This window comes from Lentzea sp. NPDC102401 (genome assembly GCF_044765805.1).
Classification (GTDB): Bacteria; Actinomycetota; Actinomycetes; order Mycobacteriales; family Pseudonocardiaceae; genus Lentzea; species Lentzea sokolovensis.
This window is the reverse complement of the sequence record NZ_JBIWKS010000006.1, coordinates 267,853-377,922: the sequence shown is the minus strand read 5'-3', so window position 1 is coordinate 377,922 and position 110,070 is coordinate 267,853. Positions and strand designations below refer to the sequence as shown.

The window sequence follows — 110,070 nt, the reverse complement described above, 5'->3', positions numbered from 1 at the left end:
CGCACGCGACGGACTGGGTGTCGCTGCCCGTTCCCGAGGGCGGTCCGGCGGGCTCGGTGCAGGTCTCGTTCCGCACCGACGCGTCACACGCCCTGCCTGCGTCGATCGCGGTGTCCTACTGGAACGGCCGGGCGTTCGTGCCGGTGCGTGACGCGAAGGTCGAATGGCCCGCCGGCAGACCCGCGAGCATCACCTTCACCCCGGTGCGCAGCGACCGCATCCGCCTGGACCTCACCAGCTCCGCACCGGGAACCGCGCAAGGCTTCCTGGCCGTGTCGGAAGCAACGGTCGGACGTTAGGAGCGTCATGTTCCGCATGGCCTTTGGCTTTCGCGGTCCTGCTCGGTCTCGTCGTCACACCCCGGGCCTCCGCGGCCGCGCTCGTACAGCGACAAGGTCGAGTCGTACTCGCTGCAGAACGTCGGGCACAACCTGATGGCATCGGGATGGCGTTGCGCGCCATCCAGTTCTTCGGCCTGGACAGCGATAGCGCGCGGCGGTCAGGCCGTGTTCCCGCGTTCCGCGGCTCCTGCTGGACAGCACCGTCCTGCGGGTGACCGTGACCTCTCCTGTGGACTTGGGAGGGTGATGCTCGTATCGAGCCCGTCGTTCCGCCGCGGCGCGATCTCGTCACCCCTGTTCTTCGGCGTGGCCACCGCGGAGAGCTCGACCGACGGCAGTTCACGGGTGATCCTGCCGAGCGTCCGGGCGCTGGTGGACTCGACCAGCAGCGGGATGTCCGGCGTGTGGTCGTCGTCGTAGCCCAGGTCGATCAGGCCGGTCACGTCGAACAGCTTGCGATCCAGTGTGCCCGCCCGGATCAGCGGCTCGGCGACCGATGGGATCACCGTGACGCCCCTGGCGCTGACCGACTTGATGAACCGCACCGGCCCGAGCCGGGCGGCAGGCTGGATCTTCGCGTCCCAGGAGCCGTCCTTCCTGGTCACGGTCACCTTGTCGCCGGTGATCAGCGTGACCGTCCTGGGCGCCTCGGCCGGCGCGGGTGTGGGTTGTCGTGCGGCTGCCGGTGAGACGACCACACCGGTGGCCAGCACGGCGAAGACCGCCGCATGGATGAAACCGCGTTTGCGCACAGATCGCCCCTTGTGACGTCGGCTGGTGTTTCCCCCGTACCTCTATGACTCGTTGAGCGGATCAACCTGTTTATTCGGGAAGCCGGTAAACGGTTCGCCGTCGACGTGAGTCTTCAAGAGTGATGGCTGACTACGACGACTTCGCCCGAGCGCAACTACCGCGGTTGCTGCGGTACGCGACGATGCTCACCGGCGACCGGGAGCAGGCGGCTGATCTGGTGCAGGACGTGCTGGTCAAGGTGTACCGGCACTGGTCCCGGATCAGCGGCGCGGATCACCCCGACCGGTACGTGCTGCGGATGGTGACCAATGGCTACCTGTCCTGGCGACATAGCCGGTCTGCGCGTGTGATCGCGTCGGGTGACCTGCCCGACGAGGCACGCGCGGACGATTTCGCGTCGGACCACGCCGCGCGCGAGGACATGTGGCAGCGCTTGGCGCGGCTGCCCAAGCGCCAGCGGGCTGTGGTGGTGCTGCGGTACTACGAGCAGCTCCCGGATCCCGAGATCGCCGGGCTGCTCGGCTGCGCCCAGGCCACCGTCCGGGCACACGCCCACAAGGCATTGGCAGCACTGCGAAACGGCTTGGCCATCGAGCAGATGGCGGAAGCCAGGGAGACGTGATGAACATCGAGAACCTGATCAAGGACACCTTCGCGGCGCGCGAACACGACGCGCCCGACAGCGACGCGGTGCTTGCCGCGGCGCGCCAACGCATCGACAGCAGGCGCTCCGGGCTGAGCCTGCCGCTCGCGGTCGCCGCCGGGGCGACCGTGCTGACCCTCGGCGCGGCCACCGCCGTCGTGCTGAACCGGCCGGATCCCGCGGAGCAATCCCAGATCATCGCCACCGCCAACGGGCCTCAAGACAGCCAGACCCCCACGCCTACCGGACAGGCCGTGGCGGGTCTGCAGATGCCCTACTCCCTCGGCTGGCTCCCGCCGGGCTCGGTGGCCTACCGGTCGCGCCGGATCAACATCGGGGCCAGCGCGGCCAACCCGGCCGCGCCCCTGTTCGGCGGTGAGTACATGCTGACCGTCACGGCAGACGGCCAGGTCCTGGAGGTCGACGTCCAGCAGTTCCGGATGGTGTCGGTGGACGAGGCGATGTTCAAGTCGGGCCCTGGCAGGTCCGTGACGATCAACGGGCAGCGCGGGGTCGAGAGTGCGGTGTCCACCGGGCCAGGTGGTTACGAGCTGTACGTGGCGCACCCCGACGGCGGTTCGATGTACGTGAACGTGTCCGCCGAGCACGGCGGCGAAGCACCCGCGCAACAACTCGTCGACGCCGGCCGCCGGATCGCGGAGAACATCCGCTTCCCTGGCACGACGACCGTGACCCCGGCGTACGGCCTGCGGGACCTGCCCGACGGGATGCGGATCTGCGCCTTCGAGGTCGCACAGAGCCCGGACCGGCCCCCCGCAGGGCCGGGGATCAACACGAGCTACTCGCTGGGCACGTGCACCGTCCAGCCGTCGATCTTCGTCAGCACCGCTGTCGTCGGCAGCCCGCCCGAAACACCGGGACAACCCGTGCAGGGCCACGAGACTCGCTATGTCGACGAGAACGGCTACCACCGGTTGTGGATCCTCGACGCGGTCGAGGGAGCCCCGATCGTCATCGCTGGCCGGGTACCGCAGGAAGACCTGTACGACATCGCCAACCGGCTCGTCCTGCCGCACTGACCGCGGCTCGAACGGGGTCGAGCCAGAACCTGTTGCCACACTGGGGGTACAGGTTCTGGGGTGACTGGGACGTGGTTGCGGCGACGTCGTGCACAGGGCCGGTGTTGTCGTCTGGCGATCGTTGGCAGTGGCCGTCGCGGGTTCTGACGACGACACCGGCTCGGCCGCGTTGTGAAGGATGGGCCGTCGTGCTCGGGTGTCTCGGCGCCGCACGGCCATCGCGGTGACTTCCGACCACGTCTTCCAGTTCTTCCCGAAGACCGCATCGGTGGCCACGCCCTCAGCCCGCTGCATCGCGTTCATCAGAAGCGGTCGGTGCCTGCGGCGCCACGACCACACCCAGAGCCAGAAATCGGCCCGTTCCCGTGAACGGCGCAACGCTCGCCAGGCACAGCGCGGGAACGAGTGGTCGAGCAGGAGAACGATGTCCGCCCTGCGCAGCCGGACGTCGAGCACGTCGTAGGAGCCGAGGTCGCGGTCCATGCTCCACCGGTCGGCGGCGAGGGTCGACTTCCCCGCGCCGCCACGGCCGAGGATCACCACGCGATGCACGGCCGCGATGGTGCCAGTGCGGCCACCCGCGGTGCGAACCTGGTTCGTCCGGTGAGGACGGTTAAGCTACGCCGGTGATCAATGGCCGGCGCCACCCTGGCCGCCTCGTCGTGTTGTCGTTCCTGGCCGCGGTCACGGCGGGCACGTCGCTGTTCATGCTTCCGATGGCGACTGAGCCCGGGAAGACGACGCCGTTCATGACGGCGTTCTTCACGGCGGTCTCCGGGCTCACCGGCGCCGGCCTCGCCGTGGTCGACACGGGGACGCACTGGTCGACGTTCGGCGAGGTCCTGCTGCTGGTGCTGGCCCAGATCGGCGGCATCGGGATCATGACGCTGGCGTCGCTGCTGGCCATGATGGTGTCGAACCACATCGGCCTGCAGCTGCAGCTCACCGTCCGGACCGAGACGAACACCCTGAACCTCGGCCACGTCCGCCGGGTCGCGCTGGGGGTCGTCGTGATCAGCCTGGTGGTCGAGGCGATCGGCGCGGTGGCGCTGGGCCTGCGGTTCTGGCTCGGGTACGGCTTCTCGCCGGGACAGGCGTTCTACTCGGGCGTGTTCCACTCGGTGTCGGCGTTCAACAGCGTCGGCCTGTCGCTCTACCCGGACAACCTGATGAGGTTCGCGACCGATCCGTGGGTGTCGCTGACGGTCGTGGCGGTGGCGGTGACCGGCGGACTGGGCTTCCCGGTGCTGTTCGAGGTGCTGCGCGGGCGTCGGCGCAAGCGCTGGTCGCTGCACACCCGCATCACCGTTCCGGTGTACCTGTCGCTGATCGCGTTCGGTGTGCTGATGTTCCTCGTCGTCGAGTGGACCCGCGCGGACACGCTCGGTCCGTACGGGTTCTGGGAGAAGCTGCTGATCGGCTTCTTCCACGGCGCGCAGCCGGGCACCGCGGGCTTCAACACCGTCGACGTCTCCCAGCTCCAGCCCGCCACGCTGCTGGTGAACGACGTGCTGATGTTCATCGGCGGCGGCAGCGCGGGCACGACCGGCGGCATCAAGGTGACGACGTTCGCGCTGCTGGCGTTCGTCCTGCTCGCCGAGGTGCGGGCCGAACCGAGCGTGCACGTGATGGGCCGTCGGCTGGGCAACGACGTGCAGCGCCAGGCCGTCACGGTGGCGTTGATGGGCGTGGCCGCCGTCATGACCGCCACGCTCGTCGTGCTCGCCACGACGTCGTTCCGGCTCGACGCCGTGCTGTTCGAGGCGGCGTCGGCGTTCGGCGGCGTCGGCATGTCGACCGGCATCACCCCGCAGTTGCCCGTGGTGGGTCAGCTGGTGATCATGGCGTTGATGTTCCTGGGCAGGCTCGGCCCGATCACACTGGTGTCCACGCTGGCGCTGCGCGAACGCGGGCGCCGCTACGAACTACCCGAGGAGCGCCCCATTGTCGGATAGGCACGTCAACCGGGTCGTCGTGATCGGCCTCGGCCGGTTCGGCAGCTCCCTGGCACTGGAACTGGTCAGCCACGGCACCGAGGTCATGGCGATCGACCAGGACCCCAAGCTGATCCAGCGCCACGCCGACGACCTCACCCACGCCGTGATCGCCGACAGCACCGACGCCGAGGTGATGCGGCAGCTCGGCGTGGACGAGTTCGAGCTGGCCGTCGTCGGCATCGGCACGAACCTGGAAGCCAGCATCCTGACCACGGCCGTCCTGGCCGACTTCGGCATCAAGACCATCTGGGCCAAGGCGATCAGCCGCGAGCACGGCCGCATCCTGGAACGCATCGGCGCGCACCACGTCGTCCTGCCGGAGTACGAGATGGGCGAACGCGTCGCCCACCTCGTCACCGGCCGCCTGCTCGACTTCATCCAGTTCGAGGACGACTACGCGATCGTCAAGACCCGTGCGCCGAAGGAGACCGTCGGCCACACCTTGGGTGAGAGCGGGTTGCGCAAGAAGTACGGCGTGACCGTGGTCGGCGTGAAGCGTCCCGGCGAAGGATTCACCTACGCCACCGCGGAGACCATGGTGCACGCCGGTGACGTGCTCATCGTGGCGGGCAGGACGTCCGAGGTGGAACGGCTCGCCGATCTGACCTAGGGCCTGTGTCCGGCGGCAGGGGTTGCCACCACCTCCACTGCGAATGCCTGCGCACAAGATCCATATTCTGTTAGACAGCGCTGGTGGACCGACACGAACTCAGCGCCATCGCGCACACCGACCACCCGATATCCGCGCCACTGAGCGACAGCACAGTGGCGCACCTCCTCGACCGGGCCATTCGCGAGCGGGACGATCACCTGCTCGATCTGGGCTGCGGCGACGGCACCTGGTTGCTACGCGCGCTGCAGGCGCACGACGGCGTGACAGCTGTCGGAGTCGACATCTCGGGCGAAGGCTTCGACCACGTCCTGGGCGAGGCCGCCCGGCTCGGTCTGGCCGATCGGCTGGAACTGCGCCGCCAGGACGTCGCCGAGTACCGGTCGACCAGGAAAGCGGACCTGGTGCTCAGCGTGGGCGCCGCCTACGCGTACGGCGGGCTGCTCCCCACGTTGAACGCCGCTCGGGAACACCTCGCCGAAGACGGGATGCTCCTGCTCGGCGACTGCTTCTGGGAGCGCGAACCTGACGCCGCCGTCCGAGCGGAACAGGAGAACGGTCCGCAGAAGTACGCGGATCTCCCGACCACCGTGGCCCAGGTCGTCGCCGACGGATGGACACCGGTCTACGGATACATCAGCACCCTCGCGGAGTGGGACGAGTACGAATGGTGCTGGACCGGCACTCTCGCCAGGTGGGCTCTCGACAATCCCGAACACCCCGGCCACGACCTCGCGCTTCGGACGTCGGCGGCCCACCGCGCCAGTTGGCTGGGCGGCTACCGCGGAGTTCTCGGGTTCGTCGTACTCCTGCTGCGGCGCACACCTCCACCGGCATCGACCGAGGCGTCATGAGAGGACACCCTCCAGCGGGTGAGCAACGCCGCGTCGAGCCGGGCCAGCTCGTCCGCGCTCAGCGTGAGTTCCACGGCCTGGGCCGACGAGGTGATGGACGCCGGACGGCTCGCTCCGGGAATCGGGATCACGGCGGGGGAGCGGGCGAGCAGCCACGCCAGGGAGATCTGCTGCGGGCTCGTGCCGCGCTCGGCCGCGACGGCGTGGAACGCGGTGCCCGCCGAGGCAGGGCCCGGTCCGTCGAGGGAGCTGCGGGAGATGCCGCCGAGCGGGCTCCAGGGCAGGAACGCGAGGCCGAGGTCGGTGCACAGCCGCAGCACGGGCTCGCTGTCGCGGACGGCGGGGGAGTACCTGTTCTGCACGGACGCGAGCCCGTCGCCGAGGATCGCCCGTGCTTCGAGTACTTGGGCCGTGGTCGTGTTGGAGATGCCGGCGGCGCGGATCGTGCCGGCGTCGAGCAGGTCGCGCAAAGCGCCGACGGACTCGGCCCACGGCACCGCGGGATCCGGCTTGTGCAGCTGGTAAAGGCCGATCGCGTCGACGCCCAGGCGCTGGGCGGAGGCTTCGGCGGCCTGCTTGAGGTGCTCCGGGGTGGCGGTGACGGTCCAGCTGCCGTCGCCGGGACGGCCGCGTCCGCCCTTGGTGGCCACCAGAACGTCAGACGTGTCGCCGTAGCGGGCAAGGGCGCGCGCGATCAGCAGTTCGTTGTGGCCCTCCTCGCCGGCGTGCCAGTGGTAGCTGTCGGCGGTGTCGATCAGCGTGACGCCGGCGTCGAGGGCGGCGTGGACGGTGGCGATGGCCCGCGCCTCGTCCGGCCGGTGTTCGATCGACAACGGCATGGCGCCCAGACCGATGGCGCTGACGGAGGTGTTCGCGATGAAGCGGTGGCGCATCAGTTCCCCAGAAGGTCGGTGACGGCGCCAGGCAACCAGTCACGGGTGTGCGAGACGAAAAGGCCCAGTTCCTTCGCGCGGGCGTTGCTCATGGCGTAGTGGCGGTCGAACGAGAACGGCGAGGCCTCCGCACCGGCCGGAACCGTTCGGCAGACAGGCGCACGGTCTACCTGCGCGGCGACCACCGCGACGAGCTCGTGGACGTCGAGCGGGCCGTCGGAACAGGCGTTGACCGGACCGGTGAAGCCGCCGGTGGCCGTCCACCGCAGCACGTCCGCCAGCTCCTCCCAGTGGACGAAGACCGTGGGCAACGCGGTGGCGTGCACCAGGATCTCCTCACCGCGAAGGACGCGTCCGACGTAGTGCGCGAGCCGGCCGGTGAACTCCCTGGCGCCCCCGCCGAGAACATGAGCGCTGCGCACGCTGACGAAGTCGAAGCCGCCGGTGCGCGTGAACACCGCCTCCGCCTGACGCTTGCCCTCGGCGTAGTGCGCCTCCAGGTACCTGTCGTCGTGCCAGGGAAGGTCCAGGGCCACCAGCCAGGTCGACGGGTCCACGAGTTCTTCCCGCACGGGCGTACCGGGAGGCACGGTCAGTGCGGCGGTCGCGGGGTCGTAGACCTCGATCGTGGACGTCATGACGTAGCGCCGGGTGCGGCCGGTGAAGACGCGGGCGGCGATCGCGGCCTGCACCGGGGTGTAGCAGACCTGGTCCACCACGACGTCGAACGTGCGGTCGCCGAGCGCCGCCTTCAGCGCGGACTCGTCGTTGCGGTCGGCGACGAGGTGCTCGACACCGGCGGGTGGCGAGGCAGCGCCGCGGTTGATCACGGTGACCTGGTGGCCCTCCTCGTACAGGCGCTCCACCAGCAGCGTTCCGAAGTACCGGCTTCCGCCGACGACGCAGATCTTGGACATGCCTCCATCGTGGAGACCTGCGATCATCAGCAGAAGTCCCGACCTGCTGTACCGGCATTAAGGAAAACTGTTGATCGACGTGCAACGGCTCCGCGTCCTGCGGGCAGTGGCGGAGCACGGCAGCTTCAACCAGGCGGCCGCCGCGCTCCGTCTCACCCCGTCGGCCGTCTCCCAGCAGGTGGCCGCGCTGGAACGCAGCGTCGGCACCGAGGTCGTCAGCAGGAGCACCCGCGGTGTCACTCTGACCAGAGCCGGCGAGATCATGGTCCGCGCTGCCGAGTCCGTGGCCGCGGAGCTCGAACACGCCCAGCGGCAGGTCGCCCGGCTCAGCACCGGCCGCACGCAGATCACCGTTGCCACGTTCACCAGCGGCGGCAGGGTCCTGTTGCCCGCGGCACTCACCCGGCTCACGACGGTCCACCCCGCCACGGTGGTCCACATCAGGGAGAGCGAGCCCGAGGAGGCTCTGCCGCTGGTCCGCCAGGGCGCCGTGGACCTCGCCCTCGCCTACCACTTCGACGGCCCGCTCCCCACCGGGCCGAACGCCGGTCTGGAGTGGACCCCGCTCCTCGAGGACCCCCTGCACGTCGTTCTGCCCCGAGGACATCGGCTCGCCGGCCGGGACGCGCTCGACCTCGCCGAACTGGCCGCCGAACCGTGGGTGCTCGGCTGCCTGAAGACCGAGGCCTATCTGCGCCGCCACGCCGAGCGCGCGGGCTTCGTTCCGGACGTCCGCGGCACCACCACCGACTACTTCTTCGCCCGCTCACTCGTCGCCGCGGGCATGGGGATCTCGCTGATCCCGTCCATCGCACTCGCCCCGGAGATCCCCGGCCTCTGCGCCATCTCCATCGCGCAGCCGCGGCCGATCCGTCACATCGGTGTCGCCGCGCTGGGCCGCGGCGACCAGCCCTGCGTCACGACCCTCGTCGAGGCGCTCCGCGAACAGGCGATCTCGGCTTCGGCCTGCTGAGTCAGCCGGGTCGTGGCTCGTCGGATTCCCTGTCCAGGCCGGGTTCGTCCGGCCCGGACTCCTCAGGTTCGCTGGTGTGCACGTCGGCGGGCGCCACGTGTTCGTCCGCCTCGCTCAGCAGGGACCGGATCGCGGAGTTGAGCACCGCCAGCAGTGGCACCGCGAGCAGTGCGCCCGCGATGCCCGCGACGAGGAGGCCTGCGGCGATGGCCAGCACCACCGCGAGCGGGTGCAGCTTCACCGCGCGGCCCAGCAGGAACGGTTGCAGGACATGGCTTTCCAGCTGGTTCACGGCGATGACGATGATCAGGGCGATCGCGGCGGTCACCGGGCCGTTGGCGACCAGGGCGATGAGCACGGCCACGCCACCCGCCACCACGGCGCCGAAGATCGGGACGAACGCGCTGATGAACACCAGTGCTGCCAACGGAACCGCCAGCGGCACGCGCAGGATTGCCAGTCCGATGCCGATGCCGAGCGCGTCCACCACGGCGACCGCTCCGGTCGCCCGGACGTAGCTGACGAGCGCGGCGAGACTGCGCCTGCCCGCGACGTCGACGCGCCTGCGGGGCCCGTCGGGGACGACGCGGATGAGGAACTGCCAGATTCTGGGGCCGTCGTAGAGGAAGAACGCGAGCGCGAACAGCACCAGCAGCATCTCGACGAGGGTCTCGCCTACCGTCGCGGCGGTGGTGATGGCGCTGGTGGTGATGCCGGTCTGGTTGTCCTGCAGGGTTTTCACGATCCGGTCGGCGAACTCGCGCAACTGCGTCTCGCTGAGCTGCAACGGCCCGTTGACGAGCCAGTCGGACACCGCGTCGATGCTGCGGGCCAGTTGTGCCGCCAGATCCGGCAGGCCGTTGACGAAGGTCATCACGACGAACGTGAGCAGTCCGCCCAGCACGGCCAGTCCGCCGACGAGCACCACCAGGGTGGCGAAGCCTCGCGGAAACGTGTGGCGCGTCAGGAAACTGACGGCGGGAGTGAGCAACGCGGCCAGCAGCAACGCGATCGCGAGCGGGACGACGAGCGAGCCGAGCCTGCCGAAGATGGTGCCGATCACGTAGAGCGAGGCCACCACGACGAGAAAGCGCCACCCGAGAGCCGCGCTGACGCGCAGTCCGAAGGGAACGGAGTCCTGCGGGTCCCGGCGGTCGGTGCTCACGGCGTGCATACCTCCGGGGTCGGTCTCCGACGCCGGGGTCCGGGGTCATCGGCGAGATGGGCGATGCGTGCCCGCACACCTCTGTCCAGGTTCCCCCGTCAGGAGCGCCACAAACGTGGCGTGGGCGATGGTTGAGGTTCTCAGACGTGGGCATCCGATGGTCGACGTCCCATCTGAGATACGGGTGGAGGAGAGGAAGACATGGGCACCGACGACAAGATCGACGCCAAGGCCGACCAGGTCAAGGGCAAGGTCAAGGAGGGCGTCGGCGACGCCACCGGCGACCAGCAGCTGCAGGGCGAGGGCAAGGTCGACCAGGCGAAGGGTCACCTCAAGGACGCGGCCGAGAAGGTGAAGGACGCCTTCAAGAAGGACTGACCGGCGTTCTGCTCTCACGGGAGCATGCATCCTCCGGGTGCATGCTCCCGTTTTGCGTTCAGGCGAGCACTTCGGTGCCGATCAGACCGGCCAGCAACAGCGCCGCGCTCACGACGGCGCCGAACACCTCGACCGGCACGAGCCGTTTCCTGGCCTGCCGCGCGAAAGCCAGGTTCACCAAGGCATGCGCGGCCGCGGTGGCCAGCACCCACCACGGCCCGGCGGTCAGCAGCAGGGTCGCACCCAGGTAGAAGGACATCGCCGTGAGGCCACGGACGCCGCTGTGCACGGGATGCGTGCTGACGAATCCGCCCTGCGCCTTCAGCTGTTCGGCGGCCTGACGCCCGATGGGCCAGGTGAACGTGGTCAGTTCGATGGCGGCGATGAACACGAGCTGGGCCAGTGCCCAGCCGAATCCGGCCCAGAGCGCGGACTCGACGCCGCTGACGGCGACCAGGACCAGCGCGAGCCGGACCACCTCGTCGGTGATTCCCGTCGTCACCCCGATGATCGTGTCCCGGCGCCGGACCGTGTGCAGTCTGCCCGCGGTGCCCAGCGCGGGCAGGCGCGCCGCCAGTGCGGCCAGCCAGCCCAGGACGCCGACCAGCGCCGTACCCGCCTGGGAGACGCCGAGGAGGACCGCCAGCATCACCGCGAGGAGCACGAGCAGGATCGCGACCACCGCGGCGCCCGCCCGGATCCTCCCGGTGAGTCGAGCCGAGTCCGTGCCGGGGTCGCGCTGCGATGAGGGGTCGATGGCTCGACGCTACTCCGTCACCAGCGTGGCCGCGGTTCGTCGACCCTCGTCAGCTCGGCGGCCTCCGGTGACCGTTCGTTGACCAGCCGGGCCACGTCGGACAACAGCTGACCGGTGTTGCGCGCGTAGTTCCGCATGAGGGAGAAGGCGTCCGCGACGTCGATCTCCAGCCGTGCGGTCAGCACGCCTTTGGCCTGCTCGATCACCACGCGGTTCGTCAGCGTGGCCTGGAGGTGCTCGGCGACCGCCTCGCTCTGTTCGGTCGTGCGCACCTGGAGAAGACCGATCGTGGCGACGTTCGCGAAGGACTGCGCCAGCGCGGCGGCCTCGGCGGGCAGCGCGCCGGGCGACGTGCGGAACAGGCTGAGCGTCCCGATGACCTCGTCCCGCGACCGCATCGGCACCGCCTCGACCGCGGCGAATCCCAGTTCCACGGCCGCGGCGGTGAACCGCGGCCACCGCGGTTGCCCGCGCAGATCGGGGCAGCGCACCGTCCGTCCGGAGTGGACGCACTCCTCGGACGGGCTGTCTTCGCTGTGCGGCACCAGGTTCTCGACCGGCCGGGCCAGGTGACTGGAGGTGGCCATCAGCTTGAGCGCGCTCTGACCGTCGGCCAGCAGGATCCCCGCCGCGTTCACCGGCAGCAACTCGACGGTGCGCTCGGCCAGTACGTGCAGGAACTCGATGGTGTCGAACCGCTCCACGAGTGCGTCGGCCAGTTCGGCGAACGTCTGTGCCACCCGCTGGTCCGACACGCCGGTCACCTCTCGCTCGTCGATGTGGCAGCCGCGGGGTCAGGGCGGTTCTGGTCAGACTAGCGCCGCGACGGCAGAGGACATGCTTTTCCGGGAATTACCATCGGAATGCCGAGTTCTGCGTCGGTCGAACGCGTCCGAAAGAGTGTAGTCTCAATTCGTCGAGAACATTTCGCACCTGAGCGTTCAAGCTCCTGTCGTGCTCGATGAAACGTGACCCGGTCGTCTTTCGGCCGAAGTCGGGAGTTCCCGCATGACCGATTCCACCTACACGTCCGCCTACGACCGCAGGCTCAAGATGGTGGAGGACGTGCTGACCGGCCGCACCGAACTCGGCGGCAAGGACACGCGGGAGGTGGCGGTGCAGGTGTTGCGCGCGCTCGACCACATCCCGGAGCGGGTGCGGTGACCTGACACCACGACGGTGGGGCGCAGGCCGGCGGTGAGCGGGCCGGACGCTACGTCCTGGAGGCCGTCGGCGCGGTCATGTCGATCGTGCCGTCGATGACGTCCTCCGACACCTTGCTGAGGTGAAGGCGGTTGCTCCTCGAGTACTGCCGCAGGGTCTGGAACGCCGTGCCCATGTCGACCTGCAGCCGCTCGGCGAGCACCCCCTTCGCCTGCTCGATGAGGATCCTGCTCTGCAACGCGTGCTGCAGCTGCCCGGCGAGCAGTTCGCGGTGGCTGATGTACTGGGCCTGGAGCAGGCCGATGGTGGCGACGTCAGCCATGGCCCGCGCCACCCTGACCCGCGTCTCACCCAGTTCGTTATCAGGGACGGTGAACAGGTTCAGCGCCCCGACGGTCTGCTCGCGCAGCCGCATCGGCAGGGCGTGCACGGCGCCGAACCCCGCGGCCACCGCGGCCGAGGAGAACTCGGGCCACCGCTGGGGTGGTTCGGTGAAACCGGTGACCGTGATCGGCGCACTGGTGAGGTAGCACTCCATGCACGGGCCCTGCTGGTGCTGGAGTTCGAAGAGTTCCAGCAGCCGGACGCGATCGCTGGAGGCACCGACCACCTGGAGCTCGCCGAAGTGGTCGGCGAGCAGGATGCCGGCCGCGTCCACCCCCAGGGTGCTGACGCAGTGATCGGCCAGGAGATGCATGAACTCGGCCGGGTCGAAGTCGGCGACCAGGGTGTCGGCCAGCTCGACGAACATTTCCGCCAGGTTTTCCACGGACATGACAAGTCACCTCTGTCGGTTCTCGCCGGGGCAGGCAGGATCATCGGGGATCGAGCCGGCCGTCCGGACTCAGTCGCAGGTGCCGGGTGACGATGTCGCGGGCGACTTCGACGACCGGCCTGTCGTGCGCGAACGAGTGCGCACGCAGTCGCACCAGCGCCTCGTCCATGCTCACTCCCAGTTGGACGGACAACATCCCGGCGGCCTGGTGCACTTCGGCCTGGCGGAGCGGCATTCCAGTCGGCGGAGGAACATCGACGTGGACGCGGGTCAACTCGTCCAGCACGAACGACATGACGACGTCGGTCACGACGTGCGCGTCGGCCACCTGTTCTGAGGTCAACGGCCCTGGGCTTGTCCTGTGGAGCACGAGCGCACCCAGGTGGATCGCGCCGCTGCGCAACGGGAACACGAACACCGCCCGCGCCCCGGTGGCGCCGGCGGACAGTGTGAACAGCGGCCACCGCTGGTGGTTTTCCCAGGAGTTGAGGTCTTCAACCAGAACAGGAAGACCGGACCGCAGGGAGTGCTCGCACGGTCCCTCACCGAGGACGAACCGCATGTTCTCGAGGAGCGTGCCGATCTGGCTCGTGGCGTAGCTGTACGCACTTCGGCCGGTGCCGCGCGTCAGGGTCAGCTGAGCGCCGCTCACCCCGAGCAACGCCACGCTCGCTTCGCACGCGGCCTCGCTGGGCATCGCGACATCGCGATGAGCCGCGTCGCCGGTGAGGCGTGCCAGCACTTTCGCGAGCCGTTCACCGCTCACCGCGTGTCCGGCCGGGTGGTGCGGGCGTCTATCCGCTCGGCGAGGTCGAGTGCGCCGGCGTGGTCGTGGTGCCTGCGCGCTTGGAGAGCGAGCGGGCGGAAGCGGTCGCGCATGCGGGCCGACCCTACAGCGGCGGCGGAGTCCAGCGCCCGCAGCCCGGTGCCGACCCCGACCTCGACGTCCCCCTCGATCAACTGGTCGGTGGACAACAGGATCAGGCTGAGGATCCGGCTGCGGGCCATGTCCTCGCCGTAGCCGTTGACCGCCGTGTGGAGCAACGGAACGGCCGTTCGCGCGTGGTGCCTGCCCGCGGTGCCCGCCAGGGTCGTGTGCACCGCCCCCGCCATGGCCGACAAATCGGACTCGGTGAAGAACCGGGCCCACTCGGCCACCTCCGTGCGGTTCGCCGCGGTGAACTGCTCACGACCGCGGTCGAGCAACGTGAGCGCGCCGTGTTCGTCGCCCTTCTTCGCGCACGCCCAGGCCGAGTTGACCGAGATGATGCCGGCGGCGAGCCGGTCACCGGACCGGGAGGCCGCGATCCGGCCGAGGTCGAAGTACCGCAGCGCCTCGTCGAGGTGCCCGTGGTGCAGGTAGACCCGCCCGAGGCGATAGCACACGTTGGCGATCAACCCGTCGTCCCCGGCGATCCCGGCCAGCGCGAGCGCGTGCGAGAAGTGGTTGTGCGCGTTGGTGACCAGCCCGGCGTCGAAGCAGACCCACCCGGCCAGGTTCCGCAGGTCGGCCATGGCGACGTGCAGCCGTTGCCGCACTTCCGCGGACGCCGGCGCGGTGAGCAGCGGGAGATTGTCGCGGATCCGCCGCCGCGCCCGGTCCAGGCAGGGTTCGCCGCCGTGGCGGTAGTCCATCTCGCGCAACGCGCGGATGTCCTCTTCCAGACGAGCGATGTCGGCGAGACCGATCATGGCAGGCAGCACCCCAGACCAGTGGTGGTGGAAGTGGCACCGCCGGGGGCCGGGGCGGGTATCGCTTTCTCACCTGACCTGAGCCAGGCGCACGGTTGATCTTAGTGCTCCGCAATCCCGAGTTACGCCGCCGTTTGGACGTCGCCAGGCGTCTTCAGCTTGTGCGCCAGTCGCTCCGGCCGCGGACGGCGGACGGCGGTGGCCCAGCCGAAGATCTCGAACACCCGGATCAGCCGCGCGGAGATGTCGATCTGACCACGGCGGACGCCGTGCCGTGCGCGGGTGGGGTCGGCGTGGTGCGAGTTGTGCCAGGACTCGCCCAGTTGACCGACCACGTGACGTGGTGCAGCACGGCCACCCGCACGAGACTCGCCCAGAAGAACGCAGTGACCGCACCCCACCAGTTCCAGCTGATCAGCCCGCCCGCCACGGCGGGCGCGAGCAGCGTGACGGCGGTCAGGCCTGGTCCACGACGGCTTAGATCCCGGACTCGTGCTGGACCACCGCGACGTCGCAACGGTTGAGCACACGGGCGGCGGAGTCCACCGCGCCGGGAAACAGGTGGTGCACCGCCGGTGTCGCCGAGCCTGCCGTACCGGCGTCCGTGTCCGTGAGGAAGCGGACGACCCGGCTCCTGCTGCCAGGGGTGGCGGCGGTCAGGTGGCGCCGGAGGGCGCGGTGAACGTGGCGAGCCGCATTGCCGAGTAGAAGTCCACAGAGGACTGTCTCGGGATGGCGGTCGGCCGTGCTGTGGCACGGCCGCGTTCGCCAGGCCGGCGAGTTCAGCGTGGGAACGGTGATGGTGCGGCCGGTGACCGGCCGCCGGGGAACTGTCCGTCGGACGGGGCGTCCGGTTTCGTCGTCATCCGCGGGCCGCGGGACGGGGTGAGTTCGACGCCGGTGCGGGTCCGGCCCGAGATCATCCCGGTTCTCCCGCCTCCGTCCGCACCAGCCGGGCGGTGTCGCCGAACTCCGGAGGAAGCACCTGCTTGGCCGCTGATGCGCGAAGTACCCTCGGGTTGTTCTGTGGCTCGGGCGCGCCGGTTTCCTCAGGTGATGGCCGGATGACGCCGGCGTAGACCCGCACCAGGTCGGCGGCGACGCGCTCCCAGGAATACCGCGCGCGAATCCTCTCCCGACCCGCGGCGCCGAGGGTTTTTCGCCGGGTGGCGTTCCGCAGGAGTGTTGTCAGCGCCTGGGAGATCGCACGCGGATCCTGTGACGGAACCCGTACGCCGGTCTCTTCGTCGACCACGGCGTCGACCAGGCCTCCCACGGCGGTCACCACCACCGGGACGCCACAGGCCATGGCTTCGATCGCGTTGACGCCGAACGAGTCGTGCCACGGCGTGCACGCCACGACGTCCGCGGACCGCAGCAGGGCGGGCAACTCGTTCTGGCGCAGGTGGCCGGTGAACACGACCCGGTCCGCGACGCCAAGCGAACGGGCCAGCGTCCGCAGTCGTCTCGCCTCCGGGGCGCCGCGCAGCCGGCCGTTCGCGGACCCGCCGGCGATCACCAGCTCGGTGTCCTCCACAGTGGACAGTGCGCGGATGAGGTCGTCGAATCCCTGGTGCGGGACCAACTGGCCGACCGTCACGACGCGGCGTGCGCGGTCGCGTGGCGCGGTCGCACCGTGCGGTGTGAACAGCTTCAAGTCGACGCCGTGGGGAATCACGGACACCTTCGATCCGCAGATCCCCATCCTGAGCACGCCGTCCGCCTCGTCCGAGTGGGTGGCCACCACCCGTGCCACCTCCTGGCCGAGCAGTCGTTCGACCGCGAGGCTCCGGTCGGCGGAGCCCAGCGTGTGGAACGTCTGTACCACCGGCACCTGCCTGGTGCGGGCTCCCAGTACCGCCGTGATCCCGGACAGCCAGCCTTGTGCGTGCACGACATCGGGCCGCTTGGTGTTCCAGTCCGCGCTGAGGAACCGGGCGAAGTCCGTGACGCGGGCGGTGGACTCGTCCTCGGCGAGTTTCCTGGAGGGGCCGGAACGCACGTGGACCACCTCGTAACCGGCCTGGGTGCGCACCCGGTTCGGGGCACGCGGGGCGGTTCGGCGGGTGTAGACGACGACCTCGTGACCGAGGCCGCACAGCGCGGCCGAAAGCGCGGCGACGTAGACGTTCTGGCTTCCCGCGTCGAGCTGCCCGGCTGCTGTCAGCGGGCTGGCGTGCTCGGACACCAGCGCGATCCTGCCCATCGGTGGATCTCCTCACAGCGAGGTGACGAGTCCGCGGGGGCCGGGCGGTTGAACGGGGTCAGGCTACCGGCTGTCGCGTTGCGGAGCGAGAGCGTTGCTCCTCATGGGGGTACGTCCATCCACAAAGGACGACAGACGGACTCCCGCCGCGGCGTAGTTCCGCGTCAGGTCGGTGGCGGCGCGCTGCCACGAGTACCGCGCGTGCGCACGGTCGTGCCCGCCGGCGCTGAGCAGTTCCCGGTGCGTGCTGTCGGCGAACAGGGCTCTCAGTGCCTTGCCGATCGCGTCCGGTTTCCCCGGCGGTACCAGCACGCCGGTCAGCCCGTCCACCACGGCGTCGACGAGGCCTCCGACCGCGGTCGCGACGACCGGGACACCACACGCCATCGCTTCCAGTGCCACGCCACCGGACGACTGGTGCGGCGGAGTGCACGCCACCACGTCCGCTGAGCGCAGCAGTTCGGGCAACTCGGCGTAAGGTACGTGGCCGGCGAACACGACCCGGTCTCCGACTCCCGTCGACCGGGCCAGCGCGAGCAGTCGCTTCGTCTCCGGATCGCCGTAGACGTCGCCCTGCGCGCCGCACCCGGCGATCACCAGCTCCGTTCCCTCTACTGTGGACAGGGCACGGATGACGGCATCGAACCCCTTGCGCGGCAGGAGTCTGCCGACTGAAACGATCTTGCGCGGCCTCAGCCGGTGCACCGGCTTCCGTCTCGGCGTGAACAGGTCGAGATCGACACCCCTGGGCACCACGGCGAGCTTCGCCCGGTCTATTCCCATTCCCAGCACGGCACGTGCTTCAGCCGAACAGAGCGCGACCACACGGGCGACCTCGTGACCGACGAGCCGCTCCACGGCCAGCCGTTTGGCCGACGCCGGACCGTTCGCCCTCCGGCCGGGCTGCGGCACGCTGCCCACCGAGTGGTACGTCTGCACCACCGGCATCGGGATGTCCCGCGCGCTGAGCACGGCCGCGATGCCGGACAACCAGCCGTGGGCGTGCACGACGTCGGGACGGCGCGCTTTCCAGGTGAGCTTGAGGAATCCGACGAAGTCCCCGAGGTAGGCGAGGACTTCGTCGCCGTTCAGCTTCGTCGCGGGCCCGGCCGGCACGTGCACCACGTCGTAACCGTCAGCGGTCCGCACTCGCTGCGGGACGTGGGGATGGTCGCGCCGCGTGTAGACGACCACCTGGTGGCCGAGAGCGGACAACGCGGTCGCGAGCCCCGCCACGTGGAGGTTCTGGCTCCCCGCACCGAACGCGCCGGGCGGAGTCAGCGGGCTGGCGTGCTCGGAGACGAGCGCGATCGCCATCCGCGTCAGTGCGATTGGCTCGATTCCGCCGGCCACGGTGATCTCCTCACGACGAGGTGACGAGACCGCGGGGTCCGGGCGGTTGCTGCATCTGCCAGCCGGACCAGGTTACCCCGGTCATCCGTCGATCGGACGGTGCCGCGAGGTGAGGAGGTCGTCCGGACGAAGCTCGCCGAGGACGAGTTCCCGCGCGACGTCGGCCAGCCGGCGACCGCGGTTGCGCGAGTAGTCGCGCAACGCCTGGAACGCCTGCTCCATCTCCAGGTTTTCGGCGAACGCGAGCACGCCCTTGGCCTGTTCGATGACGACCCGGCTGTTCAGCGCCGTCTGCAACTGCTCGGTGACGACCTCACCGCGCCGGATGGCACGTTCCTGCAGGATCCCGATCGTGGCGGTGTCCGCCAGCGCTCGCACGACCAGCAGGTCCTCTTCGCCCAGCGAACCGGTCTCGCGGCGGAACAGGTTCAACGCGCCGATGGTCTCGCGGCGCAACCTCATCGGCACCGCGTGCACGGAGGCGAAACCCTCCTCGATGGCGAGCGGCGCGAACCGGGGCCAGCGCTCTGTCACGGTCGTCAGGTCCGCGACCAGCACCGGTTCGCCGGTGTTCACGCATTCCAGGCAGGGACCTTCGCTCGCCTGGAGCTGGAACAGTTCGAGCATCCGCGTCTGGTCGGAGGAGTAGGCCACCACCCGCAGGCCGCCGCGCTGGTCGGACAGCATCAAGCCGGCGGCCGTCGCGTCCAACAGCTGAACGCAGTGGTCGACCAGCCGGTGCAGTACGTCCACCACGTCGTAGTCGTCGACGAGGGTGTCCGCCAGTTGCACGAAGGCCTGGAGCAGCCGGGACTCTCGCTCCGTTCTGGAAGGTGCCCTACCGCTCATCAACAGCTCCTGTCATGTTCGTCCGACGGTAGCGCTGCCCGCACCGGGTCGCCATCGACACCTCGTGCGCGGTCATGTTCCCAGTTCCAGCGGGGACAACCTGCGGCTCACCATGTCCTTGGCGACGTCGTCCAGCGATCTGTCCATGACGAAGGCATACCCACGCAGCCGGGCCAAAGCCTCCTCCGCCGAGATGTCGAAAGCCGCGATGAGCATGCCGGTCGCCTGGTGCACCTGCTCCCGTCCTGGAGACAGCAGACCCTGGAATCCGTCGGCGTCACCTGCTTCGCCCAGCAGCAGCCCGAGCAGCACCGCGGTCACCAGGTCGATGACCTCCAGCGCGACGGCGAGTTCGTCACCCGACAACCACCCGGGCACGCGGCGGTACAGATCGACCGCGCCGATGCCGATCGCGCCCGCCTGCAACGGGAACGCGAAGATCGCGCCGATGGGCAGTGTGGCGATCGCCGTTGCGAACACCGGCCATTCCACGACCGATGCCTTGGCCAGGTCGGGGACCAGCACGGGCCTGCGCGTGGCGAACGCCTCGAAGCACGGACCCTCGCCCAGGCTGAACTGCACGTCCTCGATCTGCGCCGCGATCTCGTCGCTGGCGTACAAGGTCTCCCGCTCGCGCGGACCGCTCATCACCGAGATGGAGGCGCCGTCGACCGGCAGCACGTCCACGCACGCGCGAACCACGCGTGCCAACGTGTCGAGTTGGCTCTCGCTGTCACGCAGCGCGGCCATCACTGTCGCTCGCGCATGACTCAGTGTTTGACGATTTCTGTCAGGTTCGCGCACCGGTGGGAACACCACCGGGAAAAGGCCGATCATTCACAGCTGGCACAGCTTCCTCCACCACGTCGACTGCTTCCAGTCATTCCTGGGACGTAGCGAGGTCTAGGCCCACGCCTTGCGTGACCGCATCAGGATCAACTCACTCAGCTTACGGCTCGCGCCGGCGGGCCGCCGTGCAGCCTCCGTTACCTGGTCGGAACCTGCAGGAGGTCACGATTGTCCCGAACGGGCCGACGCACGTCGAGGGGCCAGATGCCGCTCATTCGCCACGCGGGTCTGCCCAGGCGGTCTGGGCCTGCACGACGGTGGGATGGGTGACGAAGAAGCCGCCCAGCCCGACGAGTGCCAGGGCGCGGGCGAGGTGGCGGGGCACCCCCGCCAGCGCGATGCCGGCGTCGGCCGCGTGCGCCAGGTTGTGGGCGGCGATCAGCGTGGAGATGCCGCTGGAGTCGCAGAACCGCAGTTCCGTCAGGTCGACGACCACCTGCTGGCCCGCTCGCGGGGTGAGGGCCTTGACCGCCTGGAGCGCCAGGGGAGCGGTGGCGTCGTCGAGGTCTCCGGCGAGTTCGAGCACCGGTCCGGCCTGGGTGTCACGAATGAGGACGGTGAACGTGGTCATGACCGGCCTTCCTCGTCGAGGTTGACGCTGAGCGCCAGCAGCGCGGTGTCGTCGTCGACGCCGAAGCCCGCGAGGAGCTTGGACACGGCGGCCACGGTCTCGGTCGCGCTGCTGACGTCGAGGGCGTCGGCGAAGTCGCGGAGTTCCTCCTCGTCGTAGCGGACGCGGCCGTGGGTCCTGGCCTCGGTCAGGCCGTCGGAGTAGAGCAGCAGCGTGTCGCCGGGCCGCAGGTGCACCTGGAGCTCGGCGAACCGCGCGCCGGGCAGCGCGCCGATCAGCTGGCCGCCGCGGATCGTGAGCAGCTCGGCCGCGCCGTGGTGGCGGATGAGCAGCGCGGGCGGGTGCCCACCGCCGGCGAGCGTGATCGTGGCGCCGCCGTCGGCCGGTTCCAGCAGACCGTGGATGGCGGTGCAGAAGCGTGGCGTGGTGCTGATCTGCTCCTGGATGAGCACCGTGTTGAGGTGCTCCAGCACGGCGACCGGATGCGGGTCGTACACGGCGGCGGCGCGCAGCGTGTAGCGGGCCAGCGACGTGACCACGGCGGCTTCGGCGCCCTTGCCGGACACGTCGCCGAGGAAGAACGCCCAGGTGCCGTCGGCCAGCGGGAAGAGGTCGTAGAAGTCTCCGCCGACCTCGTCGGCAGAGGCGGGGTGGTAGTAGGCCGCGACGTCCATGCCGGGAACGTGCGGCAACGAGGGCGGCAGCAGGGTGCGTTGCAACGTCGTGGCCAGCAGCTGCACCCGATCGCGTTCCCGTTCGGCCACCTGCAGGGCCCGCAGCAGCTCCTGCTCGTAGGAACGCCGGTCGCGCGCGTCGAAGACGGTGGTGCGGATCAGCTCGGCGGTGCCGCTCGCGCCCGTCTTGACGGTCGAGCTCACCAGCACCGGCAACCGGGTGCCGTCGGCGCGCATCAGTTCCAGTGCGATGCCGCCGGCCTCACCGTGCATGCGCAGCATCGGCGCGAAGTGCGTCTCGTGGTAGATGCGGCCGCCGACGGTGAGCAGGTCGGCGAACCGGCGCCGCCCGACCAGCTCGTCCCGCCCGATGCCGAGCCATCCCAGCAGCGTTCCGTTGACCTTGGTGATCGTGCCGTCCATCGACGTGGACAGGTAGCCGCACGGCGCGTGCTCGTAGAGGTCCGCGAAGTTCTCGCGAGCGTCGTCCGCCCGGCTGATCACCGGGCGCCCGCGAACCCGGCGATCGCCGCCGTGGTCTGCTCCGGGTCGCTCAGCTGCGGGCAGTGCCCGGTCGCGTCCAATGTCACCAGGACACTGCCCCGGATCTGGTCGTGCACGAACCGGCCGACCTCAGGTGGCGCGATCGCGTCCGCCGAGCACTGCACCACCGCGGTGGGGACGGTGACGCCCGCGAGGTCCGCCCGGTTGTCCGACAGGAACGTGGTGCGCGCGAACACCCGCGCGATCGCCGGATCGGTGCGGCAGAACGAGTCCTCCAGCTCACCGGCGACCTCGGGACGGTCCGGGTTGCCGGCGATGACCGGCGCCATCCCCGCGGACCAGCCGAGGTAGTTCGACTCCAGCGAGTCGAGCAGCTCGTCGATGTCCGCGCGGGAGAAACCGCCGCGGTAGTCGCCGTCGTCGAGGTAGCAGGGCGACGGGGTGAGCAGCACGAGCTTGGCGAACCGCGCGGGTTCGCGGTTGGCGGCGAGCACGGCGATCATCGCGCTGACCGAGTGCCCGACCAGCACGACGTCGTGCAGGTCGAGTTCGGCGCAGATGTCCAGAATGTCCTCGGCGTACCCGTCGAGCGTGGAGTAGCGCTGCGGAGACCACGCGGCGAGGTCGGATCTGCCCGATCCGACGTAGTCGAACAGCACGACGCGGAACTGCTCGGCCAGCGCGGGCGCCACCAGTCTCCACAGGTTCTGGTCGCAGCCGAAACCATGGGCGAGCAGCACGGTCGGACCGCCCTCGCGGCCGATGACGGTCACGTTGTTCCTGCGCCGCGTGTCCATCACCGCATCCTGCCACCTGGCCGGGTGAATTCCCGCCACGACAGGGGAAACGCCGAACTGGGCCGTTCGCGCGGGGGTATCCCCTCGGCGAGGTGCAGTTCGCAGCCACAACGACGTGGAGGTGGGGACCGTGATTCTGCGTGACCACGGGTCTGATGCGCGGCAAGGGGACTTCGTCGAGTTCAGCGTCGACGGGGAGCAGACGCACAAGGGGATCGTGATGATGCTGCGCAGCGTGGGGGAGAAGCTGCACTACGTCGTGCAGGACGAACTCACCCGCGACCGGCACGAGATCCCGATGCAACGGATCGCCTGCGTGCTCGAACGGCACGAAGAACACTGACCTCCGGAGCCGTTCACACGGTCAGGTGAACGATTTGATCTTGGCGCCCGCTGTGCCGCACTCTGCCGCAATTCCCACTACGTGCGAGCGAGAGGTGCCATGGAGCACGAGGCGAACTGGTTCAAGGGCGCGGTCTTCTACGAGGTTCTGGTCCGGGCGTTCAGCGACTCCAACGGTGACGGCACGGGCGACCTCCGCGGGCTCGCGTCCAAACTGGACTATCTCCAGTGGCTGGGCGTCGACTGCCTGTGGCTGCCGCCGTTCTACGCGTCGCCGTTGCGCGACGGCGGGTACGACATCAGCGACTTCCGGGCGGTGCTGCCGGAGTTCGGCACGGTCGAGGACTTCGTGTACCTGCTGGAGGAGGCGCACCGGCGCGGGATCCGGGTGATCACGGACCTGGTGCTCAACCACACGTCCGACGCGCACCCGTGGTTCCAGCAGTCGCGGCAGGATCCGACGGGCCCGTACGGCGACTACTACGTGTGGAGCGACGACGACTCGCGCTACAGCGACGCGCGGATCATCTTCGTCGACACGGAGTCGTCGAACTGGACCTACGACCCGGTGCGCGGGCAGTTCTTCTGGCACCGCTTCTTCAGCCACCAGCCGGACCTCAACTTCGACAACCCCGCCGTCCAGGACGCGATGCTCGACATCCTGCGGTTCTGGCTGGAGCTGGGCATCGACGGCTTCCGCCTCGACGCCGTCCCGTACCTCTTCGAACGCGAGGGCACGAACTGCGAGAACCTGCCCGAGACCCACGACTTCCTGCGCAAGTGCCGCAAGGTCGTCGACGACGAGTTCCCCGGCCGCGTCCTGCTGGCGGAGGCGAACCAGTGGCCGTCGGACGTGGTGGAGTACTTCGGCGACCAGGCCGTCGGCGGGGACGAGTGCCACATGGCGTTCCACTTCCCGTTGATGCCGCGGATCTTCATGGCGGTGCGGCGGGAGTCGCGGTTCCCGATCTCGGAGATCCTGGCGCAGACGCCGGCGATCCCGGAGAACGCGCAGTGGGGCATCTTCCTGCGCAACCACGACGAGCTGACGCTGGAAATGGTCACGGATGACGAACGTGACTACATGTACACCGAGTACGCGAAAGACCCGCGGATGAAGGCGAACATCGGCATCCGCCGCCGCCTGGCCCCGTTGCTGGAGAACGACCGCAACCAGCACGAGCTGTTCACCGCGATGTTGTTGTCGTTGCCGGGTTCGCCCGTTTTGTACTACGGCGACGAGATCGGCATGGGCGACAACATCTGGCTGCAGGACCGCGACGCCGTGCGCACCCCGATGCAGTGGACGCCGGACCGCAACGCGGGCTTCTCGTCGTGCGACCCCGGCCGGATCTACCTGCCGGTGATCATGGACCCGGTCTACGGCTACCAGGGCCTCAACGTCGAGGCGCAGACCCGCAACCAGTCGTCGCTGCTGAACTGGACCCGCCGGATGATCGAGGTGCGCAGGCAGCACCGCGCGTTCGGGCACGGTGACTTCACCGAGCTCGGGGCGTCCAACCCCACGGTGCTCGCCTACCGCCGCACGCTCGGCGCCGACGTGGTGCTCTGTGTGAACAACCTCTCGCGCTTCCCGCAGCCCGTCGAGCTCGACCTGTCCGAGCACGCCGGCGCCGTGCCGCTGGAGCTCACCGGCGGCGTGGCGTTCCCCGCGGTCGGGGAGCTGCCGTACCAGCTGACCCTGCCCGGCCACGGTTTCTACTGGTTCCAGCTGAGCTCCGACGTGGAAGGCGGCGACAAGAAGTGACGACGAGCGAGGCCGTCGAGGTCGTCCCCGCCCCCGAGCAGCTGGACCGCTGGCTGCACGCGCAGCCCTGGTTCCGCGGCCGCGGGCCGGTGGTGTGCGAACGAGTCACCGTCCTGCGCGACGGCGATCCCATGCTGGTCCACGTCGTGCTCGTGAGTGACGGACGGCGGTACCAGCTGCTGCTGGGCCTGCGCGACGAGCTGCCCGAACGCCTGGTGCACGCCCGGATCGGCCGCGCGGGCGAGCGCGAGGTGTACGAGGCAGTCCACGACCCGGAACTGACGGCCGTGCTGCTCGACCGTTTCGAGAAGCCCTCGGAGATCGAGGAACTGCGGTTCCGCGGCGCGCTGCCGCCCAGGTACACCGCCGCTCCGGTCGGGCGGCCGTTCCCAGGGCCCCAGCGCAACTTCTCGATCGTCTACGGCCGGCGGCACGTGCTGAAGTTCTTCCGCGAGCTGGTGCCCGGCGACAACCCGGAACTGGTGCTGCACACCGCGCTGCACGAGATCGACGACCCGCACATCGCACCGCCGCTGGGCGCGCTGGAGTCCGAACTGGACGGAGTGCGCACGACTTTCGCGGTGCTGCACGAGTTCGTGCCGCTCGGCGCGCTCGGCTGGCCGATGGCCACGGCCAGCGTCCGGGACTTCCTGGCCGGCCCCGGCGCGGACCCGCAGGACGCGGGCGGCGACTTCGCCGCCGAGGCGCACCGGCTGGGCAGGGCCGTCGCGCGTGTGCACGCCGACCTGCGCGAGACGCTCGGCGAGCAGGTCGCCGGACCGGACGACGAGGTCGAGTTCGCCGCGGCCCTGCACCGCCGCCTGGACGCCGCGCTGACCGAGGTCCCCGCGCTGGCGCCGTTCGAGGCGGGCCTGCGCGCCCGGTTCGACGCGGTGCTGGCGACCTCCGAACCCCTGCGGTTGCAACGGGTGCACGGCGACCTGCACCTGGGCCAGGTGCTGCGGTCGCCGCGCACCTGGGTGCTGGTCGACTTCGAGGGAGACCCGAACGGCAGCGCGGCGGAACGCGCGCGGCCACGCCCCGCCGAGCACGACGTGGCCACCGTCCTGAGGTCGCTGCACTACGCGGCGGCACAGCTGCTGGTCGGCGCGGAGGACGTCGCGACCCTGCTGCCCAGCGCCGCGCGCTGGCTGGAGCGCAACCGGAAGGCGTTCTGCGACGGGTACGCCGAGCTGGCGCCGGATCTGCGGCCCGATGGAGCGCTGCTGACCGCCGTCGAACTGGACCGGGCGGTGCTGGAGGTGCGGCACGAGCACCGGTTCCGTCCGGAGTGGATGGTCATTCCGCTGTCCGCGATCGCGGAGACGGTGACCGGAGAGCCTGCCTGGCTGGTCTAGTCGTGGGTGACCGTGACGACGATCTTGCCGATGTGGCTGCTCGCCTCCATGTACCGGTGAGCGTCGGCGATCTCGGCAAGATCGAACGTGCGGTCCACGACGGGCGTGAACGAGCCGACGGCGAGCCCGGCGTTGATGAACGCGACGGCGCGGCGCAGGCGTTCGGGGTCCCTGCTGATCGAGTGCATCGAGTACGCGCGGCTGGTCAGCCGCGGATAGCTGCTCGCGTTCGGCAGGGGCGTGGGGCGCGGGTCGAGCGCGCCGTAGACCACCAGGTGGCCGCCGGGAGCGATGGCCTGGGCGATTGTTTCCACGCCGGGACCCGCGATCGGGTCGAACGCCAGGCGGACGCCCTCGCCGCCGGTGATCTCCTTGACGCGCGTGGGCAGGTCCTCCTCGGCGGTGACGATGACGTGCGCCGCGCCCGCGTCCAGGAGCCGTTGGCGCTTCGCGGCGTCGCGGGTGGTGGCGATCGGGATCGCGCCGACGTGGCGGGCGATCTGGACGGCCGCCTGGCCGACGCTGCTCGCGGCGGCACTGATCAGCACGGGGTCGCCGGGGCGGACCTCGCCGGACTCGAACAGCGGTCCGTACGCGGTGATGTAGGCCATCCACACGGCCGCGGCCCGCTCCGCGCCGACGTTCGCCGGGCGGGGGAACACGGCGGAGGCGGGCATGATGACGTGGTCGCCGTAGGTGCCGTACCTGGTCAGTGAGAACGCCGGCACGACGGCGATCGGGTCGCCCTCGGCGACGTGCCACACGCCTTCGCCGACCGCCTCGACCACGCCCGCGGCCTCGTAGCCGAGCGTGGCCGGGAAGACCGGCTGTTCGTAGTAGACGCCCTCGCGGAACATGATCTCGGCCCGGTTCAGGCCAATCGCGTCCACGCGGATCCGCACCTCGCCCTCGGCGGGATCACCCACCTCGACGTCGCGGAGCGTCAGCACCTCGGGACCGCCGAGCCGGTCGAACTGCACGAGTCTTGCCATGGCGGCGCCGTCCTCAGGGGTCGGGAAGCAGTGCCGCCCACCCTGCCCCAAAGTTTGATGGCCGTCAAACTTTGATCGCCATCGAAGTTAAGCCTCGGCCTCCGCCGCGGTCACCACGGCCGGCAGCAGGCCGGGAAACCGGGCCTCCATCTCGGCCGTGCGCAACGAGTTCAGCTTGGTCGTGCCCCGGTAGTGCTGCCGGATCACGCCCGCCTCGCGCAGGACGGCGAAGTGGTGGGTCAGCGTCGAGTCCGACACCGGCGTGTCGAACGTGCCACAGCCCTTCTCGCCGCCCGCGCGCGTCAGCTGGCACACGACCGTGCGCCGGACCGGGTCCGCCAGCGCCTCCAGGGCCTGCTGCAACGTGACCTCGGACAGCTCGGGGTGCTCCACGGTCCGCGGGGTGGTGCGGGGACGTGCCACGGTGACTCCTCACGACTTCGACGACGTTCATAGTACGACCGCCATCGAACCTTCCGGGCGCCCTGCCGCCGGTAACCTCCCGTCCATGAGCAGAAAAGTGCTGGTCGGGCTCGGAATCGTGTTGCTGCTGGTCGGCGGGGTGTGGACCGCGCAGGGGCTGGGCTATCTGAAGGGCAGCTTCATGACGGGGCAGCAGCTGTGGACGACGATCGGGCTGCTGTGCGCCAGCGCCGGCGTCATGATGCTGATTCCCTGGCCCAAGAAGAAGTGACAGAACGTGCGCCATCAATCACAGCGCCCGGCGGCCTGTGAACGATAACGGAACTCCGTGAATGAACGATCCCGTCTTTGACGCGTATTTAGTCAATGAACGGAACGGCCGTTTGTGTCATGGATTGTTCGACCTTCACCAAGCCGGGGACCGCCATTGCCCAGCACAGCTGAATCCGCCGCTCACGGGGCGGTCACGGGGATCGTTCGCCGCTTCTGGTGGCGCACCAGCCAGCCCGCGAGGCTGGCGATCGGATGTCTCGGTGTCGTCACCGCGCTCGCCGCCACCGGCGCGGTCGCGTTCGGCGGCGGCGATCTTTCGCGGGAACGCGGGAACGGGCTCGAAGCGAGCGGGTTCCGGGGCGATTCACTCCAGGTGACCGTGCGCGAAGTGACCGAAGTAGATCTTTTCGAGGGCGCGGAGCCCATCACGGGACGCCTCGTCCGCGCCCGCGTCGCCGGGTTGCGGCCGGTGGCGGGCTGCTGGGCGGCGGAGTCCCTGGCCACCGCCCAGGACCTGTTGCGCGGCAAGGGCGTGCGTCTCGTGGTGAAGAAGGACGCGTCGGGGAGCGATCGGCTCCTGGTCGACGTGGAACTGCCGGACGGTACGGACTACGCGCAGACCGTGGTGAGCGGCGGCGTGGTACCGGCAGACCTGACGGCTCGCGGCGAACTGGCACGGGACGAGTCCGCCGCCCGGCTGGGGCGCCTCGGGCTGTGGGCGGCCGGGTGCGCTCCCGGCGGAGTGACGACCGCGTCCAGCACGCCTCCGTCGTCTTCCGAGTCGAGCGCGCCCACGACGACAACGGTCACGACCACGACGGAGACCTCCACCCCTCCGCCACCTCCTCCGCCGCCCACGACGACCTCGTCGGAGCCCCCGGACGAGGAGTGGGACGACTCCCGGCTGGGCAAGCTGTGTCTCTTCGAGGGCGCGCGCAGGACGACGAAGGACGGTTACGAGATCGTCTGCTCCCGCAACGGCAAGAACCAGCTGAGGTGGCGCCGTGCCGACTGAGGACGACGTCGACCTGTTCAGCAAAGCCGCTCCTGCCGCCGAAACGGGGCCCAGGCTTGCTGACGGCCGGACACCGCGAGGCCTCACGCCCGGCGGCTGGGTGCGCACGACGGGCTGGCTCCAGGTCGGCGACCATCCCGTGAGTTCTGCGCTCGTCGCCGCCGTGGTGGGCCTGCTGGGAGCCTTGGTCGTCGCGGCCGCGCTGGTGGGCACCCGACCCGTCGCCGCCGGAGTCCTGGTGCTCACGGTGCCGGTGGTGTGCGGCGGGGCGTGGTGGCTGTTCACCAGGCGGCTGAAGCCCGCGTCCCCGGCGCGCAACATCGGGACCACGCCGGCGGGCGAGCTGATGCCCGGCGACGACGTCCGGCTGTACGGCTCGATCGGGCCGGTCGGGCACGTCGCGGCGGTGACGCTGGGCGAGGTCGTCGAGGTGACCTTCCGCGGTGGGACGCACCAGTCGTGGCCTCGCGACGAGACGGTGCACCTCGTGCGGCTCCTCGGCTGACGTCAGGGCAGCAGAAGTTCGAACAGTTGCCGGAGGGTGGCTTCGAGCGTCTCCTCGTCCGTCCCGTTCAACGCGGTGCTGCCGATCACGTTGCGCAGCAACCAGAATCCCGCGATCACCGACAACGCCACGGCGGCGCGGCCGGTGCCGCGGGTGTCAGGCGCGACCTCGTGGAGGTGGGCCTCGACGTGCCGTTCGATGTTCTCGCGCAGGATCTCGGCGGCCCGCGGGTTGGCCGCGGACCTCAGCATCAGCAGGAACGGTGAGAGGTCGTCCGCGGCCGGTGCGGTGCGGCGGACCAGCGCGGCGGCGATGTCGCGGGCCAGGGTCGCCGGGTCGCCGCCCAGCACCGTGCGGTCGGTCATGGACACCTCGGCGACCTCGGCGAACAGTCCTTCCTTGGAACCGAAGTAGCGGTTCACCAGCATCGCGCTGACCCCGGCCGCCTGGGCGATCTCGCGGACGCCGATCCCGTCGAAGCCGTGCCGGGTGAATCCCTCGATGCCCGCCCGCAGGATCGCGGCACGGGTGGCGGCCGCGTCCCGGCGGTGTGTCGTCGCGGCGGACATCGGCGCCGCGGCGGTGGCGATCGGCGACCTCGCGACCGACGCCGGGGCCGACGCGGTCGCCGAGGCCGCCGGCGAGATCGACGTGCTGGTGAACAACGCCGGCGTGCACGGCCACGATGGCTGGGAGGACGCGACTCCGGACGTGTGGCGGGACATCTACGAGACCAACGTGGTCTCCGCGGTGCGGATGATCCAGCGCTTCGTCCCCGGCATGCGCGCCCGCGGCTGGGGCCGGGTGATCCAGATCGGCGGCGGCCTCGGCTCCCAGCCGATCCCGGTCCAGCCCCACTACAGCGCCTCCCTGGCCGCCCGGCACAGCCTCGCCGTCTCCCTGGCCCGTGAGCTCAAGGAGACCGGTGTGACCTCGAACGTGGTCTCACCGGGCGCGATCATGCTCGACTCGGTCCGCGAGTGGCTGACGAGTCACGCGCCGGCGAACGGCTGGGGCGAGCGGTGGGAGGACGTCGAGCGCAACGCCGCCAGGGACTTCGTGCCCAACGACATCGGCCGCTTCGGCCGCCCGGAGGAGATCGCCGGAGCCGTGGCCTACCTGGCGAGCCCCTACGGCGACTACGTCAGCGGCGCGACGATCAGGGTCGATGGCGGCACGGTCAAATCGGTGATCTGAACCGCGGTAGCCGGAGCACGGCGCCATCACCGGACACGTGCAGCGCGCCGTCCGGTGCGACCGCGAGCCCGGCGAAACCACGCGGGCACCCCGGCATTCCGTGGACGATGAGCGCGCGTGGAACCGTCTCCAGTGGACTGAGGGCGAGGTCCTCGGCCTCGGTCCTGATCGCGCCGGTGGTCAGGTCGATCGCCAGCACCCGCCGACGGCCGGCCTCCACGACGAACAGCTCGTCGTCCCGGACGGCCAGACCCTGAGGTGCCGCAAGACCTTCGACGATCGGCACCGGCCGCCCGCCGTCGACGCGGTGGACGCCCTGCTCGTCGCTGACGTAGCAGCGCTGCCCGGCGTCGAACGCCACGTCCACCGGCTCGTGGAACCCGTCCGCCAGCGCTGTGACGGTGTCGTCGGCGTCGATCGCGATGATCCGCCCGGCGCCTGTCTCCGCGACCACGAGCACCCCGTCGTCGCGCACCGCGATGCCGAGCGGACAGCGCAGTTCCTTGACCCGCACTTTTCCGTCCGTGCGCACCTCGCCGTACTGCGAGGTCGTGTGCAACCGGTCCCGATCGGCGGCCACACCGTGCGTGAAGCTGACCGCCTGGTCACCGGCCACGCGATAGTGGTCCGCCGCGTGGACGACGCCGCCTGGGTCGACTGCGACGCCGTACGGCCCGACCAGGCCCTGCGGCACGATCTGCCGGATCCGGCCGTCCGGGTGGAGCTCCGCGATGCCGCCTCCCGCGAAACTGGAGACGTACACGCGGTTGTCGTCGTCGACCGCGACGTTGTCGAGGCCGAACACGCCGGTGGTGAGGACCTGTCGTTGCCCGGTGGGGGAGATGCGCGTGATCTCGCCCTCGACGCCGGCGGACAGGATCAGCAGGGTGCCTTCGCGATCGAAGCGGACCGCGACAGGGGAGTGCAGGCCGTCGGCGACGAGTTCGGGCGTTCCGCCGTCGGGCGAGATCCGGTGGACCTCGCCGGTGAGCATGTGCGGGTAGTACAGGTGCCCGTCGGGGCCGGCCTGCATCGCGTTGCCGATGGCCAGGTCGGCGGCCAGCACGACGGGCTCGCCGCCGTCCGGGAACAGTTCGAACAACCGGCCGCCGGGCCGCATCTCGTTGACGAACAGTCGGTCTCCGACGCACGTGATGCCGTTCGGTGCCTTCACCTCGTCGGAGACCAGCGTGTGCTCGCCGAGCGGGTCGCGGCGCCACACCCGGCCGGGCGCGAGGTCCGCGATGTACATCGAGCCGTCCGCGCCGAACGCCAAGTCGTCCGGTGACTGGACGACGCCGCCGATCGGCACGATCACCTCGATCTCGCCGGTGGCGAGGTCGAGGGCGCTGATGCGTCCGCTGAGGTACTCGGCGACGTGGAGCCGGCCGTCCGGGCCGAAGGCGATGCCGTTGGTGCCGCGGAAGGGGCTCATCCGCCCATCACCATGACGTCGTCGATGCCGTTGGTCCGCCAGTCCCTGAGCAGGGCGTGGAACGCGCTGGCGCCGCCGCCGTAACCGTTGCGCGGCTGGGGTTTCCCCTCGTTGTTGTAGTAGCCGGGCGTGCATTCGAGGTGGAACCTGTAGAGCTCCTCCGCGTTCGCGCCGAGGGCCGACACCCAGGCGTCCACGGCCTCGGCGCTCGGCTCGACCCATCGCGCGCCGCGCTTGCCGGCCTCCGCGACGACGGCCGCGATGTGGCTCGCCTGCTCGTCCAGGACGTGCGTGAAGTTCACCGAGGCGGCGTTCTGCAGCGCGCCCATCGTGAACAGGTTGGGGAAACCGTTGCTGTAGAAGCCGTGCAACGTCCGCGGGCCGCGGCTCCAGTGCTGCAACAGGTGGGTGCCACCACGTCCGTACACGGGCAGCCGGCCGGTCACCAGGTCCGACATGCCGACCTGGAAGCCGGTGGCGAAGATGATGCAGTCCACCTCGTACTCGCGGTCGCCGACCACGATCGCGTTCTTCGTGACGCGTTCGACGCCGCCCTGGTCCGCGGTGTCGACCAGGGTGACGTTGGGACGGTTGAAGGTCTGGAGGTACTCGTCGCTGAAGGTCGGCCGCTTGCACGCGTAGCGGTACCAGGGCTTGAGCAGTTCGGCCGTGTCCCGGTCCTCCACGATGCCGTCGACGCGGGCGCGGATCTGGTTCATCTTGCGGAAGTCGAGGATCTCCTCGACGCGCTCGCGTTCCTCCGGCGTCAGCGACTCGTGCGCCTGGCCCTGGGTCATCTTCCGCAGCAGCTGGGCGCTGTCCGTCCACGCGTCTGCCACGTGGTCCTCGTCGGCCTGGCCGCCGCTGAGGATGTCGAGGAAGTTCTCCATCCGGTGCCGCTGCCAGCCCGGCGCCAGGGACGCGGCCCAGTCCGCCTCGGTCGGCCGGTTGGCCCGGTAGTCCACAGTGGACGGCGTGCGCTGGAAGACGTAGAGCTGCTCGGCGTCACGGCCGAGATGGGGCACGACCTGGATCGCTGTCGCGCCGGTGCCGATCAGGGCGACGCGCTTGTCCGCCAGTTCGGTGAGGTTCCCGTTCGCGTCGCCGCCGGTGTAGCCGTAGTCCCACCGGCTGGTGTGGAAGGTGTGGCCCTCGAAGGTCTCCACGCCGGGGATGCCGGGCAGCTTGGGCCGGTCCAGGGTTCCGTTGGACATCACCACGTACCGCGCCCGCATCCGGTCGCCGCGGTCGGTGGACACGATCCACTCGGCCGCGTCCTCGTCCCACCGCAGTTCCGTGACGGCGGTCTGGAAACACGCGTCGCGGTAGAGGTCGAAGTGCTCGCCGATGGCGCGCGCGTGCAGGCGGATCTCCTCGCCGGGCGAGTACTTCCACTCGGGGACGTAACCGAGTTCGTCCAGCAGCGGCAGGTAGATGTAGGACTCGATGTCGCAGTGGATGCCCGGATAGCGGTTCCAGTACCAGGTGCCGCCGAAGTCCCCGCCCTTCTCGATCACCCGGATGGAACCGGCACCCGCCTGCCGGAGACGTGCCCCGGCGAGCAGGCCACCGAGCCCGCCACCGATGACGATCACTTCTACCTCGTCCTGCAACGGTGCGCGGGTGAACTGCGGATCCACGTGCGGGTCCTCGGCGTAGTAGCCGAACTCGCCGGCGGCGTCGCGGTACTGGGCGGCGCCGTCGGGACGGATGCGGCGCTCCCGTTCGGCCTGGTACCTGGCGCGCAGTTCGTGCGGATCGAAGCCGAGGTCTTCCGGAACGGCGTCGGAAACGGACAGCACAGAGAAAGCCTTTCGCTGAAAAGAAAGAGGGTCGTCAGACCGCGGACCAGCCGTTGTCGACCGGGAGGACGACGCCGGTGATGTTGGAGGCGGCGGCGGAGGCCAGGAAGACGATCGCGGCGGCCTGCTCCTCGGCCTCCGCGATGCGGCCGACGTTGGGCAGGTACCGGCCGACGACCCGCGGTCCGTGCCCGGCGGGATCGGGGGAGGTGGAGATGCCCGTCGCGGTGCCGCCGGGCGCGATCGCGTTGGCCCGGACACCCGACTCCCGGTACATGACCGCGACCGAGCGCATGAGTCCGACGAGTCCCGTTTTCGCTGTCGTGTAGGCGAGTCCGGCGGCGCTGCCGCGCAGGGCGGCCTCCGACGCGGTGTACACGATCGCGCCCTTGCCCTTGGCGAGCAGGTGCGGCAACGCGGCGCGGGTCAGCCGGAAGGGCGAGGTCAGGTTGACGGCGATGAGGCGGTCCCACTCCTCGTCGGAGACGTCGGCCGCCGCCGTCATCGAGTCCATGATCCCGGCGTTGCACACCAGCACGTCCAGGCCGCCGAACGTGCTCACCGCCGTCGTGACCACCTCGTCCACCACGGCGGCCTCGGTCAGGTCGCCCGCGACGGCCACCGCGGTGCCGCCGGCCGCCGTGATCTCCTCGGCCACGGTCTTGGCGGCGTCGCCGTTGACGTCGGCCACCACCACTTTCGCGCCCAACAGGGCGAACTGACGGGCCGCGGCCCGTCCGATGCCCGATCCGGCGCCGGTCACGACGACGCTGCTGCCGTCCAAGTCACTGGTTGTGGTCATGCGATCACCGTACCGACTTAATGGCACTACGCGCCACTATGTCATTCACAGACAAAAAGTAGGATGTCGAGCACACAGGACGGAGGTGGCATGACCGGCCATCAGCAGACCCGCGCGGCGGAGCGGACCGGACGCCCGCCGCTGACCGAACGGCGCAAGGCGGAGACCAGGCTGGAGGTCGCCCGCGCGGCCGTCCGCCTCTTCCTGGCCCAGGGGGTCGCGGACACGTCCGTCGAGGAGATCGCGGCGCAGGCGGGCATCTCCGCGCGCACGCTGTGGCGTTACTTCCCGAGCAAGGAGAGCTGCGTCATGCCGCTGCTGGTCAGCGGGATCGAGCACATGGCGGCGCGACTGCGGTCGTGGCGTGGTGATCAGAGCGTGTCGGAGTTGCTCAGCACGCTCGCGCACGGCCACCCCGAGTCCCCGGAGAGCATGGCCGAGATGCTGAACCTGGTCCGGCTGACCAGGACCGATCCCGGCCTGCGCGCGGTGTGGCTGGAGGCGCACCGGGACGCGGAACCGGCGTTCGCCGAGGCGCTCGCCCACCGCGCGGGGCTGGCCGAGCCCGACCTGACCACCGCGATCCAGGCGGCGATGATCAACGCGGCGTTGCGGGTCGCCGTCGAGCACCACGCGTTCAACGCCGAGACGCCCGCCTCCCTGGCGGCGGCGACCGCCGAGGCGTTGACGATCGCCGCGCGGGGACTACCGGCGTAGTTCGGTTTCCCCGGAGGCGAGAGTGCGGGCGAGCCACGACGTCGTCGTCTCGACGAGTTCCTCGTCCACCGGCCGGCGCAACTGCCTGGGGTAGAAGAGGATCGACGGACGGCCGGGGTCGCGGCGGAGCAGATGCGTCAGGCCCGGAATCCGCCGCACCTCCGCCGTGCCCTGGACGAGGGCGTCGATCCGGTGCAGGTCATCGGGATCGACCTGGATGTCCTTCTCGCCGGTCACGGCCAGCACCGGCACGTGGATGCGTGCGAGATCGGCCCTCGTGTCGTGACTCAGCATCTCGCGCGTCCACCGGGCGTTCATCGGCTTCCCGGCGACGCGGACGACGTCCGGGCCGGGCGTCCTGAGCCGGATCACGCGCCGGACGGCCAGCCGGGCCAGCGGCCGCAGCGGTGCGGGAAGGCCGCGGGCCATGGCGTCGGCCTGCCAGTTCAGGGCGTCCTCGCCCGAGCGGGCGAACCCCGCCAGCAGCACCACGGCCGCGACGCCGGGGCGGGACCCGAGCGCCATGGCGTGCAGCGCGCCTTCGCTGTGGCCGACGACGCCGATGCCGTCGCGCCGGATGTCCGGCCGCGCCGCGAGAGAGTCGAGCGCTGCGGCGGCGTCGTCCCGGTTGTCGGCGAATCCGGTCGTCAGCCAGTCGCCGGGGGAGGCCCCGACCCCGCGCCGGTCGTAGCGCAGGGACGCGATGCCCTGCCGGGCAAGCGATTCGGCCAGCACCGGACCGAGGTTCTGCTTCAGTCGCCCGGCGTTGCCGTCGCGGTCCAGCCGCCCGGAGCCGTGCAGCAGCAGAACGGCCGGGTGTGGGCCCGTGCCGTCAGGAACGGACAGGGTGCCCGCCAGCGGGGTGCCGTCACTCGCGTTGATCGTCAGGTCCAGGTTCCGCAAAGTCCCAGCTCCGCACGTCTCTCAGGGTCACGAATATTCTCGACTCTGATAACATTACCGTACGTGAGAAGATGAGGTCATGGCGACCGCGGACCTCCTCCTGCATCCCGTGCGGATGCGCATCCTGCAGGCGTTGTTCGAGACTGATCCGCTCACCACGGCCCAGTTGAGGGAACGCCTGCCCGACATCGCGCCGGCGACCATGTACCGGCACGTCGCGGTCCTGGCCGAGAGCGGCGTGCTCGAAGTGGCGGACGAACGCCGGGTGCGCGGCACGGTCGAGCGCAGCTACCGGGTGCGCAAGGAGGAGGCCACGGTCGACCAGGACGCGCGCGCCGCGATGAGCCGGGAGGACCACCTGCGGTCGTACTCGACGTTCGCCGCCTCGCTGATGGGCGACTTCGACCGTTATCTCGCTCATCCCGACGCGGATCCGCACGCGGACGGCGTGGTCTACCAGCAGGCCGCGGTGTGGCTGACCGACGAGGAGTTCGCCGTGATGCTCAGGGAGATCCAGCACGCGGTCCTGTCGCGGACGGGCGGGGAGCGGGACGGCGGACGTCGGCGACGGGTCGTCAGTCTTGTCGTGGTGCCCGACGAGCCGAAGGGTTCCGCGTGACCCAGTCGGCGAGCGCGGTGAGCGTGGTCTCGGCGCTGGCCGCCATGTAGTCGCGCAGCGCTTCCACGTCCGCGCGGGTGCCGCCGAGCACCGGGTCCATGCGCAGCAAACGCCACGACTGCTCCGCCACGGTGCCGCGGTCGTGCGCCTGGAACGTCCAGCTCCACTCGACGATTCCGTCGACCACAAAGGCGAAAACGGCTCCCGGCTCGGCTTCGACCACCTGCGACCGGGTGGTCCACTCCTTGCCGTCCCTGCGGTTGCGGCCGCTGAACCACGCGCCGGCCTCCGGTCCGGAACCCTCGTCGAACACGACGTCGCTCGCGTTGGGACTCCAGCGGCTGATCGCGGTCACGTCGCTGACGAGGCGGTAGACGTCGACGGGATCGGCATCGATCCACGTGCGACGCGTGAAGGTGAAATCGGACGGGTCCAACTCGGTGACAGTGCTCATGGAACTCAGTTCAGCGGGTGCCGCGCGGGCGGACCATTCCCGGCTCTGCGTATCCCTGGCTGGGAGAGGTAACGGTCGCCGCCCCGGCCCATACTCGAATCCATGAGCGGAACCGCACAGTTCGGGGACTTCCTCCAGACGCGGCGCTCGCAGCTTCGCCCGGAGGACGTCGGCGTCCCGACCTACGGCGAACGGCGACGCGTGCAAGGTCTGCGACGGGAAGAACTCGCGCAGCTGGCCGGCGTGAGCGTGTCCTACTACACGAGGCTCGAACAGGGACACTCCCTCAGCGCCTCGCCCGAGGTGCTGGACGCGCTCGCCACCGCTCTGCGGCTCGACGAGGCCGAACGCCAGCACCTGCACACGTTGGCCACGCCCGCGAAGCAGGCCCGCCGGGCGCGCCGGCCCGCTCCCGAACGCGTGCCGGAGGCGACCGTCCAGTTGCTCCACGCGCTGACGGACGTTCCCGCGATCGTGCTCGGCCGCCGCAGCGAGGTGCTGGCCTGGAACAGGCTGGGACACGCGTTGTTCGCGGGACACCTGGACTTCACCGCCGCCGACCGGGTGGCGGAACGCCCGAACATGGCCCAGCTCGTGTTCCTCGACGCGCACACCCGTGAGCTGTACGCGGACTGGCACGGCAAGGCCAAGGCGGTGGTGGGGAACCTGCGCCTGATGGCGGGGCAGCATCCCGACGACGCCGCGCTGCACGAACTGGTGGGCCAGCTGAGCGCGAAGAGCACGGACTTCGCCTCGATGTGGGCCGACCATCGTGTGAAAGCGTGCGCCACGGCCGTGTACGAGATGAGGCATCCCCTCGTCGGTCCGCTGGTCGTGACGCAGCAGACCCTGAGCAACGGACCGGGCCCGAGCATCGTGGTCGCGACCGTGTCGCCGGGCTCGCCGTCGGCCGCCGGGCTGTCCCTGCTCGCTCACCTGATCCGGGCGTAGAAACCCCCGCACAGCAATCACATCAGAAGGGCGCGGCGCTGCCGCATGCCCGAAAACAGTGAGGAAACCATGTCCGCGAAGCATGTCCGCAAGGCGTTCGTCGCCGCGATCCTGGCCGCGACCACCTTCGCCGCCACACCGGCGTACGCCGCGTTGTGCGCCCCGCACGTCGTCCAGCACTTCGACCTGGCCAAGGGACAGACGCCGGAGAGCATCGTGCTGGCTCCCAACGGAACCGCGTACGTGACGTTCGCCAAGGCCCGGCAGATCGCCGAGATCTCGCCCAGTGGCAAGATCCGCGTCCTGGCCACGCTGCCCGCGCCCGCGGACGGCGGAGCCGGCACCCCCGCGCTGGGCTTCCCGCTGACGGTCGGCATCGACCGGGCGTCCGACGGCACCCTGTACTTCCTGTACGCCACCGGTACCGCGGACCTCACCGGCGTGTGGAGCCTGCGGCCGGGCGGGACGCCGCGCCGCATCGCGCCGTTGCCCGCCGGGAGCCTGCCCAACGGGCTCGCGCTCGACCAGCGCACCCGCACCCTCTACGTCGCCGATTCCACCGGTGCCGTGTGGAAGGTGCCGACGTCCGGGGGCGCGACCGTCTGGGCGGCCGGCGAGGAGCTCAAGCCGGCGGGCTTCCTCGGCGCGAACGGGCTCAAGCTGTACGACGGGGCGGTGTGGGTGACCAACCTCGACCAGGGGACGATCCTGCGCATCCCGTTGCGCGCCAATGGAAGCGCCGGTCCCGTGCAGGTCGCTGCCACCGGGCTGACCGGCATCGACGACTTCGCGTTCACCGGCAGGGGCGACGAGATCATCGCCGCGCTGGACACCGTGAACGAGGTCGCGCTCGTCAAGTCCGACGGCACGCACGAGGTGGTGTTGACCGCCGCCGATGGTCTGCAGGGCCCGACGTCGATCGCAGTGCGCGGCCGGACCGTGTACGTGCCGAGCGCCGCCTACCTCACCGCGAAGGACCCCAACCTGCTGCTGGCTCGCCTAGGGCATTGAGGGCTCGACATCGCTATCAGTTCTGATAATGTTCTCGAAACTGATAGCGATCGCATCCCGAGGAGCAGAGATGGACGACAACGCGCGGGCCGGCAGGGGGAGTGGCCTCGCCACGTTCTTCGCGGTCACCTTCATCACCACGTGGGGGTGCTGGCTCGTCGCCGTCGTGATCGGTGAACCGCCGACGACGTTCCCGACGGTCATCCCGTTCCTGCTCGGCGGTTTCGGCCCGGTCTTCGGCGCGATCGCGGTCAGGATGCGCCGGAACCGGCTCGGCGAGCCGGTTCCGGTTCACTCCGTCAGGTTCCGGCTGAACGCCCGGCTGCTCTGGGCGTTACCCCTGCTGGTGCTGGCGGTCGCGACGGTGGCACGGTGCTCGCGCAGGCGCTCGGCGGTCCGGTGCTGAGCCTGGACGCGGGGCGGGCGCTGATCGCGACCGCGGGCGGCGCGGCGCCGTTCTTCGTCAGCATGCTCATCGGCGGCCCGCTCGCGGAGGAACCGGGTTGGCGAGGCGCGGCCTATCCACGCCTGCTGGCGCGCATGGGGCGCGTCCGCGCCGGGCTGGTCCTCGGTGCGGCGTGGGCGGTCTGGCACCTGCCGTTGTTCTTCATGACCGGAACCGTGCAGGCGGGTTTCGGGCTGGTGAGCTGGAGCGGGTTGTTGTTCACGCTCAGCGTCTTCCCGATGGCGCTGCTGACCGGCTACGCCTACGAACTCGGCGGTGTGCCCGCGGCCGTCGCCGTCCACTTCGGAGTCAACGCGACGACGGCTGTGCTGAACGCCTTCTCGCCGATGACGCAGGCGGTGGTCCTCGTGGTGCAGCTTCTCGTTGTGGTGACGGCGATCGCGCTGCGCCGGCCCGCGTCGGTCACCGTGGTGGACGGTCCTGGAGTTCGGCTACGGCACGGCTGAGCCATTCCGCCAGAAGGGTGCGCTCGGCTTCGCTGAGCGCCGGGAACTCGGGCAACGCCGCCTGCAGCGCCACGGCGAGAGCGATGGGTCCGGAGTCGGGCCGGACGGACGTCGAGGTCAGGATCTCGCCGAGAACCGCGTCCAGCAGCGCGGTGGCGAGGTCCGGATCGCGCCGGTCCTCGGGTTGCCCCAGCAGCGCGAACACGGCGCCGGTGCCGGCGGCGTGGATCATGTCGACCGCCCGTGCCTCGGAGACCTTCAGCAACCTCGCGGCCGCCACCCGCGCGACTCGGGCCCGCAACACCTCGGCGCCGTCGCTGGTGGCGGACGAGTTCCGCAGCCGCCCCGGCGCGACGAGGAGCAGGAAGACGTCGGGGTTGGCCAGGTTGAACGCGATGTGCGCGCGCCAGGCGGCCCGCAGGTCCTCGACCGGGTCACCGTTCTCCTCGGCGGCCCTGGCGGCCTTCGTGGCGACGTAGCCGGCCAGCACGTGCTCCGCGACCGCCTCCAGGAGGCCGTCCTTGTCGCCGAACAACCGGAAGATCGTCGGCGGCGGCACGCCCGCCTCCTGCGCGACCGCACGGGTGGTGACCGCCTTGGCGCCGCCTGTGCGGAGCAGGTGGGCCGCGGCGGCGACGATCCCGGACCGGGTGTCAGTGGTGGTCGGCTCCGACATGGATCGATGGTATCAGGAAGTTGATACCATCGATCCGAATCAGTGATATCGTCAAAACGAATCACTGGTTCACGCAGGAGGAAGCCATGATCATCGTTACCGGAGCCACCGGCAGGCTCGGCGCCCAGATCGTCGGGAAGCTGCTGGACCACGTTCCCGCCGACACCGTCGGAGCCAGCGTGCGCGATCCGGACAAGGCGGCGGCACTGGCCGCTCGCGGCGTTCGCGTGCGCGCCGGTGATTTCACCGATCCGTCCACGCTGGACCACGCCTTCGAGGGTGCGGACCAGGTGCTCGTCGTCTCGGCCTCGATCAGGGGCCCGCAGGCGGCCGGCGCCAACGTGGCCGCGATCGACGCCGCCGTGCGAGCGGGCGCGTCGCGCGTGCACTACACCAGCCATCAGGCGGCCTCGCCTGACTCGTTGTTCGACCCTGGGCGGCAGCACGCGTCGACGGAGCGGCACCTCGCCGACCAGGGCGTCGCATACACGGCCCTGCGTCACGGCTTCTACACGAGCACGCTTGAGCACTACGTGCCCGCCGCGCTGCGGACCGGTGAGTTCCGGCTGCCGGAGGACGGGCCGTTCTCGTGGACCGCGCACGCCGACCTCGTCGAAGCGGACGTCCTGTCGTTGACGCGCCCCGGCTCGCTCGACGGCCTGACGCCGCCGCTCACCGCGCCCGACCTGCTCGACTTCGCCGACGTGGCGCGTGTTCTCGGCGAGATCACCGGGCGTGACGTCAAGCGGGTCGTGGTGGACGACGAGGAGTGGAAGGAGACCGTGGTCGCCCAGGGCATGCCGGCCGCGGCCGCCGAGTTCACGCTCGGCATGTTCCGCGCGGCGCGCGCAGGTCAGTTCGCGGTCACCGATGCGACGCTGGAGAACCTGCTCGGACGCCCGGCGATCCCGGTGCGCGCCGTGCTGGAGGACGTCGTGCGTCTCCAGCCCTGACGGTCACCGGAAGATCGTGCCCAGGACGTGGGCGAGGATGGCGCCGGGATCGGACGCGGGGGCGACCGTCTGCCGCAGGGCGAGCCCGATGCCCAGGGCGCCGAGCATGACCACGGCCTGGTCCAGCGGCAGCGCGGGTTCCAGGCCCAAGCGCTGGGAGTGCTCGGTGAGCAGGGAGATGACCTCGTCGTCGTGCCGCCGCTGGATGGCGGCGACCAGGGTCGCGGTCTCGGGTTGCTGAGCCGTCGCGGCGAGCACCTCCGCGGCCGCCGCGCTCCACTTCGCGGCGTCCTGGTCCGACGGGTCGGCGGGGGCGAGGGCCGCGAGCACCTGCTCGCGGCCGGTGGCGCGGCCGAGAGCGTCCCGCAGCCCCTGCCGGTGGGCGTCCGCGCCCGCCTCGATGATCGCCAGCCACAGCCCTTCCTTGCCGCCGAAGTGCTTGTAGACGGCGCCACGGGTGTAGCCGGCGTCCGCGGCGATCTCCTCGACCGTCGCCGCCAGGAAACCGCGCCGCAGGAACACCTGCTGCCCGGCGGCGAGCAGGTGTTCGTGGGTGCGTCGCTGCTGCTCAGCCCGTGTCAGCCTGGTCATCGCACGCCGTTCAGTAACAGATCGTTTCTGGAAACACGACGTTACTGTACCGTCGGGCGCATGGAGCTTCTGGGGCCTCTGGCGGCGTTTCTGAGCGTGCCGCTCGGCCTGGCCGGGTTCGTTCTGTACGCCGTGCGGGCCCGCCGCAGCGGAGGTGGCGGGTCGATGCTGTCGCCGATCGAGGAGATCTGGGACCCGATCTCTCACCGGACGAACATCGAGATCCAGGTCGAGGGCGAACGGAGTCCGGAGACCCCGTCGCCCGGCGACCCGTTTCGGCTGCGCGAGCGGCCCCGCGGTGATCAGGGCGCGACGCGGTAGGCGTCGATCGTGCCGATCGACGTGTCGGTTAGTAGACCGTCACCCCGTAGGCGTTGAGCGCCTCGGTGACGGGCTGGTAGAAGGACCGCCCGCCGCTGGTGCAGTCACCGCTGCCGCCGGAGGTGAGGCCGAGAGCGGTGTTGTTCGCGAACAACGGCCCTCCGCTGTCGCCACCCTGCACGCACACCGTCGTCGCGATCATGCCGGTGACCGTCGTGCCGTCCACGTAGTTCACGGTGACGTTGAGGCCGGTGACCTTGCCGCGGTGGAACCCGGTGGTGCTGCCGCTGCGTCCGACGGTCTGTCCCACCACGGCGTTGCCCGCGCTGTCGATGGAACGCCGGGTGCCGTTGTAGAGGTTGACCTCGCCGGGCCTGCTGATGTTGCTGGTGTACTGGAAGAGCGCGTAGTCGTTGCCGGGGAAGCTGGTTCCGGTCCTGGACGCGATGACCTGGCCGCCGGAGGTGGACCAGGTGGACGTGAGGTTGCCGCAGTGGCCGGCGGTCAGCAGGTAGGCGGTGCTGGTGCCGGGCCTCTTCACGTTGAACCCGAGCGAGCAGCGCACGCCGCCGCCGAGAATGGCGTCACCGCCCGCGATGGTGGTCGTGAACGAGCCGGGGACCTGCTCCAGTCGCGCGGCGCTACCCAGACCGGCGACCACGGCCTTCAACCGGGCGAGCGACGCGCCGGTCACGGTCGTGTCGGCGGAGACGACCACCTGGTTGGTGACCGGGTCGGTGCCCCAGGAGGTGCCGGGGATCTTCGCCGTGCGGTCCAGAACGGCGGCGCTGGCGTCGAGGGTCGCCGCGCTGTGCTGGACGAGCCGGGCTCGTGCGCCGGACGCGGTGACGGTGGCGAGCGCGGCCTGGTCGGTCACGGTGACGACGAGCCGGCCGGAATCGTCCAAATAGGACCCGGCGGCGGACGAGCCGAGCCGCGTTTCCAGAGTGGAGACGTCGGCCTGTGCGGCGGGCGCGGTGACGAAACCGGCCGCCAGCGCGGCTATCGACACCAACTTGAGTGCGGCAGGGAAACTGCGCATCGAAAACTCCCGACTGTGCAACGAGAATCGCCCCCGGCAGGGTTGCGGGCGCACAGCCAGACTGCTGCGTTTCGCGAAAACGGTCCAGATGCCTAATAAAAATTTGGGCGGCGAACGGCCGATAATAGTATTAAAGGAATTCGGAGCTGTGCTGAACGGTTCGGCGCGGACGACATCCGCGCCGAACCGTTCATCCGTCAGACCGTGAAGCTGTAGTCACCGGCGGGAACGTGGAACGACGCGACACCGGAACCGGAACCGAGCGGAACGGCCCCGGCCGGAGCCGTCACCGCGGTGGTCGCCGGCACGCGCACGACCGCCGAGGTCCCGGTGGGCACGACCACGTGGAGGGTGAAGCGCCCTCCGGTCGTGTTCCACTCGCTGACCGCCTCCCCGTACGGCGTCCGGTGCGACGACCTGGCCGAGGTCAGTCCGCCGCCCGGTTTCGGGGCGATGAGCAGCGACCGGTAGCCGGGCGAGGCGGGGCTCAGGCCACCGACGGTGCGGTAGAGGAAGTCGCCGACCGAGCCCATCGCGTAGTGGTTGAAGGAGTTCATCCCCGGATCCTGGAACGACCCGTCCGGGCGGATGCTGTCCCACCGCTCCCACACCGTCGTGCCTCCCTTGTTCACCATGTAGCCCCAGCCGGGGTAGTCCGGCTGCGTCAGCACCTGGTACGCGACGTCGGCCCGGCCGTGGTCGGCCAGCACCGGCAGGAGGTGCGACACCCCGACGAACCCGACGGTGAGGTGGTTGCCGGCGGCACGGATCCTGGCCACGAGCCTGTCCACCAGGGACTGGACCCGGTTGGCCGGCACCAGACCGAACGCCAGCGCGAGCGCGTACCCCGTCTGGGTGTTGCCGGAGACGGTGCCGTCCGCGGCCACGAGCCGGCTGGTGAACGCGGCCGAGACCTGGTCGGCGAGCGAACCGTAGGTCGCCGCCTCGGCGGACTTGCCGATGGCCTGCGCCATCTGGGACACCAGACGTGCGGACCACGCGAAGTACGCCGTCGAGATGACGTTGCGAGGCGTGTCGTCGTTGACGTTGAGCCAGTCGCCGAACCCGCCGCGATCGCGGATGAGATCGGCCTCCGCGGTCGAACGCAGGTAGTCGACCCACTTCGTCATGGCGGCGAAGTTGTCCTGGACGACGCGCAGATCGCCGTACCGCTGCCAGAGCGTGAAGGGCACGATCACGCCCGCGTCGCCCCACGCCGCGGTGCCGCCACCCATGCCGCCGACGTTCGGGGCGACGTCCGTGAACGCGCCGTCGGAGCGCTGGGCGTCGACCATGTCGTCGGTGAACTTGTCGAGGAACGCGGACACGTCCATGTTGTGCGTGGACGTGGGAGCGAACGACGCGATGTCCCCGGTCCACCCCAGTCGCTCATCGCGTTGGGGGCAGTCGGTGGGCACGTAGAGCATGTTCGACCGCTGGCCCCACACGATGGCGTTCTGCACCTTGTCGAGCATCGGGTCCGAGGTGTCGAACCCGCCGATCTCCTCCCCGTTCGTCCACGCCGCCCGGCCGGTGATCGTGTCGGGCGTCGGCGCGCTGGGCAGACCGGTCAGTTCGACGTAGCGGTAGCCGTGGACCGTGAACCTGGGTTCGAAGGTCTCGGTCTGGCCGGTGCCCGCCAGCACGAACTGGTCGGTGACCTGCGCGGCCCGCAGGTTGGTGGTGTAGAGCGTGCCGTCGGGGTTGAGGACCTCCGCGTGCCGCAACGTGACGGTGGTGCCCGCGGGGCCCTGGACCCGGAGCCGGTTCCAGCCGGAGAAGTTCTGGCCGAGGTCGAAGACCCACACGCCGGGCTTGGGCTGGGTCAGCGCGACCGGCCGCAGATCACGTTGCACCTTCGTGCCGGCGTCCACCTGGGCCACCAGGTTCGGCATCGCGCCCTGGCGGACCTGGGCGGAACGCCAGCCGCTGTCGTCGAAGCCGGCGCCGTCCCATCCCGGGACCGCGAGCCGGGCGTCGTAGTGCTCGCCGTGGTAGAGGTCGTCGGCGGTGATCGGACTGGCCCGGTACTTCCAGGAGCCGTCCGTCGCCACGGTCTGCGTCGTACCGTCCACATAGGTCAGAACGAGCTGCGCCGAGTACCACGGCTGCGTGCCGTAGAACCTGTTGCCGCCGATGCCGAGGCTGCCGGAGTACCAGCCGTTGCCCAGCCACGCGCCGAGAGCGTTGTCGCCCTGGCGAATGCGGTTGGTGACGTCGTGCACCTTGTACTGCACACGCTTGTTGTAGTCGGTCCACGCCGGGGCCAGCACGTCCTCACCGACCTTGGCGCCGTTGAGCTGCGTTTCGTGAATGCCGAGCGCGGTGGTGAGCAACCGGGCGCTGCGCACGGGCTTGTTCACGGTGAAACCCTTGCGCAGCAACGGGGCGGGCTGCGGAACGACGACCTCGTTGCCCCACGGCGCTCCGCCAATGCCGACCAGCGTCCTCGCCTGAACCCAGGCGCCGTCGTCGAACCCAGGCTGCTCCCAGCCGGCAGGGGACTGGGTCGACGCCTTCCAGGTCCCGTCCGACTGCACCACGAGGGCGTCCGCGGTCAGCTTGGCCACGAGACCCGCGGGGGAGTCCGACGTGTTGGTGCTCGACACCGCGATGGTGTTGGCACCGGAGCGCAGCCGGCCGGTCAGGTCGATCACGCCTGCCCGTCGCCAGGAGTGCTCCACCTGTGGACTGGAGTAGATCTTCACGCCGTTGACCCACACGGTCGCCGTGTCGTCGGCGGTGACCGCGAGCGTGGCGGCGGCCGGTGCGGAGGCGAGTGTGAACGTTTTGCGGAAGTACCTCGTCATCGGAGGCAGACCGGCCGTCGGCGACCCCTCCGGGTACCAGATCCAGGTGGCGCCGTCCAAGCCCTGGCCGACCGGCCCGCCGACGAACGCTCCACGCCACTCCGAGGCGGCGTTGTAGAGCCCAGTCTCGAACGACGAGACCGCGCTCCAGCTTCCTGCTCTGCCCTGCGTGTCCCAGACGCGGACCCGCCAGTGGTAGGCGGTCAGCGAGGTCAGCGCGGCACCGCCGTAGATGACGTCCACGGACTGCTCGTCGTGCACCCGGCCGCTGTCCCAGAGATCGCCGGTCCCGGCCTCGGCCAGGGCCTTCGTGCTCGCGACGATCACCTGGTACGAGCCCTGCCGTTGAGCGGAGGCCGCGGAGGCGAGCGTCCAGCCCAGCCTCGGTCGCCTCGCGTCCACGCCGAGCGGGGCGACCCGTCGTTCGGTCGTCGTGGCGGTGACCGTCAACGGAGTCGCCTCGCCTGGATCGGTCGTGGTCACACCGCTGCCCCACGGCTCGATCCCGTACGAGCCGAGGTCCGCGGCCCTGGGCCAGGCGCCGTCGGCGAAACCGGGCTTCTCCCAGCCTTCGCCCGCGCCCCGGCCCGCCTTCCACGCCCCGTCGGTGACCAGGTCGACGGCCGTGCCGCCGGTGACGATCCGCGCGCGGGCGACGAGGCCCGCCGGACCGGCGGTGGTGTTGCGCACCGCGACCGCCAGCGTGTTGGTGCCGGTGACGAGGGCGGAGCGCAGGTCGACGGTGACCGCGCGCTGCCAGGAACTGGTGTAGCGGGCGGACGCGGCGAGAGGTTCGCCGTTGAGCCACACGTCGACCGTGTCGTCGCCGGTGACGATCAGCCGGGCTTCACCGACCTGTCCGGCGGGCTGGGTGAAGGTGCGGCGGAAGTAGCGGTGCTCGGCAGGGGCGGAGACCGCGGGGTTCCCCTCGGGGTACCAGATCCAGTGCGCTCCGGAGAGATCGGCGGGCGCCGCCGCGGCAGGGACCACGATGATCACGGACATGGCGAGGAGTGCCGAAAGTATTACGCAGAGTAACCGAGTTGGGGCGTGCGGCAGGGATCGACTTCGCATCGCGTTTCTCCTGGGCTAGGGGAGTGCTGGTAACGCAGGCGGCCGATTGAAACGTTTCAATTTGGTGCTGCACCGACCCTAGGACCTGCCCGGTCACACCGTCAACAGAGTCAGAGCTCGGCCAGTGGCGCCGGCCGCCCGAGGTGGTACCCCTGCGCCTGGTCGCACCCGAGGGCGCGCAGGATCTCCAGCTGTTCGGGATGTTCGACGCCCTCGGCGATCACGGTCAGGTCGACCGCGTGGGCCATGGCGATGATGCTCGTGACGATCGCGGTCGCCTCGTCGGAACGGCCCAGGCCAGCGGTGAAGGAACGGTCGATCTTGAGCGTGTCCAGCGGCAGGGTCAGCAGTTGGGCGAGCGACGAGTGGCCGGTGCCGAAGTCGTCGATCGCGAGCCGCACTCCCAGGTCGCGCAACGAGGACAGGGTGCGGGCGGCCAGTGCCGGGTCGCGCATGAGAGCGCTCTCGGTGATCTCCAGGCACAGCGAGCCCGGGGTCAGCCCGGCCTTGTGCGTGGCGTTGCGGATGGCCGACACGAGCCACGGGTCGTCGAGCTCGCGGGCCGACAGGTTCACGGTCAGCTGGAGATCCGGTGCCTGCTCGGCGATCTCGCGGGCGGCGGTGTGCAGCATGTGCGCGCCGACGATGTTGATGAGATCGCTCTCTTCGGCGAGCGTGATGAACTCGCCGGGGAAGATGAGGCCGTACCGGGGATGCGTCCAGCGCAGCAGGCCCTCGACGGCGGTGCGCCGGTCCGTGCGGAGGTCGACGATCGGCTGGTAGGCGAGCCACAGCTCGTCGTTGAGCGGCGCCATCCGCAGGTCCTGCTCCAGCTGCAGGCGGCGCTGGATGCGGTCCCGCAGTTCGACGTCGAAGAACGCGATCCGCCCGCGTCCCCTGGTCTTGGCCTGGTACATCGCGAGGTCGGCGTCGCGGAGCAGGTCGGCGCCGTCGCGGGGGTCGCCGGGCTCGGCGAGCACGATGCCCACGCTCGCGTCGACGTGCAACTGGCGGCCGTCCACCATGATCGGCCGGTTCATCTCGGCGCGGATGTGGTCCGCGAGAGAGGCCGCCTCGTCCTGGCCGGTCACGCCGTACGCGATGACGGTGAACTCGTCGCCGCCGAGTCTGCCCACGACGTCGCCGCGGCGGGCGCTCAGGCTCAGCCGCGAGCCGACGACCCGCAGCACCTCGTCGCCCGCGCTGTGGCCGAGGGAGTCGTTGATGACCTTGAACTTGTCCAGGTCGATGAACAGCACCGCGGTGAGCCCCGACCGGTGGGCCCTCGCGGGCGGGCTGAGCCGGTTGATGGTCACCGTGCGGTTGCTCAGGCCGGTCAACGCGTCGTGCGTCGCCTCGTGCTCCAGCCTGGTGTCGATCATGCGGCGTTCGGTGATGTCGGTGAAGGACAACACCGTCGCCGTCGGCAGGGTGCCGTCCTGGCTGAGCGGGCGGGCGCTCAGCGACAGCCAGACGTGGCTGCCGTCCGGCCGGGGCGCCCGGACGATCCGCCCGTGCTGCGGTCTGCCGGTCGCGCGGGTGATGGCCGACGGGAAGAGGTGGAGCGGGATGGGACGGCCCGCCTCGTCGTGCAGTCCGACCGACGACGCGAGCTCGCCGGTCGCCTCGCGCGCGCTCACTCCGAGGATCCGTTCGGCAGCGGGGTTGACGGACTCGACGAGCCCCGTGGCGCCGACGACGAGCACGCCTTCCTCGATGGCGTCGACCACCGCGGTGAAGCGCTGCTCCGCCCGTCTGCGCGCGGTCTCGTCCGCGCAGATCAGCACGTACCCGTCGTCCATCCTGGCGACCGACACCCGCACCGTCAGCGCCTCACCGCTGAGTCTGCGGTGCTCCGCCTGGACCACGCCGCCCGCGTCCAGGATCGCCGCCGGGTCGAGCGCCGCTCCGACCACCAGGGCGATGGGCCGCCCGATCGCGTCGTCGGCGCGGTGTCCGTAGACGTTCTCCGCGCTGGGGTTCCAGCTGGTCACGACGCCACTGGCGGTGGTGGCGACGAGCGCGTCGCTCACGTGCGCGGCGAGTGCGGCCTGGTAGCGCAGCGCCGCCGCGGCCGCCTTCTGCTCGGTGACGTCCCGCATGATCACCTGGAACGCGGGCCTGCCCTCCCACGTGGTGCGCACCGACACCGACTCGATGTCGGTCGTGCCCCCGTCGAACCGGACCAGCACCGCGTCCGCCGGGTCGCTGGCGGCGCCGGGCTCGGACAGCTTCGCGATCCGGCGCAGCATCTCCTGCTGCGAGGCGGGGTGGACGAAGTCGGTGATCAGCCTGCCGACGATCTCCCCGTCGGACAGCGCCCGCACGAACCGGATCGCCGCCGGGTTCGCGTACACGATCCGGCCCGACTCGTGCACCACGATCGCGTCGGGGGAGAGGTCGACCAGCAGCCGGTAGCGGTCCGCGAGGTCGGTGAGCTGCTGTTGCTGGGTGTGCCGCCAGGTCACGTCGGCGACGACGCCGACCAGCGCCGGTGCGGAGCCGCGGGTCGACACGCGGGCGCGGAACTGGAGCCGGCGCGCGCCGGCCGGGGTCTCCACGGGCTGTTCCAGCTCGAAGTCCTGCCAGGCGGGGGCAGATCTCGCGGCCACCGTCAGCGGCGCCACCAGGTCGGCCAGCGTGGCGCGCACGGTGCCGGGGTCCGCGCCGGGCACCCCGATCACCACGTCGAGGCCCGGCATCCAGCCGAGCCGATCGTCGTCGAGGTCGAGCCACCACACCACCGAGGCGCCGATCGAGAGCGCGAGGCCGGCCAGCAGCTCGTGGTCGAACTCCGCGTCACCGATCAGGCCGCTCACGTCATGGCTCCCAGGTCCTGCACTCCCTCGGATTCGCGGTGGCGTGGCCATCGTGAAGTCCTACCGCACAGGCGGCCGGAGGCGCATCCGTCTGGCGTAAACATGGTGTGCCGTTATATCGGTAGCCGGACACCGTCCGATGGTCAGGGGGTCGACTTCACTGTCCATTGTGGATGAATAGATCGCTCACCGCCAGGTGTGCTGGGCAGTTACCCTGGTAGGAGGTGTCGGCCCTCGGTGGTGGAGCTGGATATGGTCGCGCGAGGTGTGAGCATCTGCGGAATCGGCGTGGTCAGCGCGTACGGCTGGAGCCGCCGGTCTCTGTGGGACGGTCTGGCGAGCGGGAAACCCGCCGCCACCGTGGTTCCCGAGCTGGGCAGGAACCCCGGCGAGACGGTCTGGGCGGCGCGAGTCGGCGACGGCGGTGATCCGCTCGACGGACCGAGCCGGTTCGCGCAGGCCATGCGGGCCGCCGCCAGAGAGGCCATCGAGGACGCGGGCACCCGCGGCTGGCGTCCCGGTCGCCGGGTCGGTCTCCTGCACGCGGTGGTGCTGGGCGAGGTGGACCTGTGGCGCGATTTCTACGTCACGCGCGGAGGGTCGTTGCCGGTGCACGACTATCTGGCGCTGATGCCGTCCACACCGATGTCGATGCTCATGCAGGAATACGGTTTCCACGGGCCCGCTATGAACGTCTCGGCGATGTGCGCGTCGGGCAACGCCGGCCTGATCACGGCAAAAGCGTGGTTGGACGCGGGAATCGTCGACGACGTCGTGTTCGTCGCGACGGATCTGTCCCTCACGCCGGAGAACGTGGCCCACTTCGTCCGGCTGGGAGTGGCCATCGTGGACGCCGAGCCGCTCGACGCGTGCCGTCCGTTCCAGCAGGGCAGCAGGGGATTCGTGATGGGCGAGGCGTCGGTGGCGTTCGTCCTTTCCCGGCACGCGTCCCGGCCGTACGCCATGACGCTGGGCGGCGCGATGTCGCACGACGCGTACCACGTGACGTCGATCGATCCGCAGCTCGACCAGATCACCGCGTGCTTCACCGACGCGCTGGACAACGCCGGGGTGAGTGCCGCCGACGTGCGCTACCTGAACGCGCACGGCCCCGGCACCGCGCAGTGTGACGCGGCCGAGGCGGCCGTCCTGGAGCAGCTGTTCGAGCCGGAGACCGGGGTCTACTCGGTGAAGCCGCTGACGGGACATTGCCAGGGCGCGGCGTCGGCGATCGAGGCCGCGGTGACGGCGATGGCGTACGACACCGGCGTGATCCCGGCACCGCCCGTGGTCGCGCCTGGGCACCCGGCCCTGCTGGACGGGCTCACTCCGCTCGCTGACGGCCTCACGATCAAGTCGTCGCTTGGGATGGGCGGCCACAACTCGGCGATCGTGCTGGCGCCGCCCGCGTGACGTGGTGTCCGGAACCGGTCAGATCGACGCCGACAACGTTGACAGCGTGGTAGGTCTGCGGAAAGTTCCGATCTGTGCGCTTCAGGGGACTGGTAGTGATGGCGGCCGCGCTGGTACTCGCTGCTCCGGTGGTCGCCGCCGCGGAACCGGTGCCCGCGCTGGTCTCCGACCCCACGGCGTACGTGGATCCGTTCATCGGCACCGGTGTGGCCAACGCCGCCGTCGGCGAGATCAACAACTTTCCCGGTCCGGCGGTGCCGTTCGGCATGATGCAGTTCTCGCCGGACACCCTGGGTTCCTACGCCGGCTACCAGTACCACAACGAAAAGATCCGAGGTTTCAGCCTCGCGCACGCGAGCGTCGGGTGCACCGCGTTCGGCGACGTGCCGATCCTGCCGATCACCGGTGACCTGGGGGAGAAGCCCTGGGACCGGGTCGAGCGCTACCAGCACACCAGCGAGCAGGGCGAGCCCGGCTACTACGCGGTGACGTTGGAGGACTCGAAGGTCAGGGCCGAACTCACCGCCACCACCCGCACCGGCCTGGCCACGTTCACACTGCCCGCCGACGGCCACGTCCTGGTCAAGGGCGGCGCGAGTCTGTCGGGCAACTCGGCGGCCGAGGTGAGGATCGAGAACGACACGACGGTGACAGGTTCGGCCGGCACCGGGGGCTTCTGCGGCAAGTCCAACAAGTACACCGTCTACTACGCCATCACCTTCGACCGGCCGTTCACGGCTCGTGGCACGTGGGACGGCACCGCGATCAGTCCCGGCAGCGGCGGCGTCAAAGCCCCGAAGGCGGGCGCGTACCTGAGTTTCCCCGCGGGTCAGGTCAAGGCCAAGGTGGCGCTGTCGTTCGTCGGGGTGGACGGTGCGAAGCGGAACATGACCCAGGAGATTCCGCACTGGGACGCGGGCCAGGTCCGCGCGGACACCAGGGCGAGGTGGCGCACCGAGCTGAGCAAGATCCGCGTGGCCGGCACGGACACCGGTGAGCTGAAGACCTTCTACACCGCGTTGTACCACTCGTTGATGCACCCCAACACGTTCAACGACGTGGACGGCCGCTACATCGGCTTCGACGACCAGATCCACACGCTGCCCGCCGGACGCACCCAGTACGCGAACTTCTCCGACTGGGACACCTATCGCAGCCTGGCCCCGCTGCACGCCATGCTGTGGCCGCGCGAGGCCAGTGACATGGCGCAGTCACTCGTCAACGACGCGGTGCAGGGCGGCTGGTGGCCGCGCTGGCCGCTCGCCAACGACTACACCGCGCAGATGACCGGCGACAGCTCCGTCCCGCTGATCGCCAACCTCTACGCGTACGGCGCGCGCGACTTCGACCTCAAGACCGCGCTCCAGTACCTGGTCAAGGGCGCGACCAGCGTGGACACCACGCCCGGCGCCTACCAGGAACGGCCGGGCATCGCCGAGTACGTGAAGCGCGGCTACCTGCCCAACACCGACGCCGCCCGCGGCGACCACAACCGGGTCGGCGCATCGATCACACTGGAGTGGTCGATCGACGACTTCGCCATCGCCCAGCTCGCGAAGGCCGCCGGTGACCGGAAGACCGCTGAGGAGTTCACCCGGCGCGGCCAGAACTGGCAGAACCTCTTCAACCCGGCCACCTCGCACGTCCAGCCGCGCGACGGCGACGGCCGGTTCCCGGACGGTCCGGCCTTCTCGCCCGGCGGCGGGTTCGGCCAGGACGGGTTCGACGAGGGCAACACGGTGCAGTACAGCTGGATGGTGCCGCACAACCCGGCGGGCCTGATCACCGCGATGGGCGGCCGAGATGCCGCGGCGGCGCGGCTGGACGCGTTCACCACCAAGCTCAACGTCGGCCCGCAGGAGCCGTACATGTGGGCGGGCAACGAACCGGCGTTCGGCATTCCCTGGCTGTACAACCACACCGGGAGGCCGTGGCGCACCCAGCAGGTGGTCCGGCAGATCATGACCACCCTGTTCAGCCCCACCCCGGACGGCGAACCCGGCAACGACGACCTCGGCGCCCAGTCCTCCTGGTACGTCTGGGCCGCGCTGGGCCTCTATCCCGCCACGCCCGGCACGTCCGACCTGGCGCTGCACAGCCCGTTGTTCCCCCGCATCGTGCTCGACCTGCCCGGCCGCGACCTGACCATCAACGCGCCCAAGGCCTCCGCCACCGCGATGTACGTGCGGGACCTGAACCTCAACGGCCGCGACCACGAGCGCACCGGCCTGCCCCGCGACATCGTGAGCAACGGCGGCAGGCTCGACTTCGAGCTCGGCACCACGCCGGACCGCGACTGGGCGACGGACGCCGACGAGGCGCCACCGTCCTATCGCGACGGTGAGCACGACTTCCTGGCCGGTGCCAACAGCATGATCACGGTGCGGCCCGGTGGCACCGCGGAGTTCACGGTGTCCGCGCGCAAGCTGGCGGGCAAGGACCGCACCCTCACGGTGTCGAGTGCCCCGCCCACCGGGATCACCGTCACCGGTCCGCAGCGGTTCCGCCTGGAGGACGGCCAGGCGAAGTTCCAGGTGAGCGCGACCGCGACCGAGGGCTACCACGACATCCCGGTGACCATCACGGGAGACCACCGCACGGTCACGACCACGGTGACCGTTCTGGTGGCACCGGAAGGCAGCCTGGCCACCCGGTACAACAACACCGGCATCTCGGACGACGACGCCAGGTCGCAGGCCAACCTGGACGGTGCCGGCAACAGCTACTCCCGGCAGGCCCTGGCCGAGGCGGGCCTGACCGGCGGCAAGCGGATCGAGGTCGCGGGCACCGCGTTCACCTGGCCCGCCGCTCCCGCCGGTCGCCCGGACAACGTCGCCGCCGAAGGCCAGACCTTCGCCGTGGCGGGTCAGCCTCGGCGCCTGGTGTTCGTCGGCGCGGCGAGCAACGGCGACCACCGGGGCACCGCGACCGTCACCTTCACCGATGGCGGCACCGCCCAGGCCGACCTGTCGTTCGGCGACTGGGTCCTGCCCGGCGGCAGCGCGAACGACCCCGTCTTCGGCAACACCGCGGTCGCGCATCCCCGCTACCGCAACGTGAACCAGGGCGGCACCGGACCCGCGTTCGTCTTCGCCACCGCGCCGTTCGACGCGCCGGAGGGCAGGACGATCGCCGCCGTGACCCTGCCGTCCGACAAGCAGATCCACCTGTTCGCCCTCGGCACGGGGTAAGGACGAGGCGTGAGGACGCCACCTGTCGTGTCCGGCCGAGGAGTGGAACGCGGCCCGTGAGGACGTCTCCGGCCCGTGCGGGATCGCGCTAGCCTCGGCGGAATGCTTGATCCACGAGACCGCCCGCGGTTGCGGGTGCGAGAGCTGCTCGAAGCACTGCGCGAGATCGACTGGGTGATGAGCGGGTCCACCGTCCTCGCGATCTACGGCGTGGACCTGGAACCCAACGACCTCGACGTCGTGCCGTCGCCGGACCCGGCGAACCTGCGCCGCGTGGCGGACCTCCTGCTGCGACTCGACGCCGTCCCCGCCCATGACCCGAGCTGGCGCAACGGCCTCACCGTCGAGCAGTGCCGCGCGTGGCGGCCGGACCCGGTGACGCTGGAGCAACTGGACCACCTGTTCGTCACCAGGCTGGGGATGGTGGACGTCCCACCGACGCTCACCGGCACCTACGCCCAGCTCAAGGAGGGCGCGTCCAGGATGGAACTCGCCGGGCTGCCGGTGTGGGTGTGCGATCCGCGCGAGGTGCTGGACCGCGTGCCTGATCCGCCCCGAGCGAAGGACCTCGCTCGCGCGGAGGCCTATGCCGCGCTGCGCACACGCCTGGAGCACGACCACACGCCGCTGGGGCTGGGGCGACTCGGCATCGTTCCGAAACAAGATGCGCCAGCGGGCACCCGCTCTTACGCTCCACCACGATGAATCCCCAAGAAATCGCCCGCCTCATGGCGGCGCACTCCGTCAGTCCGGACGTTCAGGTCACGCAGACCCGATACCGCCTGGAACTGGCGCGAACCTGGCAGATTCCCGACGGCGCGCGAGTGCTGGAGATCGGCTGCGGCCAGGGAGACATGACCGCCGTGCTCGCGGACCTCGTCGGTCCACACGGGAGGGTCGTCGGCACCGACATCGCGCCACCCGGCTACGGCGCTCCGGTCACGGTCGGCGACTCCGCGCGGCACCTGCTCGACGGTCCGCTCGGCGACCGCATCGAGATGCGCTACGAGACCGACGCGCTCACCGACGACGTCGGCACCGGCTATGACCTCGTCGTGCTCGCCCACTGCTCCTGGTACTTCGCATCGGCCGACCTGCTCGAACGAACCCTCGCGAAGGCCCGTGAGCTCGGTGCCCGGCTCTGCTTCGCCGAGTGGGACCCGCAACCCCAGCGTGCCGACCAGGTGCCGCACCTGCTGGCCGTGCTCGCCCAGGACCGCATGGGCGAGACCGACGGCAACGTCCGCGCGCCGCTGACCCGCGCCACCCTGCTCGCCGCGCTCGGCAGCGCCGGCTGGCAGGTCGAGCGGATCGGCGACGTCGACACGAGCGCGTTGCAGGACGCGGACTGGGAGATCTCCATCGCGCTGAAGGAGGCGCCGGACGGTCTGGCGAAGGAGTTGCTCCGCCAGACCGCGCGGGCAAGCGGCAACGTGCCGTTGCCCGCCTACGCCCTCACCGCCCGCTAGGGAGCCCTACTTGTCGAGCTCCTGCAGGACGATCTTCATCTGGTCCGGCTTGAGACGGTCCGGGCCTTTCCAGACGGTGATCAGGCCGGCGGGTTTCACGGTGTTCAGCTGGCCGATCAGCACCCAGCGCCTGCCGTAGCCGGTCTTCACCTCGACACCGCGAGTGGCGGCGGGCGGCTTGGCCGAGATGAGCGGGGCGATCAGGACAGCGTCCTCGTCGCCGATGCTCAAGCCCGTCTTCAGGATCACGACCTTCTTGTGCGCGTACGTCCGGACGAACCCAGGTTGCAGTGCCGCCATTGGTGTCTCCTCCCGTGACGGACGCACGGTGCACTGCGGCGGTCGACCGTTTGTCGATCGGATGTGGATGGGCGGGGCCGCCGGGTCAAGGAAAAAGATGGCCGATATGTGCCACTCCCACCTTCTTGCCGGGACAAAACCGGCGAATTAGCTTGATAGTCCGCTGGACCGAATTCCCCTGATGGCACAACGGTTGCCGGGGCCCCGGAGGACTCAATGACGAGCTCGCCCGCGCGTTGCCGCGCGCCTTTTCGGCTGTGGACCGGAGTGGCCGGATGACGGCCGCGGCACTGTTGTCGGTCCAGGGTCTGGTGAAGCGCTTTCCCGGCGTGATGGCCCTGCAGGGCGTGGACTTCGACGTCCGCGCGGGTGAGGTGCACTGCCTGCTCGGGCAGAACGGCGCCGGCAAGTCGACGCTGATCAAGGTGCTGTCCGGCGCGCACCGTCCCGACGAGGGCGAGATCCGCTGGCGGGGCGAGGTCGTGTCGTTCGGCAACCCCACGGCGGCGATGCGCAGCGGGGTGGCCGCCATCTACCAGGAGCTCGACCTCGTGAGCGGCCTGTCGGTGGCCGACAACGTGTTCCTCGGCCACGAACTGTCCACTGTGGGCTTCACACGACGATCGGACGCACGGCGCCGGACCCGCGCGTTGCTCGCCCGGCTGGGGCACCCGGAGATCTCGCCCGACCGCGACGTCGGCCGGTTGTCCGTGGCGCACCAGCAGGTCGTGAGCATGGCGCGGGCGCTGTCGCTGGACGGGCAGCTGCTGATCATGGACGAGCCGTCGGCCGTGCTGGACCCGGACGAGGTGCGGGTCCTGTTCGGGGTCATCAGGGAGCTCACCGCGCAGGGCGTGGCCGTCGTCTACATCTCGCACCGCCTGGCGGAGATCAGGGAGATCGGCGACCGGGTCACCGTGCTCAAGGACGGCCGCACCGTCGCCACGGGCCTGCCCGCACGCGAGGTGAAGACCTCCGAACTGATCGGGCTGATGACCGGGCGTGTGCTGGACAACGTGTTCCCGCAACGGAAACCCGTCGACCCGGCCGCACCGGAAGTGCTGAAGGTGAGCGGGCTGGCCGACAAGAGCCGCTTCCGCGACGTCGACCTCACCGTCCGCGCGGGGGAGGTGGTCGGGCTCGCGGGGCTCGTCGGGTCGGGACGCTCCGAGATCCTGGAGACGATCTACGGCGCGCGCAAGGCGGCCGAAGGCACCGTCGAGGTCGACGGAAAACAGCTGCGGCGGGGGAGTGTCGGCGCGGCCGTGCGCGCGGGCATGGGATTGTGCCCCGAGGAGCGCAAGAGCCAGGGATTGCTGCTGGACCAGGCCGTGTACCGCAACATCACGGTCTCGTCGATGTCGTCGTTCGCCCGCTTCGGGTTCCTGGACGACCGGGCCGAACGCGTCCGCTCGGCCCAGCTCACCGAGACGCTGGACGTCCGGCCGGCCGGCGTCGACCGCGTGGTGCGCGGACTGTCCGGCGGCAACCAGCAGAAGGTCGTGCTCGCGCGGTGGTTGCTGCGGGAGTGCCGGGTGCTGTTGCTGGACGAACCCACCCGCGGCGTGGACGTGGGCGCGCGCAGCGAGATCTACGAGCTCATCCGCGCGCTGGCGGACTCCGGCGTGGCCGTCGTCGTCGTGTCCAGCGACGTCGAGGAGGTACTGGGCCTGGCCGACCGGGTCCTGGTGGTGCGCGAGGGCCGGGTGGTCCACGACGGTCCCGCCGACGAGATCGACGAGTCCCGGGTCCTCGACCTGGTCATGGAAGGACACGCAGCATGAGCGAGGACACCGCCGCAGTGGCCGCGCCCCAGCACACCCCGGTCGCCAGGCAGTCGAGCGTCTCGGCGCTGCTCGCCTCCCCGGCCGGGCGCAACACCGGTCTCGTGGTCGCACTGGTCCTGCTGTGCCTGGGCGGGGTGATCACCGCGGGCGACCGGTTCGCCGACGTCGACAACCTGCTTACCATCCTGCGGCTGGCCGCGGTGATCGGTGTCGTGAGCATCGGCATGACGTTCGTGATCACCGGCGGCGGGATCGACCTGTCCGTCGGTGCGATCGTCGCGCTGTCCTCGGTGTGGGCGACGACCCTGGCCACCCAAGGCATCGCCAACGACACGCACTGGATCGTCATCGTGTTCACCGCGCTGCTGGTGGGCGGCGCGTGTGGCCTGGTCAACGGCATGCTCATCGCCTACGGCCGGGTCGTGGCGTTCATCGCGACGCTGGCGAGCCTGGCCGCCGCCCGCGGTCTCGCCGAGATCATCTCCAACCGCAAGACGCAGATCGTGAACGTGCCGGGCTTCGCCGCGTTCTTCGACGCATCGGTGCTGGGGGTACCGGTGCTCGTGGTGATCTTCGCGGTGGTCGCGGTGGCCGGATGGGTGCTGCTCAACCGCACCACGTTCGGCCGCCGCACGTTCGCGGTGGGTGGCAACCCGGAGGCGGCCCGGCTGGCGGGCATCGACGTGCGGCGGCACACCGTCCTGCTCTACGCGCTGCTCGGTCTGTGCTGCGGGCTGGCCGCCGCCATGCTCATCGCCCGCACCACGACCGGCAGCGCGACCCACGGCGGCCTGTACGAGCTCGACGCGATCGCCGCGGTCGTGATCGGCGGCACGCTGCTGTCCGGCGGCCGCGGCACGATCGCGGGCACCGTCTTCGGCGTCCTGATCTTCACCACGTTGTCGAACGTGTTCACCCTCAACAACCTCTCCATCTCCGCCCAGGCCGTCGCGAAGGGCGCGATCATCGTGGTCGCCGTCCTCCTCCAGCAGCGGCTGGCCCGACGCAGCGGCGCCTGACGCGCCGCATCCACGACCGCCGCCACCCGAGGAGACCAGAAACCCATGCAGTTCAAGAGAATCACTCTTCTCGCCGCCGCCTCAGCACTCGCGCTCACCGCCTGCACGGGCAACACGCCCGAGCCCCAGGGCGGCGGGAACCAGAGCGGCGGTGTGAAGGTCGCCAACGACGAGCCCGGCAAGAAGGTCGTCATCGGCTTCTCCGCGCCGGCCGCCGACCACGGCTGGATGGCCGCGATCACCAACGCCGCCAAGGCCGAGGCGACGAAGTACTCCGACGTCGAGCTTCGGGTCGTCGAGGGCACCAACGACGTCAACCTCCAGATCAGCCAGGTCGAGACGTTCATCAACGACAAGGTGAACGCGATCGTCCTGCTGCCGTTCGACGGCGCGGCGCTCACCCCGGTCGCGTTGAAGGCCATGAAGGCCGGCATCACCGTGATCAACGTCGACCGCCAGTTCGACAGTCCGTTCGCCGCGCGGTCCACGGTGCTGGGCGACAACTACGGCATGGGCGTATCCGCCGGCACGTACGTCTGCGAGCGGCTCAAGGGCAAGACGGACGCCGTCGTCGCGGAGATCGCCGGCATCGACTCGCTGCCGCTGACCCAGGACCGCAGCAAGGGCTTCGCGGAGGCGCTCGCGGGGTGCGGGCTGAAGGTGAACAACCGCGTGGCGGCCGAGTTCACCGTGGAGAGCGGCGAGAGGGCCGCCGCGAACCTGCTGCAGGCCGCCCCGAAGCTCGACGCCATCTGGAACCACGACGACGACCAGGGCGTCGGCGTCGCGGCCGCGATCAAGAACTCCGGCCGCGGCGAGTTCTTCATGGTCGGCGGCGCGGGATCGGCCAACGTGATGCGGGAGATCAAGGCGGACAACGGCCCCCACAAGGCGACCGTCATCTACCCGTCCACCCAGGGCGCCGACGGCATCCGGCTGGCGCGGCTCGCGGTGCAGAACAAGAGCCTCGGCGACCTGGTCGAGGTGGAGGTGCCCCGGCAGGTCCAGCTGTACGCCCCGGTCGTCACGAAGGACAACGTCGACCGCTACCTGCCGACCGCCTTCGAGTCCTGAGAACACGAGAGGACCGCACGGTGACTGAACTTGGCATCGCGATGATCGGCCACGCCTTCATGGGAGCCGCGCACTCCCAGGCGTGGCGGGTCGCGCCGCACTTCTTCGACCTGCCGGTGCGGCCGGTGATGTCCGTGCTGGCCGGGCGGGACGCCGACCGCACCAGGGCCGCGGCCGAGCGCCTGGGCTGGGCGGAGGCGACGAGCGACTGGAAGTCCGTGCTGGAGCGCGACGACGTGCACGTGGTGGACATCTGCACGCCGGGGGACACGCACGCCGAGATCGCGGTCGCCGCCCTGGACGCGGGCAAGCACGTGCTGTGCGAGAAGCCGATGGCCAACACGGTCGCCGAAGCGGTCGCCATGGCAGAGGCAGCGGAACGGGCGGCGAAGCGCGGCGTGCGCGCGATGGTCGGGTTCAGCTACCGGCGAGTGCCTGCCCTGGGCCTGGCCCGTGACCTGGTCGCCCAGGGCAGGCTGGGACGCATCCACCACGTGCGGGCCCAGTACCTGCAGGACTGGATCGTCGATCCGGCCGCGCCGCTGTCCTGGCGGCTCGACAAGGAGAAGGCCGGTTCGGGCGCGCTGGGCGACATCGGCGCGCACATCGTCGACGCCACCCAGTTCATCCTCGGCGACACCATCAGCGAGGTGATGGGGATGCTGGTGACGTTCGTGCCGGAGCGCCCGCTCGCCTCCGCGCACTCCGGTCTGTCCGGTACCGCCGCGACCGGGCAGACCGGGCCCGTCACCGTGGACGACGCCGCGCTGTTCCTGGCGCGCTTCGGCAGTGGCGCGCTCGGCTCGTTCGAGGCCACGAGGTTCGCCAACGGCCGCAAGAACGCGCTGCGCATCGAGATCAACGGTTCGGCGGGCAGCCTGGCCTTCGACTTCGAGGACATGAACGTGCTGCAGTTCTTCGACGGCACCGAGGACGCCGCCGTCGCGGGGTTCCGCCGGATCATGGTCACCGAGCCGGGACATCCGTACGTGGCCGCCTGGTGGCCCGCCGGGCACGGCCTGGGCTACGAGCACGCGTTCACCCACCAGGCCGTCGACTTCGTGCGGGCGGTCGCGGAAGGAACGAACCCCGCGCCGTCGTTCGCCGACGGGCTGCAGGTGCAGCGCGTCCTCGCCGCCGTCGAGGACAGCGCGGCGTCCGGTTCGTGGCAGCAGGTCTGAGGAGGAGACATGGCACGTCCGATCACGTTGTTCACCGGTCAGTGGGCCGACCTGCCGTTCGAGGAGGTCTGCCGGCTGGCCTCCGGCTGGGGCTACGACGGCCTGGAGATCGCCTGCTGGGGCGACCACCTCGACCCGTGGCGGGCCGCGGAGGACGACGACTACGTCGCGGACCGGCTCGCGATCCTCGCCAAGCACGACCTGAAGGTGTGGGCGATCTCCAACCACCTCACCGGTCAGGCCGTCTGCGACGATCCGATCGACGAGCGGCACCAGGGGATTCTCTCGGCCCGCAACTGGGGTGACGGGGATCCCGAGGGGGTGCGGCAGCGGGCGGCCGAGGAGATGAAGATGACCGCGCGGGCCGCGGCCAGGCTCGGCGTCGACACCGTCGTGGGGTTCACCGGCTCGTCGATCTGGAAGACCGTCGCGATGTTCCCGCCGGCGCCCGCGTCGATGATCGACGCCGGCTACCAGGACTTCGCGGACCGGTGGAACCCGATCCTGGACGTGTTCGACGAGGTCGGCGTCCGGTTCGCGCACGAGGTCCACCCGTCCGAGATCGCCTACGACTACTGGACGTGCGTCCGCGCGCTGGAGGCGATCGGGCACCGGCCCGCGTTCGGTCTCAACTGGGACCCGTCGCACTTCGTCTGGCAGGACCTCGACCCGGTCGGGTTCCTGTGGGACTTCCGCGACCGGATCTACCACGTCGACTGCAAGGACGCCCGGCGTCAGGTCGGCAACGGCCGCAACGGCCGGATGGGCTCGCACCTGGCGTGGGGGGACCCGCGACGGGGCTGGGACTTCGTCTCCACCGGACGCGGTGACGTGCCGTGGGAGCAGTCGTTCCGGATGCTCAACACCATCGGGTACTCCGGCCCGATCAGCGTCGAGTGGGAGGACGCGGGGATGGACCGGCTCGTCGGCGCGCCCGAGGCGCTGGAGTTCATCCGCCGCAACGCCTTCGACCCGCCGTCGGCCTCGTTCGACGCCGCGTTCAGCTCGGGCGGCTGACGGTGGCGCCCGGTCCTCAGTAGCCGATGTGACAATTGTTCGATGGAGAGCACCTTGGGTGTAGAGGCGGGTTCGCCGGCCGCTGTGCTGCGCATGCTGATGGACGGCAGCCCGCGCACCCGAGCGGAGATCGTGGCCGCGACCGGCCTCGCCCGGTCCACGGTGCGCGCCAGGCTCGACCTGCTCGTGGCGGCCGGTCTGGTGAGTGACAGCGGCACGGGGGAGTCCACCGGCGGCCGTCCGGCGGGCCGGTTCGGGTTCAACCCCGGCGCCTGCCACGTGCTGGCGGCCGAGGTGGGCGCCACCCACGCCACCGTCGCCGTCTCCGACCTGGCGTGCCGGTTGCTCGCCGTCGAACAGGTGGACCTCGACGTGGCGGACGGCCCGGAGGCGATCCTGCCGCTCCTCGTCACGACCTGGCGTTCGTTGCTCAAGACCGTGGACGACGCGCAGATCGCGGGCGTGGGCATCGGCCTGCCCGGGCCGGTCGAGCACTCCACCGGACGCCCGAACAACCCGCCGATCATGCCGGGCTGGGACGGGTTCGACGTGCCGGCGGCCATCGCGGCGGAGTTCGGCGTGCCGGTGCTGGTCGACAACGAGGTCAACCTGATGGCGCTGGGCGAGCACACCGCCTCGCACCCGGACGTGCGGCACATGATCGTGGTGAAGGCGGCGACCGGCATCGGCGCGGGGCTGATCAGCAACGGCGTGCTGCACCGCGGCGCGGCGGGCGCGGCAGGCGACCTCGGCCACATCCGCGTGCCCGAGGGCGGCGAGGCGTTGTGCCGGTGCGGCAACACCGACTGCCTGGAAGCCGTCGCCGCCGGTCCCGCGCTCGCGGTGAAGCTGCGGGACCTGGGGCATCCCGCGCACTCGACGGCCGACGTGGTGAACCTGGTCCGCTCCGGCAACCTCGAGGCGGGCCGGGTCGTGCGGCAGGCGGGCAGGGACATCGGCGAGGTGCTCGCCGGGTGCGTGAGCATGTTCAACCCGTCGCTCGTCGTCATCGGCGGCCTGCTGGCCGAGGCGGGCGAGATGCTGCTGGCGGGCGTGCGGGAGTCGATCTACCGGCGTTCGCTGCCGCTGGCCACGGAGAACCTGAGGATCGTCGCGTCGGGCGCCGGTGTGACCGCCGGTGCGCTGGGCGCGGCGGCGATGGTGGTGCGGCACGTGCTGTCGCCGGAGGTGCTGGACGCGCGCCTGGACGAGATCTCCGCCGGTGAGGTGCAACTGGCGGAGTAATGGCGGCGTTCAGCCTGAAGATAGGTGCGATTTGACAGCAAAGCGCCGACTTTTGATTGACAGTCGCCAATAGTCCGGCCTACCGTCGCCTCATGACGGTGACCCACGTAACACCGGGGGTGGTCGCACACCCCCTTGGGCGGACGCGCGCGCTCGTGGGGTCCGTGGGCAAGGAACCCACGACGGCGACCCAGCACCTGTTGCGGCTCATGCGGACCGGTGCGACCGACCGGGCGATCGCCCGCGAACTGGACGTCAGCCTCCGCACGCTGAACCGGCGCATCGCGCGCCTGCAGTCGTTGCTGGGCGTGCAGTCGCGGTTCCAACTCGGCGTGCTCGCCGCCGAACTCGAGTGGCTCGCGGTGCCCCTGCCGGAGCAGTCCTCGAAGGAGTGAGCGACGGCTCCCGTTCGGAAGCCGTCGCTCTGATTCACGCCACCGGCCCTAGATGCCGCAGTTCGGTGCGGACCAGAAGCGGCTCGACTTGTGGGCGACGTGCACGTGGTCGTTGTGGCCGGTGTAGCCCGGGCCGAGGATCTCGTTGAAGCCGTGGTTGCGGGCCTGCTTCGCCAGTGCGCAGAAGCCCTGCGCTCCCGCGCCCAGGTCGACGGCGTCGCCGTACAGGTGCCGGCTTCCTGCCGCGCCGCCGACGGCGTTGTTGCACGAGACGCTGCGGAAGCCGCCGTTGACGTCGATCGGCCTGTCTCCCATGGCGTGCCGCATCGCCTGCAGCTTCCACATGGACACCAACGCGTTGGCGCGCGCGGTCGCCGCCGAGACGTTGCCGCCGGACCAGTCGGAGTTGCAGTTGTTCAGCTCGTCGTAGGTGAAGTTGATCGGCGTGCAGTCGTTGTCCTGCAACGCGTAGATCTTCGAGAACGTCGCGGAACCGGCGATGCCGTCGGCGCCGAGACCGTAGGCCTGCTGGAATCGGGTCACGGCGGCCTTCGTGCCGGCTCCGAACTGCCCGTCGATGGCGAGCACGGCGCCGTAGCCGGGATAGCCGGCCACGCGGATCTGCAGCTGCCGGACGTCCTCGCCCGACGCTCCCTGCTGCAGGGTGCGTCCCCAGGTGTAGCAGGCGTCGGCGGCCTGCACGGGATCCGCCTCCGCCGCCGCGGCAGGGGTGACGACCACGGCGGAGAGCAGGGCGAGGACCGGTAAGACGAAACGGAGTTTCATGACGAGCGGCACCTTTCGATCACAGGGAAGGTGCAGAGTGTCGAGTCCGCGCCGGGTCTGTCAATGAGCAACCAAATGAACTTCGAGTGTGGCGAGGAGAAACCACCCGAACAGCCGCCAGGCGCACACCCATGACATCTGTCATGGCGAGGTCGTGACGCTTGAGCCCCTCGCCGCCGGGCTCCGGCGCCGAGCATCGAGGGCATGACGGAAACAGCTGTGCGGGCCAGCGCCGCGGTGGCGCTGAGCGGCCTGCGGAAGCGGTTCGGTGAGGTCCGCGCGGTCGACGGGGTCGACCTGGTGATCTCTCCCGGCGAGGTCGTGGCGTTGCTCGGGCCGAACGGGGCGGGCAAGTCGACGACGGTGGACCTGCTGCTCGGACTGTCCACTCCGGACGAGGGCGAGATCAGGGTCTTCGGCAAGTCGCCGCGCGAGGCCGTGGTGGAGGGGCAGATCTCGGCGATGCTGCAGAGCGGCGCTCTGCTGGACGACGCGACGGTCGCCGAGGCCGTGGGTCTGATCGCGGCGCTGCACCGCAGGCCGATGCCGGTCGCGCGGGCGTTGCAGCAGGCGGGGATCGCGGATCTGGCGGGGCGCAAGTGCACGAAGCTGTCCGGCGGGCAGAAGCAGCGGGTGCGGTTCGCGCTGGCGCTGGTGTGCGAGCCGGACCTGCTCGTGCTCGACGAGCCGACGGTCGCGATGGACGTCGAGACGCGGCGGGCGTTCTGGCAGCAGATGCGCGCGTACACCGACACGGGCCGCACGGTGCTGTTCGCGACGCACTACCTCGACGAGGCCGAGGAGTACGCGGACCGCGTGGTGCTGATGCGGTCGGGCCGGATCGTGGCGGACGGGTCGGTGGCACAGGTGCGTGCCACGGTGTCCGGCCGCACGTTGCGCGCGGTCGTGCCGGGGGCCGGGGACCTGGAGCTGCCCGGCGTGCGGGCGGTCGAGCGGCGGGGCGACCAGATCATGTTGACCTGCGGGGATTCCGACGTTGCCGTGCGCGCGCTGCTGACCCGTTATCCGCAAGCCCACGACATCGAGATCACCGCGCTCGGCCTCGAGGACGCGTTCCTCGCGCTCACGGGGGTGGACAACCGATGAACACGCGTTTCCTGGGTCTGGAACTGCGGCGAGCGGTGCGCAACGGCCGCTACCTGATCTTCACCGTGGTGCTGCCCTCGGTGATGTTCGTGCTCTTCGTGAACCTCTACGGCGGCGGCGAGGGCACGTTCCCGAACGGGTTGCCGGTCACCACGTCGCTGATGATGAACATGGCGTTGTTCGGCGTGATGGCCGGGCCGTTGTCGATCGGCGCGCGGATCGCCGTGGAGCGAGGGCTGGGCTGGCAGCGGCAGTTGCGGCTGACGCCGTTGACCGGTGCGGGTTACCTGACGACCAAGGGTGCGCTCGGCATGCTGGTCGGGCTGCCGGGAATCCTGCTGGTGTGCGTGATCGGCGCGGTCGAGGGCGTGCGGATGGACGCGATGCACTGGCTCGGCGTGCTGGCGACGCTGTGGCTGGGCGCGATCCCGTTCGTGCTGCTGGGCATCGTGATCGGGCTGATCGCGACCCCGGACGGCATGCAGGCCATCACCGGTCTGGCGTCGATGCTGTTCGGCCTGCTGGGCGGGATCTGGATTCCCGCCGACGTGGCGCCCGCGTGGCTGGCGGGGATCATGAAGGCGCTGCCGACGTTCTGGGTGAAGCAGCTGACGCAGGCGCCGTTCGTGTCCGGAGTGGACGTCAAGGAGGCGCTGCTCGTGATCGGGCTGTGGGTGGCCGGACTGTCCGTGGTCGCCGCGCGCCGCTACCGCGCGCAGAACTAGGTTCATGGTCGTGCGCCGCAGCAACGACAACACCAAGTGGTTCTGGTTCGCCGCCATCTTCGTGCTGCTCTACATCCCGTCCGTGATCTACGACGTCGTGGTCAGCGACCGGGGCGTGGCGGCGCGGGTCGTGCTGGTGGTGCTGCTGGTGGCCTACGCGGTGGGCTGGATGCTGGCGCCGCGGTGGTTCTGGAGCAGCGGCAGCGAGAACTTCAACACGCTGCTGGCCGTGGGGCTGACGGTGCTCGGGCTGGTGGCCGTGTACTGGCTGGGGATGTCGTACGCGGGGCTGATGGTCTACATCATGTCGTCGACCGCGGTCGTGCTGAAGCCGTGGCGGGCGATCCTGATCGACGGCACGGTGCTGCTCGCGCTGGCGGGGACGATGTTCCTCGAACAGGAACTGGGCATCGACGGCGGCCAGCTCGGCACGTTGCTGTCGATCTCGCTGGGGATGCTCGCGGTCGGCAGGATGATCAGGGCGAACATGGCGTTGTCCGCGGCACAGGAGGAGATCGCCGCGATGGCGCGCACCGAGGAACGCAGCCGCCTGGCCCGCGACCTGCACGACGTCCTCGGGCACAGCCTGACCACGATCACGCTCAAGGCCGGGGTGGCGCGGCGCCTGCTGGAGAGCTCGTCGGCAGACCGGGCGCTGGAGGAGATCCGCGAGGTCGAGCACCTGACCCGGCAGGCGCTCAGCGACGTCCGCACGACAGTGTCGGGCTACCGGGAGGTGTCGCTGGCGGCCGAGGTGGTGGGCGCGCGGGCGGCGTTGCGCGCGGCGGAGATCGAGGCCGACCTGCCGCACGCGGTGGACAACGTGCGACCCGAACTGCAGGGGGTGTTCGGGTACGTGTTGCGCGAGGCGATCACCAACGTGCTGCGCCACGCCGCCGCGACCCGGTGCTCGGTGCGCCTCGGCGACACCTGGCTCGAGGTGTGGGACAACGGACGCGGCACCGGGGTGGGCACCCCGGGAAGCGGGTTGAAGGGCCTGGCGGAACGGCTCGCGCCGCACGGCGGCACGGTGCTCGCGGGGCCGTTGGACGACGGTGGCTACCGGCTGCGCGCCGACGTCGCGTGACAGGGGAGACGGTGTGATCAAGGTGCTGCTGGCCGACGACCAGGCGCTGGTGCGGGGCGCGTTCGCCGCGATGCTGGGCCTGGAGCCCGACATCGAGGTCGTCGCCCAGGTCAGCGCCGGCGACGAGGTCGTGGCCGCCGCCCGGCGCACCACGCCTGACGTCGCGTTGCTCGACGTGCAGATGCCGGGCCAGGACGGCCTCAGCGCCGCCGCGGACCTGCGCCGGGCCCTGCCGAGCTGCCGGGTGATCGTCTGCACGACGTTCGGCCGCCCCGGCTACCTCGCGCGGGCGATGGCGGCGGGCGCGGCGGGGTTCGTGGTCAAGGACGCCTCCCCGGAGCAGCTGGTCGACGCGGTCCGCCGGGTGCACGCGGGGTTGCGCGTGGTGGACCCCGCTCTCGCGGCCGAGTCGCTGGCCACGGGACACAGCCCGCTGACCGACCGGGAACGCGACGTGCTCGCCGTGGCGCGGGACGGTGGCACGGTGGCGGACCTGGCGAAGGCGCTGCACCTGTCCGAGGGGACCGTGCGCAACCACCTGAGCGCGGCGATCGGCAAGACCGGGGCCCGCACGCGTGCGGAAGCCGTGAAGGTCGCGGAGGACAGCGGCTGGCTTTAGGGCCGTCCGGCCGCACCACCAGGAACCAGACCTCGGACGGGCTTCAGGGCCGGTGCCCGTCGAGGAACCGGCGCACCACGGCCGCGGGATCGGCGGGCGCCTGGGTGGCCCGCTGGTCGACCCGCCGGGCGACGGACCGCATCATCACCGGTCCGACCAGTGCGAAGAACGTGTGCCGTGGCGGCTCCTCGACGAGAGCGCCGCGCCGTTGGTGGTGCAGGATGACCGCGTCCACCCGCTCCAGCAGCTTCTCCGGTTCGGCGAGCACCGCCGCCACCTCCGGGTTGAACTTCGCTTCTCTCATCAGGGTGAGCACCACGCCGCCGCGCGTCTCGTAGAGCCGCGCGTAGTAGCTCACGATCGTGAGCAGGTCGGCGGCCACGTCGTCGCCCGGTGCGTCGAGGTCGAGCGCGAATCCCGCGAAGCTGGCGCGGACGGCCTGGCGCAGCAGGTTCTGCTTGGACGTGAACCGGCGGAACAGCGTCGCCTCGTTGATCCCGGCGGCGTCGGCGATCCCGCGGGTGGTCGCCCGTTCGTACCCCTGCTCGGCGATCACCGCCAAGGTCGCGGCGTACACCGTTTCGTCGGTGACCCTGCCAGCCACTCGTCCCTCCTCGATCGATGCAAGTGGACACTTGCATCAGCGTGACCGGATGGCTACCTTGTTTGCAAGTGACCGCTTGCAATTCAGCCTACCGAAGGACACGGCACATGGCCGACACCAGCCTCCCCACTCGCTCCTCAGTGCTCGCGCCCAGCGTCGGAGAGGTCGTCGTCGGCCTTCTCGGCGCCGCGGTGATCTCGGTCGTGGTCAACGCGCTGGTCGCCCTGGTCGCGGGCAAGTTCGTCCCCGCAGGCGCGGAACGCATGGGCCTGGCCTTCGCGGAGTACGCGCCCGCCACGGTGCTCGGTATCGCGCTGGGCGCGCTCGGCTGGTACCTCGTGCGCCGCTTCGCCGGCAACCCGCGCCGCGTCCTGCGGGTCCTGGTTCCCGTCGTCGTCGTGCTCTCGTGGATTCCGGACCTGGGCATTCTCGCGGGCGGCGCCACCGTGGTGAACTCGCTCGCGCTGATCCTGATGCACACCGTCGTCGCCGCGGCCACCGTGCCCGTGCTGTCGCGGGTCATGCCGCTCAAGTGAGGATCAGCCGGTGATCCGTTTGGCGCCGGCCCGGTGCTGCCAGCTGTCGAACAGGTCCCGGTAGTGCCCCGCGCGGGCTGAGCGGTCGTCGGCGCCGATCCGGTCGTAGAACTCGAACGGCCGGATGCGCCCGTTCTCCGTCCATTGCAGGTAGGACAGGAACACCGTGCCGTCGCCGAAGCGGAAGCCGTGCACGACGGGCACGCACGCGTAGGCCCGGAGTTCCACGCTGATCCGGTGCCGGGCCAGGTAGTCGGCCTCCTCGGCGAGGAACGACCGGATGCGGTCCTGGCTGCGCCGCGCCTCACCGGCCCACTCCGCGGGGAACTCGCCGGAACGCGTGATGAAGTCCGGGTCCAGGCAGTGCAGCGTGACCTTCCAGCCGTGCGGCCGAGCCTGCGAGGTGAGCCACGTCGCCAGCGCGGGCCAGGTGGTGTTCAACGTCAGCCCCAGCACCTCGACCTGCCGCGCCCGCCGCCCGGCCCCGGTCTGTGCCGTCGCCGCCAGCACGTCGGTGATGGAGTGCGTGACATCCCGCTGTTCCCGCTCGGTCACGAGGGCCTTCAGCGCCCGGACGTCCCTGCCGTGCTGGTAGATCGCGATGGTGACGATCTCCAGCATCACCGCGACCAGCGCGACGAGTCCTGCAGGTCGAGCTTGCCGACGTAGCGCTCCAGCACGATCCGGGTGGGCTCGACGGTGAGCAGGATCAGGTAGACCCCGGTCAGCAGCGCCAGCGAGGTGGTGACCACCTCCCACCCCCGCCGGACCCGAGCCGAGACCCCGCCGCGGGCCCGCCGCTTCTTGATCGCCACCGCCGAACCCTCACCCACCCCCGCCGCCGGGCACAACGTCCGAACGGATGACCGCGTCCTCAGCGAACCGGCCGCCTCGCGCGTTTGTAGGCTGCTGCCTGCGGAACCCGCGGCGGTCGGCGTGCGTCGACTCGAACGGACAAGGCGCTCGGGACACGAGGACGATGACGGAAGAGACGTTCGGGCCGTACCGGATCGAGCAGTTGCTCGGTCGCGGCGGTATGGGCGAGGTGCACCGCGCGTACGACACGGCGCACGACCGGTTCGTGGCGCTCAAAAGGCTGTCGCCCGGCTACCACGACGACGAGGACTACCGCGCCCGCTTCCGCCGCGAGGCGCGGATCGTCGCACGGCTGCGCGAACCGCACGTCATCCCCATCCACGCCTACGGCGAGATCGACGACCGCCTCTACCTGGACATGCGGCTGGTCGAGGGCTCCGACCTGTCGGACCTGATCCGCGAGCAGACCCTCGACCCGGCGCGGGCCGTGCGCATCGTCGACCAGGTGGCGAGCGCCCTCGACGCCGCACACGCCGACGGCCTCGTGCACCGCGACGTGAAGCCGTCGAACATCCTCGTGACCTCCGGCGACTTCGTGTACCTGGTGGACTTCGGCATCGCCCGCAGCGTCTCGCCGTCCGCGACGGGCCTGACGGCGTCCGGCTCGGTCGTCGGCACCCTCGACTACATGGCCCCGGAACGCTTCGAAAGCGGCCCGGTGGACGGCCGCGCCGACGTCTACGCGCTGGCCTGCGTCCTGTTCGCCTGCGTCGCGGGTCGCTGCCCGTTCACCGCGGGCAGCACCGCGGCCCAGATCTGGGCGCACATGAACGAGGCGCCGCCCAAGGCGTCCCCGCTGAACCCGGCGGTCCCGGCGGCGCTGGACGACGTGATCGCGAAGGGCATGGCCAAGAACCCGGCCGACCGCTACGCCACGGCGGGCGCGTTCGCCCAGGCGGCGGCCCAGGCCCTGACAACGCCGACACCCATGCCCGCGCCCGGACCCGCGGCGACGCCCGTCCCCGTCACGCCCGTTCGCGTCGCGCAAGGACCCGACTCCGGTCCCAACACCCCGCCAGGCGGGCACGTCGCACCTGCGGCTGGCCGGCCTTCACCGGCGAGCCCTCCGCACGGCCTGCCCCGGCCCGTCGCGGCGGGTCCGCAGCCGCAGTTCTCCAGGCCGTCGCCCTTCCAGCACACCGCGACCGGCCCCCAGCCCGTCGCCGCGCAGCCGTACCCGCCGACCCGCGCCCAGACAACCCCCGTGTCACCGGCCAAGCGTGCCGCCCTCGCCGTCGGCGCGCTCGCGGTCGTGGTGGGGATCGTCGTGACGTCGCTGATCGTCGCGAACAAGGACAAGGTCCTCGGCACGGGCACGACGTCCAGCAGCACCCCGAGCAGCACTCCGTCCAGCACACCCACCACCACCACCACGCCAACCAGGACGCGAACGCCGCAGGACAACGCGCTGCTGGACGCCCTGCCGGCGGTCTACCGGACCGTCACCACCACGTGCGCGCCCACCGCGCCGGACAACGGCACGGTCGCCACCGTTCGCTGCGGCGGCGTGAAGTCCGACGACCCCTACGCCCCGCCACCCGCGGAGGCGGAGTTCCGGTTGTTCGCCGACCGCGCCAAGCAGGACGGGTTCTTCCAGGCGGTGGTGACGAGCCGTGGCATTCCGCGGATGGACGAGCGCGGCGGGTGCCGTCCCAAGTCGGACCCCATCCACTACGCGCTCTTCTACCGCGACACCTCAGGGCCGCTGGAAGGCGAGTTCACCACGTGCTTCCTCGCTGACGGCAACGCCCAGGTCTGGTGGGTCGACACCAGGAACCTCACCATCGGCACGCTGAAGAAGCCGGGCGACGTCGACACCCTCGACAAGCTCGACCTGTGGTGGAACCACAACGTCCTGTCGCAGTTCTAGGACGGACCATCTGGTCGGGCACGCCGGTGCGCCCATCGCCCGTCGTCGTCGGGCTCGGCGTGCGGGGACGGGCCCGGCACCACCGGCGTGCGGGCACGGACGACAACGTCTCCCACACCACGAGCCCGTCCTCCGCGCCGGGAGAGACGATCAGGCTCTCGGCTTCCCCCCGCGACGGCGCAGGCGCCTGCGTTCGGCGATGAACGTCCGGACGACGATCTGGTGCAAGCAGGTCCACTGCGCACTGCGACTCTCCGCCGGGTCAGGGGCACTCGTCAGGTGCCCTCACCCCTACCCGTGCGATCGGGCACCGTTCTGGTCGCCCTCGCGTCGCGGATCACGCCGGAAGTCCGAGCCGGTCGCGCGGCCCCCGCCTTCGGCCATCCACAGTGGACTGGCCGTGAGTGGCTCCTGCGACCCCGAAGTGCGCCCACGGGAACGGAAACCACCCACGACCCGGACACCCCACCCGGCCGTGCGCAGGCCGAACTGAGCACCGTCGGGGGTGCCCGCTGGGGGACTTCACGACCGAGCCCTGGGCGATCGTGTCGCCGGCTCGGGGTGCGGGCCGCGCTGTGGCGAGCCCGTGCGGATCAAGTGTGGCAAGGGCCGGGTCCGGGGCCCAAGGGGCCAGTCGCGGTCAGATCAGACCGAGTCGCCTGGCCACGAGCACGGCGTCACGCCGCTGGTTGACGCCCAGCTTGCGGTAGATGCCGCGCAGATGCGTCTTCACGGTGTTGACGGAGACGAACAGGGAGTTGGCGATCTCTTCCGTGGTGCGCATGGACGGCAGCTCTACCAGCAGATCGCGCTCACGACTGGTGAGCACACCCGCCGAAGTGGTTGCCGCCGTGGGTAAAGCCGTCATCGTCGTCGTGGCGAACCGGTCGAGCCTGCCGAACCGGCCGGCGCCGCGGGCGAGGAGTTCACGCACCGGCTTGCCCGCGTGAACGAACGGCCGGATCGTGCCGACGGGCTCGGCGGCCGCCAGTGCCCTGGTGACCGCCTCGTGCGAGCGCCGCTGGTCGCCGGTTCGTTCCACCAGCACGGCTTCCAGCAGCCAGGCGTCGACGACGGTCGGCGCGGCGACCGCGGGCAGGTCGCCCGACAGCAGTGGTTCCACCAGTTTGCGGGCCTGGTTGACGCGGGAGTGGTGGGAGAGCAGCACGGCCTGGAGCACCGCCTGTTCTCCGCAGGGTCCGAACATCGCCTCGACCTGGCCGGGCATCGCCGCGGCCCACTGCTCGTCACCGGTCCGCAGCGCCATCCGCTGCAGCGCCGGCGCTATGTGGGCGACCACCGGCGGTGTCACCTCGCGCCCGGCGACGTCCTGCCACTGGCTGCGCAGGCGGCCGGCGACGGCGCGCGGGTCGCCGGCCGTGGCGAACGACACCGCGGCGTCCAGCGTGCGGACCGCGATCCCGACCCCGAGGTCGGGCCGGTCGCCCAGGGCCGTGGTCGCGCGCTTCGCCAGGTCGGTCGCGTTCGCGTCCTCCATGCGCAGGTAGGCGTGCACCCCCATCAACGAGTAGGCGAGCGCGCAGGTGAAGTGCGTCTGCCATCCTCGTCGCTCGGCGAACTCCACCGCGGCCTGTGCCTGCCGCGCCCCCTCCGCGATGTCGCCCATCGCGCTCGCCAGTGCCGCCAGATGCACCCGGCAATCCAGTTCCGCGTGGGTGAACCCCTCCTTCCTGGCGAGTGCCGCCGCACGGACCAGGTCGGTCTCGGCGGCGTGGTGCTCGCCGCGCGACAACGCCGCGACGCCGCGGTCGAGCAGGGCGGCGACGTCCGCGTCCGGTGCGCCGCTCAGCCCGGCGGCCGTCCTGGCCATGATGTCGAGCGCCTCGCCGACGTGCGCGTCGAACCGGCCGCGGCGCAGCAGCGCGGTGCCGTGCAGCACCCTGACCCGTTCCGGTCGTAGCGCGGGGGAACCGCCGCCGATTCCCGCGAGCACCCGGTCGGCGGCGGCGAGGTCACCCGCGTCGAGCGCGACGAGCGCCGCGACCACGCCGACCGCGGGCCGGGCCAGCACGTGGGCGGGCACCGAGGCCAGCACCGGGTGCACCTCCGCGCCGCCCGCGTGGAGCATCTCGCGCAGCACCGAGTGCTCGACGATCTCCGCGGTGAGCTGGTCCTCGCCGGCCGCGACGGCGTGCCGCAACGCCGTCAGGGGCAGGCTTTGCTCGTGGTGCCAGCGCGCCGCGGACCGGTGCAGCGCGCTCTCGTCGGCCGGACGGGTGCGGCGGAGCTCGGCGAGAAGATGCGCCCGCAGCACCGGATGACATCGGTACCACTCGGGTGTCTCGCTCAGCCTGCCCACGAACGCGTTGGTGCGTTCCAGCTGATCGAGCACCACGCCGGGACTCGGGTGCTCCGGTGCCAGAGCGCTCGCGAGGCCCGTGCTCACCGAGTCGCAGACGCTGGTCGCGACCAGCAGGTCGCGCGTGCTCGATGAGTGGGACGCGAGCACCTCCTCGGTCAGATAGCCGTTCACGATCTCGTCCTGCCCGGTGAACATGAGCAGGTCGGCCGGGCGGGCGCCGGTCGTGTTCATCCGCATCGCCGCGAACGTCAGCCCGCCCGCCCAGCCCTCGGTGCCGGCGAGCAGCGGGGTGATCTCCTCGGGTGAGACCGGCACGTCGTACGCGGCGAGCAGCGCCTCGGTCTCCGCCCGGTCGAACGCGAGTTCGTCGGGCAGCACCTCGCGCAGCCGTCCCTCCAGGTGCAGCCGGGCGAGGTGCAGCGGTGGCGGGAACCGGCCGAGCAGCACCAGCCGCAGCCGGTCCGGTGGCTGCCGGGTGAGCAGGTCGATGGTGGCGAGGGCCTCCGGGTCACGGAGTTCGTGCACGTTGTCCAGCACCAGGCAGGCGGACGCGGGCAGGTGGTCGAACGCGGCCACGATCGCCGAGGAGAAACCCGGTTCGGACCAGGGGATCGCGTCGAGATGGCTCTGGTCCGGCCAGACGCCGGTGAGCGCGTCCCTGATCGCGATGCGCAGCCGGGCGGGCATGCTGTCGTGCTCGTTCAAGGTCAGCCACGCCACCCGGCCGGCGCGGCGTCTGGCCCACTCCGCGAGCAACGTGGTCTTGCCGCTCCCCGCGGGCCCGGTGACGAGGGTGACCGGCGCCGCCGCGACGTGACCGTCCACAACGGACAGAAGCTGGTTTCGTGCGACGAGCGGAACGGCCGAGACGGGAACCCGGAATCTGGGCGGGCTGGTGTCGTGCGCTGGTCGTTCGCACTCCGAACTGTCGGACATGAAGATGACTCTCCCCGATGGAGTTACCGTGAATGATCATGCGATCGAACCGCATCACTTCGCCGGGCAGGGGGGCCGGATCGCCTTGCCCGGCTGGGCTATCAGCACCAGCGCGCGTCCGGCCACCCCGACCAGCCTGGGCAACAGGCCGGCGGCCGCGAGGACACCGGTGACCACGAGCGGAGAGTTCTCCCCGCACTCGTCGTCGTCACCGGGGGCGGCGACGATGAACGCGAACAGCACGACGGCGAGCACGATGCGACGGGAGCGGGAACGATCAGGTTGACGGCTCATGGAAGTCCGCACCTCCTTCAGAGGTCCGACGCTGCTCGTCGCGCACGGGCCGGACTTCCCCCGCACGGGGCGAGCGCCGCACCCGTGCGGGGAGGCGGGTTCATCCGCGCCGGGTGAAGAAGCGGATCACCACCTCCCCGGACTCTGTGGCCAGTCCACGACGGGGAAGAGGAGTCGCTGCTGTGCCCAAGACCTGCCTGCCCGCGCTGCGGGATCTGATCGACGTCGTCCGGCCCGCCCGGCCGGTCGCGTCCGTCTACATGGGATCGAGTCCGTTGCGTTCGTGGCGGTCGCGCTGGATCCGCCTCGCCGACCAGCTGCGCAGTGACGGAGCGGGTGACGACGTGGTCGAGGCGATCGGTGGCGCGCTGCACCGGGCGCACGACGCTGATCCGTCCGCGGGAACGCTGGTGGGGTTCGCCGGCGGCGAGGTGCCTCCGCGCGTCTTCCAGGCGCCCGGGCTGCGCCACCTGGACCTCGCGTGGTTCAGCTCGCCCGCGCACGTGCTGCCGTTGCTGGCGTGGGTGCAGGACCGGCCGCCGTGCGTGATCGCCGCCGCGACCCGTGAGACCGCCGAACTGGGCACGCCCGACGCGGAGTGGATGTCGCTGCACTACGCGGATCGGCACTGGCACGAGGGTGTGCGGTCCACCGCGTCGGCGGTCGCGGCGATGCTGGTGCGGCAGGACGCCAGGCTGCTGGTCGTGGCGGGCCAGGACGAGGTGGTGGCCGCGCTGTGGGCCGCGCTGCCGGCGCCCGTCCGGCGTGAGACGACGGTGCGCTGGGTCGGCACCGACCTGAGCCCGAGCCGGATCGAGGACGAGGTGCGCGGGGCCGCCCGCACGTGGACCGCGGGAGTGCTGGCGGACTTCCACGAACGCGGCCGTGCCCGGCGGCTGGGGGTCGAGGGTGTCGACGAGACCCTCGGCGCGCTGGCCGACGGCCGGGTGGACGACCTGTTCGTGGGGCAGCCGGAGGACGTCACCGCCACCGCCTGGTACGGCCTCGCGCCCACGGACGTGGCTCCGGGCCGGCCGCTGGGGTCCCACCGCCGCTGCGGGCTGCTCGCGGACGTGGCCGTGCGAGCGGCGTTGCTGAGCGGCACACGGGTGCACGTGATCGCCTCGGACACCCGGCAGGCGCCCGAGGACGGCATCGGGGCGCTGTGCCGCGTGCCGCTGACCCTGGTGCGGCCGTGACCGCCGAGCTGGTGCCGCTGCGCACCGCGTTCGACGTGGCGTGGCTGGGCCTCCGCCGCGACCAGGTGTGGCACTACGTCCACGAGGCCGAACGGGACATCGAGACGCTCACCGCGGACCGCGACGCGGCGGAGGCCAGGGCGGAGGCGCTCGCCCGGCACCTGGAGTCCGAACGGGAGGACAACCGCGCGTTGCGGGAGCGGCTCGACCGGCTGCGCGCCGTGCCGCAGTCCCCGTACGCGGTCGGCGAACGCCTTCGGTACGTCGTGGAGCGCACGCTCGCCCAGGCGGCCGAGATCACCGACCGGGCCACCGCGCTGGAGGACCACGCGTGGGAGTCCGCGCGCCGCACGCACGCCGAGCATCGGGAGCTGCTGGCGGAGACCCGCGTGCGGATGGCGCGGATCCTGCGGGAGGGGGAGGCGGGCCGTCGCGCGCTGGACGAGGCGGCGGCCCGCCACCGGGCGAAGGTCACCGAGGACTTCGAGCTGGCGCTGGCGTTGCGGCGCAAGCAGACCTGCCACGACGTGCGGCTGATGGAGGAGACCGCGCGGCGCCGGGCGGAGAGCGTGGTGCAGGAGGCGACCCGCCGGGCCGAGGTGATCAGCGAGCACCGCGACCACGTGGCGGACGTGCTGCGGGTCGTGCACTCGCTGCTGGGCGAGGCGGCTGCGCGCGTGCGGGTGGCGGGCCCGGCACGGTGAACGCAGGAACCGGCCGGAGCGCGATCGTCCGCGCTCCGGCCGGTTCATCGGCAGGCGGTGGCAGGCCGGCATCGGCACCCCGGCAGTCGTCACCGGACCGTCACCGCCGTGATCGTCGAGACGTCAGGACGAGAACGTCTCGCGCAGCAGCTCCTCCTGTTCCTTGGTGAGGTTGGTGGTCAGCAGGGTGGCGCCGGTCTGCTTGAACCTCTCGGCCACCCGGTCGACGACGGCGCCCTCGGACATCACGAACAGGGCGGACGTGCCGGGCGTGACGGTGTCCCGGATCTCCTTCACGAAGTCGTCGTCGATGCCCGCACGGGACATCGATCCCGCCAGCGCGCCGACTCCGGCCCCGATCGCCGCGCCCAGCACGGGCACGAAGAAGATCAGGCCGAACAACAGCCCCCAGAAGCCGCCGCCGAGCGCTCCCGCACCGGTGAGCTTGCCGAGCTCCCTGGTCTTCGGCCGTTTCGCGTCCGGGTCCCAGTACACGTAGGCCGCGTCGCGAACGATGATCAGCTGCTGGTCCTGCAGCTTCGTCAGCTCCTGCAGCGCACTGTGCGCCCCGTCGGTCGAGTCGAACTTCCACACGGTCAAAGTCGCCATGCCGATGACTGTGCGAGCCGGGCGCCGCCGCGTCCTCACCCGTCGCGAGTGAGCTGGTCGTCGAGGGTGACGGCGGCGTCGATGAGGGCCAGGTGGGTGAACGCCTGCGGGAAGTTGCCCAGCTGCTCGCCGGTCACGGCGATCTCCTCGGCGTAGAGGCCGACGTGGTTGCCGTAGGTCAGCATCTTCTCGAACACCAGCCGTGCCTCCCGTGCCCGGCCGGACAACGCCAGCGCGGTCACGTAGTTGAAGGTGCACAACGAGAACGAGCCCTCTGAGCCGCGCAGCCCGTCGGGTGCCGCGTCCGTGTCGTAGCGCCGCACGAGACTGTCGCTGACCAGCGACTCCATCGCGGCGAGGGCGTCCAGCCAGACCGGGTCCCGTGGCGCGACGAACCCCACCTGGGCCATCCGCAGCAACGACGCGTCGAGGACCTGCGAGCCGTACCGCTGCACGAACGCCCCGGTGCGGTGGTCCCAGCCTTGGTCCCACACCTGGCCGTAGATCCGGTCGCGCTGCGAGCGCCACCTCGCCACCGGCGCGGGTTTCCCCTCGCTCTCGGCGATGCGGATCGCCCGGTCGAACGCGACCCAGCTCATCACCCGCCCGTAGGTGAAGTCCGCGCGGCCGGCGCGCGTCTCCCAGATCCCCTCCTCCGGCTGGTTCCAGTTCTCCGCCAGCCAGTCCAGCAGCTCGACCACCGCGTGCCAGCCGCGATGCCCGACGCGCACGCCGTGCAGGTGGGCGGCGTGCACGCTGTCCAGCAGCTCGCCGTAGATGTCGAGCTGCAACTGGCCGGCCGCGTCGTTGCCGACCCGCACGGGCGACGACCCCCGATGTCCCTCCCAGTGATCCAGCACGTGCTCGGTGAGGTCGGCCGACCCGTCGACCGCGTACATCACCCGCAACGGCTCACCCTCCACGAACCGCTCGTTGAGCCACCCGCCGAACGCCGCCGCCTCCTCGGTGTGTCCCAGCCGCAGCAACGCTCCGACCGCGAACGAGGCGTCCCTGATCCAGGTGTAGCGGTAGTCCCAGTTCCGCTCGCCGCCGAGCTGTTCGGGCAGACCGGCCGTCGGGGCGGCGACGATCGCCCCGGTCGGCGCGTAGGTGAGCAGCTTCAGCGTGATGGCCGAACGGTCGACCGCCTCCCGCCAGCGGCCGTGGTAGGTGCCGCGGGCGAGCCAGTCGTGCCAGAACCGCACGGTCCGTTCGAACAGCTCCTGTGCCTCGGCGGCGGCGACGGCGCGCGGCGGACCGTCCACACCGGACTCCAGCACGATGCCGCGGGTCTGCCCCTCCTCCAGGCTGATCGTCGCGCGCAGGTCACCGGTGTCGGTGATCTGCCCGGACACCAGCCGGGCGTCTCCCGGTTCGCGCACGGCGTGCAGCACCAGGCCGAACTGGCCGCACGCGAAGATCACGCCGTCGTCGGTGAGGTGCGCGCGGTGCGCCCGGCGTCCGTAGTCGAAGCGAGGTGCGACGTCGAGTTCGAACGTGATCCGGCCGCGCACGCACCGCACCAGGCGCACGAGCCGGTGCCGTTCGGACGGGCCCTCGTCCGGCAGCGGCGGCATGAAGTCGACGACCTCCCCGGTGCCGTCCTCGGTCATGAACCGGGTGATCAGCACCGCCGTGTCCGGGAAGTACAGCTGCTTTCCGGTGCCGGTGAACCCGGCGGGCCGGATCCGGCAGAACCCGCCCCGCTTGCGGTCCAGCAGGGAGGCGAACACCGAGGGCGAGTCGAACCGCGGGCAGCAGAACCAGTCCACGGTGCCGTCGGTGGACACCAGCGCGGAGGTCTGAAGGTCGCCGATCAGCCCGTGATCGGCGATCGGCGCGTACGGGGGTGTGGTCATGGTGACGAGACTCGGCCGCCGAACGGCCCAGGTCTTCACCCGCCGGAGCGGACACGTGCCCCGGCACTCACACGCGGCGGGTGAAGATCCACGCCCCGGCGCGGGGGCACGGTGAGCCCGACCAACGCTTCGGGAGACAACGGAGGCACGATGCAGGACACAGGCTGGCTCGGCTGGATCTGGTTCGCGGGCATCATGATGATCGTCATGGGGGCGTTCAACGCCATCGAGGGGCTCGTCGGGTTGTTCCGCGGCGAGTACTACGTCGCCAACGGCGAGCAGGTGATCGTCTTCGACCTCACCACCTGGGGCTGGATCACCCTGTTGCTCGGCGTCCTGGTGGTGGTCGCGGGCGCCGCGCTGCTCTCCGGCTCCGCGTGGGCCAGAGTGGTCGCGGTGATTCTCGCCGCGGTGAACGCCGTGGCACAACTCGCTTTCGTCTCGGTGCACCCGTTGTGGTCCACGATCGTCATCACGCTGTGCGTGGTGGTGATCTGGGCCGTGGTGGTGCACGGCAACGAGGCGGCGGCAACGCTCGAGTCGTCATCTCGTTGATGCCACGCGCATTGACGATTCTGCTCGGCGCCGCGTCGGCGGTGGTCGTGGTCGCCGGGGTGAAGGCGATCGCGTGGCTGGTGGCGCCCACCGTGCTGGCGGGGCTGATCGTGATCGCGATCAGCCCCGCGCACCGGTGGCTGCGCGGCCGGGGCGCACCGTCGTGGCTCGCGACCACGGCCGTCGTGGTCCTGGTGTACGCGGTGCTGGGCGCGATCGCGGTGACGGTCGTGGTGTCCGGTGTGCGGCTCGCCGGGATGCTGCCCGAGTACGCGGGCCACCACCTGGTGCAGCAGGCGGAACACGTGCTCGCCGGCCTCGACCGGGGCAAGGTGCTCGCCTCGATCACCGGACTGCTCTCCGACCTGACCGGGCTCACCACGAGTCTGGTGTTCCTGCTGGCGCTGCTGCTGTTCCTCGGCGTCGAGGTGCACTGGACCGACAGCAGGCTGGCCGAGATCGCGGACCAGCGGCCGCACCTGACGGTGGCGCTGCGGGAGTTCGCCCGCCGCACCCGGCGCTACCTGCTGGTGACGACGGTGTTCGGGGCGGTGGTCGCGGTGCTGGACACGGTGGCGCTGGCGTTGCTGGGCGTCCCGCTCGCGCTGCTGTGGGGCGTGCTGTCGTTCGTCACCAACTACGTTCCCACCGTCGGCTTCGTGCTCGGGTTGCTGCCGCCCGTCGCGCTCGCGCTGCTGCAGCACGGTCCGCGACGCGCACTGGCGGTGCTGGCCGTGTACGGGGTGCTGAACTTCGTCGTGCAGTCGTTGGTGCAGCCGCGTTACACCGGGGACGCCGCGGGGTTGTCGACGACCACGACGTTCCTGTCGCTGGCGTTCTGGGCCTGGGTTCTCGGCCCTCTCGGCGCGCTGCTGGCGGTGCCGCTCACCGTGCTGGTGAAGGTGCTGCTGGTGGACGCGGACCCGCGTGCGGGCTGGGCCGCCGCCCTGCTCCGCACGCGGGCTCGATCACGCCACGGACAACACGTGGAAACCCCACGGGCGCAGTGACACGAAGAGTCCCTCGGCGGTGAGGTCGCGGTCGAAGACCTCACCGCCGAGCAGGTCCGTGAACCGCCAGGGCCGCGGCTGCCAGTCGAGCGGAATCCGGGCCTGCGCCGGTGAATCGGAGAAGTTGACCACCACGACGTGCCGGGACCCGCCGACCTCGATCCACTCCCACGCGAGCAGCGAGCGGTGCGACTGGTTGTCCGGCCATCCCTCGGTGCCGAGCAGGAACCACTCGCCGCACCGGAGGCGGTGCTCCCGCACGGTCGCGAGCAGATGCCGGTACCAGGTGGCCAGGTCGTGGTCGAGCGGCTCGTCCGGGCGGCGGTTGAGGAACACCGGTGGCCGGACCGTCCTGCCCTCGAACTGGCCCTCGTGCCACAGCGTCGCGCCCGGCAGCGTGGCGATGACGACCGCGGCGGCCCTGGCGGCGTCCGGCGGGAGCGTGGCCGCCAGCCTCGGTTCGTCCTGGTTCTCCAGGAACCGCACCAGCTTCGCCTGGTAGCCGATGTCGGCCCGCAGATGGGCGCGCACCCCCTCGACGTCCCGCGAGACGAGCCGGTCGTAGAGGCGTTTGTCGTAGCAGAAGGCGAAACCCTGCTGCTGCAACGCCCACTCCATGTCCCAGTACGCCTCGGCGATCAGCACGGTCTCGGCGTGCTGATCGCGCAGCCCGTCGATGATCTCGGGCCAGAACTCCCGCTCGGGCGCCTCACGGCCCCAGGTGCGCGCGAACACGTCGTTGGTCATGAGCATCGCCATGTCGCACCGGATGCCGTCGCAGCGGGCCGCGATGCCGGCGAGCGTCGTCGCGGCCGCGGTCCGCAGGGCGGGGGAGAAGGCGTCGAGCTGCACCACGTCCGGCCACGGCGGGAAGTACGGGTCCCGGCCGCGCGCGAAGATGTGCTCGCCGATCGCGAGCCAGCGCTCGGGATTCTCCGCGTAGTCGTCCACGTCGCCGCGGACGAACAGTTCCGGGTGGTCGGTCACCCACGGGTGGTCCGGGGCCACGTGGTTCGGCACGTGGTCGAGCACCAGCCGCACCCCGCGCGACGCGAGCTCCGCCCGTGCCTTCGCGAGCGCCTCGTCGCCGCCGAACTCGTCGGCCACGACGTAGCGCCGCACGCAGTACGGCGACCCGCTCACGTCCTGCGTGCGCAGGTCCGGCAGCGCGGCCTGGAACGAGGCCCGCAGCCCGCTCCGCGCGTTGGCGAGCGCCAGCCCGGTGATGCTGCGTTCCCACACTCCCATCAGCCACACCGCGTCGACGCCGGCCGGTGTCACGGCGTCCCATGCCGCGGCGGGCACCTCGGCGAGCGTGACGGGCCGTTCGGCGGCATGGGACAGCTCGCCCAGCCACACCGCGGTGTTGATCTCGTAGATCACGGGCCGGTCCGGCCATCCGCTCATCGCACGTCCTCCTTCGCGGACACGCGGGACAGCAGCGCCACGAGCGCCGTCCAGCCGGTCTGGTGGCTCGCGCCGATTCCTGCTCCGTTGTCGCCGTGGAAGTACTCGTAGAACAACGGCAGGTCCCGCCAGTGCGGGTCGTCCCGGTACCGCGTCTGTCCACCGTGGACCGGACGGCGGCCGTCCTGCCCCGGCAGGAACGTCGCGAGCAGCCGGTCGCCGATCTCGCCCGCCACCTGCTCCAGGGTGAGGCGTCGCCCCGACCCCGTCGGGCACTCGACGGTGAAGCCGTCCCCGTAGTAGGTGTGCAGGTGCAGCAACGCGCGCACGACCATCGCGTTGATCGGGAACCACACCGGGCCGCGCCAGTTGGAGTTGCCGCCGAACATGGAGCTGTCCGACTCGGCGGGCTGATAGCCGACGCGATGCTCCACGCCGTCCAGCGTCAGCACGTACGGATGCTCGGCGTGCCACCGGGAGAGCGACCGGATGCCGTACGGTCCCAGGAACTCGTTCTCGTCGAGCATCCTGGTGAGGATGCGGCGCAGCCTGCTCTCGTCGAACAGCGCGAACAGCACCGGCCCGTCGCCGTCGGTCTGCGCGCCGTGGCCCCACAACGCGGCCCGCACGGCGGGATGCCGGTCGAGAAACTCCCGCATGCCGTCGACGAGTCCGGGATGGTCGTGCCGCAGCTCGGCGCCGACCACGGTCGCGGCGGCGAGCGGGATCAGCCCGACGGCCGACTGGACGCGCAGCGGCGTCGACGTGCCGTCGGGATTCCGCAGCACGTCGTGGAAGAAGCCGTCCTCCTCGTCCCACAGCCCGTTGCCGACGTGGTTGGTCGCCGCCGCGATCCACGCGAGGTTCTCCAGCAACGTCGCGGCGTGCTCCAGGTAGACCGGGTCCTCGCGCGCGAGTTCCAGCGCGATCTGCAGCAGGTTCTGGCAGAACAGCGCCATCCACGCGGTGCCGTCCGCCTGGTCGGTGCGCCCACCGGCCGGCAGCGGCGCGTTGCGGTCGAACACGCCGATGTTGTCCAGCCCCAGAAAACCGCCCTGGAAGAGGTTGCGGCCGTCGGCGTCCTTGCGGTTGAGCCACCAGCCGAAGTTGCGCAGGAGAGGCGGGAACACGCGTTCCAGGAACGCCCGGTCACCGGTTCCGGTGGTGTCGCGGTCGTACTGGTAGACGAACCAGGCCGCCCACGCGTGCACCGGCGGGTTGACGTCCCCGAAGTTCCACTCGTAGGCGGGCAGCTGCCCGTCGGGGTGCAGGTAGCGGCGGCCGAGCAGCAGTTCCACCTGCTGCTTCGCGGCCGCCGGGTCCACCACCGCGAGCGGCACCGCGTGGAACGCGAGGTCCCAGGCGGCGAACCACGGGTACTCCCACTTGTCCGGCATGACGACGACGTCCTCGGCCGCCAGGTGCCGCCAGTCCTCGTTGGACAGACCGGTGGGTGCGCCGATCGGGTCGGCGCCGCGTTCGGTGAGCCAGCGCTCGACGTCGAGCCCGTAGTACTGCCGCGACCACAGCAGCCCGGCCAGCGCCTGCCGGCACACCAGCCTCTCGTCGCTCTTCGGATCGCCGCCGAGCACCTCGTCGTAGAAGTCGTCGGCCTCCTCGCGACGGGCGGAGATCACCGCGTCGAACCCGCCGAACGGTGTGTCGGTGGCCGCGGTGGTGAAGCGGACGCGGACGGTCTCGCTGCCACCCGGCGGAATCGTCAGCACGTGGTGGGCGGCGGCTTTCGTGCCGACGCCGTCCGGAGCGAGCGCGGTGAGATCTCCGCGCAGCACAGCGCGTTCGACGCCGTCCTTCACGTACGGGGTGGTGTTGGGAATGCCGAAGACCCGCTCGTCGTCGGTCTCGTTGCCGGTGACCATCAACTGGCCCTCGGCGTACCACCACCACACGCCGAGCTCGGGGTGCGCGGCTCGCACCGTGCCCGTGCCCAGCGTGTGCAGTGAGGGCTCGGTGGTGCCCGCCCACGACCAGGTGTGCCGGAACCACAGCGTCGGCACCACGTGCAGCGTCGCCTCGTCCGGCCCGCGGTTGTGCGCGGTGACCCGCATCAGGACGTCCTCGGGGCCCGCCTTGGCGTACTCCACGACGACGTCGAAGTAGCGGTCGTCGTCGAACACGCCGGTGTCGAGCAGTTCGTACTCCGGGTCGTCCCGGCCGCGTTTCCCGTTGGTGGCGACCAGGTCCTCGTAGGGGAAGGCCCGCTGCGGGTACTTGTAGAGCATCCGCTGGTACGACGAGGTGGGCGTCGCGTCGAGGTAGAAGTAGCACTCCTTGACGTCCTCGCCGTGGTTGCCCTCGCCGTTGGTCAGGCCGAACAGCCGTTCCTTGAGGATCGGGTCCGCCCCGTTCCACAACGCCAGCGCGAGACACACCCGCTGCCGGTCGTCGCTGAAGCCCGCGAGCCCGTCCTCGCCCCACCGGTAGGCGCGATAGCGCGCCTGGTCGTGGGTGAACGACGTCCACGCGTCGTCCCCGTTCGACGCCTCCCGGACCGTGCCCCACTGCCGCTCCCCGAGATACGGTCCCCAGCGGCGCCACTCGTCGGGTTCCCGCAGCCTTTCCTTCTCCGCACCGGCCACGTCGTCCTGCCTTTCGCTCGGCACAACAGGTGATCGCCAGGCTGGTGGCGGACGGCGCGCGGCGGGTCACCCGGCGAGGGTGGTTCGGCAGGGGACCGAACTGGCCCCTCGTGAGTCGCCCCGCCCGGCGGCAGAATGGCTCGATGAAGACCGCGTTCGTATTCGCTGGCGGCGGAAGTCTGGGCGCGGTCGAGGTGGGCATGCTCGCGGCGCTCGTCGGCGAGGGCATCCAGCCCGACTTGGTCGTCGGCACATCGGTTGGCGCTGTCAACGGTGTTTGGCACGCGGCCCACCCCGGCCCCGAGGGGGTCCGCACTCTTACGGATCTGTGGACGTCGTTGTCGCGCAAGGACGTCTTCCCGATCCGGCCGGTGCGCGGCCTTCTCGGTGTCTTCGGGCTGAGCGACCACCTCGTGCCCAGCACGGCGCTGCGGCGCCTGCTGAGGACCCACCTCTCCGGCATCACGCTCCAGAACACGCCGACGCCCGCGCACGTCGGCGCCACGGACGTGTTGTCCGGAGAGGAGGTGGTGCTCTCCGAAGGTGACGCGGTGGACGCGTTGATGGCCAGCACCGCGATTCCGGCGGTGTTCCCACCGGTGTCGCTCGGTGGCCGGTACCTGATGGACGGCGGCGCGGTGAACAACAATCCCGTGTCGCACGCCGTGGCACTGGGCGCGGAACGGGTGTGGGTGCTGCCGACGGGGTACGCGTGCGACCTCGAAGAGCCGCCGCGCAGCGCCCTCGGAATGGCGCTGCACGCGTTGACGTTGCTGGTGAACCGCCGGCTCGCGGTGGACGTCGAGCGCTACCGGGACGAGATCGACCTCCGCGTGGTGCCGCCGTTGTGCCCGCTCAGCGTGTCACCGGCCGATTTCAGCCGGTCCCGCGAGCTGATCGACGCCGCCAGCCGGAGCACCCGGCAGTGGCTCGCGGCCGGGCGGCCGGAACGCGGCCACCTGCACCCCGTCACCGGATGAGGCCGGCCCGCCGGTCCGCCGAGGTCACGATCACCAACGGGCACGGCGCGTGCGAGACGAGGGCCTGACTCGTCGAGCCGAGCAACATGCCGTCGAACCCGCCGCGGCCGTGACTGCCCACCACCAGAAGCTGTGCCTCGGTGCCGTACCGCATGAGCGCCCGCACGGGGCGGTCCCGTGGCAGCGCGCGTTCCACCCGCACGTCGGGATACTGGGTCTGCCACCGGGCGAGCACCTCGCGCGCGTCGTCGTCGGCCTCGTCGCGGGCCGCGGCGAACCGCGCTGTTCGATAGGCGCTCTCCACGGTGAAGCCGGGCCGGCACAGGACCACCGTGAGCCGGGCGGCGCGTAGTGAGGCGGCCGCGAACGCGAACGCCAGCGCGGCCTCGCTCGCCGCGGAACCGTCGTGGCCCACCACGATCGGGCCGTCGGTCGCCGCCAGACCGCGCACGATCACCAGCGGGCACCTGCCGTGCGAGGCCAGTGCCGCCGCCGTCGAGCCGACCAGCAGGCCCCGGACGTTGCCGATGCCCTGCGCCCCGAGCACCAGCAGTCGCGCGTGCCGGGACTCCTCGATCAGCAGGGCCGTCGCGCCACCGCCGAGCGTTTCGGTCGTGATCTCCACGTCCGGCCCCGCGGCACGGGCGGCCGTGGCGGCCTCGGCCAGGCACGCCGCCACCCGCTCCTCGTCCGTCCCGGTGAGGTGTACCGGGGCGGGCACCGAGAGCGCGTGCACCAGCCGCAGCGGTGCGTCGCGCCGGGCGCATTCGTCGGCGGCCCACATGGCCGCGGCGAGCGCGGACGACGAGCCGTCGACACCGGCCACCACCGGCGCCGTCATCGGAGCGGTCCGAACGGGAGGAGTTCCTCGACGCCGCCCCGCGTGACGACGCACGTCGACTCGGGCACCTCGCGCCAGGCGCCGCGCAGGTCGCCCAGCGGTTCCGACACCACGAGCCGCGTGTCGGGGGAGAGCCCGTGCAGTGTCGGGTTGTCCGGGTACTGCTGCCGCAGCGTCGTGATGTCGGTGCTGTGGAACAGGGTGCGCGAGCGGTGTTCGCTGGAGTAGCGGAACGCCCAGGTGGTCTCGCCGTCGGTCGTGGCGAGCGTCATCTGGAGGGGATGCGCCACGCCGTGGTTCCTGCCGATCGCCTCGACGAACGCGGCGGTGCGGGCGACGGCGATGGGTGGATCGTGTTCCAGTCCGAAGGTCAGCGCGAGGAAGAAGAGGATCTCCGAGTCGGTCGATCCCTCGATCTCGGAGTAGAGCGAGGGATCGACCACCAGTGAGAGTTCTCGGCGCACCAACGGGAAACCGGCGATGAGCCCGTTGTGCATCCACAGCCGGCGGCCGTGCCGGAACGGATGGCAGTTGGTCTGCTGGACCGCCGTGCCGGTGGACGCGCGGACGTGCGCGAAGACGACGCCCGCAGTGGTCTGCGCGGACAGCTCCCGCAGGTTGCGGTCGTTCCAGGCGGGTTCGGTGCTCAGGAACAGACCTGGCCGGGACGCGCTCGCGTACCAGCCGACCCCGAAACCGTCACCGTTGGTGGTCTCCACTCCCATCCGCGAGTGCTTGCTCTGGGTGACGAGCGAGTTCGCCGGGACGTAGAGGAGCTCCTCCAGCAGAACGGGGGAACCGGAATACGCGAGCCATCGGCACATGTGGCCTCCTCAGAAGGAATTCGTTCCTGGCAAAGAGAGTCGTCAGAGTCCACTTCGGACCTTGATGCGCCCGGTCCTGGCCGCCTCCAAGACGAGCTCGTGGTCCTGCTCGTTGCGATCGGCGTAGCGCTCGGAGAACTCGACGAGCGCGGCGTCGAACGTTTTGCCGTCGTCGAGGTACGCGGCCATCGCGATCCGGTCGCCGGTGCGCGCGTGCGCTCGGGCCAACGTCCACCCGCACAACGCGCCGTACAGCCGCAGGCCTGCCGCGTCCATCGTCTCGACCGACGCCGAGCCCTTCCAGTCGCGCAACTGCCGGACGTGGAAGTCCCTGGTGAGCCCGTCGATGCCCTCGGCGGTCTCCCAGCCGAGGAAGATGTCGCCGGCGGCCTGCATCAGGCGTTGCCCGGCCACGACCCGTTCGCCTTCGCTGCGGTGGGTCGTGCGCACACCATCGGGCAGGTGGTCCGCGAGAACCGACCGCGGTGCCTCCTTCACCTGCAGCAGCAACGGATCGTTCTCGTCCCGCCCGTGCAGCAGCACGATCCAGCACCGGGTCCCGACGCTGCCGACCCCGACGACCTTGCGCGCCATGTCGACGAACCGGAACCCGTTCATCAGGTGACGCCGGTCAGCGGACAGGGTGGTGGCGTAGCCGGCGAGCAGGTCCTGGATCAGGAACTCCAGGTCCGCGCGCTCCGCGTCGGGCATCAGGTGGCCGACCGGGACGAGCAGCGGCGGATCCGCCGTGATGCGGCGGCACCCGTCGACGACGGAGGTCAGCTTGCGGTAGGCCTGAAGGCTGTCGCGCGCACGGGCTTTCGTCTGCTCACGCGCGAAACGGCGCTGCTTCGCCTTGCCCGCACGTGCTTTGAGCAGGATCTCGACCTCGTCGGCACCGGCGTGGGCGTACCAGACCTCCAGATCGCCCTGCTGTGCGAAGCGCATCATCGCCGACCGGTACCGGCCGGCGGCGGCGCGCACAGCGGCTGCCCGTGCCTTGCGCCCCAGCCCGTTCTGCCGGCCGGCGACGGCGATGCTGGCCGCGAGGCGTTTGACGTCCCATTCGAACGGACCGGGCAGCGTCTCGTCGAAGTCGTTGAGGTCGAACACCAGTCGCCGCTCCGGGGAGGCGAAGACCCCGAAGTTGCTCACGTGCGCGTCCCCGCTGAGCTGGCAGGTCAGCCCGGAGAACGGCGTGGCCGCGAGGTCACCCGCCATCACCGCGGCCGCACCGCGGAAGAACGCGAACGGCGAGGCCAGCATCCGCCCGTACCGGATCGGCACCAGTTCCGGCAGCCGCGTGGCGTCCTGCCCGGCGAGCACGTCCACCGGGTCGCGCCGGTCGTTGTCCTCGAACAGTTCCGCGTGGGCGTCGAGCGGAATCTCCTCGCGGGCGGCCAGACCCGCGGCGACCCTCGCGGCCACCGAACCGGTCATCGCGCACCTCCCCGAAGACGGGACCGGCGGCTCCGGTCCACCTGCGACGCAACACCGCCGCGATCGCCGGCACACCACCCGTCGCGGGGGAGCACCGGCGCGGCACCTCATCCGCGCCGCGTGAAGCGCTCAGGACGCGGCCGCCGGAGTCTGCGTGAGTGGACTCCAACGCCTTGCGCAGAGTGCTCGTGCCCCTCGCCCTCGCCCAGTTCATCTGCAGCTTCGCCGGCTCCAACATGAACGTGATGATCAACGACATCAGCCGGGACCTGGACACGACCGTCCAGGGCGTCCAGCTCGCGATCACGATCTTCCTGCTGGTCATGGCGGCGCTGATGATCCCCGGCGGCAAACTGACCGACCGCTACGGCCGCAAGCGATGTCTCACCGCCGGTCTCGCCGTGTACGGCCTCGGCGCCGTGCTGAGCGCGTTCGCGCCCGGCCTGCCGGTCCTCATCGTCGGCAACTCGATCCTGGAGGGCGTCGGCACCGCGCTGCTGATCCCGCCCGTCTACATCCTGGCGACGATGCTGTTCACCGGCGTCACCTCGCGGGCCCGTGCCTTCGGCGTGATCAACGGCATGGCGGGCATCGGCGCGGCCACCGGGCCGTTGATCGGCGGGCTCATCACGACGGCGCTCAGCTGGCGGGTGGCCTTCCTGTTCCAGGCGCTGGTCGTCGTGGTGATCTTCGTGCTGAGCCGCCGGTACGTCCGGGACCCTCGGCCACCGGACCCGAGCCGCCCGTTCGACGTCCGCGGCGCGGTGCTGTCGTCGGCCGGACTCGTCCTGATCGTCTCGGGCGTGCTGGCGGCGGACGACAACCTCTGGCTGATGCTGGGGCTGCTCGCCGCCGGGGCCCTCACGCTCGTGTGGTTCTTCCACTCCGTGCGCGCCAAGGAACGCGCCGGCGTGGAACCGTTGCTGTCGACGGAGTTGTTCCGCAGCCGCACCTCGAACCTCGGCCTGGTCACGCAGAACGTGCAGTGGCTCGTGCTCATGGGCATCTCGTTCGTGGTCTCGGCGTACCTCCAGGTCGTGCGCGGCTACAACGCGATCGAGACCGGCCTGATCCTCACGGCCGCCACGGCGGGTGTGCTGCTCGCGTCGCTGTCGGCCGAACGTCTCGCACGCCGGCACGCCCAGCGCAGCCTCGTGCTGACCGGGTTCGCCGTCACGGTCGCCGGCATCGCGCTCTTCCTCGCGCTGCTCGCTCTCTCGTCGCAGGCGTGGACCTTCCTGCCGGGCTTGTTCCTGATCGGGCTCGGCATCGGCGCGATGCTGACCCCGTCGGTGAACGTCGTGCAGTCGAGCTTCCCGGACGCGCTGCAGGGCGAGATCTCCGGCCTGTCCCGCAGCGTGTCCAATCTCGGGTCCTCACTCGGTGCCGCGATCGCGGGCACCATCCTCGTCGCCGGCATCACCAGGACACCCGAACGCTCCTACGCGCTGGCGATGGTCGTGCTGGCGCTGATCGCACTCGGCGGCATGGCGGCGGCCGCGTTCCTGCCGCGCGCCGCGCAGAGCCAGGCGCGGTGACCGGGATGACGGACGAACTGCCCCGGTTGCGGGCACAGGTGTACGCGCTGCAGGCACGGCTGGATCAGCGGGAGCGGCGTGCGGCCACGGTCCGGATGCTCCGCCGGATCGGCGCCGCCGTGCTGATCGCGGTGACGGCGTTCGCGCTCGTGATGAGCGTCGTCGGCATCTGGAGCGCGCGCACCGCGCTCAACACCGACCGATGGGTCGCCACGGTCGCGCCCCTGCCGAAGGACCCGGAGGTCGCCGCGGCGGTGGCGGACTTCGCGACCGTCAAGCTCTTCGCGGCCGTCGACGTCGAACAGCGGTTGCGGTCTGTGCTGCCAGAGCAGGCCGCGTTCGTCGCCGGGCCGCTGGCGAGCCAGCTGCACGCACCGGTGCGCGCGACGGCCACCAAAGTCCTGGGCAGCGACCAGTTCCAGCGCGTCTGGACCGAGCTGAACCGCCGCGCACACCAGCGTGCGCTCGCCGTCGTCGAGGGCGACAGCGACCTCGTCGCCGTCCACCAGGACCGGGTCGAGATCGACCTGCTGCCGTTGATCAACGAGGTGCTGCGGACGCTCAGCGCCCAGTTGCCCACCCTGTTCGGCAAGCAGCTCTCGCTGCCGGACCTGAGCAGCGGTGAGATCCCGGCCGATCTGCGGGTCCGGGTGCAGGACTCGCTCGGCGTGACGCTGCCGGAGAACTTCGCGCAGTTCACCGTCTACGACTCCGGGCGGCTGTGGGCGGCCCAGCAGGCCGTGACGACGGCCAAACGAAGCCTCGTCCTGTTCCTGATCAGCACACTCGTGCTGCTCGTACTCGCGTTGCTCGTCTCGCCCGACCGTCGGCGCACGGCGTTGCAACTCGGCCTGTGGCTGGTGGTCGCCGCCGTCGCGGTCACGGCGACGCTGCGCGCGGTCCGTGAGCAGATCCTGCAGAACGTGCCGGAGGGGCTCTACCGCGACGGTGCCGCGGACGTGCTGACGACGGTCTTCAGCCAGCTGCGCACACGGGGCTGGCAGATGCTCTGGACGGGCGCGGTGCTCGCCCTGCTGATGTACGCGATCGGACCGGGCAAGGGACCGGTGTGGTTGCGCCACAAGACAGTCGAGGCCTGGGGCGCGATCCGCCGGGGCGTACAGACGCTCGCCGCGCACGGCCCCAGTTGGACCGCACGGCACCTCGACGTCGTGCGCGTGGGCGGAGTCGCCGTGGCTGTCGTGCTCGCGCTGCTGTTCTCGTCGTGGACGGCCCTGTTGTCGATCGTCGTGGTGCTGGTGGCCTACGAGCTGCTCGTGACCGCGTTCGCCGTGCGTTCCACCCGCACCGGATGACCCAACTGATCGAACAGAGGAGGAGTCGTATGGCCATCGGGCCGATCCAACTGATCGTGCTGGGCTTCACCCACCCGGACTTCCGCGGTGAGGTGATCGCCGAACTGGAGAAACTCCGCAAGACCGACACCATCCGCGTGATCGACGCCCTGGCCGTCCACAAGGACCCCAAGGGCGCCATCGCGGTCGAACACCTGAGCAACCTCTCGCCCGCGGAGGCGGTCGAGCTGGGCAGCAAGATCAGCGCGCTGCTCGGTCTTGGTGCGGAGGTGGGAGCCGAGTCGGCGCGGGAGAAGGGAGGCGTCCACCCGTTCAGCGACGCGGACGCGTGGGACGTGCTCGCCGAGATTCCCAATGACAGCGCGGCGGCGTTGTTGCTCATCGAGCACCACTGGGCCGTGCCACTGCGCGACGCCGTCGCCCGCGCCCAGGGGTTCCGCGTCTCCGACGGCTTCATCAGCCCACTAGACCTGGTCGCGATCGGGCTGGTGAGCGCGGAGGAGGCACAGGAACTGCACGACCTGGAAACAGCAGGATCGACGCGTTGAGGAGGCAGACATGTTCGGTTCACGCCGCGTGGCCCGCCGCACCGCACGACGCACGGTGCGGCGAGGCGGAGGAGCGCCGGGAATGTTCAGGGCACGCCGGGTAGTCCGGCGCCGCTAGCCCCGTCCAGCCGGGTGTGGTCGCACGCCTGGTGATCGTGAGTTGGCTGTACTGGCCTCTCAGGACAGGGCCAGCTCGCGCAGGCGCGTCCAGTCGAGTTCCGGCCGCGCCTGTGGGACTCCAGGCCGGTGGCGCGGCACCCGTACGCGCAGCGCCCCCGGCCTGACCACGCACCGCACGGGAGTCGTCATCATGACCGCCTCGCCGTCCACGCCGACCGGCAGCAACGGGGTGTCCGCCGTGATGACGACCTCCGTCGCGGTCCGCAGGACCACGGCGTCCGACCGCCGCCGGCCGCGCAACAGGCCGGCGGCTTCCGCCGCGTCGCGCACCGTCACCGCGAGCACGCCCAGCACGCCGCCGTCCAGCCGTGGCCTGCGGCCCAGGCCGGCCAGATCGCTTGACCCGTAGGGGTTGTTGCTGATCAGCACCGCCTGCGGTCCGTCCAGCCGGTCCTCGCCCGCCAGCACCCGCAGCGCCGCCGACCGGGGCCCGATCAGCAGGCCGGGCAACAGGTTCAGCGTCGTCCGCCTCTTGCCTTCGCGGTAGGCGGGACTCCGCACCACCTCGGCGTACGCGCCGAACGACGCGTTGTTGACGAAGGTGCGGTCCCCGGCCACGCAGAGGTCGACCCGCACCTCGACGCCGTCGGTGAGCGCGTCGAGGCAGCGGCGGGGATCGGCGCGGTCCAGCCCGAGGTCGAGCGCGAAGTGGTTGCGCGTGCCCGCCGAGATGACCATGAACGGCACGCCGCGGTCCGCCGCGATGCCGGCCACGATCGCCTGCGTGCCATCACCTCCGGCCACCCCGAGCAGGTCGGCGCCGTCGTCCAGGGCCTGCCGGGCGAGCGCGGCGACGTCCTGCGAGCCGTCGAGCACGCAGACCTCCGCGCCCAGCACCGTGGCCAGGTCGGGCAGTCCGAACCGCCCGACCTTCCCGTCGCCGGACCTCGGGTTCATGATCAGGTACGGCCGCCGGGGCCGTGGCACCTCGAACTCGACCGGATTGCCCGCCCCGCCGTTCGCGGTGAGCGCGCGCCGTCCGCAGGCCACCGCCACGAACCACAGCAGAGCGCACACCACGACCACCCACGCCAACCGGGCCTGCACGTACAGGACGATGACGGTCAGCGGCACGAGCACCACGAGCACCCCGGCCAGCCACCGCGCGAGACCGCGATGGGCGAGGAACCACCAGGCGCCCGCCAGCGCGAGCGCCGTCCCCGTCGCACCGACCAGCACCAGCCCGACACCGGCGCGCACCCCGGCCGCCACCAGCACGACCACGACGGCCGTTCCCGCGGCCAGGAACGCGAACCGGGCCGCCCAGCGTTGTTCCGGCGTTGTCACATCGGTCACGGCAACCTCCACAGTGGAATGTCTCTCCAGCGTGGCCGTGCACGACGCGGGCGGCCTCACCCCTCGCGGATGAACGGCCCGGCGGACTCACCCACGACGGCGGAAGCGCCACCGTCAGTGCGTCACGACGATCGGTGCGGTGAAACCGTTGTGCGTCAACAGAGTCCTCTGCTCGGCGGCCGCGGCGCTGCTGACCCTCACCGCCTGTGCGGCTCCCCACCCCGTCGCCCAGGTCACCTCGACGACCGCCAGTCCCGTGCCGATAGCCACGAAGTCCGTCTCGCGTCACTTCCGCGCGCAGGTCCTCGCACGCGTCCCCACCGACAGGGCCGACGCGCGGGGCCTCGAACTGGTCGGCGATCTGCTGGTGGAGAACACGGGCCCGGTGATCCGCGCGGTGGCACCCGCCACCGGTGAGGTCCAGGCCCAGCGGACCGTGGCGCCGGGCAGCGGAACCGCGCTGACCCCGGCCGGTCTGTGGCACTCCGCCGTCCTGCTGGATCCGAGCTCACTGGCGGAACGACGCCGCGCCACGATCACCGACGACGCCTGGGGACTGTGTTACGACGGAACGCACCTCGTGCAGTCCGACGGCACCACCACGCTGCTGCTGCGGGACCGCGACACCGCCGAGTTGATCCGCGAACTTCGCATCGACGCCCGCGAGTGGGGGGCCGCACGGCTGGGCGAACTCCACTGCACGCGCGTCGACGGCCGCCCGCAGGTGTGGGCGGCCGTCGACGGCACGGACTGGATGATCCGCGTGGACCTCGCCTCCGGCACCGTCACCGCGGACGCCGACCTCACCTCCGTCACCGTCGCCGAAGTGCCGACGGACCGGAACCAGGTGATCGGCGGCATCGCGGCGGTGCCGGGCGCGGCGGGGGAGCTGTGGCTCACCGGCAGGCACTACCACCACCGCTACCGGATCGGGCTGCTGCCGCGGCCGTGACGTCCAGGGTCAGCAAGCGAGCAGACCGTGCGGGCACGCACGACCGTTGAGCGGTAGCCGGACGTCACTTCCTCCAGAACAGGTGGTGCGTCACGCCGCTGGAACTCGGCACGACGTCGACGTGGAACCGGTCGAGCAGTTCGTCGGGCGACTTCCACAACGGCACCCCGTGCCCGAGCTCGACCGGCGACACCGCGACGTGCAACGTGTCGATCAGATCGGCGTCGAGGAACGACCGGATGGTGGTGGCACCGCCGCCGATCCGGACGTCCTTGCCCTGCGCGGCCTCCTTCGCGAGCGCGAGGGCGTCGGCCGGATCGCCGTTGACGAAGTGGAACGTCGTGTCGGAGAGCGTGAACGACGGCCGTTCGTGGTGCGTCAGCACGAAGACCGGGGTGTGGAACGGCGGTTCGCCGCCCCACCAGCCCTGCCAGTCGTGGTTCTGCCACGGGCCGCGGTGCGGGCTGAACTTGTTGGCGCCCATGATCTCCGCGCCGATGTTGTGCGCGAAGTCGCGGGTCAGGTAGTCGTCGAGGCCGCGGGTGCCACCGGGATCGGTGCGGTTGGGCCAGCTCGCCGTGGCGCCCGCCCACGCGAACATGGTGCCGGGATCGGCGTGGCCGAACGGCCTGTCGAGGGTCTGGTCCTCACCGGCACCGAACCCGTCCCGCGACACGACGAAGTTCTGGACCTTCACCAGCTGGGTCATGGGCTTCCTTCCGCTCTTGGTCGACGTGTTGACCACGGGGGCCGCAAGAACTCATCGGTCCCGGCCGGAAGATCATGCTCCTGCCCTAAATCCGCTGCCTCCTGGCGGGCGGCGAGCAGGCCGACATCGTGTGCAGGAGCAGAACGAAAGCGGCGCCGAGTGACACCGGCGCCGCTTTCATCCGACGATCACCCGAGCACGGGCGTTACTGCGCGGTCGGCACGGGGTGACCCTCCGACGCCTGCACGACGACGATGCCCTGACCCTGCAGTGCGAGCTGGTACGCCTCGCCGGAGCCGCGCCCGATGACGGCGCCGAGCTTGGCCGTCTTGCGGATCGAGGACTGCAGCGAGGTGGACCACAGGACGGCGGACTGCATGTCGACGAACGTCGGCACGTCCACGTTCAGCACGACCGGCGTGCCGTAGGCGGTGACCGCGAGTGCTCCGGTCCCCGTGAACGTGGTGTTGAACAGGCCGCCGCTGAGCATCGACGCGCCCTCGGTGCGGTTGATGTCCCACTTGAGACTGCTGTCGAAGGCGAGCACGTTCTTGCCGTTCACCGTGACGCCTTCGTTCTCCAGGTACAGCACGAAGATCTCGTCGGCGTCCTGGGCGAGGAACACGTCGCCGCTGCCCGACACCTTCATCAGCGACATGCCCTCGCCGGTGAACGCCTTCTTGAACAGCTTGCCGAGACCACCGCTGCCTTCGTAGGCGAAGTCGACGTCACCCTGGTAGGCGACCATCGATCCCTGCTTGGCGAAGAAGAACCCGCCGCTGCCGGTGAGGTCCACCTTGAGCATGCGTTCGTTCTGCAGTTGGAAGCTTCCCGGCTCGACGGGCCGTTCCGCGTGGTTGAACAGTGAGCTGCGCATGCCCAGATGATGCAGGTGATCATCACCTCACGCGTGCGTGGGGTGGTCCTCCCCGCCGGCGGCACCTCACGGGTTGATGTTGTAGTAGCAGTACCCGTCCTCTCTCGGGGTCCAGGTGGCGAAGGTCGGGAACACGGCGAACGGGAAACCGCCCTGCCGTGTCTTCGGGCCGTACCTGCCGTCGACCGTGAGGCCGGCGTTGTACCACTCGTTGAGCTTGGTCTGGACGTTCTCCACCGCCTGCTCGGTCTTCGGGCCGAAGTCGCGGTCGTCGGCGATGTTCTGGCCCATGCACCGCCGCATCGACACCTGGATGACCCGGACGGCGTCGCCGAAGTTGCCCCTGCCCAGATCGCAGTTGTAGGCGCCGGTGTCCCACCCGATCGTGGGCACCCGCATGAATCCGCCCGTGACGGAGTACGTCGTGAAACTGTTGCAGGACGCCGCCGCCTGCGCGGTTCCCGGTGATGCCACCGGGATCACCGCGGCCAGAACCGCTGTGGCGGCGAGTGTTGCGCGAATCGATCTCATGGAACTTCCCCCTTGGTCGGTCACACGTGGCGAGTCAGCAGACGATGTCCACGGCATCGATGTCGTTCTCCAGATCGCTGTAGAAGCTGCCCTGCTTCCCGACCGGGACCCAGCCCTTCAAAACCCAGCCCTTGGCGGTCTCCCAGCGGTACACCCTGACCTCGCCGCTGCCGCGGTTGCGGATCGAGGAGATGCGGTTGTCGAGCCGCGGGACGTTCGACGCGAGGTTGTACCAACCGCATCCCGGCGCGTTCCACAGCCAGCTCCGGCCCTCGGTGAGGTCGTAGTAGCAGGAGTAGCCGGGCTCGCACTCCCAGGCGGCGGCGCTCAGGTCCGAGCCGATCTGCTCCAGCCTGATGCCGTTGGGGTCGTCGTCTCCCGCCCCCGCGGGTGTGCCGGACGTGGTCACCGCGAACATGCTCACGCAGGCGACGACTGTGTTCCGTGCGAACTTGGTGAACATGGTCGCCCCCGATCAGTTGTCGAAGTAGAGCGAGGCTCCCTGGCACGAGTGCGGGCAGTGCAGCTCGGCCCGGTAGTTCCCGGCGGGCCAGCCGACGGCCCAGACGCTGTGTTCCTCTCCTCGCCTCTTGTTGTTGCGGAGGATCTCCGGATTCCCGGGCCCGTCGAGGTACCGGACGATCACGAACGAGTTGACCGGGTCCGGAGTGCCCGGCTCGAACGGCGCCGTCCACGGGATGTTCAGCGTCGCGGCGTGAGGGTTCGCGCCGCTGCCGACCCACAGCGGCGCGGTCACGCAGGTCCACTGGGTGGTGACGGTGCACGACCTGTCGGCCATCGCGCCCGGATCCGCGGTGGCCGGCTGTCCCGCCGCCAGAACGGCGCCCAGCGCGGCGACGACCATGCCGGCGGTCCTGAGTTTGTGTGCGACTGTCCCCGTTCGCATGTAATTCCTCTCCTGGTGCGGTGTCCCGCGTTCCCGCGGTTACGCCAACACCGTGAACCCGGCCGGTTTCACGGCGGTTTCACCGGGAGCGGTGCCACCGTCGTGCGGCGGGAGGCGACCATGAAGACGGAGTTCGGCGTGCTCGGTCCACTTCGCGTCGTGGTGGAGGGGAAGGACGTCGATCTGGATCAACCGATGCTCCGCCGTTTGCTGGCACTGTTGCTCTGCGACGCCAACTCGCCTGTGTCCGCCGAGGCGCTCGCGGACGCGCTGTGGGAGACGAACCCGCCCGCGTCCGCGAGGAAGACCCTTCAGCTGTACGTGCATCGGCTGCGCAGGAAGCTCCGCGATCCGGCGCGAATAACGCACGGTCCCGCCGGCTATCGGCTCGTCGTGGAACCGGGCGAGCTCGACGCCGACGAGATGCGACGGCTGGTCGCGGACGCCCATGCGACCGTCGATCCCGGCAGGCGTGCCGCGTTGTTGCGCGACGCGTTGGCGTTGTGGCGCGGGATTCCGCTCGCCGACCTCGTCGACGTGCCCGCCGTGCTGGCGCTGTCGGACGCGCTGATCGACCGGTGGCTCGCGCTGCTGGCGGAGCGCGTCGACGTCGATCTGGAGCTCGGCCGGCACGACGATCTCGTGGCGGAGCTGACCGAGGTGGTGGCGCGGCAACCGTTGCACGAACGGTTCCGGGCTCAGCTGATGCTGGCCCTGTACCGGTGCGGCCGGCAGGCGGACGCCCTGGCGACCTACCACCAGGCGAGGGAAGCGCTCAGCGACGAGCTGGGAGTCGATCCGTCCGACGCCCTGTGCGCCCGGTACCAGGAGGTGCTGCGGGCCGATCCGGCGCTGGACCTCCCGGCGCGGCCGCGCCGTCCCCGGCCGGCGCAACTGCCCGCCGCGCCGTCCCCGGCCGGCGCAACTGCCCGCCGCGCCGTCCCCGGCCGGCGCAACTGCCCGCCGCGCCGCGCGACTTCAGCGGCAGGGTGGACGAGTTGAAGGAGCTGGACGCCGCGGTGGCCGGTGGAGCGGGACTGGTGACGATCTCGGCGATCGCGGGCGCCGCCGGGGTCGGCAAGACCGCGCTGGCTCTGCGGTGGGCGCATCAGCGGCGTGACGACTTTCCCGGCGGCCAGCTGTACGTCGACCTGCGCGGAGCGGCCACGGCGAACCCGGTCGACGCGGCGCACGCGCTCGGTGAGTTCCTGCGCGCACTGGGCGTTCCGGCCGAACACGTTCCGCAGGAGCTCGACAGCGCCGCCGGGCTCTACCGGTCGCTCGTGGCCGACCGCAGGGTCCTCGTGCTGCTGGACAACGCGCACGACGTGAACCAGGTCCGGCCGCTGCTGCCCGGCACGTCCACGACCGTGACCCTGGTGACCTCGCGGAACCGTCTCGCCGGTCTGGTCGCGATCAACGGCGCACGCCGTCTTTTGCTGGCTCCGCTGCGGCCGCAGGAGTCACACGACCTGCTCGTGGCCCTCCTCGGCGGTGAACGGGTCGACGCCGAGCCGGACGCCGCGGCCGAGGTCGCCCAGGCCTGTGGCCACCTGCCCCTGGCGTTGCGGATCGCCGCCGCGAACCTGCTGGACCAGCCTCGCCGACGGCTCGCCGGCTTCGTCGCCGAGCTGGCCCGCAACCGGCTGAGCACCCTCACGGTCTCCGAGGACGACCAAGCGGCCGTGCGGTCGGTGTTCGCGCTGTCGTACGAGCGCCTCGAACCGGCCGCGCGCAGGGTGTTCCGGCGGCTCGGCCTGGTGCCGGACGTCGACGTCACGCCCGAGGCCGCCGACGCACTCGACGGCGTGGGGAGCAGGCGCCTGCTGGAGGTGCTGTACGACGCTCATCTGCTGGACTGCCGGACACCCGGCCGTTACTCCTTCCACGACCTGATCGGGTTGTACGCCAGGGAACTCGCGGAGGCGGAGGAGGATCGGCCCGCCCGCGAGGCGGCGCTCGACCGGCTCTGTGCCTGGTACGTCGGCAGGCTGGCCGCGGCGGACCGGTTGCTCGTGCCCTACCGCCCGTCCGGCATCGAAGCCGACCCGACGGCGCCGTTCGGGACCGCGCTGGACGCGTTGGCGTGGCTGGACGACGAGAGGTCCAACCTCTCCGCGTTGGTCCATCACGCCGTGTCGACGCAACGGTACGAGGTGGCGTGGCAGATCCCGTTCCTGCTGGCCGGCTACTTCGAGCACCGCGGCACGTGGTTGCTCGGCGTCCGCCTGCTGCGGTCCGCGGTCGACGCCGTGATGGAGTTCGACGACCTCGACCTCGAGTGCAAGGCCAGAGCGCAGTTCTCGATCGCCCTGGTCCACGCCGGACGAGTCCCCGAGGCCGTGCGGGAACAGCAACGGTGTCTCGCCATCGCGAGGGAGGCCGGCAACACACAACGGCAAGCGGCGACGCTGAACAACCTCGGCTGGATGCACCACGAACAAGGCGACACCGCCAGCGCGCTCGCTTCGTACGAGTCGTCGTTCGCACTGTTCGAGGCCCTCGACGACCGCGGCTACATGGCCATCGTGCTGCAGAACATCGGGGACGCGAAGTCGTTGCTCGGTGACTTCTTCGGTGCGGTCGAATATCACGAACGGTCTCTGGCCATCGCTCGCGAGGACGATCTCGTGGGCCAGCAAGGGGATTCTCTGCTGTCCCTGGGACAAGCGCACGCACGGGTGCAACGGCACGACGACGCGGTCCGGATCTTCCGCTCCGCGTTGCCGCCGGTCGTGGCGGCCGGCAACAAGATGACGGAAGCCCTCGCCCACCGCGAGTTCGGCCACAGCCTGCGCGTCCTCGGCGACACCACCGCCGCGGCCGACGAGTTCGCCTTGGCCGCAAAGCTCTATCACGACACGGACGACGTGCACCTCGCCGTCGCCGCGTATCTGGACCTGAGCGGCGCGCGCGTCGAGACAGGCGACTTCGGCGCGGCGCGGCGGGCATTCGACGCGGCCCGCGAGCTCCATCTCCGGGCACCCGACCCGATCAACGCCCGCCGGCTCGACGCGATGGCCACGAGTCTGGCGGGTGGATGCTGGAAGGGTGTCGATCCGCCTGAGTCACCCTGACGCCGTCGCCGCCGAGTCCCTGTCGAGCACCGGCGCGCCCGTCTTCGCCACCACGTCCTCGACCGTGCTGCCGGGCGCGAGCTCGACCAGCCGGAACGCCCCGTCCGCGACGTCGAGCACGGCCAGGTCGGTGATGACGCGGGAGACGACGCGGCGTCCGGTCAGCGGCAGCGTGCAGGCGGAGACCAGCTTCGGATCACCGGCGCGCGAGACGTGGTCCATCAGGACGATGATCCGGCGGGCACCGCTGACGAGGTCCATCGCGCCGCCCATGCCCTTGACCATCGCACCCGGCACCATCCAGTTCGCGAGGTCGCCGTGCGCGGAGACCTGCATGCCGCCCAGCACGGCGGTGTCGATGTGGCCGCCGCGGATCATCGCGAAGCTGGTGGGGGAGTCGAAGAACGAGGCTCCCGGCAGCACGCTGACGGTCTGCTTGCCCGCGTTGATGAGGTCGGGGTCGACCTCGTCGTCGTAGGGGAACGGGCCGACGCCGAGGATGCCGTTCTCCGCGTGCAACGTCACGGTGGAGTCCGCCGGCAGGTGGTCGGGGATCAGCGTGGGCAGGCCGATGCCGAGGTTGACGTACTCGCCGTCGCGCAGTTCGAGCGCGGCGCGGGCGGCCATCTCGTCGCGGGTCCAGGCCATGTCAGTTCGCCTCCTGGCGGGCGCGGGTGGTGCGCTTCTCGATGTCCTTGCGGGCGGCCTGGTCCTGGGTGAGCGCGACGACGCTCTGCACGAACACGCCGGGCAGGTGCACGTGGTCCGGCTCGATCTCGCCGACCTCGACGACGCGTTCGGCCTCGACGACGGTGAACCGGCCCGCCATCGCGACGGCCGGGTTGAAGTTGCGGGCGGCGGCGTGGAAGACGCAGTTGCCCGCGCGGTCGGCGATCGCGGCGCGCACGAGTGCCACGTCGGTGACGATCGACTCCTCCAGCACCATCTCCTTGCCGTGGAACGTGCGGACCTCCTTGGGAGGGGAGGAGAGCGCGACGGTGCCGTCCGGGTGGTACCGCCACGGCAGGCCGCCCTCGGACACGAGCGTGCCGACGCCGGTCGGCGTGTAGAAGGCGCCCACTCCGGAACCGCCGGCGCGCAGCCGTTCCGCGAGTGTCCCTTGTGGAGTGAGCTCCACGGTCAGCTCACCCGTCAGGTACTGCCGTGCGAACTCCTTGTTCTCTCCGACGTAGGACGCGACGACCCGGCTGATGCGGCGGTGTTCGAGCAGCAGTCCGAGACCGGCGCCGTCGACACCGCAGTTGTTGGAGACGATCGTGAGGTCGTCGGCGCCCTGCTCCAGCAGGGCCTCGATGAGGAACCACGGGATGCCCGCGAGCCCGAATCCCCCGACCGCGACGCTCGCGCCGGACGGGATGCCGGCCACGGCTTCGGCCGGTCCGCCGGCCACCTTGTCCAGGCTCATGAACGGCTCTCCTTCGTGAGGTGGTCGATCAGCGCCGCCGTGACGACGTCCGGCTGCTCGGCGTTGGCGAGGTGCGCGGCGCCGGGGACGACGAGCAGCCGGCCGTCCTGGACCGAGGTGGCGATCTCCTCGAGGTGGTGGGGCGGTGTCGCCGGGTCGTCCGCTCCCGCGATCGCGAGCGTCGGCGCGCTGATCCCGGCGAGGTCCGCGCGCTGGTCCATGACGGCGATCGCCTCGCAGCAGCCCGCGTACCCCTCCGCCGGAGTGGCCGAGACCATCGCCTCCCACCGCGCCCGGTCCTGGTACGCGGGCGTGAACCAGCGCTGGACGACGGCCTCGGCGACCGCGCCTGTTCCTCGTGCGCGAACGAGGGCGGCGCGGTCGGTCCAGTTCGACGCCGGTCCGAGGCAGGCACTGGTGCACAGGACCGCGAGCCGGTCCACGCGTTCGGGGTTGCGGGCGGCGACGCGCAGTGCGGTCATGCCGCCGAGCGACAGCCCGGCCAGGTGCGCCTTCTCCACGCCCAGCCGGTTGAGCAGCACGACGAGATCGCCGACGAGCGCGTCGATGGTGTGCGGGCCGGGTACGACGGGGGAGCGGCCGTGGCCGCGGGTGTCGTAGCGGACCACCCGGAAGTGCTCCTCGAGCGCGGCGACGTTGGCGTCCCACATCTCCAGCGTCGACCCCAGTGAGTTGGACAGCACGACGACAGGGCCGTCCGGCCTGCCCGTGACGACGTGGTGGACCTCGGCGACGCTCATCAGCGCACCGCCTCGAAGACGGCGGCGAGACCCTGGCCGCCGCCGATGCACATCGTCTCCAGGCCGTAGCGGCTGCCGCGGCGGCGCATCTCGTGCGCGAGCGTCGCGAGGATCCGCGCTCCGGTCGCGCCGACCGGGTGGCCGAGCGAGATGCCGGACCCGTTGGGGTTGAGCCGGTCGTCGGCCGCGTCGACCTTCCACTCGCGCAGGCACGCGAGCACCTGGGCGGCGAACGCCTCGTTGAGTTCGATCACGTCCAGGTCGTCGAGGGTGAGTCCGGCCCGGTCGAGCGCGGCGGCCGTGGCGGGCACCGGTCCGATGCCCATCACCTCGGGTCCGACCCCGGCGACGGCCCACGACCTGAGTGCGAGCACGGGCCGCAGCCCGCGCTTCTCGGCTTCGTCGCGAGTCGTGACCACGCACAGCGCGGCGCCGTCGTTCTGGCCGCTCGCGTTGCCCGCCGTGACCGTGGACTCGGGGTCGAGCTTCAGCCGGACCGGTCGCAGCGCGGCGAGGTCGTCGAGCGTCGTGTCCGGGCGGGGGTGCTCGTCCCGGTCGACGGTCAGATCGGGCCTGCCGCGGCGGCCGGGCACGGTCACCGGCACGAGCTCGCCGGCGAACCTGCCCGCCTGGTCGGCGGCACCCCAGCGCTGCTGCGACCGCAGTGCGAACTCGTCCTGCTCGGCCCGCGAGATGCCGTACTCGCGGCGGAGGTTCTCCGCCGTCTCCAGCATGCCGCCGGGCACCGGGTGGAACCGGCCACCGGCCGTCTCCCTGGCCCGGTCGAGCCGGTCGACGAGCTGGATCCCGCCGCTGCGGACACCGGTGCGCAGCCCCAGCGCGTAGTGCTCGACCTGCGACATCGACTCCGCGCCACCCGCCACGACGACCTTCGCCGCACCGGTGGCGACCTGACCCGCCGCGTAGAGCACGGCCTGCAGCCCGGAACCGCAGCGCCGGTCGATCTGCAGGCCCGGAACGCCGACCCCGAGGCCCGCGTCGAGCGCCGCGACCCGGCCGATCGCCGGTGACTCGCCGTTCGCGTAACTCTGTCCGAGCACGACGTCGTCGACATCGCCCTCCCGCAGCCCCGTGCGGCGCACCAGTTCCGTGAGCACGGCGGTGGCGAGGTCGGCGGCGCTCAGCGAGGCCAGAGCCCCGCCGAACCGTCCGACCGGGGTCCGGAGGGGTTCGCAGATCACGACGTCGGTCATGCCCTCGACCCTAGGGCCGTCCGGTGATATCCAGAAATACCCGTTTGACGTCGACTGAGACTCTGCCAGTATCAATCGGTGGAACTTCGTCATCTGCGGTACTTCGTGGCGGTCGCCGAGGAACGGCACTTCGGGCGCGCCGCCGAACGCCTGCACATGGCACAACCACCCCTCTCGCAGCAGATCCAGCAACTGGAGGCCGAGCTCGGCGTGACGTTGCTGCACCGCACCACCCGCAAGGTCGACCTCACCGACGCCGGACTGGTCTACCTGGACCGCGCGCGAGCCGTGCTGTCCGCTGTGGACGACGCGGCGGCAGAGGCGCGACGGGTGGCCGAGGGCGTGCAGGGCAGGCTGGTCGTCGGGTGCGTCGGCTCGGCCACCTACAGCCTGCTGCCCGCGTTCGCCCGGGCCCTGCGGGACGAGCTTCCGGCCGTCGACTTCGTGTTCCGCGGCGAGATGCTGGCACCGGACCAGCTCGAATCCCTGCTCGCCCGCCGCGTCGACCTCGCCCTGCTGCGCCCGCCGGTCGAGAACTCCGGGCTGCGGGTGACCACGGTGCGCCGCGACCGGCTCATCGTGGCGCTGCCCGAGGACCACCGCCTCGCGCGGCGAAAACGGCTGAAGATCGAGGACCTGCGCGAGGAAGACCTGATCGTGCACGCGTCCCACGGCCGTTCGGTCATGCACGGGATCGTCACGGACCTGTGCCGCTCGGCGGGGTTCGAGCCGCGGATCCGCCACGAGGTGGCGGAGACCTCGACCCTGGTCACCTTCGTCGCCTCGGGGCTCGGTGTGGCCGTCGTCCCGGAACCGGTGGCGGAACTCGGCGTGCCCGGGACGACCTATCGTCCGCTGGCGGGCGGGCAGGGCATCGAGCTCGTGGCCGCCGTGCGCGCCGACGACGACTCGCCGGTGCTCGCGAGGGCGCTCGGGTTGCTGGCGCGGTGGCAGGAACGGACCACGCCGCGCTGACTCAGGTCTCCAGCCACTCCGGCCGGGTGGACGAGGCGGGGTCGAGCCGGTCGAGGATGCGTTCGTGGGCGGCGTGCAGCTGGCTCAGCTGTGCCTCGTCCAAGGGGTCCACGACCAGTTCGCGGACCAAGGTGACGTGACCGGGTGCGGCCTGCTCGACGGCCGCCATGCCCGCGCCGGTGAGGACCGCGCGGCTGGCCCGGCCGTCGCCGGGGTCGGGCTCGCGGCGCAGCAGATCGCGGGCCTCCAGGCGCTTCACGACGTTCGAGAGGCGTGACAGCGAGGAACTGGTGAGCTGCGCCAGGCGGCTCAGGCGCAGGGCGTGGCCGGGGATCTCGGAGAGCATCGACAGCACGTGGTACTCGAAGAACGTCAGTCCGGCGTCGCGCTCCAGCTGGGCGCCGAGGGTCGCGGGCAGCCGGGTCAGCACGCGCACCATGTCGAGCCAGGCCAGCCGTTGCTCCGCCGTCAGCCAGCGCGGGTCCTTCGAGTCCGAGGTCACACCTCCAATTTACTTGACGCTTGAACCATTCGCTCCTAGTGTCGGAGACAGAAAGTTCAAACTTGAACTATTTGGAGGCTGTCATGCGGGTCGCGATCATCGGTGCGGGCAACGTCGGATCCGGGCTCGCCGGCGCTGCCGCCGCCGCGGGACACCAGGTCACCGTCGCCGCCGCCCACGAGGAGAACGCGGTCAAGGTCGCCGAGCAGGTGGGAGGAACGGCCGCGGCGTCCGCGGCAGACGCTTCCCAGGGCGCGGACGTGGTGGTGCTGGCGGTGCCCGCCGGCGTCGCGGCCGACGTGCTGGACGAGATCAAGGGCACCGGTGCGGTCGTCGTCGACGCCACCAACCCGATCAACGAGACCTACAGCGGCCTGACGACCGGCGGCACGAGTCACGCCGAGCAACTGGCTTCCGCCGCACCGGGGGTGAAGCTCGTCAAGGCGTTCAACACCGTCTTCGCCTCGCGGCTGGGTGACGCGACCGAGGGCGGTCAGCCACTGGACGGCTACTACGCCGGCGACGACGAGGCGGCGAAGCAGGTCGTGGCGGACCTGCTGACCTCGCTGGGCTTCCGGCCGATCGACGCGGGCGGCCTGCGGATGGCCCGTTCGCTGGAGGAACTGGCCTTCCTGAACATCACCCTCAACGCGCGCAACGGCTGGAGCTGGCAGAGTGGGTGGCGCCTGACCGGTCCGACCGTCTGAAAAGGACTGCCGACTTCCCGTTCCGGCTGAAGGAGAAGCATGTTCGCGTCCTGGTACGACCGGCAGGGTTCCGCCGCCGAGGTCCTGCGCGTCGGCGAGCTGCCCGATCCCGAGCCAGGCCCCGGTGAGGTGCGGGTCGAGGTGCGACTGTCCGGGGTGAACCCCGGCGACACGAAGAAACGGCGTGGCTGGCTGGGTTCCTCGATGCCGTTCCCGAGGGTCGTCCCGCACAGCGACGCCGCCGGAGTGGTGGACGCGGTCGGCGACGGCGTCGACAAGAACCGGCTGGGACGGCGCGTGTGGGTCTACGGCGCGCAGTCCTACCGTGCGTTCGGCACGGCCGCGCAGTACGTGGTCGTGCCCGACCACATGGCCGTGCCGCTGCCTGATCACTTGAGCGACGAACTGGCCGCGAGCCTGGGCATCCCCGGCATCACGGCCCACCGCACGGTGTTCGCCGACGGACCGGTCGACGGCCGGACCGTGCTGGTGCAGGGCGTGCTCGGCGGTGTCGGTTCCCTCGCCGCGCAACTGGCGCGCTGGGGCGGCGCCACCGTCCTGGGAACCGTGACCAGGACCAGCGACCTCGACCTCGTCGACCCCGAGTTCGTCTTGCACGCGGTAGCCCTCGACACCCCCGGCGCGGCCGACGAGATCCGCGCGCACGCGCCGGACGGCGTGTACCGCATCGTCGAGGTGTCGTTGTCCGACAACGCGGACCTCGACGTCGCCGTCATCGCGAACGATGGCGTCATCGCCGCCTACGGCACCCGGACCGACCGCACGGAACTGCCGTTCTGGCCACTGCTGTTCGCCAACGCCACGGTCAGGTTGTTCGGCAGCGACGACTTCCCCGCCGCCGCCAAACGGGCCGCTGCCCGCGACCTCACCGCCGCGGCCGCCATGGACGCGCTGCGGGTGAAGGTCGGGCAGCTGTTCCCGCTCGCCGAGATCGCGGCGGCCCACGAGCGGGTCGACGCGGGCGGTCGCGGCCGCGTGCTCGTCACCGTCCCGTGAGCGGTTCGGCGGCAGGGCAGGCTAGTTTGCCCCGGTGAGTCTCCTCGATGACGTGGCCGAACGCGACGGCTGGCGATGCTGGGTGTGCGACGAACCGGTCGACCCCGGAATGTCGGTGAACGACGCGCGAGGGCCGAGCGTCGACAGCCGGACAGCCGATCGGAAGGCGAAGATCGCCGAACGACTTGCGCACCGCGGGTGCAACAGCCGCAAGGGCGCGGTCAAGGTCGTCATCGCGTGGCCGGACCGCCTGCACGTGGCCGAACCCGCGCCGCTGATCACCGTGGCCGGGCGGCTGGAGCGCAAGGGCGGCCGCGAGATGGTGGCCCGGTGCCCGACGAAGCAGGACGCCCACGAGGCGGCGGACTGGCTGGCGGACCGGTTCTCCCGGCTGGTGCCGGGGCTGCCGGTGACCGCCACCGTCGAGTCGGGCGGCGGCCAGTTCCTCGTCGTGCTGGCCACCGGACGTCGTTGAGCGTTTTCTCGGAGGACAATTCCCGGAATCTCCCGATGCGCATTCCTATGCGCGCGACCGCGTGATGCGCATCACCTATCACCGGAGGTGGGAGCGGGTTTCCCGGCCTGAGGGGGAAATCAGGCGGAGGTCAGGGGAAAACCCTGATGGCACGGCACCTGATCACGGGCACGCTGGAAGTCGTCAAGGGGATGTCCCAGTTCGAGGAGAGACATGAGCGAATCCAAGTCCGAGCCCACCCGCAACCCCGTCGACTCGGTGGTCGACGCCGTGCGCGGACTGGTCAGCGAGGGCATCAACCGTCGTGTCGTCGTGCGGGACAGCAAGGACGACGTGGTGCTCGAGGTGCCGGTGGCTCTCGGGTTGGTGGCGGCGTTCGCCGCTCCGGTGGCCACGACGATCGGTGCCGGTGTCGCGCTGGTCGGCAAGTGCGGAATCTCGCTGGAGGACCGCCGGAAGCCTGGTAGCGAGCCCGCGACGACGGTCGAGGCCGAGCAGGCGTAGTCAGGGGCCGCGATTCGTCGCGGCGGGGGATCAGGGGACGCGGCGGGGGGGGGGGGGGCCCCCGGGGGGGGGGGGGCGGCCCCCCGGGGGGGCCCCCCCCCCCACGACCAGGTTGAGGTCGAGATTCGACAGGTTCACCGCACCTCCAGTCATCCA

General features: G+C 70.7%; 111 protein-coding genes and 2 pseudogenes (1 of these 113 only partly in view). 58 read left to right on the top strand and 55 right to left on the bottom strand.

The window, feature by feature from the left end; translation table 11 throughout:
* Window positions 1-299 carry the final stretch of a glycoside hydrolase family 2 TIM barrel-domain containing protein gene (locus tag ACIRG5_RS23550; RefSeq protein ID WP_402907947.1) on the top strand. 2,719 nt of this gene lie to the left of the window's left edge, so only the last 299 of its 3,018 coding nucleotides appear in the window; its start codon lies beyond the left edge, outside the window; the stop codon is at window positions 297-299.
* 200 nt (window positions 300-499) lie between these two features.
* On the opposite strand, the gene ACIRG5_RS23545 is transcribed toward ACIRG5_RS23550, so the two are convergent.
* Window positions 500-1,093 carry a hypothetical protein gene (locus ACIRG5_RS23545; RefSeq protein WP_402907945.1) on the bottom strand — a complete coding sequence of 198 codons (594 nt, stop codon included), beginning with the start codon at window positions 1,091-1,093 and terminating at the stop codon, window positions 500-502.
* 122 nt (window positions 1,094-1,215) lie between these two features.
* Between ACIRG5_RS23545 and ACIRG5_RS23540 the strand changes: the two genes are divergently transcribed.
* The 5 genes from ACIRG5_RS23540 to ACIRG5_RS23520 all read left to right on the top strand — a co-directional run bounded on the left by ACIRG5_RS23540 (window position 1,216) and on the right by ACIRG5_RS23520 (window position 6,238).
* On the top strand, window positions 1,216-1,716 hold the full coding sequence (locus ACIRG5_RS23540) for a SigE family RNA polymerase sigma factor (protein ID WP_402907943.1): 501 nt from the start codon (window positions 1,216-1,218) through the stop codon (window positions 1,714-1,716).
* Complete coding sequence (locus ACIRG5_RS23535; RefSeq protein WP_402907941.1) at window positions 1,716-2,777, top strand: hypothetical protein; 1,062 nt, start codon at window positions 1,716-1,718, stop codon at window positions 2,775-2,777. The genes ACIRG5_RS23540 and ACIRG5_RS23535 overlap by 1 nt, the downstream gene beginning before the upstream one ends.
* Before the next feature lie 626 nt (window positions 2,778-3,403).
* On the top strand, window positions 3,404-4,732 hold the full coding sequence (locus tag ACIRG5_RS23530) for a TrkH family potassium uptake protein (protein WP_402907939.1): 1,329 nt from the start codon (window positions 3,404-3,406) through the stop codon (window positions 4,730-4,732).
* Window positions 4,722-5,384 carry a potassium channel family protein gene (locus ACIRG5_RS23525; protein WP_402907938.1) on the top strand — a complete coding sequence of 221 codons (663 nt, stop codon included), beginning with the start codon at window positions 4,722-4,724 and terminating at the stop codon, window positions 5,382-5,384. Before ACIRG5_RS23530 ends, ACIRG5_RS23525 begins: the two co-directional genes overlap by 11 nt.
* 83 nt (window positions 5,385-5,467) lie before the next feature.
* Window positions 5,468-6,238, top strand: coding sequence for an SAM-dependent methyltransferase (locus ACIRG5_RS23520; protein ID WP_402907936.1), 771 nt, complete (start codon window positions 5,468-5,470; stop codon window positions 6,236-6,238).
* Here the strand turns inward: ACIRG5_RS23520 and ACIRG5_RS23515 are convergent.
* Together ACIRG5_RS23515 and ACIRG5_RS23510 are read right to left on the bottom strand one after the other, a co-directional pair.
* The gene (locus tag ACIRG5_RS23515) at window positions 6,163-7,131 is read right to left on the bottom strand and encodes an aldo/keto reductase (RefSeq protein WP_402907934.1); all 969 of its coding nucleotides are present in this window, start codon (window positions 7,129-7,131) and stop codon (window positions 6,163-6,165) included. The genes ACIRG5_RS23520 and ACIRG5_RS23515 overlap by 76 nt on opposite strands.
* Complete coding sequence (locus ACIRG5_RS23510; protein WP_402907932.1) at window positions 7,131-8,048, bottom strand: NAD-dependent epimerase/dehydratase family protein; 918 nt, start codon at window positions 8,046-8,048, stop codon at window positions 7,131-7,133. Before ACIRG5_RS23510 ends, ACIRG5_RS23515 begins: the two co-directional genes overlap by 1 nt.
* 79 nt (window positions 8,049-8,127) lie before the next feature.
* On the opposite strand from ACIRG5_RS23510, the gene ACIRG5_RS23505 reads away from it, so the two are divergent.
* Window positions 8,128-9,021: a LysR family transcriptional regulator gene (locus ACIRG5_RS23505; RefSeq protein WP_402908180.1), complete on the top strand. Its 894-nt coding sequence runs from the start codon at window positions 8,128-8,130 to the stop codon at window positions 9,019-9,021.
* 1 nt (window position 9,022) lies between these two features.
* Here the strand turns inward: ACIRG5_RS23505 and ACIRG5_RS23500 are convergent, their stop codons facing one another.
* Complete coding sequence (locus ACIRG5_RS23500; protein ID WP_402907930.1) at window positions 9,023-10,195, bottom strand: AI-2E family transporter; 1,173 nt, start codon at window positions 10,193-10,195, stop codon at window positions 9,023-9,025.
* 192 nt (window positions 10,196-10,387) lie between these two features.
* Between ACIRG5_RS23500 and ACIRG5_RS23495 the strand changes: the two genes are divergently transcribed.
* Complete coding sequence (locus ACIRG5_RS23495; RefSeq protein WP_402907928.1) at window positions 10,388-10,564, top strand: CsbD family protein; 177 nt, start codon at window positions 10,388-10,390, stop codon at window positions 10,562-10,564.
* Window positions 10,565-10,622: 58 nt separating this feature from the next.
* Here the strand turns inward: ACIRG5_RS23495 and ACIRG5_RS23490 are convergent, their stop codons facing one another.
* Together ACIRG5_RS23490 and ACIRG5_RS23485 are read right to left on the bottom strand one after the other, a co-directional pair.
* A complete protein-coding gene (locus tag ACIRG5_RS23490) occupies window positions 10,623-11,246 on the bottom strand; it encodes a hypothetical protein (protein WP_402907926.1) in 624 nt (207 codons plus the stop codon).
* A gap of 92 nt (window positions 11,247-11,338) precedes the next feature.
* The gene (locus ACIRG5_RS23485; RefSeq protein ID WP_402907924.1) at window positions 11,339-12,076 is read right to left on the bottom strand and encodes an ANTAR domain-containing protein; all 738 of its coding nucleotides are present in this window, start codon (window positions 12,074-12,076) and stop codon (window positions 11,339-11,341) included.
* Between the two features lie 253 nt (window positions 12,077-12,329).
* On the opposite strand from ACIRG5_RS23485, the gene ACIRG5_RS23480 reads away from it, so the two are divergent.
* Window positions 12,330-12,485, top strand: coding sequence for a DUF6307 family protein (locus ACIRG5_RS23480; protein ID WP_319974156.1), 156 nt, complete (start codon window positions 12,330-12,332; stop codon window positions 12,483-12,485).
* A gap of 49 nt (window positions 12,486-12,534) precedes the next feature.
* On the opposite strand, the gene ACIRG5_RS23475 is transcribed toward ACIRG5_RS23480, so the two are convergent.
* From ACIRG5_RS23475 to ACIRG5_RS23425, 11 genes and pseudogenes are all read right to left on the bottom strand, one after another.
* Window positions 12,535-13,260, bottom strand: coding sequence for a GAF and ANTAR domain-containing protein (locus ACIRG5_RS23475; protein ID WP_402907921.1), 726 nt, complete (start codon window positions 13,258-13,260; stop codon window positions 12,535-12,537).
* A 40-nt stretch (window positions 13,261-13,300) separates the two neighbouring features.
* Window positions 13,301-14,026, bottom strand: coding sequence for a GAF and ANTAR domain-containing protein (locus ACIRG5_RS23470; protein ID WP_402907919.1), 726 nt, complete (start codon window positions 14,024-14,026; stop codon window positions 13,301-13,303).
* The gene (locus ACIRG5_RS23465; protein ID WP_402907915.1) at window positions 14,023-14,952 is read right to left on the bottom strand and encodes a hypothetical protein; all 930 of its coding nucleotides are present in this window, start codon (window positions 14,950-14,952) and stop codon (window positions 14,023-14,025) included. The genes ACIRG5_RS23470 and ACIRG5_RS23465 overlap by 4 nt, the downstream gene beginning before the upstream one ends.
* Window positions 14,953-15,074: 122 nt before the next feature.
* Window positions 15,075-15,433, bottom strand: a pseudogene (locus tag ACIRG5_RS23460) (acyl-CoA desaturase); the annotation flags it as partial.
* A gap of 438 nt (window positions 15,434-15,871) precedes the next feature.
* A complete protein-coding gene (locus ACIRG5_RS23455; protein WP_402907913.1) occupies window positions 15,872-17,158 on the bottom strand; it encodes a glycosyltransferase in 1,287 nt (428 codons plus the stop codon).
* Between the two features lie 63 nt (window positions 17,159-17,221).
* Entirely contained in the window at window positions 17,222-18,511 is a 1,290-nt protein-coding gene (locus tag ACIRG5_RS23450; protein ID WP_402907911.1) for a glycosyltransferase, read from the bottom strand.
* Window positions 18,512-18,592: 81 nt separating this feature from the next.
* The gene (locus tag ACIRG5_RS23445; protein WP_402907909.1) at window positions 18,593-19,360 is read right to left on the bottom strand and encodes an ANTAR domain-containing protein; all 768 of its coding nucleotides are present in this window, start codon (window positions 19,358-19,360) and stop codon (window positions 18,593-18,595) included.
* Between the two features lie 72 nt (window positions 19,361-19,432).
* A complete protein-coding gene (locus ACIRG5_RS23440; protein ID WP_402907907.1) occupies window positions 19,433-20,110 on the bottom strand; it encodes a GAF and ANTAR domain-containing protein in 678 nt (225 codons plus the stop codon).
* A gap of 310 nt (window positions 20,111-20,420) precedes the next feature.
* Window positions 20,421-20,780 (bottom strand): STAS domain-containing protein, encoded by a 360-nt coding sequence (locus ACIRG5_RS23435; RefSeq protein WP_402907905.1) that lies wholly within the window; start codon window positions 20,778-20,780, stop codon window positions 20,421-20,423.
* Window positions 20,777-21,958 (bottom strand): PP2C family protein-serine/threonine phosphatase, encoded by a 1,182-nt coding sequence (locus tag ACIRG5_RS23430; RefSeq protein WP_402907903.1) that lies wholly within the window; start codon window positions 21,956-21,958, stop codon window positions 20,777-20,779. Before ACIRG5_RS23430 ends, ACIRG5_RS23435 begins: the two co-directional genes overlap by 4 nt.
* Complete coding sequence (locus ACIRG5_RS23425; RefSeq protein WP_402907901.1) at window positions 21,955-22,755, bottom strand: alpha/beta fold hydrolase; 801 nt, start codon at window positions 22,753-22,755, stop codon at window positions 21,955-21,957. Before ACIRG5_RS23425 ends, ACIRG5_RS23430 begins: the two co-directional genes overlap by 4 nt.
* 130 nt (window positions 22,756-22,885) lie before the next feature.
* Between ACIRG5_RS23425 and ACIRG5_RS23420 the strand changes: the two genes are divergently transcribed.
* The 3 genes from ACIRG5_RS23420 (at window position 22,886) to ACIRG5_RS23410 (ending at window position 26,223) form a co-directional block, all read left to right on the top strand.
* Window positions 22,886-23,098, top strand: coding sequence for a hypothetical protein (locus ACIRG5_RS23420; RefSeq protein WP_402907899.1), 213 nt, complete (start codon window positions 22,886-22,888; stop codon window positions 23,096-23,098).
* Between the two features lie 99 nt (window positions 23,099-23,197).
* Window positions 23,198-24,865, top strand: coding sequence for a maltose alpha-D-glucosyltransferase (gene treS, locus ACIRG5_RS23415; RefSeq protein WP_402907897.1), 1,668 nt, complete (start codon window positions 23,198-23,200; stop codon window positions 24,863-24,865).
* A complete protein-coding gene (locus ACIRG5_RS23410; protein WP_402907895.1) occupies window positions 24,862-26,223 on the top strand; it encodes an aminoglycoside phosphotransferase in 1,362 nt (453 codons plus the stop codon). The genes treS and ACIRG5_RS23410 overlap by 4 nt, the downstream gene beginning before the upstream one ends.
* On the opposite strand, the gene ACIRG5_RS23405 is transcribed toward ACIRG5_RS23410, so the two are convergent.
* Both ACIRG5_RS23405 and ACIRG5_RS23400 read right to left on the bottom strand, forming a co-directional pair.
* Window positions 26,220-27,215 (bottom strand): zinc-dependent alcohol dehydrogenase family protein, encoded by a 996-nt coding sequence (locus ACIRG5_RS23405; protein WP_402907893.1) that lies wholly within the window; start codon window positions 27,213-27,215, stop codon window positions 26,220-26,222. The two genes, ACIRG5_RS23410 and ACIRG5_RS23405, sit on opposite strands and share 4 nt — an antisense overlap.
* Window positions 27,216-27,302: 87 nt before the next feature.
* Window positions 27,303-27,638, bottom strand: a complete 336-nt coding sequence (locus ACIRG5_RS23400) for an ArsR/SmtB family transcription factor (RefSeq protein WP_402907891.1) — start codon at window positions 27,636-27,638, stop codon at window positions 27,303-27,305.
* Between the two features lie 85 nt (window positions 27,639-27,723).
* Between ACIRG5_RS23400 and ACIRG5_RS23395 the strand changes: the two genes are divergently transcribed.
* From ACIRG5_RS23395 to ACIRG5_RS23385, 3 genes are all read left to right on the top strand, one after another.
* Window positions 27,724-27,909, top strand: coding sequence for a hypothetical protein (locus tag ACIRG5_RS23395; RefSeq protein ID WP_402907889.1), 186 nt, complete (start codon window positions 27,724-27,726; stop codon window positions 27,907-27,909).
* A 156-nt stretch (window positions 27,910-28,065) separates the two neighbouring features.
* On the top strand, window positions 28,066-28,926 hold the full coding sequence (locus ACIRG5_RS23390; protein WP_402907887.1) for a hypothetical protein: 861 nt from the start codon (window positions 28,066-28,068) through the stop codon (window positions 28,924-28,926).
* Window positions 28,916-29,431, top strand: coding sequence for a hypothetical protein (locus ACIRG5_RS23385; protein WP_402907885.1), 516 nt, complete (start codon window positions 28,916-28,918; stop codon window positions 29,429-29,431). The genes ACIRG5_RS23390 and ACIRG5_RS23385 overlap by 11 nt, the downstream gene beginning before the upstream one ends.
* Before the next feature lie 2 nt (window positions 29,432-29,433).
* Here ACIRG5_RS23385 and ACIRG5_RS23380 read toward each other — a convergent pair whose 3' ends face one another.
* On the bottom strand, window positions 29,434-30,000 hold the full coding sequence (locus ACIRG5_RS23380; protein ID WP_402907883.1) for a TetR/AcrR family transcriptional regulator: 567 nt from the start codon (window positions 29,998-30,000) through the stop codon (window positions 29,434-29,436).
* On the opposite strand from ACIRG5_RS23380, the gene ACIRG5_RS23375 reads away from it, so the two are divergent.
* Window positions 29,960-30,628, top strand: a complete 669-nt coding sequence (locus tag ACIRG5_RS23375; RefSeq protein ID WP_402907881.1) for an SDR family NAD(P)-dependent oxidoreductase — start codon at window positions 29,960-29,962, stop codon at window positions 30,626-30,628. The genes ACIRG5_RS23380 and ACIRG5_RS23375 overlap by 41 nt on opposite strands.
* Here ACIRG5_RS23375 and ACIRG5_RS23370 read toward each other — a convergent pair.
* From ACIRG5_RS23370 to ACIRG5_RS23360, 3 genes are read right to left on the bottom strand one after another with little or no spacing between them, the layout of a single operon-like run.
* Window positions 30,612-32,063, bottom strand: coding sequence for a hypothetical protein (locus tag ACIRG5_RS23370; protein ID WP_402907879.1), 1,452 nt, complete (start codon window positions 32,061-32,063; stop codon window positions 30,612-30,614). The two genes, ACIRG5_RS23375 and ACIRG5_RS23370, sit on opposite strands and share 17 nt — an antisense overlap.
* Entirely contained in the window at window positions 32,060-33,865 is a 1,806-nt protein-coding gene (locus ACIRG5_RS23365) for a flavin-containing monooxygenase (protein WP_402907877.1), read from the bottom strand. Before ACIRG5_RS23365 ends, ACIRG5_RS23370 begins: the two co-directional genes overlap by 4 nt.
* A 34-nt stretch (window positions 33,866-33,899) precedes the next feature.
* Complete coding sequence (locus tag ACIRG5_RS23360) at window positions 33,900-34,667, bottom strand: SDR family NAD(P)-dependent oxidoreductase (protein WP_402907875.1); 768 nt, start codon at window positions 34,665-34,667, stop codon at window positions 33,900-33,902.
* Between the two features lie 90 nt (window positions 34,668-34,757).
* Here ACIRG5_RS23360 and ACIRG5_RS23355 point away from each other — a divergent pair, with 90 nt between their 5' ends.
* Window positions 34,758-35,384: a TetR/AcrR family transcriptional regulator gene (locus ACIRG5_RS23355; protein ID WP_402907873.1), complete on the top strand. Its 627-nt coding sequence runs from the start codon at window positions 34,758-34,760 to the stop codon at window positions 35,382-35,384.
* Here the strand turns inward: ACIRG5_RS23355 and ACIRG5_RS23350 are convergent.
* Window positions 35,373-36,287, bottom strand: coding sequence for an alpha/beta hydrolase (locus ACIRG5_RS23350; RefSeq protein WP_402907871.1), 915 nt, complete (start codon window positions 36,285-36,287; stop codon window positions 35,373-35,375). The two genes, ACIRG5_RS23355 and ACIRG5_RS23350, sit on opposite strands and share 12 nt — an antisense overlap.
* Window positions 36,288-36,366: 79 nt before the next feature.
* Here ACIRG5_RS23350 and ACIRG5_RS23345 point away from each other — a divergent pair, with 79 nt between their 5' ends.
* A complete protein-coding gene (locus ACIRG5_RS23345; protein WP_402907869.1) occupies window positions 36,367-36,906 on the top strand; it encodes a helix-turn-helix domain-containing protein in 540 nt (179 codons plus the stop codon).
* Here the strand turns inward: ACIRG5_RS23345 and ACIRG5_RS23340 are convergent.
* Complete coding sequence (locus ACIRG5_RS23340) at window positions 36,863-37,360, bottom strand: SRPBCC family protein (RefSeq protein ID WP_402907867.1); 498 nt, start codon at window positions 37,358-37,360, stop codon at window positions 36,863-36,865. The genes ACIRG5_RS23345 and ACIRG5_RS23340 overlap by 44 nt on opposite strands.
* 102 nt (window positions 37,361-37,462) lie before the next feature.
* Between ACIRG5_RS23340 and ACIRG5_RS23335 the strand changes: the two are divergent.
* The 5 genes and pseudogenes from ACIRG5_RS23335 to ACIRG5_RS23315 all read left to right on the top strand — a co-directional run.
* Window positions 37,463-37,660 (top strand): annotated as a pseudogene (locus ACIRG5_RS23335) (helix-turn-helix domain-containing protein); the annotation flags it as partial.
* A gap of 120 nt (window positions 37,661-37,780) precedes the next feature.
* The gene (locus ACIRG5_RS23330) at window positions 37,781-38,311 is read left to right on the top strand and encodes a hypothetical protein (RefSeq protein WP_402908178.1); all 531 of its coding nucleotides are present in this window, start codon (window positions 37,781-37,783) and stop codon (window positions 38,309-38,311) included.
* A 69-nt stretch (window positions 38,312-38,380) separates the two neighbouring features.
* Window positions 38,381-39,322 (top strand): SMP-30/gluconolactonase/LRE family protein, encoded by a 942-nt coding sequence (locus ACIRG5_RS23325; RefSeq protein WP_402907865.1) that lies wholly within the window; start codon window positions 38,381-38,383, stop codon window positions 39,320-39,322.
* A 70-nt stretch (window positions 39,323-39,392) separates the two neighbouring features.
* Window positions 39,393-39,728: a hypothetical protein gene (locus tag ACIRG5_RS23320; protein WP_402907863.1), complete on the top strand. Its 336-nt coding sequence runs from the start codon at window positions 39,393-39,395 to the stop codon at window positions 39,726-39,728.
* The gene (locus ACIRG5_RS23315; protein WP_402907861.1) at window positions 39,695-40,234 is read left to right on the top strand and encodes a lysostaphin resistance A-like protein; all 540 of its coding nucleotides are present in this window, start codon (window positions 39,695-39,697) and stop codon (window positions 40,232-40,234) included. Before ACIRG5_RS23320 ends, ACIRG5_RS23315 begins: the two co-directional genes overlap by 34 nt.
* On the opposite strand, the gene ACIRG5_RS23310 is transcribed toward ACIRG5_RS23315, so the two are convergent.
* Window positions 40,191-40,910: a TetR/AcrR family transcriptional regulator gene (locus ACIRG5_RS23310; RefSeq protein ID WP_402907859.1), complete on the bottom strand. Its 720-nt coding sequence runs from the start codon at window positions 40,908-40,910 to the stop codon at window positions 40,191-40,193. The genes ACIRG5_RS23315 and ACIRG5_RS23310 overlap by 44 nt on opposite strands.
* A gap of 86 nt (window positions 40,911-40,996) precedes the next feature.
* Between ACIRG5_RS23310 and ACIRG5_RS23305 the strand changes: the two genes are divergently transcribed.
* Window positions 40,997-41,863, top strand: a complete 867-nt coding sequence (locus ACIRG5_RS23305; RefSeq protein WP_402907857.1) for an NAD(P)H-binding protein — start codon at window positions 40,997-40,999, stop codon at window positions 41,861-41,863.
* 3 nt (window positions 41,864-41,866) lie between these two features.
* Here the strand turns inward: ACIRG5_RS23305 and ACIRG5_RS23300 are convergent, their stop codons facing one another.
* Entirely contained in the window at window positions 41,867-42,454 is a 588-nt protein-coding gene (locus ACIRG5_RS23300) for a TetR/AcrR family transcriptional regulator (RefSeq protein WP_402907855.1), read from the bottom strand.
* 60 nt (window positions 42,455-42,514) lie between these two features.
* Here ACIRG5_RS23300 and ACIRG5_RS23295 point away from each other — a divergent pair, with 60 nt between their 5' ends.
* A complete protein-coding gene (locus ACIRG5_RS23295) occupies window positions 42,515-42,775 on the top strand; it encodes a hypothetical protein (RefSeq protein ID WP_402907853.1) in 261 nt (86 codons plus the stop codon).
* 28 nt (window positions 42,776-42,803) lie between these two features.
* Here the strand turns inward: ACIRG5_RS23295 and ACIRG5_RS23290 are convergent, their stop codons facing one another.
* The 3 genes from ACIRG5_RS23290 to ACIRG5_RS23280 form a co-directional block, all read right to left on the bottom strand.
* Window positions 42,804-43,817, bottom strand: a complete 1,014-nt coding sequence (locus tag ACIRG5_RS23290; RefSeq protein ID WP_402907851.1) for a S1 family peptidase — start codon at window positions 43,815-43,817, stop codon at window positions 42,804-42,806.
* Between the two features lie 197 nt (window positions 43,818-44,014).
* Window positions 44,015-47,632 (bottom strand): family 78 glycoside hydrolase catalytic domain, encoded by a 3,618-nt coding sequence (locus tag ACIRG5_RS23285; RefSeq protein ID WP_402907849.1) that lies wholly within the window; start codon window positions 47,630-47,632, stop codon window positions 44,015-44,017.
* A gap of 179 nt (window positions 47,633-47,811) precedes the next feature.
* Window positions 47,812-50,571, bottom strand: coding sequence for an EAL domain-containing protein (locus tag ACIRG5_RS23280; protein WP_402907847.1), 2,760 nt, complete (start codon window positions 50,569-50,571; stop codon window positions 47,812-47,814).
* A gap of 201 nt (window positions 50,572-50,772) precedes the next feature.
* On the opposite strand from ACIRG5_RS23280, the gene ACIRG5_RS23275 reads away from it, so the two are divergent.
* The 4 genes from ACIRG5_RS23275 (at window position 50,773) to ACIRG5_RS23260 (ending at window position 56,593) form a co-directional block, all read left to right on the top strand.
* Complete coding sequence (locus ACIRG5_RS23275) at window positions 50,773-51,933, top strand: beta-ketoacyl synthase N-terminal-like domain-containing protein (protein ID WP_402908176.1); 1,161 nt, start codon at window positions 50,773-50,775, stop codon at window positions 51,931-51,933.
* Between the two features lie 74 nt (window positions 51,934-52,007).
* Window positions 52,008-55,124: a GH92 family glycosyl hydrolase gene (locus ACIRG5_RS23270; RefSeq protein WP_402907845.1), complete on the top strand. Its 3,117-nt coding sequence runs from the start codon at window positions 52,008-52,010 to the stop codon at window positions 55,122-55,124.
* Window positions 55,125-55,226: 102 nt separating this feature from the next.
* Window positions 55,227-55,829: a hypothetical protein gene (locus ACIRG5_RS23265; protein ID WP_402907843.1), complete on the top strand. Its 603-nt coding sequence runs from the start codon at window positions 55,227-55,229 to the stop codon at window positions 55,827-55,829.
* Window positions 55,826-56,593: a class I SAM-dependent methyltransferase gene (locus tag ACIRG5_RS23260; RefSeq protein ID WP_402907841.1), complete on the top strand. Its 768-nt coding sequence runs from the start codon at window positions 55,826-55,828 to the stop codon at window positions 56,591-56,593. The genes ACIRG5_RS23265 and ACIRG5_RS23260 overlap by 4 nt, the downstream gene beginning before the upstream one ends.
* A gap of 6 nt (window positions 56,594-56,599) precedes the next feature.
* Here ACIRG5_RS23260 and ACIRG5_RS23255 read toward each other — a convergent pair whose 3' ends face one another.
* The gene (locus tag ACIRG5_RS23255; protein ID WP_402907839.1) at window positions 56,600-56,893 is read right to left on the bottom strand and encodes a hypothetical protein; all 294 of its coding nucleotides are present in this window, start codon (window positions 56,891-56,893) and stop codon (window positions 56,600-56,602) included.
* Window positions 56,894-57,168: 275 nt separating this feature from the next.
* Between ACIRG5_RS23255 and ACIRG5_RS23250 the strand changes: the two genes are divergently transcribed.
* The 7 genes from ACIRG5_RS23250 to ACIRG5_RS23220 all read left to right on the top strand — a co-directional run bounded on the left by ACIRG5_RS23250 (window position 57,169) and on the right by ACIRG5_RS23220 (window position 64,611).
* Window positions 57,169-58,677, top strand: a complete 1,509-nt coding sequence (locus ACIRG5_RS23250; RefSeq protein WP_402907837.1) for a sugar ABC transporter ATP-binding protein — start codon at window positions 57,169-57,171, stop codon at window positions 58,675-58,677.
* On the top strand, window positions 58,674-59,699 hold the full coding sequence (locus tag ACIRG5_RS23245) for an ABC transporter permease (protein WP_402907835.1): 1,026 nt from the start codon (window positions 58,674-58,676) through the stop codon (window positions 59,697-59,699). The genes ACIRG5_RS23250 and ACIRG5_RS23245 overlap by 4 nt, the downstream gene beginning before the upstream one ends.
* A 45-nt stretch (window positions 59,700-59,744) precedes the next feature.
* A complete protein-coding gene (locus tag ACIRG5_RS23240; RefSeq protein WP_402907833.1) occupies window positions 59,745-60,773 on the top strand; it encodes a substrate-binding domain-containing protein in 1,029 nt (342 codons plus the stop codon).
* Window positions 60,774-60,814: 41 nt separating this feature from the next.
* Window positions 60,815-61,954, top strand: coding sequence for a Gfo/Idh/MocA family protein (locus ACIRG5_RS23235; protein WP_402908174.1), 1,140 nt, complete (start codon window positions 60,815-60,817; stop codon window positions 61,952-61,954).
* Window positions 61,955-61,963: 9 nt separating this feature from the next.
* Window positions 61,964-62,971 carry a sugar phosphate isomerase/epimerase family protein gene (locus tag ACIRG5_RS23230; RefSeq protein ID WP_319974099.1) on the top strand — a complete coding sequence of 336 codons (1,008 nt, stop codon included), beginning with the start codon at window positions 61,964-61,966 and terminating at the stop codon, window positions 62,969-62,971.
* Between the two features lie 42 nt (window positions 62,972-63,013).
* On the top strand, window positions 63,014-64,216 hold the full coding sequence (locus tag ACIRG5_RS23225; protein WP_402907831.1) for an ROK family protein: 1,203 nt from the start codon (window positions 63,014-63,016) through the stop codon (window positions 64,214-64,216).
* Window positions 64,217-64,308: 92 nt separating this feature from the next.
* Window positions 64,309-64,611 (top strand): LuxR C-terminal-related transcriptional regulator, encoded by a 303-nt coding sequence (locus ACIRG5_RS23220; protein WP_402907829.1) that lies wholly within the window; start codon window positions 64,309-64,311, stop codon window positions 64,609-64,611.
* Between the two features lie 48 nt (window positions 64,612-64,659).
* On the opposite strand, the gene ACIRG5_RS23215 is transcribed toward ACIRG5_RS23220, so the two are convergent.
* Window positions 64,660-65,397: a D-Ala-D-Ala carboxypeptidase family metallohydrolase gene (locus ACIRG5_RS23215; RefSeq protein ID WP_402907827.1), complete on the bottom strand. Its 738-nt coding sequence runs from the start codon at window positions 65,395-65,397 to the stop codon at window positions 64,660-64,662.
* A gap of 204 nt (window positions 65,398-65,601) precedes the next feature.
* On the opposite strand from ACIRG5_RS23215, the gene ACIRG5_RS23210 reads away from it, so the two are divergent.
* From ACIRG5_RS23210 to ACIRG5_RS23195, 4 genes are read left to right on the top strand one after another with little or no spacing between them, the layout of a single operon-like run.
* A complete protein-coding gene (locus tag ACIRG5_RS23210; RefSeq protein WP_402907825.1) occupies window positions 65,602-66,504 on the top strand; it encodes an ABC transporter ATP-binding protein in 903 nt (300 codons plus the stop codon).
* Entirely contained in the window at window positions 66,501-67,229 is a 729-nt protein-coding gene (locus ACIRG5_RS23205; RefSeq protein WP_402907823.1) for an ABC transporter permease, read from the top strand. The genes ACIRG5_RS23210 and ACIRG5_RS23205 overlap by 4 nt, the downstream gene beginning before the upstream one ends.
* A 10-nt stretch (window positions 67,230-67,239) precedes the next feature.
* Complete coding sequence (locus tag ACIRG5_RS23200) at window positions 67,240-68,316, top strand: sensor histidine kinase (protein ID WP_402907821.1); 1,077 nt, start codon at window positions 67,240-67,242, stop codon at window positions 68,314-68,316.
* A 13-nt stretch (window positions 68,317-68,329) separates the two neighbouring features.
* Window positions 68,330-68,935, top strand: coding sequence for a DNA-binding response regulator (locus tag ACIRG5_RS23195; RefSeq protein ID WP_402907819.1), 606 nt, complete (start codon window positions 68,330-68,332; stop codon window positions 68,933-68,935).
* Window positions 68,936-68,978: 43 nt separating this feature from the next.
* Here the strand turns inward: ACIRG5_RS23195 and ACIRG5_RS23190 are convergent, their stop codons facing one another.
* A complete protein-coding gene (locus ACIRG5_RS23190; RefSeq protein ID WP_402907817.1) occupies window positions 68,979-69,539 on the bottom strand; it encodes a TetR/AcrR family transcriptional regulator in 561 nt (186 codons plus the stop codon).
* A gap of 107 nt (window positions 69,540-69,646) precedes the next feature.
* Between ACIRG5_RS23190 and ACIRG5_RS23185 the strand changes: the two genes are divergently transcribed.
* Entirely contained in the window at window positions 69,647-70,075 is a 429-nt protein-coding gene (locus ACIRG5_RS23185; protein WP_402907815.1) for a DUF6069 family protein, read from the top strand.
* A gap of 3 nt (window positions 70,076-70,078) precedes the next feature.
* On the opposite strand, the gene ACIRG5_RS23180 is transcribed toward ACIRG5_RS23185, so the two are convergent.
* Together ACIRG5_RS23180 and ACIRG5_RS23175 are read right to left on the bottom strand one after the other, a co-directional pair.
* Window positions 70,079-70,696, bottom strand: coding sequence for a hypothetical protein (locus ACIRG5_RS23180; protein ID WP_402907813.1), 618 nt, complete (start codon window positions 70,694-70,696; stop codon window positions 70,079-70,081).
* Window positions 70,696-70,890, bottom strand: coding sequence for a hypothetical protein (locus ACIRG5_RS23175; protein ID WP_402907811.1), 195 nt, complete (start codon window positions 70,888-70,890; stop codon window positions 70,696-70,698). The genes ACIRG5_RS23180 and ACIRG5_RS23175 overlap by 1 nt, the downstream gene beginning before the upstream one ends.
* Window positions 70,891-71,054: 164 nt before the next feature.
* Here ACIRG5_RS23175 and ACIRG5_RS23170 point away from each other — a divergent pair, with 164 nt between their 5' ends.
* Window positions 71,055-72,821 carry a protein kinase gene (locus ACIRG5_RS23170; protein ID WP_402907809.1) on the top strand — a complete coding sequence of 589 codons (1,767 nt, stop codon included), beginning with the start codon at window positions 71,055-71,057 and terminating at the stop codon, window positions 72,819-72,821.
* A gap of 640 nt (window positions 72,822-73,461) precedes the next feature.
* Here ACIRG5_RS23170 and ACIRG5_RS23165 read toward each other — a convergent pair.
* Together ACIRG5_RS23165 and ACIRG5_RS23160 are read right to left on the bottom strand one after the other, a co-directional pair.
* The gene (locus tag ACIRG5_RS23165; protein ID WP_402907807.1) at window positions 73,462-76,080 is read right to left on the bottom strand and encodes a LuxR C-terminal-related transcriptional regulator; all 2,619 of its coding nucleotides are present in this window, start codon (window positions 76,078-76,080) and stop codon (window positions 73,462-73,464) included.
* A gap of 54 nt (window positions 76,081-76,134) precedes the next feature.
* On the bottom strand, window positions 76,135-76,374 hold the full coding sequence (locus ACIRG5_RS23160; RefSeq protein ID WP_402907805.1) for a hypothetical protein: 240 nt from the start codon (window positions 76,372-76,374) through the stop codon (window positions 76,135-76,137).
* Window positions 76,375-76,556: 182 nt separating this feature from the next.
* On the opposite strand from ACIRG5_RS23160, the gene ACIRG5_RS23155 reads away from it, so the two are divergent.
* Window positions 76,557-77,573: a hypothetical protein gene (locus ACIRG5_RS23155; RefSeq protein WP_402907802.1), complete on the top strand. Its 1,017-nt coding sequence runs from the start codon at window positions 76,557-76,559 to the stop codon at window positions 77,571-77,573.
* Complete coding sequence (locus ACIRG5_RS23150) at window positions 77,570-78,277, top strand: hypothetical protein (RefSeq protein ID WP_402907799.1); 708 nt, start codon at window positions 77,570-77,572, stop codon at window positions 78,275-78,277. Before ACIRG5_RS23155 ends, ACIRG5_RS23150 begins: the two co-directional genes overlap by 4 nt.
* Window positions 78,278-78,400: 123 nt before the next feature.
* On the opposite strand, the gene ACIRG5_RS23145 is transcribed toward ACIRG5_RS23150, so the two are convergent.
* Together ACIRG5_RS23145 and ACIRG5_RS23140 are read right to left on the bottom strand one after the other, a co-directional pair.
* A complete protein-coding gene (locus ACIRG5_RS23145) occupies window positions 78,401-78,886 on the bottom strand; it encodes a DUF1269 domain-containing protein (RefSeq protein WP_319974084.1) in 486 nt (161 codons plus the stop codon).
* Window positions 78,887-78,921: 35 nt separating this feature from the next.
* Entirely contained in the window at window positions 78,922-80,745 is a 1,824-nt protein-coding gene (locus ACIRG5_RS23140; protein ID WP_402907796.1) for a glycoside hydrolase family 15 protein, read from the bottom strand.
* A 150-nt stretch (window positions 80,746-80,895) separates the two neighbouring features.
* On the opposite strand from ACIRG5_RS23140, the gene ACIRG5_RS23135 reads away from it, so the two are divergent.
* Both ACIRG5_RS23135 and ACIRG5_RS23130 read left to right on the top strand, forming a co-directional pair.
* Window positions 80,896-81,300, top strand: coding sequence for a hypothetical protein (locus tag ACIRG5_RS23135; protein WP_402907793.1), 405 nt, complete (start codon window positions 80,896-80,898; stop codon window positions 81,298-81,300).
* Window positions 81,300-82,310, top strand: coding sequence for an AI-2E family transporter (locus ACIRG5_RS23130; RefSeq protein WP_319974081.1), 1,011 nt, complete (start codon window positions 81,300-81,302; stop codon window positions 82,308-82,310). The genes ACIRG5_RS23135 and ACIRG5_RS23130 overlap by 1 nt, the downstream gene beginning before the upstream one ends.
* Here ACIRG5_RS23130 and ACIRG5_RS23125 read toward each other — a convergent pair.
* Window positions 82,269-83,717, bottom strand: coding sequence for an alpha-amylase family glycosyl hydrolase (locus ACIRG5_RS23125; RefSeq protein ID WP_402907790.1), 1,449 nt, complete (start codon window positions 83,715-83,717; stop codon window positions 82,269-82,271). The two genes, ACIRG5_RS23130 and ACIRG5_RS23125, sit on opposite strands and share 42 nt — an antisense overlap.
* Entirely contained in the window at window positions 83,714-86,317 is a 2,604-nt protein-coding gene (locus ACIRG5_RS23120; RefSeq protein ID WP_402907787.1) for an MGH1-like glycoside hydrolase domain-containing protein, read from the bottom strand. The genes ACIRG5_RS23125 and ACIRG5_RS23120 overlap by 4 nt, the downstream gene beginning before the upstream one ends.
* 143 nt (window positions 86,318-86,460) lie before the next feature.
* Between ACIRG5_RS23120 and ACIRG5_RS23115 the strand changes: the two genes are divergently transcribed.
* The gene (locus ACIRG5_RS23115) at window positions 86,461-87,297 is read left to right on the top strand and encodes a patatin-like phospholipase family protein (RefSeq protein WP_402907784.1); all 837 of its coding nucleotides are present in this window, start codon (window positions 86,461-86,463) and stop codon (window positions 87,295-87,297) included.
* Here the strand turns inward: ACIRG5_RS23115 and ACIRG5_RS23110 are convergent.
* Genes ACIRG5_RS23110 through ACIRG5_RS23100 form a run of 3 tightly spaced genes read right to left on the bottom strand, consistent with a single transcriptional unit; the run spans window position 87,287 to window position 90,402 of the window.
* Complete coding sequence (locus tag ACIRG5_RS23110; protein ID WP_402907781.1) at window positions 87,287-88,138, bottom strand: universal stress protein; 852 nt, start codon at window positions 88,136-88,138, stop codon at window positions 87,287-87,289. The genes ACIRG5_RS23115 and ACIRG5_RS23110 overlap by 11 nt on opposite strands.
* Window positions 88,135-88,962 (bottom strand): class II glutamine amidotransferase, encoded by an 828-nt coding sequence (locus ACIRG5_RS23105; RefSeq protein WP_402907778.1) that lies wholly within the window; start codon window positions 88,960-88,962, stop codon window positions 88,135-88,137. Before ACIRG5_RS23105 ends, ACIRG5_RS23110 begins: the two co-directional genes overlap by 4 nt.
* Before the next feature lie 42 nt (window positions 88,963-89,004).
* On the bottom strand, window positions 89,005-90,402 hold the full coding sequence (locus ACIRG5_RS23100) for a DUF2252 domain-containing protein (RefSeq protein ID WP_402907775.1): 1,398 nt from the start codon (window positions 90,400-90,402) through the stop codon (window positions 89,005-89,007).
* Between the two features lie 158 nt (window positions 90,403-90,560).
* Between ACIRG5_RS23100 and ACIRG5_RS23095 the strand changes: the two genes are divergently transcribed.
* The 3 genes from ACIRG5_RS23095 to ACIRG5_RS23085 are packed head-to-tail and all read left to right on the top strand — an operon-like array spanning window position 90,561 to window position 93,804.
* Complete coding sequence (locus ACIRG5_RS23095; protein ID WP_402907772.1) at window positions 90,561-91,940, top strand: MFS transporter; 1,380 nt, start codon at window positions 90,561-90,563, stop codon at window positions 91,938-91,940.
* Between the two features lie 5 nt (window positions 91,941-91,945).
* Window positions 91,946-93,256: a hypothetical protein gene (locus tag ACIRG5_RS23090; protein ID WP_402907769.1), complete on the top strand. Its 1,311-nt coding sequence runs from the start codon at window positions 91,946-91,948 to the stop codon at window positions 93,254-93,256.
* A gap of 29 nt (window positions 93,257-93,285) precedes the next feature.
* Window positions 93,286-93,804 carry a hypothetical protein gene (locus ACIRG5_RS23085; protein WP_402907766.1) on the top strand — a complete coding sequence of 173 codons (519 nt, stop codon included), beginning with the start codon at window positions 93,286-93,288 and terminating at the stop codon, window positions 93,802-93,804.
* A 177-nt stretch (window positions 93,805-93,981) separates the two neighbouring features.
* Here the strand turns inward: ACIRG5_RS23085 and ACIRG5_RS23080 are convergent, their stop codons facing one another.
* A complete protein-coding gene (locus ACIRG5_RS23080) occupies window positions 93,982-95,280 on the bottom strand; it encodes a diacylglycerol/lipid kinase family protein (protein WP_402907763.1) in 1,299 nt (432 codons plus the stop codon).
* Window positions 95,281-95,419: 139 nt separating this feature from the next.
* Here ACIRG5_RS23080 and ACIRG5_RS23075 point away from each other — a divergent pair, with 139 nt between their 5' ends.
* Window positions 95,420-96,232: a glutaminyl-peptide cyclotransferase gene (locus ACIRG5_RS23075; RefSeq protein WP_402907760.1), complete on the top strand. Its 813-nt coding sequence runs from the start codon at window positions 95,420-95,422 to the stop codon at window positions 96,230-96,232.
* Window positions 96,233-96,296: 64 nt separating this feature from the next.
* Here ACIRG5_RS23075 and ACIRG5_RS23070 read toward each other — a convergent pair whose 3' ends face one another.
* The 5 genes from ACIRG5_RS23070 to ACIRG5_RS23050 all read right to left on the bottom strand — a co-directional run bounded on the left by ACIRG5_RS23070 (window position 96,297) and on the right by ACIRG5_RS23050 (window position 99,256).
* Window positions 96,297-96,941, bottom strand: coding sequence for a dihydrofolate reductase family protein (locus ACIRG5_RS23070; protein WP_402907757.1), 645 nt, complete (start codon window positions 96,939-96,941; stop codon window positions 96,297-96,299).
* A 205-nt stretch (window positions 96,942-97,146) separates the two neighbouring features.
* Window positions 97,147-97,818: an AIM24 family protein gene (locus ACIRG5_RS23065; RefSeq protein WP_319974056.1), complete on the bottom strand. Its 672-nt coding sequence runs from the start codon at window positions 97,816-97,818 to the stop codon at window positions 97,147-97,149.
* Window positions 97,819-97,884: 66 nt separating this feature from the next.
* On the bottom strand, window positions 97,885-98,349 hold the full coding sequence (locus ACIRG5_RS23060; RefSeq protein ID WP_402907752.1) for a peptidoglycan-binding protein: 465 nt from the start codon (window positions 98,347-98,349) through the stop codon (window positions 97,885-97,887).
* Window positions 98,350-98,383: 34 nt separating this feature from the next.
* Window positions 98,384-98,812, bottom strand: coding sequence for a peptidase inhibitor family I36 protein (locus ACIRG5_RS23055; protein ID WP_402907750.1), 429 nt, complete (start codon window positions 98,810-98,812; stop codon window positions 98,384-98,386).
* A 12-nt stretch (window positions 98,813-98,824) separates the two neighbouring features.
* On the bottom strand, window positions 98,825-99,256 hold the full coding sequence (locus tag ACIRG5_RS23050) for a hypothetical protein (RefSeq protein WP_402907747.1): 432 nt from the start codon (window positions 99,254-99,256) through the stop codon (window positions 98,825-98,827).
* A gap of 120 nt (window positions 99,257-99,376) precedes the next feature.
* Between ACIRG5_RS23050 and ACIRG5_RS23045 the strand changes: the two genes are divergently transcribed.
* The gene (locus ACIRG5_RS23045; RefSeq protein ID WP_402907744.1) at window positions 99,377-100,258 is read left to right on the top strand and encodes a BTAD domain-containing putative transcriptional regulator; all 882 of its coding nucleotides are present in this window, start codon (window positions 99,377-99,379) and stop codon (window positions 100,256-100,258) included.
* Window positions 100,255-102,333: a tetratricopeptide repeat protein gene (locus ACIRG5_RS23040; protein ID WP_402907741.1), complete on the top strand. Its 2,079-nt coding sequence runs from the start codon at window positions 100,255-100,257 to the stop codon at window positions 102,331-102,333. Before ACIRG5_RS23045 ends, ACIRG5_RS23040 begins: the two co-directional genes overlap by 4 nt.
* Here ACIRG5_RS23040 and ACIRG5_RS23035 read toward each other — a convergent pair.
* From ACIRG5_RS23035 to ACIRG5_RS23020, 4 genes are read right to left on the bottom strand one after another with little or no spacing between them, the layout of a single operon-like run.
* Window positions 102,325-102,981, bottom strand: a complete 657-nt coding sequence (locus ACIRG5_RS23035) for a CoA transferase subunit B (RefSeq protein ID WP_402907738.1) — start codon at window positions 102,979-102,981, stop codon at window positions 102,325-102,327. The genes ACIRG5_RS23040 and ACIRG5_RS23035 overlap by 9 nt on opposite strands.
* A gap of 1 nt (window position 102,982) precedes the next feature.
* Window positions 102,983-103,759, bottom strand: a complete 777-nt coding sequence (locus tag ACIRG5_RS23030) for a CoA transferase subunit A (RefSeq protein WP_402907735.1) — start codon at window positions 103,757-103,759, stop codon at window positions 102,983-102,985.
* Window positions 103,756-104,520: a 3-oxoadipate enol-lactonase gene (gene pcaD, locus ACIRG5_RS23025; protein WP_402907732.1), complete on the bottom strand. Its 765-nt coding sequence runs from the start codon at window positions 104,518-104,520 to the stop codon at window positions 103,756-103,758. The genes ACIRG5_RS23030 and pcaD overlap by 4 nt, the downstream gene beginning before the upstream one ends.
* Window positions 104,520-105,734, bottom strand: coding sequence for an acetyl-CoA C-acetyltransferase (locus tag ACIRG5_RS23020; protein ID WP_402907729.1), 1,215 nt, complete (start codon window positions 105,732-105,734; stop codon window positions 104,520-104,522). The genes pcaD and ACIRG5_RS23020 overlap by 1 nt, the downstream gene beginning before the upstream one ends.
* 78 nt (window positions 105,735-105,812) lie before the next feature.
* Between ACIRG5_RS23020 and ACIRG5_RS23015 the strand changes: the two genes are divergently transcribed.
* The gene (locus ACIRG5_RS23015) at window positions 105,813-106,709 is read left to right on the top strand and encodes a LysR substrate-binding domain-containing protein (RefSeq protein WP_402907726.1); all 897 of its coding nucleotides are present in this window, start codon (window positions 105,813-105,815) and stop codon (window positions 106,707-106,709) included.
* Between the two features lies 1 nt (window position 106,710).
* On the opposite strand, the gene ACIRG5_RS23010 is transcribed toward ACIRG5_RS23015, so the two are convergent.
* Window positions 106,711-107,211, bottom strand: a complete 501-nt coding sequence (locus ACIRG5_RS23010; RefSeq protein WP_402907723.1) for a MarR family winged helix-turn-helix transcriptional regulator — start codon at window positions 107,209-107,211, stop codon at window positions 106,711-106,713.
* 38 nt (window positions 107,212-107,249) lie between these two features.
* Between ACIRG5_RS23010 and ACIRG5_RS23005 the strand changes: the two genes are divergently transcribed.
* The 4 genes from ACIRG5_RS23005 (at window position 107,250) to ACIRG5_RS22990 (ending at window position 109,914) form a co-directional block, all read left to right on the top strand.
* The gene (locus ACIRG5_RS23005) at window positions 107,250-107,918 is read left to right on the top strand and encodes an NADPH-dependent F420 reductase (RefSeq protein ID WP_402907720.1); all 669 of its coding nucleotides are present in this window, start codon (window positions 107,250-107,252) and stop codon (window positions 107,916-107,918) included.
* 39 nt (window positions 107,919-107,957) lie between these two features.
* Window positions 107,958-108,935, top strand: coding sequence for an NADPH:quinone reductase (locus tag ACIRG5_RS23000; protein WP_402907718.1), 978 nt, complete (start codon window positions 107,958-107,960; stop codon window positions 108,933-108,935).
* A gap of 34 nt (window positions 108,936-108,969) precedes the next feature.
* On the top strand, window positions 108,970-109,410 hold the full coding sequence (locus ACIRG5_RS22995) for a hypothetical protein (RefSeq protein ID WP_402907715.1): 441 nt from the start codon (window positions 108,970-108,972) through the stop codon (window positions 109,408-109,410).
* A 213-nt stretch (window positions 109,411-109,623) separates the two neighbouring features.
* Window positions 109,624-109,914 carry a DUF4342 domain-containing protein gene (locus ACIRG5_RS22990; RefSeq protein ID WP_402907712.1) on the top strand — a complete coding sequence of 97 codons (291 nt, stop codon included), beginning with the start codon at window positions 109,624-109,626 and terminating at the stop codon, window positions 109,912-109,914.
* The last annotated feature ends 156 nt before the right edge of the window (window positions 109,915-110,070 follow it).

Excerpts from the sequence above, each read along its gene's own strand:
- ACIRG5_RS23130 (WP_319974081.1), top strand. The coding sequence starts at position 81,300 with ATGCCACGCGCATTGACGATTCTGCTCGGCGCCGCGTCGGCGGTGGTC.
- ACIRG5_RS23405 (WP_402907893.1), bottom strand. The coding sequence starts at position 27,215 with ATGGCAAGACTCGTGCAGTTCGACCGGCTCGGCGGTCCCGAGGTGCTG.
- ACIRG5_RS23345 (WP_402907869.1), top strand. The coding sequence starts at position 36,367 with ATGGCGACCGCGGACCTCCTCCTGCATCCCGTGCGGATGCGCATCCTG.
- ACIRG5_RS23320 (WP_402907863.1), top strand. The coding sequence starts at position 39,393 with ATGGACGACAACGCGCGGGCCGGCAGGGGGAGTGGCCTCGCCACGTTC.
- ACIRG5_RS23275 (WP_402908176.1), top strand. The coding sequence starts at position 50,773 with ATGGTCGCGCGAGGTGTGAGCATCTGCGGAATCGGCGTGGTCAGCGCG.
- ACIRG5_RS23135 (WP_402907793.1), top strand. The coding sequence starts at position 80,896 with ATGCAGGACACAGGCTGGCTCGGCTGGATCTGGTTCGCGGGCATCATG.
- ACIRG5_RS23285 (WP_402907849.1), bottom strand. The coding sequence starts at position 47,632 with ATGTCCGTGATCATCGTGGTCCCTGCCGCGGCGGCGCCCGCCGATCTC.
- ACIRG5_RS23205 (WP_402907823.1), top strand. The coding sequence starts at position 66,501 with ATGAACACGCGTTTCCTGGGTCTGGAACTGCGGCGAGCGGTGCGCAAC.
- ACIRG5_RS23035 (WP_402907738.1), bottom strand. The coding sequence starts at position 102,981 with ATGGCCTGGACCCGCGACGAGATGGCCGCCCGCGCCGCGCTCGAACTG.
- ACIRG5_RS23225 (WP_402907831.1), top strand. The coding sequence starts at position 63,014 with ATGGAGAGCACCTTGGGTGTAGAGGCGGGTTCGCCGGCCGCTGTGCTG.
- ACIRG5_RS23180 (WP_402907813.1), bottom strand. The coding sequence starts at position 70,696 with ATGCTGGAGATCGTCACCATCGCGATCTACCAGCACGGCAGGGACGTC.
- ACIRG5_RS23110 (WP_402907781.1), bottom strand. The coding sequence starts at position 88,138 with ATGACGGCGCCGGTGGTGGCCGGTGTCGACGGCTCGTCGTCCGCGCTC.
- ACIRG5_RS23295 (WP_402907853.1), top strand. The coding sequence starts at position 42,515 with ATGGAGCTTCTGGGGCCTCTGGCGGCGTTTCTGAGCGTGCCGCTCGGC.
- ACIRG5_RS23165 (WP_402907807.1), bottom strand. The coding sequence starts at position 76,080 with ATGTCCGACAGTTCGGAGTGCGAACGACCAGCGCACGACACCAGCCCG.
- ACIRG5_RS23325 (WP_402907865.1), top strand. The coding sequence starts at position 38,381 with ATGTCCGCGAAGCATGTCCGCAAGGCGTTCGTCGCCGCGATCCTGGCC.
- ACIRG5_RS23145 (WP_319974084.1), bottom strand. The coding sequence starts at position 78,886 with ATGGCGACTTTGACCGTGTGGAAGTTCGACTCGACCGACGGGGCGCAC.
- ACIRG5_RS23300 (WP_402907855.1), bottom strand. The coding sequence starts at position 42,454 with ATGACCAGGCTGACACGGGCTGAGCAGCAGCGACGCACCCACGAACAC.
- ACIRG5_RS23060 (WP_402907752.1), bottom strand. The coding sequence starts at position 98,349 with ATGAGATCGATTCGCGCAACACTCGCCGCCACAGCGGTTCTGGCCGCG.
- ACIRG5_RS23065 (WP_319974056.1), bottom strand. The coding sequence starts at position 97,818 with ATGCGCAGCTCACTGTTCAACCACGCGGAACGGCCCGTCGAGCCGGGA.
- ACIRG5_RS23240 (WP_402907833.1), top strand. The coding sequence starts at position 59,745 with ATGCAGTTCAAGAGAATCACTCTTCTCGCCGCCGCCTCAGCACTCGCG.
- ACIRG5_RS23210 (WP_402907825.1), top strand. The coding sequence starts at position 65,602 with ATGACGGAAACAGCTGTGCGGGCCAGCGCCGCGGTGGCGCTGAGCGGC.
- ACIRG5_RS23310 (WP_402907859.1), bottom strand. The coding sequence starts at position 40,910 with ATGTCGGAGCCGACCACCACTGACACCCGGTCCGGGATCGTCGCCGCC.
- ACIRG5_RS23125 (WP_402907790.1), bottom strand. The coding sequence starts at position 83,717 with ATGAGCGGATGGCCGGACCGGCCCGTGATCTACGAGATCAACACCGCG.
- ACIRG5_RS23380 (WP_402907883.1), bottom strand. The coding sequence starts at position 30,000 with ATGTCCGCCGCGACGACACACCGCCGGGACGCGGCCGCCACCCGTGCC.
- ACIRG5_RS23425 (WP_402907901.1), bottom strand. The coding sequence starts at position 22,755 with ATGGACACGCGGCGCAGGAACAACGTGACCGTCATCGGCCGCGAGGGC.
- ACIRG5_RS23265 (WP_402907843.1), top strand. The coding sequence starts at position 55,227 with ATGCTTGATCCACGAGACCGCCCGCGGTTGCGGGTGCGAGAGCTGCTC.
- ACIRG5_RS23465 (WP_402907915.1), bottom strand. The coding sequence starts at position 14,952 with ATGATCGGTCTCGCCGACATCGCTCGTCTGGAAGAGGACATCCGCGCG.
- ACIRG5_RS23255 (WP_402907839.1), bottom strand. The coding sequence starts at position 56,893 with ATGGCGGCACTGCAACCTGGGTTCGTCCGGACGTACGCGCACAAGAAG.
- ACIRG5_RS23445 (WP_402907909.1), bottom strand. The coding sequence starts at position 19,360 with ATGAGCGGTAGGGCACCTTCCAGAACGGAGCGAGAGTCCCGGCTGCTC.
- ACIRG5_RS23070 (WP_402907757.1), bottom strand. The coding sequence starts at position 96,941 with ATGACCCAGCTGGTGAAGGTCCAGAACTTCGTCGTGTCGCGGGACGGG.
- ACIRG5_RS23055 (WP_402907750.1), bottom strand. The coding sequence starts at position 98,812 with ATGTTCACCAAGTTCGCACGGAACACAGTCGTCGCCTGCGTGAGCATG.
- ACIRG5_RS23510 (WP_402907932.1), bottom strand. The coding sequence starts at position 8,048 with ATGTCCAAGATCTGCGTCGTCGGCGGAAGCCGGTACTTCGGAACGCTG.
- ACIRG5_RS23535 (WP_402907941.1), top strand. The coding sequence starts at position 1,716 with ATGAACATCGAGAACCTGATCAAGGACACCTTCGCGGCGCGCGAACAC.
- ACIRG5_RS23100 (WP_402907775.1), bottom strand. The coding sequence starts at position 90,402 with ATGACCGGTTCGGTGGCCGCGAGGGTCGCCGCGGGTCTGGCCGCCCGC.
- ACIRG5_RS23370 (WP_402907879.1), bottom strand. The coding sequence starts at position 32,063 with ATGAGCCCCTTCCGCGGCACCAACGGCATCGCCTTCGGCCCGGACGGC.
- ACIRG5_RS23000 (WP_402907718.1), top strand. The coding sequence starts at position 107,958 with ATGTTCGCGTCCTGGTACGACCGGCAGGGTTCCGCCGCCGAGGTCCTG.
- ACIRG5_RS23220 (WP_402907829.1), top strand. The coding sequence starts at position 64,309 with ATGACGGTGACCCACGTAACACCGGGGGTGGTCGCACACCCCCTTGGG.
- ACIRG5_RS23140 (WP_402907796.1), bottom strand. The coding sequence starts at position 80,745 with ATGACCACACCCCCGTACGCGCCGATCGCCGATCACGGGCTGATCGGC.
- ACIRG5_RS23105 (WP_402907778.1), bottom strand. The coding sequence starts at position 88,962 with ATGTGCCGATGGCTCGCGTATTCCGGTTCCCCCGTTCTGCTGGAGGAG.
- ACIRG5_RS23475 (WP_402907921.1), bottom strand. The coding sequence starts at position 13,260 with ATGTCCGTGGAAAACCTGGCGGAAATGTTCGTCGAGCTGGCCGACACC.
- ACIRG5_RS23495 (WP_402907928.1), top strand. The coding sequence starts at position 10,388 with ATGGGCACCGACGACAAGATCGACGCCAAGGCCGACCAGGTCAAGGGC.
- ACIRG5_RS23500 (WP_402907930.1), bottom strand. The coding sequence starts at position 10,195 with ATGCACGCCGTGAGCACCGACCGCCGGGACCCGCAGGACTCCGTTCCC.
- ACIRG5_RS23245 (WP_402907835.1), top strand. The coding sequence starts at position 58,674 with ATGAGCGAGGACACCGCCGCAGTGGCCGCGCCCCAGCACACCCCGGTC.
- ACIRG5_RS23440 (WP_402907907.1), bottom strand. The coding sequence starts at position 20,110 with ATGGCCGCGCTGCGTGACAGCGAGAGCCAACTCGACACGTTGGCACGC.
- pcaD (WP_402907732.1), bottom strand. The coding sequence starts at position 104,520 with ATGAGCGTCGCCGAGGTCCACCACGTCGTCACGGGCAGGCCGGACGGC.
- ACIRG5_RS23290 (WP_402907851.1), bottom strand. The coding sequence starts at position 43,817 with ATGCGCAGTTTCCCTGCCGCACTCAAGTTGGTGTCGATAGCCGCGCTG.
- ACIRG5_RS23160 (WP_402907805.1), bottom strand. The coding sequence starts at position 76,374 with ATGAGCCGTCAACCTGATCGTTCCCGCTCCCGTCGCATCGTGCTCGCC.
- ACIRG5_RS23050 (WP_402907747.1), bottom strand. The coding sequence starts at position 99,256 with ATGCGAACGGGGACAGTCGCACACAAACTCAGGACCGCCGGCATGGTC.
- ACIRG5_RS22990 (WP_402907712.1), top strand. The coding sequence starts at position 109,624 with ATGAGCGAATCCAAGTCCGAGCCCACCCGCAACCCCGTCGACTCGGTG.
- ACIRG5_RS23360 (WP_402907875.1), bottom strand. The coding sequence starts at position 34,667 with ATGACCACAACCAGTGACTTGGACGGCAGCAGCGTCGTCGTGACCGGC.
- ACIRG5_RS23170 (WP_402907809.1), top strand. The coding sequence starts at position 71,055 with ATGACGGAAGAGACGTTCGGGCCGTACCGGATCGAGCAGTTGCTCGGT.
- ACIRG5_RS23185 (WP_402907815.1), top strand. The coding sequence starts at position 69,647 with ATGGCCGACACCAGCCTCCCCACTCGCTCCTCAGTGCTCGCGCCCAGC.
- ACIRG5_RS23355 (WP_402907873.1), top strand. The coding sequence starts at position 34,758 with ATGACCGGCCATCAGCAGACCCGCGCGGCGGAGCGGACCGGACGCCCG.
- ACIRG5_RS23435 (WP_402907905.1), bottom strand. The coding sequence starts at position 20,780 with ATGACCACGTTCACCGTCCTCATTCGTGACACCCAGGCCGGACCGGTG.
- ACIRG5_RS23215 (WP_402907827.1), bottom strand. The coding sequence starts at position 65,397 with ATGAAACTCCGTTTCGTCTTACCGGTCCTCGCCCTGCTCTCCGCCGTG.
- ACIRG5_RS23030 (WP_402907735.1), bottom strand. The coding sequence starts at position 103,759 with ATGAGCCTGGACAAGGTGGCCGGCGGACCGGCCGAAGCCGTGGCCGGC.
- ACIRG5_RS23115 (WP_402907784.1), top strand. The coding sequence starts at position 86,461 with ATGAAGACCGCGTTCGTATTCGCTGGCGGCGGAAGTCTGGGCGCGGTC.
- ACIRG5_RS23235 (WP_402908174.1), top strand. The coding sequence starts at position 60,815 with ATGATCGGCCACGCCTTCATGGGAGCCGCGCACTCCCAGGCGTGGCGG.
- ACIRG5_RS23045 (WP_402907744.1), top strand. The coding sequence starts at position 99,377 with ATGAAGACGGAGTTCGGCGTGCTCGGTCCACTTCGCGTCGTGGTGGAG.
- ACIRG5_RS23540 (WP_402907943.1), top strand. The coding sequence starts at position 1,216 with ATGGCTGACTACGACGACTTCGCCCGAGCGCAACTACCGCGGTTGCTG.
- ACIRG5_RS23305 (WP_402907857.1), top strand. The coding sequence starts at position 40,997 with ATGATCATCGTTACCGGAGCCACCGGCAGGCTCGGCGCCCAGATCGTC.
- ACIRG5_RS23395 (WP_402907889.1), top strand. The coding sequence starts at position 27,724 with ATGAGCAGAAAAGTGCTGGTCGGGCTCGGAATCGTGTTGCTGCTGGTC.
- ACIRG5_RS23515 (WP_402907934.1), bottom strand. The coding sequence starts at position 7,131 with ATGCGCCACCGCTTCATCGCGAACACCTCCGTCAGCGCCATCGGTCTG.
- ACIRG5_RS23090 (WP_402907769.1), top strand. The coding sequence starts at position 91,946 with ATGACGGACGAACTGCCCCGGTTGCGGGCACAGGTGTACGCGCTGCAG.
- ACIRG5_RS23280 (WP_402907847.1), bottom strand. The coding sequence starts at position 50,571 with ATGGCCACGCCACCGCGAATCCGAGGGAGTGCAGGACCTGGGAGCCAT.
- ACIRG5_RS23340 (WP_402907867.1), bottom strand. The coding sequence starts at position 37,360 with ATGAGCACTGTCACCGAGTTGGACCCGTCCGATTTCACCTTCACGCGT.
- ACIRG5_RS23260 (WP_402907841.1), top strand. The coding sequence starts at position 55,826 with ATGAATCCCCAAGAAATCGCCCGCCTCATGGCGGCGCACTCCGTCAGT.
- treS (WP_402907897.1), top strand. The coding sequence starts at position 23,198 with ATGGAGCACGAGGCGAACTGGTTCAAGGGCGCGGTCTTCTACGAGGTT.
- ACIRG5_RS23455 (WP_402907913.1), bottom strand. The coding sequence starts at position 17,158 with ATGGGCAGGATCGCGCTGGTGTCCGAGCACGCCAGCCCGCTGACAGCA.
- ACIRG5_RS23230 (WP_319974099.1), top strand. The coding sequence starts at position 61,964 with ATGGCACGTCCGATCACGTTGTTCACCGGTCAGTGGGCCGACCTGCCG.
- ACIRG5_RS23250 (WP_402907837.1), top strand. The coding sequence starts at position 57,169 with ATGACGGCCGCGGCACTGTTGTCGGTCCAGGGTCTGGTGAAGCGCTTT.
- ACIRG5_RS23085 (WP_402907766.1), top strand. The coding sequence starts at position 93,286 with ATGGCCATCGGGCCGATCCAACTGATCGTGCTGGGCTTCACCCACCCG.
- ACIRG5_RS23020 (WP_402907729.1), bottom strand. The coding sequence starts at position 105,734 with ATGACCGACGTCGTGATCTGCGAACCCCTCCGGACCCCGGTCGGACGG.
- ACIRG5_RS23480 (WP_319974156.1), top strand. The coding sequence starts at position 12,330 with ATGACCGATTCCACCTACACGTCCGCCTACGACCGCAGGCTCAAGATG.